This is a genomic window from Erythrobacter sp. S227, assembly GCF_057364925.1.
Genome location: NZ_CP200280.1, coordinates 343,165 through 454,735, shown reverse-complemented (window position 1 = coordinate 454,735; position 111,571 = coordinate 343,165). Strand labels below are relative to the sequence as shown.

113 protein-coding genes and 1 tRNA gene (2 of these 114 running past the window's edge) are annotated in these 111,571 nt (G+C 57.7%); 60 read left to right on the top strand and 54 right to left on the bottom strand.

What is annotated here, in order from left to right; genetic code table 11:
- Positions 1-148: the 5' end (the start) of an SOS response-associated peptidase gene (locus AC0V6Q_RS02135; RefSeq protein WP_486166793.1), read on the bottom strand. Its footprint begins 485 nt before the window's first position; the window shows 148 of its 633 coding nt (coding positions 1-148); its start codon is at positions 146-148; its stop codon lies beyond the left edge, outside the window.
- Positions 149-162: 14 nt separating this feature from the next.
- A complete protein-coding gene (ubiA, locus tag AC0V6Q_RS02130; RefSeq protein ID WP_486169224.1) occupies positions 163-1,020 on the bottom strand; it encodes a 4-hydroxybenzoate octaprenyltransferase in 858 nt (285 codons plus the stop codon).
- A 223-nt stretch (positions 1,021-1,243) separates the two neighbouring features.
- Here ubiA and AC0V6Q_RS02125 point away from each other — a divergent pair, with 223 nt between their 5' ends.
- From AC0V6Q_RS02125 to AC0V6Q_RS02105, 5 genes are all read left to right on the top strand, one after another.
- The gene (locus AC0V6Q_RS02125; RefSeq protein ID WP_486166792.1) at positions 1,244-2,014 is read left to right on the top strand and encodes a 16S rRNA (uracil(1498)-N(3))-methyltransferase; all 771 of its coding nucleotides are present in this window, start codon (positions 1,244-1,246) and stop codon (positions 2,012-2,014) included.
- A gap of 80 nt (positions 2,015-2,094) precedes the next feature.
- A complete protein-coding gene (locus tag AC0V6Q_RS02120) occupies positions 2,095-3,480 on the top strand; it encodes a glutamate--cysteine ligase (RefSeq protein ID WP_486166791.1) in 1,386 nt (461 codons plus the stop codon).
- Between the two features lie 128 nt (positions 3,481-3,608).
- Entirely contained in the window at positions 3,609-4,913 is a 1,305-nt protein-coding gene (locus AC0V6Q_RS02115) for a hemopexin repeat-containing protein (protein WP_486166790.1), read from the top strand.
- Between the two features lie 50 nt (positions 4,914-4,963).
- A complete protein-coding gene (locus AC0V6Q_RS02110) occupies positions 4,964-5,266 on the top strand; it encodes a putative quinol monooxygenase (protein WP_486166789.1) in 303 nt (100 codons plus the stop codon).
- Positions 5,267-5,284: 18 nt separating this feature from the next.
- Positions 5,285-5,587 carry a putative quinol monooxygenase gene (locus AC0V6Q_RS02105; RefSeq protein ID WP_486166788.1) on the top strand — a complete coding sequence of 101 codons (303 nt, stop codon included), beginning with the start codon at positions 5,285-5,287 and terminating at the stop codon, positions 5,585-5,587.
- Between the two features lie 31 nt (positions 5,588-5,618).
- On the opposite strand, the gene AC0V6Q_RS02100 is transcribed toward AC0V6Q_RS02105, so the two are convergent.
- The 5 genes from AC0V6Q_RS02100 to AC0V6Q_RS02080 form a co-directional block, all read right to left on the bottom strand.
- Positions 5,619-7,055: a methyltransferase family protein gene (locus AC0V6Q_RS02100; protein ID WP_486166787.1), complete on the bottom strand. Its 1,437-nt coding sequence runs from the start codon at positions 7,053-7,055 to the stop codon at positions 5,619-5,621.
- A 104-nt stretch (positions 7,056-7,159) separates the two neighbouring features.
- A complete protein-coding gene (locus AC0V6Q_RS02095; protein WP_486166786.1) occupies positions 7,160-8,491 on the bottom strand; it encodes a PQQ-binding-like beta-propeller repeat protein in 1,332 nt (443 codons plus the stop codon).
- A gap of 67 nt (positions 8,492-8,558) precedes the next feature.
- Positions 8,559-9,332, bottom strand: a complete 774-nt coding sequence (locus AC0V6Q_RS02090) for a tetratricopeptide repeat protein (RefSeq protein WP_486166785.1) — start codon at positions 9,330-9,332, stop codon at positions 8,559-8,561.
- Between the two features lie 177 nt (positions 9,333-9,509).
- Positions 9,510-10,646: a glycosyltransferase gene (locus tag AC0V6Q_RS02085; protein WP_486166784.1), complete on the bottom strand. Its 1,137-nt coding sequence runs from the start codon at positions 10,644-10,646 to the stop codon at positions 9,510-9,512.
- 13 nt (positions 10,647-10,659) lie between these two features.
- On the bottom strand, positions 10,660-11,523 hold the full coding sequence (locus AC0V6Q_RS02080) for an alpha/beta fold hydrolase (protein WP_486166783.1): 864 nt from the start codon (positions 11,521-11,523) through the stop codon (positions 10,660-10,662).
- A gap of 69 nt (positions 11,524-11,592) precedes the next feature.
- Between AC0V6Q_RS02080 and AC0V6Q_RS02075 the strand changes: the two genes are divergently transcribed.
- Both AC0V6Q_RS02075 and astD read left to right on the top strand, forming a co-directional pair.
- A complete protein-coding gene (locus tag AC0V6Q_RS02075; RefSeq protein WP_486166782.1) occupies positions 11,593-13,032 on the top strand; it encodes a protein adenylyltransferase SelO family protein in 1,440 nt (479 codons plus the stop codon).
- A gap of 107 nt (positions 13,033-13,139) precedes the next feature.
- Positions 13,140-14,558: a succinylglutamate-semialdehyde dehydrogenase gene (astD, locus tag AC0V6Q_RS02070; RefSeq protein ID WP_486166781.1), complete on the top strand. Its 1,419-nt coding sequence runs from the start codon at positions 13,140-13,142 to the stop codon at positions 14,556-14,558.
- Between the two features lie 48 nt (positions 14,559-14,606).
- On the opposite strand, the gene AC0V6Q_RS02065 is transcribed toward astD, so the two are convergent.
- Entirely contained in the window at positions 14,607-15,359 is a 753-nt protein-coding gene (locus tag AC0V6Q_RS02065; RefSeq protein ID WP_486166780.1) for a hypothetical protein, read from the bottom strand.
- A 376-nt stretch (positions 15,360-15,735) separates the two neighbouring features.
- Between AC0V6Q_RS02065 and rarD the strand changes: the two genes are divergently transcribed.
- Positions 15,736-16,647, top strand: a complete 912-nt coding sequence (gene rarD / locus AC0V6Q_RS02060; protein ID WP_486166779.1) for an EamA family transporter RarD — start codon at positions 15,736-15,738, stop codon at positions 16,645-16,647.
- Here rarD and pyrC read toward each other — a convergent pair.
- Positions 16,644-17,681: a dihydroorotase gene (gene pyrC / locus AC0V6Q_RS02055; RefSeq protein WP_486166778.1), complete on the bottom strand. Its 1,038-nt coding sequence runs from the start codon at positions 17,679-17,681 to the stop codon at positions 16,644-16,646. The genes rarD and pyrC overlap by 4 nt on opposite strands.
- A 68-nt stretch (positions 17,682-17,749) precedes the next feature.
- On the opposite strand from pyrC, the gene AC0V6Q_RS02050 reads away from it, so the two are divergent.
- Both AC0V6Q_RS02050 and ygfZ read left to right on the top strand, forming a co-directional pair.
- Positions 17,750-18,637: an ATP-grasp domain-containing protein gene (locus tag AC0V6Q_RS02050; protein ID WP_486166777.1), complete on the top strand. Its 888-nt coding sequence runs from the start codon at positions 17,750-17,752 to the stop codon at positions 18,635-18,637.
- A complete protein-coding gene (gene ygfZ / locus AC0V6Q_RS02045) occupies positions 18,634-19,362 on the top strand; it encodes a CAF17-like 4Fe-4S cluster assembly/insertion protein YgfZ (RefSeq protein ID WP_486166776.1) in 729 nt (242 codons plus the stop codon). The genes AC0V6Q_RS02050 and ygfZ overlap by 4 nt, the downstream gene beginning before the upstream one ends.
- Here ygfZ and AC0V6Q_RS02040 read toward each other — a convergent pair.
- The 4 genes from AC0V6Q_RS02040 to rplU all read right to left on the bottom strand — a co-directional run bounded on the left by AC0V6Q_RS02040 (position 19,352) and on the right by rplU (position 21,613).
- Complete coding sequence (locus AC0V6Q_RS02040) at positions 19,352-19,963, bottom strand: TetR/AcrR family transcriptional regulator (RefSeq protein WP_486166775.1); 612 nt, start codon at positions 19,961-19,963, stop codon at positions 19,352-19,354. The two genes, ygfZ and AC0V6Q_RS02040, sit on opposite strands and share 11 nt — an antisense overlap.
- 76 nt (positions 19,964-20,039) lie before the next feature.
- On the bottom strand, positions 20,040-20,588 hold the full coding sequence (locus AC0V6Q_RS02035; protein ID WP_486166774.1) for a GNAT family N-acetyltransferase: 549 nt from the start codon (positions 20,586-20,588) through the stop codon (positions 20,040-20,042).
- 230 nt (positions 20,589-20,818) lie between these two features.
- Entirely contained in the window at positions 20,819-21,088 is a 270-nt protein-coding gene (gene rpmA, locus AC0V6Q_RS02030; RefSeq protein WP_486166773.1) for a 50S ribosomal protein L27, read from the bottom strand.
- A 12-nt stretch (positions 21,089-21,100) separates the two neighbouring features.
- Positions 21,101-21,613 carry a 50S ribosomal protein L21 gene (gene rplU, locus AC0V6Q_RS02025; RefSeq protein WP_486166772.1) on the bottom strand — a complete coding sequence of 171 codons (513 nt, stop codon included), beginning with the start codon at positions 21,611-21,613 and terminating at the stop codon, positions 21,101-21,103.
- Positions 21,614-21,849: 236 nt separating this feature from the next.
- On the opposite strand from rplU, the gene AC0V6Q_RS02020 reads away from it, so the two are divergent.
- Both AC0V6Q_RS02020 and AC0V6Q_RS02015 read left to right on the top strand, forming a co-directional pair.
- A complete protein-coding gene (locus tag AC0V6Q_RS02020) occupies positions 21,850-22,356 on the top strand; it encodes a hypothetical protein (protein ID WP_486166771.1) in 507 nt (168 codons plus the stop codon).
- Positions 22,353-23,042: a Crp/Fnr family transcriptional regulator gene (locus AC0V6Q_RS02015; RefSeq protein ID WP_486166770.1), complete on the top strand. Its 690-nt coding sequence runs from the start codon at positions 22,353-22,355 to the stop codon at positions 23,040-23,042. The genes AC0V6Q_RS02020 and AC0V6Q_RS02015 overlap by 4 nt, the downstream gene beginning before the upstream one ends.
- Before the next feature lie 58 nt (positions 23,043-23,100).
- Here the strand turns inward: AC0V6Q_RS02015 and AC0V6Q_RS02010 are convergent, their stop codons facing one another.
- The 17 genes from AC0V6Q_RS02010 to coxB all read right to left on the bottom strand — a co-directional run bounded on the left by AC0V6Q_RS02010 (position 23,101) and on the right by coxB (position 35,366).
- Positions 23,101-23,529, bottom strand: coding sequence for a hypothetical protein (locus tag AC0V6Q_RS02010; RefSeq protein ID WP_486166769.1), 429 nt, complete (start codon positions 23,527-23,529; stop codon positions 23,101-23,103).
- Between the two features lie 79 nt (positions 23,530-23,608).
- Complete coding sequence (locus AC0V6Q_RS02005) at positions 23,609-24,094, bottom strand: molybdenum cofactor biosynthesis protein MoaE (protein ID WP_486166768.1); 486 nt, start codon at positions 24,092-24,094, stop codon at positions 23,609-23,611.
- A 6-nt stretch (positions 24,095-24,100) separates the two neighbouring features.
- Entirely contained in the window at positions 24,101-24,343 is a 243-nt protein-coding gene (locus AC0V6Q_RS02000; RefSeq protein WP_486166767.1) for a MoaD/ThiS family protein, read from the bottom strand.
- Between the two features lie 5 nt (positions 24,344-24,348).
- Positions 24,349-25,398, bottom strand: coding sequence for a GTP 3',8-cyclase MoaA (gene moaA, locus AC0V6Q_RS01995; protein WP_486166766.1), 1,050 nt, complete (start codon positions 25,396-25,398; stop codon positions 24,349-24,351).
- Positions 25,391-25,705 carry a Rossmann fold domain-containing protein gene (locus AC0V6Q_RS01990; RefSeq protein WP_486166765.1) on the bottom strand — a complete coding sequence of 105 codons (315 nt, stop codon included), beginning with the start codon at positions 25,703-25,705 and terminating at the stop codon, positions 25,391-25,393. Before AC0V6Q_RS01990 ends, moaA begins: the two co-directional genes overlap by 8 nt.
- Positions 25,706-26,083, bottom strand: coding sequence for a dihydroneopterin aldolase (locus tag AC0V6Q_RS01985; RefSeq protein WP_486166764.1), 378 nt, complete (start codon positions 26,081-26,083; stop codon positions 25,706-25,708).
- Complete coding sequence (locus AC0V6Q_RS01980; RefSeq protein ID WP_486166763.1) at positions 26,080-26,508, bottom strand: SecDF P1 head subdomain-containing protein; 429 nt, start codon at positions 26,506-26,508, stop codon at positions 26,080-26,082. Before AC0V6Q_RS01980 ends, AC0V6Q_RS01985 begins: the two co-directional genes overlap by 4 nt.
- Positions 26,505-27,392 (bottom strand): class I SAM-dependent methyltransferase, encoded by an 888-nt coding sequence (locus AC0V6Q_RS01975; RefSeq protein ID WP_486166762.1) that lies wholly within the window; start codon positions 27,390-27,392, stop codon positions 26,505-26,507. The genes AC0V6Q_RS01980 and AC0V6Q_RS01975 overlap by 4 nt, the downstream gene beginning before the upstream one ends.
- On the bottom strand, positions 27,392-28,792 hold the full coding sequence (gene thrC, locus AC0V6Q_RS01970) for a threonine synthase (RefSeq protein WP_486166761.1): 1,401 nt from the start codon (positions 28,790-28,792) through the stop codon (positions 27,392-27,394). Before thrC ends, AC0V6Q_RS01975 begins: the two co-directional genes overlap by 1 nt.
- Before the next feature lie 136 nt (positions 28,793-28,928).
- Positions 28,929-29,510: an SURF1 family cytochrome oxidase biogenesis protein gene (locus tag AC0V6Q_RS01965; RefSeq protein ID WP_486166760.1), complete on the bottom strand. Its 582-nt coding sequence runs from the start codon at positions 29,508-29,510 to the stop codon at positions 28,929-28,931.
- On the bottom strand, positions 29,507-29,887 hold the full coding sequence (locus AC0V6Q_RS01960; protein ID WP_486166759.1) for a DUF983 domain-containing protein: 381 nt from the start codon (positions 29,885-29,887) through the stop codon (positions 29,507-29,509). The genes AC0V6Q_RS01965 and AC0V6Q_RS01960 overlap by 4 nt, the downstream gene beginning before the upstream one ends.
- Entirely contained in the window at positions 29,887-30,768 is an 882-nt protein-coding gene (locus tag AC0V6Q_RS01955) for a cytochrome c oxidase subunit 3 (protein WP_486166758.1), read from the bottom strand. Before AC0V6Q_RS01955 ends, AC0V6Q_RS01960 begins: the two co-directional genes overlap by 1 nt.
- Positions 30,769-30,785: 17 nt before the next feature.
- Positions 30,786-31,412: a cytochrome c oxidase assembly protein gene (locus tag AC0V6Q_RS01950; RefSeq protein ID WP_486169223.1), complete on the bottom strand. Its 627-nt coding sequence runs from the start codon at positions 31,410-31,412 to the stop codon at positions 30,786-30,788.
- A 10-nt stretch (positions 31,413-31,422) separates the two neighbouring features.
- Positions 31,423-31,548, bottom strand: coding sequence for a hypothetical protein (locus AC0V6Q_RS01945; protein WP_486166757.1), 126 nt, complete (start codon positions 31,546-31,548; stop codon positions 31,423-31,425).
- Positions 31,545-32,483 carry a heme o synthase gene (locus tag AC0V6Q_RS01940; protein WP_486166756.1) on the bottom strand — a complete coding sequence of 313 codons (939 nt, stop codon included), beginning with the start codon at positions 32,481-32,483 and terminating at the stop codon, positions 31,545-31,547. The genes AC0V6Q_RS01945 and AC0V6Q_RS01940 overlap by 4 nt, the downstream gene beginning before the upstream one ends.
- A 131-nt stretch (positions 32,484-32,614) precedes the next feature.
- A complete protein-coding gene (gene ctaD, locus AC0V6Q_RS01935) occupies positions 32,615-34,333 on the bottom strand; it encodes a cytochrome c oxidase subunit I (RefSeq protein WP_486166755.1) in 1,719 nt (572 codons plus the stop codon).
- Positions 34,334-34,385: 52 nt separating this feature from the next.
- Positions 34,386-35,366, bottom strand: a complete 981-nt coding sequence (gene coxB / locus AC0V6Q_RS01930) for a cytochrome c oxidase subunit II (protein WP_486166754.1) — start codon at positions 35,364-35,366, stop codon at positions 34,386-34,388.
- A 256-nt stretch (positions 35,367-35,622) separates the two neighbouring features.
- On the opposite strand from coxB, the gene pyrE reads away from it, so the two are divergent.
- From pyrE to AC0V6Q_RS01885, 9 genes are read left to right on the top strand one after another with little or no spacing between them, the layout of a single operon-like run.
- A complete protein-coding gene (gene pyrE / locus AC0V6Q_RS01925) occupies positions 35,623-36,228 on the top strand; it encodes an orotate phosphoribosyltransferase (protein WP_486166753.1) in 606 nt (201 codons plus the stop codon).
- 7 nt (positions 36,229-36,235) lie between these two features.
- Positions 36,236-36,982, top strand: a complete 747-nt coding sequence (locus tag AC0V6Q_RS01920; RefSeq protein WP_486166752.1) for a pyridoxine 5'-phosphate synthase — start codon at positions 36,236-36,238, stop codon at positions 36,980-36,982.
- A gap of 3 nt (positions 36,983-36,985) precedes the next feature.
- Positions 36,986-37,270: a pyridoxal phosphate biosynthetic protein gene (locus AC0V6Q_RS01915; protein ID WP_486166751.1), complete on the top strand. Its 285-nt coding sequence runs from the start codon at positions 36,986-36,988 to the stop codon at positions 37,268-37,270.
- Entirely contained in the window at positions 37,267-37,689 is a 423-nt protein-coding gene (acpS, locus tag AC0V6Q_RS01910; RefSeq protein WP_486166750.1) for a holo-ACP synthase, read from the top strand. Before AC0V6Q_RS01915 ends, acpS begins: the two co-directional genes overlap by 4 nt.
- A gap of 30 nt (positions 37,690-37,719) precedes the next feature.
- Positions 37,720-38,655 (top strand): signal peptidase I, encoded by a 936-nt coding sequence (lepB, locus tag AC0V6Q_RS01905; protein WP_486166749.1) that lies wholly within the window; start codon positions 37,720-37,722, stop codon positions 38,653-38,655.
- A gap of 27 nt (positions 38,656-38,682) precedes the next feature.
- A complete protein-coding gene (locus AC0V6Q_RS01900; RefSeq protein ID WP_486166748.1) occupies positions 38,683-39,846 on the top strand; it encodes a DUF3089 domain-containing protein in 1,164 nt (387 codons plus the stop codon).
- Complete coding sequence (gene ruvX, locus AC0V6Q_RS01895) at positions 39,843-40,313, top strand: Holliday junction resolvase RuvX (RefSeq protein ID WP_486169222.1); 471 nt, start codon at positions 39,843-39,845, stop codon at positions 40,311-40,313. The genes AC0V6Q_RS01900 and ruvX overlap by 4 nt, the downstream gene beginning before the upstream one ends.
- A gap of 42 nt (positions 40,314-40,355) precedes the next feature.
- On the top strand, positions 40,356-40,895 hold the full coding sequence (locus tag AC0V6Q_RS01890; RefSeq protein ID WP_486166747.1) for a PaaI family thioesterase: 540 nt from the start codon (positions 40,356-40,358) through the stop codon (positions 40,893-40,895).
- A complete protein-coding gene (locus tag AC0V6Q_RS01885) occupies positions 40,888-41,280 on the top strand; it encodes a PaaI family thioesterase (RefSeq protein ID WP_486166746.1) in 393 nt (130 codons plus the stop codon). Before AC0V6Q_RS01890 ends, AC0V6Q_RS01885 begins: the two co-directional genes overlap by 8 nt.
- Before the next feature lie 6 nt (positions 41,281-41,286).
- On the opposite strand, the gene AC0V6Q_RS01880 is transcribed toward AC0V6Q_RS01885, so the two are convergent.
- The 4 genes from AC0V6Q_RS01880 to AC0V6Q_RS01865 form a co-directional block, all read right to left on the bottom strand.
- Positions 41,287-43,434, bottom strand: a complete 2,148-nt coding sequence (locus AC0V6Q_RS01880) for a transglycosylase domain-containing protein (protein ID WP_486166745.1) — start codon at positions 43,432-43,434, stop codon at positions 41,287-41,289.
- 115 nt (positions 43,435-43,549) lie between these two features.
- Positions 43,550-44,734, bottom strand: a complete 1,185-nt coding sequence (locus AC0V6Q_RS01875) for a hypothetical protein (RefSeq protein WP_486166744.1) — start codon at positions 44,732-44,734, stop codon at positions 43,550-43,552.
- A 52-nt stretch (positions 44,735-44,786) separates the two neighbouring features.
- A complete protein-coding gene (gene cobS, locus AC0V6Q_RS01870) occupies positions 44,787-45,773 on the bottom strand; it encodes a cobaltochelatase subunit CobS (protein ID WP_486166743.1) in 987 nt (328 codons plus the stop codon).
- A 47-nt stretch (positions 45,774-45,820) separates the two neighbouring features.
- Positions 45,821-46,504 (bottom strand): cupin domain-containing protein, encoded by a 684-nt coding sequence (locus AC0V6Q_RS01865; RefSeq protein ID WP_486166742.1) that lies wholly within the window; start codon positions 46,502-46,504, stop codon positions 45,821-45,823.
- Between the two features lie 95 nt (positions 46,505-46,599).
- Here AC0V6Q_RS01865 and AC0V6Q_RS01860 point away from each other — a divergent pair, with 95 nt between their 5' ends.
- Together AC0V6Q_RS01860 and AC0V6Q_RS01855 are read left to right on the top strand one after the other, a co-directional pair.
- Entirely contained in the window at positions 46,600-47,469 is an 870-nt protein-coding gene (locus tag AC0V6Q_RS01860; RefSeq protein WP_486166741.1) for an oxygenase MpaB family protein, read from the top strand.
- Between the two features lie 32 nt (positions 47,470-47,501).
- Positions 47,502-47,870: a DUF1428 domain-containing protein gene (locus AC0V6Q_RS01855; protein WP_486166740.1), complete on the top strand. Its 369-nt coding sequence runs from the start codon at positions 47,502-47,504 to the stop codon at positions 47,868-47,870.
- Here AC0V6Q_RS01855 and AC0V6Q_RS01850 read toward each other — a convergent pair.
- Together AC0V6Q_RS01850 and AC0V6Q_RS01845 are read right to left on the bottom strand one after the other, a co-directional pair.
- On the bottom strand, positions 47,867-48,448 hold the full coding sequence (locus AC0V6Q_RS01850) for a DUF998 domain-containing protein (RefSeq protein WP_486166739.1): 582 nt from the start codon (positions 48,446-48,448) through the stop codon (positions 47,867-47,869). The two genes, AC0V6Q_RS01855 and AC0V6Q_RS01850, sit on opposite strands and share 4 nt — an antisense overlap.
- 53 nt (positions 48,449-48,501) lie before the next feature.
- Positions 48,502-49,095: a J domain-containing protein gene (locus AC0V6Q_RS01845; RefSeq protein WP_486166738.1), complete on the bottom strand. Its 594-nt coding sequence runs from the start codon at positions 49,093-49,095 to the stop codon at positions 48,502-48,504.
- A 75-nt stretch (positions 49,096-49,170) separates the two neighbouring features.
- Between AC0V6Q_RS01845 and AC0V6Q_RS01840 the strand changes: the two genes are divergently transcribed.
- From AC0V6Q_RS01840 to AC0V6Q_RS01825, 4 genes are all read left to right on the top strand, one after another.
- On the top strand, positions 49,171-49,458 hold the full coding sequence (locus AC0V6Q_RS01840) for a BolA family protein (RefSeq protein WP_486166737.1): 288 nt from the start codon (positions 49,171-49,173) through the stop codon (positions 49,456-49,458).
- Between the two features lie 10 nt (positions 49,459-49,468).
- Positions 49,469-49,918, top strand: a complete 450-nt coding sequence (locus AC0V6Q_RS01835) for an NUDIX hydrolase (protein ID WP_486166736.1) — start codon at positions 49,469-49,471, stop codon at positions 49,916-49,918.
- 303 nt (positions 49,919-50,221) lie between these two features.
- Positions 50,222-51,037, top strand: a complete 816-nt coding sequence (locus AC0V6Q_RS01830) for an SDR family NAD(P)-dependent oxidoreductase (protein ID WP_486166735.1) — start codon at positions 50,222-50,224, stop codon at positions 51,035-51,037.
- A complete protein-coding gene (locus AC0V6Q_RS01825; RefSeq protein ID WP_486169221.1) occupies positions 51,037-51,930 on the top strand; it encodes an alpha/beta fold hydrolase in 894 nt (297 codons plus the stop codon). The genes AC0V6Q_RS01830 and AC0V6Q_RS01825 overlap by 1 nt, the downstream gene beginning before the upstream one ends.
- Before the next feature lie 194 nt (positions 51,931-52,124).
- On the opposite strand, the gene AC0V6Q_RS01820 is transcribed toward AC0V6Q_RS01825, so the two are convergent.
- Positions 52,125-53,234 (bottom strand): DUF2332 domain-containing protein, encoded by a 1,110-nt coding sequence (locus tag AC0V6Q_RS01820; protein ID WP_486166734.1) that lies wholly within the window; start codon positions 53,232-53,234, stop codon positions 52,125-52,127.
- 77 nt (positions 53,235-53,311) lie between these two features.
- Here AC0V6Q_RS01820 and hisG point away from each other — a divergent pair, with 77 nt between their 5' ends.
- The 9 genes from hisG (at position 53,312) to AC0V6Q_RS01775 (ending at position 64,472) form a co-directional block, all read left to right on the top strand.
- A complete protein-coding gene (gene hisG, locus AC0V6Q_RS01815; protein ID WP_486166733.1) occupies positions 53,312-54,004 on the top strand; it encodes an ATP phosphoribosyltransferase in 693 nt (230 codons plus the stop codon).
- Positions 54,004-55,296, top strand: a complete 1,293-nt coding sequence (gene hisD, locus AC0V6Q_RS01810) for a histidinol dehydrogenase (RefSeq protein ID WP_486166732.1) — start codon at positions 54,004-54,006, stop codon at positions 55,294-55,296. Before hisG ends, hisD begins: the two co-directional genes overlap by 1 nt.
- Positions 55,293-55,775, top strand: a complete 483-nt coding sequence (gene nusB / locus AC0V6Q_RS01805; RefSeq protein ID WP_486166731.1) for a transcription antitermination factor NusB — start codon at positions 55,293-55,295, stop codon at positions 55,773-55,775. Before hisD ends, nusB begins: the two co-directional genes overlap by 4 nt.
- Positions 55,772-56,629, top strand: coding sequence for a thiamine-phosphate kinase (thiL, locus tag AC0V6Q_RS01800; RefSeq protein WP_486169220.1), 858 nt, complete (start codon positions 55,772-55,774; stop codon positions 56,627-56,629). Before nusB ends, thiL begins: the two co-directional genes overlap by 4 nt.
- 179 nt (positions 56,630-56,808) lie before the next feature.
- The gene (locus AC0V6Q_RS01795) at positions 56,809-58,932 is read left to right on the top strand and encodes a sodium-translocating pyrophosphatase (protein ID WP_486166730.1); all 2,124 of its coding nucleotides are present in this window, start codon (positions 56,809-56,811) and stop codon (positions 58,930-58,932) included.
- A 247-nt stretch (positions 58,933-59,179) separates the two neighbouring features.
- On the top strand, positions 59,180-61,237 hold the full coding sequence (locus tag AC0V6Q_RS01790; protein WP_486166729.1) for an alpha/beta hydrolase family protein: 2,058 nt from the start codon (positions 59,180-59,182) through the stop codon (positions 61,235-61,237).
- A gap of 205 nt (positions 61,238-61,442) precedes the next feature.
- Positions 61,443-62,615 (top strand): GNAT family N-acetyltransferase, encoded by a 1,173-nt coding sequence (locus AC0V6Q_RS01785; protein ID WP_486166728.1) that lies wholly within the window; start codon positions 61,443-61,445, stop codon positions 62,613-62,615.
- A gap of 3 nt (positions 62,616-62,618) precedes the next feature.
- Complete coding sequence (locus tag AC0V6Q_RS01780; protein WP_486166727.1) at positions 62,619-63,503, top strand: cupin-like domain-containing protein; 885 nt, start codon at positions 62,619-62,621, stop codon at positions 63,501-63,503.
- Between the two features lie 33 nt (positions 63,504-63,536).
- Entirely contained in the window at positions 63,537-64,472 is a 936-nt protein-coding gene (locus AC0V6Q_RS01775; RefSeq protein WP_486166726.1) for an acyl-CoA thioesterase, read from the top strand.
- A gap of 53 nt (positions 64,473-64,525) precedes the next feature.
- Here AC0V6Q_RS01775 and AC0V6Q_RS01770 read toward each other — a convergent pair whose 3' ends face one another.
- Positions 64,526-65,344 (bottom strand): universal stress protein, encoded by an 819-nt coding sequence (locus tag AC0V6Q_RS01770; RefSeq protein ID WP_486166725.1) that lies wholly within the window; start codon positions 65,342-65,344, stop codon positions 64,526-64,528.
- Between the two features lie 90 nt (positions 65,345-65,434).
- Entirely contained in the window at positions 65,435-66,046 is a 612-nt protein-coding gene (locus AC0V6Q_RS01765; RefSeq protein ID WP_486166724.1) for a DUF1190 domain-containing protein, read from the bottom strand.
- 178 nt (positions 66,047-66,224) lie between these two features.
- Here AC0V6Q_RS01765 and AC0V6Q_RS01760 point away from each other — a divergent pair, with 178 nt between their 5' ends.
- Both AC0V6Q_RS01760 and AC0V6Q_RS01755 read left to right on the top strand, forming a co-directional pair.
- Positions 66,225-67,391 (top strand): glutathionylspermidine synthase family protein, encoded by a 1,167-nt coding sequence (locus AC0V6Q_RS01760; protein WP_486166723.1) that lies wholly within the window; start codon positions 66,225-66,227, stop codon positions 67,389-67,391.
- 66 nt (positions 67,392-67,457) lie between these two features.
- The gene (locus tag AC0V6Q_RS01755; protein ID WP_486166722.1) at positions 67,458-68,951 is read left to right on the top strand and encodes a carotenoid oxygenase family protein; all 1,494 of its coding nucleotides are present in this window, start codon (positions 67,458-67,460) and stop codon (positions 68,949-68,951) included.
- Between the two features lie 7 nt (positions 68,952-68,958).
- On the opposite strand, the gene AC0V6Q_RS01750 is transcribed toward AC0V6Q_RS01755, so the two are convergent.
- Positions 68,959-69,240, bottom strand: a complete 282-nt coding sequence (locus AC0V6Q_RS01750) for a S24/S26 family peptidase (protein ID WP_486166721.1) — start codon at positions 69,238-69,240, stop codon at positions 68,959-68,961.
- A gap of 191 nt (positions 69,241-69,431) precedes the next feature.
- Here AC0V6Q_RS01750 and AC0V6Q_RS01745 point away from each other — a divergent pair, with 191 nt between their 5' ends.
- Positions 69,432-70,043 (top strand): superoxide dismutase, encoded by a 612-nt coding sequence (locus AC0V6Q_RS01745; RefSeq protein WP_486166720.1) that lies wholly within the window; start codon positions 69,432-69,434, stop codon positions 70,041-70,043.
- A gap of 190 nt (positions 70,044-70,233) precedes the next feature.
- The gene (locus AC0V6Q_RS01740; RefSeq protein WP_486166719.1) at positions 70,234-71,772 is read left to right on the top strand and encodes a spinster family MFS transporter; all 1,539 of its coding nucleotides are present in this window, start codon (positions 70,234-70,236) and stop codon (positions 71,770-71,772) included.
- 10 nt (positions 71,773-71,782) lie between these two features.
- On the opposite strand, the gene uvrC is transcribed toward AC0V6Q_RS01740, so the two are convergent.
- On the bottom strand, positions 71,783-73,768 hold the full coding sequence (uvrC, locus tag AC0V6Q_RS01735) for an excinuclease ABC subunit UvrC (RefSeq protein WP_486166718.1): 1,986 nt from the start codon (positions 73,766-73,768) through the stop codon (positions 71,783-71,785).
- A gap of 5 nt (positions 73,769-73,773) precedes the next feature.
- Here uvrC and AC0V6Q_RS01730 point away from each other — a divergent pair, with 5 nt between their 5' ends.
- Positions 73,774-74,985, top strand: coding sequence for a BaiN/RdsA family NAD(P)/FAD-dependent oxidoreductase (locus AC0V6Q_RS01730; protein WP_486166717.1), 1,212 nt, complete (start codon positions 73,774-73,776; stop codon positions 74,983-74,985).
- Here the strand turns inward: AC0V6Q_RS01730 and AC0V6Q_RS01725 are convergent.
- Positions 74,982-76,118: a hypothetical protein gene (locus tag AC0V6Q_RS01725; protein WP_486166716.1), complete on the bottom strand. Its 1,137-nt coding sequence runs from the start codon at positions 76,116-76,118 to the stop codon at positions 74,982-74,984. The genes AC0V6Q_RS01730 and AC0V6Q_RS01725 overlap by 4 nt on opposite strands.
- Before the next feature lie 220 nt (positions 76,119-76,338).
- Here AC0V6Q_RS01725 and AC0V6Q_RS01720 point away from each other — a divergent pair, with 220 nt between their 5' ends.
- Positions 76,339-77,958 (top strand): WS/DGAT/MGAT family O-acyltransferase, encoded by a 1,620-nt coding sequence (locus tag AC0V6Q_RS01720; protein ID WP_486166715.1) that lies wholly within the window; start codon positions 76,339-76,341, stop codon positions 77,956-77,958.
- Positions 77,958-78,833, top strand: coding sequence for an esterase/lipase family protein (locus tag AC0V6Q_RS01715; protein WP_486166714.1), 876 nt, complete (start codon positions 77,958-77,960; stop codon positions 78,831-78,833). Before AC0V6Q_RS01720 ends, AC0V6Q_RS01715 begins: the two co-directional genes overlap by 1 nt.
- Before the next feature lie 11 nt (positions 78,834-78,844).
- Here AC0V6Q_RS01715 and AC0V6Q_RS01710 read toward each other — a convergent pair whose 3' ends face one another.
- Complete coding sequence (locus AC0V6Q_RS01710; protein WP_486166713.1) at positions 78,845-82,036, bottom strand: TonB-dependent receptor; 3,192 nt, start codon at positions 82,034-82,036, stop codon at positions 78,845-78,847.
- 248 nt (positions 82,037-82,284) lie between these two features.
- Here AC0V6Q_RS01710 and infA point away from each other — a divergent pair, with 248 nt between their 5' ends.
- From infA to purQ, 9 genes are all read left to right on the top strand, one after another.
- The gene (gene infA / locus AC0V6Q_RS01705) at positions 82,285-82,530 is read left to right on the top strand and encodes a translation initiation factor IF-1 (protein ID WP_007163491.1); all 246 of its coding nucleotides are present in this window, start codon (positions 82,285-82,287) and stop codon (positions 82,528-82,530) included.
- A 27-nt stretch (positions 82,531-82,557) separates the two neighbouring features.
- Positions 82,558-83,130: a Maf family protein gene (locus AC0V6Q_RS01700; RefSeq protein WP_486166712.1), complete on the top strand. Its 573-nt coding sequence runs from the start codon at positions 82,558-82,560 to the stop codon at positions 83,128-83,130.
- Positions 83,123-84,124: a ribonuclease gene (locus AC0V6Q_RS01695; protein WP_486166711.1), complete on the top strand. Its 1,002-nt coding sequence runs from the start codon at positions 83,123-83,125 to the stop codon at positions 84,122-84,124. The genes AC0V6Q_RS01700 and AC0V6Q_RS01695 overlap by 8 nt, the downstream gene beginning before the upstream one ends.
- A complete protein-coding gene (locus AC0V6Q_RS01690) occupies positions 84,121-84,306 on the top strand; it encodes a DNA gyrase inhibitor YacG (protein WP_486166710.1) in 186 nt (61 codons plus the stop codon). Before AC0V6Q_RS01695 ends, AC0V6Q_RS01690 begins: the two co-directional genes overlap by 4 nt.
- Before the next feature lie 115 nt (positions 84,307-84,421).
- Positions 84,422-84,496: transfer RNA gene (locus tag AC0V6Q_RS01685), tRNA-Phe, on the top strand.
- A gap of 28 nt (positions 84,497-84,524) precedes the next feature.
- A complete protein-coding gene (gene purC, locus AC0V6Q_RS01680; protein WP_486166709.1) occupies positions 84,525-85,328 on the top strand; it encodes a phosphoribosylaminoimidazolesuccinocarboxamide synthase in 804 nt (267 codons plus the stop codon).
- Between the two features lie 66 nt (positions 85,329-85,394).
- Positions 85,395-88,280, top strand: coding sequence for a M16 family metallopeptidase (locus tag AC0V6Q_RS01675; protein ID WP_486166708.1), 2,886 nt, complete (start codon positions 85,395-85,397; stop codon positions 88,278-88,280).
- 277 nt (positions 88,281-88,557) lie between these two features.
- Positions 88,558-88,809 carry a phosphoribosylformylglycinamidine synthase subunit PurS gene (gene purS, locus AC0V6Q_RS01670; protein WP_486166707.1) on the top strand — a complete coding sequence of 84 codons (252 nt, stop codon included), beginning with the start codon at positions 88,558-88,560 and terminating at the stop codon, positions 88,807-88,809.
- Positions 88,809-89,498 carry a phosphoribosylformylglycinamidine synthase subunit PurQ gene (gene purQ, locus AC0V6Q_RS01665; RefSeq protein ID WP_486166706.1) on the top strand — a complete coding sequence of 230 codons (690 nt, stop codon included), beginning with the start codon at positions 88,809-88,811 and terminating at the stop codon, positions 89,496-89,498. Before purS ends, purQ begins: the two co-directional genes overlap by 1 nt.
- On the opposite strand, the gene AC0V6Q_RS01660 is transcribed toward purQ, so the two are convergent.
- Together AC0V6Q_RS01660 and glmS are read right to left on the bottom strand one after the other, a co-directional pair.
- Positions 89,495-91,810, bottom strand: a complete 2,316-nt coding sequence (locus tag AC0V6Q_RS01660; RefSeq protein ID WP_486166705.1) for a putative bifunctional diguanylate cyclase/phosphodiesterase — start codon at positions 91,808-91,810, stop codon at positions 89,495-89,497. The genes purQ and AC0V6Q_RS01660 overlap by 4 nt on opposite strands.
- Positions 91,811-91,949: 139 nt before the next feature.
- Complete coding sequence (gene glmS, locus AC0V6Q_RS01655; protein WP_486166704.1) at positions 91,950-93,773, bottom strand: glutamine--fructose-6-phosphate transaminase (isomerizing); 1,824 nt, start codon at positions 93,771-93,773, stop codon at positions 91,950-91,952.
- A gap of 269 nt (positions 93,774-94,042) precedes the next feature.
- On the opposite strand from glmS, the gene AC0V6Q_RS01650 reads away from it, so the two are divergent.
- The 3 genes from AC0V6Q_RS01650 to AC0V6Q_RS01640 are packed head-to-tail and all read left to right on the top strand — an operon-like array spanning position 94,043 to position 97,803.
- Complete coding sequence (locus AC0V6Q_RS01650; RefSeq protein ID WP_486166703.1) at positions 94,043-95,059, top strand: glycosyltransferase family 2 protein; 1,017 nt, start codon at positions 94,043-94,045, stop codon at positions 95,057-95,059.
- Complete coding sequence (locus tag AC0V6Q_RS01645; protein ID WP_486166702.1) at positions 95,056-96,690, top strand: hypothetical protein; 1,635 nt, start codon at positions 95,056-95,058, stop codon at positions 96,688-96,690. The genes AC0V6Q_RS01650 and AC0V6Q_RS01645 overlap by 4 nt, the downstream gene beginning before the upstream one ends.
- A 51-nt stretch (positions 96,691-96,741) precedes the next feature.
- The gene (locus AC0V6Q_RS01640) at positions 96,742-97,803 is read left to right on the top strand and encodes a glycosyltransferase family 4 protein (RefSeq protein ID WP_486166701.1); all 1,062 of its coding nucleotides are present in this window, start codon (positions 96,742-96,744) and stop codon (positions 97,801-97,803) included.
- On the opposite strand, the gene AC0V6Q_RS01635 is transcribed toward AC0V6Q_RS01640, so the two are convergent.
- Positions 97,800-98,846 carry a glycosyltransferase family 2 protein gene (locus AC0V6Q_RS01635; RefSeq protein WP_486166700.1) on the bottom strand — a complete coding sequence of 349 codons (1,047 nt, stop codon included), beginning with the start codon at positions 98,844-98,846 and terminating at the stop codon, positions 97,800-97,802. The genes AC0V6Q_RS01640 and AC0V6Q_RS01635 overlap by 4 nt on opposite strands.
- 132 nt (positions 98,847-98,978) lie before the next feature.
- Here AC0V6Q_RS01635 and AC0V6Q_RS01630 point away from each other — a divergent pair, with 132 nt between their 5' ends.
- Entirely contained in the window at positions 98,979-99,710 is a 732-nt protein-coding gene (locus AC0V6Q_RS01630) for a methyltransferase domain-containing protein (protein WP_486166699.1), read from the top strand.
- Positions 99,711-99,725: 15 nt separating this feature from the next.
- Here the strand turns inward: AC0V6Q_RS01630 and AC0V6Q_RS01625 are convergent, their stop codons facing one another.
- Positions 99,726-101,015, bottom strand: coding sequence for a lipopolysaccharide biosynthesis protein (locus tag AC0V6Q_RS01625; protein WP_486166698.1), 1,290 nt, complete (start codon positions 101,013-101,015; stop codon positions 99,726-99,728).
- A gap of 303 nt (positions 101,016-101,318) precedes the next feature.
- Here AC0V6Q_RS01625 and AC0V6Q_RS01620 point away from each other — a divergent pair, with 303 nt between their 5' ends.
- Positions 101,319-102,881 (top strand): TadA family conjugal transfer-associated ATPase, encoded by a 1,563-nt coding sequence (locus tag AC0V6Q_RS01620; protein WP_486166697.1) that lies wholly within the window; start codon positions 101,319-101,321, stop codon positions 102,879-102,881.
- Positions 102,882-102,958: 77 nt separating this feature from the next.
- Here the strand turns inward: AC0V6Q_RS01620 and AC0V6Q_RS01615 are convergent, their stop codons facing one another.
- Positions 102,959-103,201, bottom strand: a complete 243-nt coding sequence (locus AC0V6Q_RS01615; RefSeq protein WP_486166696.1) for a hypothetical protein — start codon at positions 103,199-103,201, stop codon at positions 102,959-102,961.
- Positions 103,202-103,278: 77 nt separating this feature from the next.
- Here AC0V6Q_RS01615 and AC0V6Q_RS01610 point away from each other — a divergent pair, with 77 nt between their 5' ends.
- The 3 genes from AC0V6Q_RS01610 to AC0V6Q_RS01600 all read left to right on the top strand — a co-directional run bounded on the left by AC0V6Q_RS01610 (position 103,279) and on the right by AC0V6Q_RS01600 (position 105,799).
- Complete coding sequence (locus AC0V6Q_RS01610) at positions 103,279-104,178, top strand: DMT family transporter (protein WP_486166695.1); 900 nt, start codon at positions 103,279-103,281, stop codon at positions 104,176-104,178.
- A 79-nt stretch (positions 104,179-104,257) separates the two neighbouring features.
- A complete protein-coding gene (locus AC0V6Q_RS01605) occupies positions 104,258-105,511 on the top strand; it encodes an energy transducer TonB (protein ID WP_486166694.1) in 1,254 nt (417 codons plus the stop codon).
- Between the two features lie 156 nt (positions 105,512-105,667).
- On the top strand, positions 105,668-105,799 hold the full coding sequence (locus AC0V6Q_RS01600) for an entericidin A/B family lipoprotein (RefSeq protein ID WP_486166693.1): 132 nt from the start codon (positions 105,668-105,670) through the stop codon (positions 105,797-105,799).
- Between the two features lie 58 nt (positions 105,800-105,857).
- Here the strand turns inward: AC0V6Q_RS01600 and AC0V6Q_RS01595 are convergent, their stop codons facing one another.
- The 6 genes from AC0V6Q_RS01595 to AC0V6Q_RS01570 all read right to left on the bottom strand — a co-directional run.
- Positions 105,858-106,472 (bottom strand): DUF938 domain-containing protein, encoded by a 615-nt coding sequence (locus AC0V6Q_RS01595; protein ID WP_486166692.1) that lies wholly within the window; start codon positions 106,470-106,472, stop codon positions 105,858-105,860.
- Positions 106,473-106,485: 13 nt separating this feature from the next.
- A complete protein-coding gene (locus tag AC0V6Q_RS01590; RefSeq protein ID WP_486166691.1) occupies positions 106,486-108,048 on the bottom strand; it encodes a fatty acid--CoA ligase in 1,563 nt (520 codons plus the stop codon).
- Positions 108,049-108,139: 91 nt separating this feature from the next.
- Positions 108,140-108,592, bottom strand: a complete 453-nt coding sequence (locus tag AC0V6Q_RS01585; protein WP_486166690.1) for an ABA4-like family protein — start codon at positions 108,590-108,592, stop codon at positions 108,140-108,142.
- Between the two features lie 43 nt (positions 108,593-108,635).
- The gene (locus AC0V6Q_RS01580) at positions 108,636-109,361 is read right to left on the bottom strand and encodes an NAD(P)H-binding protein (protein WP_486166689.1); all 726 of its coding nucleotides are present in this window, start codon (positions 109,359-109,361) and stop codon (positions 108,636-108,638) included.
- Positions 109,354-110,547 carry a deoxyguanosinetriphosphate triphosphohydrolase gene (locus tag AC0V6Q_RS01575; protein ID WP_486166688.1) on the bottom strand — a complete coding sequence of 398 codons (1,194 nt, stop codon included), beginning with the start codon at positions 110,545-110,547 and terminating at the stop codon, positions 109,354-109,356. The genes AC0V6Q_RS01580 and AC0V6Q_RS01575 overlap by 8 nt, the downstream gene beginning before the upstream one ends.
- Positions 110,548-110,890: 343 nt before the next feature.
- Positions 110,891-111,571, bottom strand: the 3' portion of a protein-coding gene (locus AC0V6Q_RS01570) for an aspartate/glutamate racemase family protein (protein WP_486166687.1). Its footprint extends 24 nt past the window's final position; 681 of the gene's 705 nt are visible here — the last part of the coding sequence; the start codon falls outside the window, past its right edge — the gene reads right to left on this strand; it ends in the stop codon at positions 110,891-110,893.

Genomic DNA, 111,571 nt, shown 5'->3' with positions numbered 1-111,571 from the left:
AGGCCCCTTCGGCATTCGCCGCGACGACCAATCCGGGATAGCCGGGGTAAACCTCTTCGCCAAAGTTTGCGCCCGTGGCGGCATCCACTGCATCGAAGAGCCCAGCGATCTCATCGACGGTTTTGGTCATGCGATAAAGGTTGCACATCGCTTACACCCCCTTCAAGCGCCCGCGTTGCCGACAACAAAGCAGGCCGCTGCCATCAATGCCCCTGCCCAGCGGTTCGAGCGAAAGCGTTCAAGCGGGTTATCGGGGTCATTCGGGTCAAGCGTAGAGACCTGCCACAGGAGGTGCCCTGCCACCGGCAACAGCGCCAAAAGGGCGAAAACATCAGGGCGATAAAGCCAGATGCCCAGCCCCCAAAAGCCAATGGTCGCGGCATAAAACGCAGCCACACCCGCGTGCACATTCTTGCCCATCCTAAGGGCGCTGGACCTGATCCCGACAAGCGCATCATCTTCGCGGTCTTGCAGGGCGTAGATGGTGTCGTAGCCGATGACCCAGCAGATACAGCCTGCATAAATCGCAGCCAGAGCATCCCAATTGTCGAACCTCAGCTCAGTCCAACCGACCAGAAGCCCCCAATTGAACACCAGGCCAAGCCAAGCTTGCGGCCACCAGGTGATGCGCTTCATAAAGGGATAGGCCGCAACCAGAGCAAGGCTGGCCACAGCCACAATTTGCGCGCTCATCCGCAGTTGGAGAAGCACAACAAGCCCGATGAGGCACAGCGCAATCAACCACCCCCAAGCGAGCTTTTTGGAAACACGCCCGCTTGCAACAGGGCGCAGGGCCGTGCGCGCAACACTCGCATCAAGTTTCGCATCGACGATATCATTATAAACGCACCCCGCCCCGCGCATGGCAATCGCGCCAAGCAAGAGCCAGCCGAGCAGCGCAAACTGAGGTCCCGCTCCCGCCAACCACACGCCAAAAACGCAAGGCCAGAACAATAGCCACCACCCGATAGGGCGATCAAACCGGGCAAGCTGCGCCAGATCACGCGGCAATTGCGGCATACGCGCGATCAGGCCGCGATGCTCGCTATCAGGAACAATGTCGGGAGACTTCGCATCATTCACGGGCGCACGATGCCTCCTGTACCCTTGTTATCGGTGCCCTTGCTGTCTTTGCCTCTGGTCTGTTTTCCAAACCGGCGCAGAAGCCCAACAGCAGTCCAAATCTTGCGAATGCGCGCTATCATCTCTTCCCCCTAGCCGCTCAAACGCCTAGGGAAAAGCCATGCCTGCTACACCCGCCTGGCCGCCCAAGAGCGCACCGCGTTTGTTCGTCGAATTTACGCTCGGCGAAGGCCGGACTTTTGCGCTCGATGGGCCTCAGGCGCACTACCTTGGCAAGGTCATGCGGGTGAAGGCGGGCGACACGGTAATTCTTTGCGATGACCAAACCGGCGAGTGGGCTGCGCGCGTCGGGCAGGTCGAAAAACGCCGCGTGGATGTGACCGTGGCGGAACGCCTGCGCCCGCGCGAAGAGGTGCCTGACCTGTGGCTGTGCCCTGCGCTTCTCAAAAAAGACCGGTTCGATCTTGTGCTGGAAAAAGCCACGGAATTGGGTGCCGCACGCATTCAACCGGTTGTAACCCGCCGCTGTGTTGCGGATAAGCTCAATTCAGAACGCGCACGCACCATCACGACCGAAGCCGCCGAGCAATGCGCACGCACCGCGCTGCCCGAACTGGCGGAGCCTGTGAAGTTGGAAGCGCTGCTTAAAGACTGGCCCGAGGACAGAGTGCTGTTCTTCGCTGATGAGGAAGGCGGAGAGCCTGCCGCATCAACCTTTAGCGCAAACGCAGGCCCCGCTGCGATCCTGATCGGACCCGAAGGCGGCTTTGACGATGCAGAGCGCGCCGCCATCCGCGCCCTTCCCCAAGCCCGCCCTATCACCCTCGGGTCCCGCATCCTTCGCGGAGAAACCGCTGCGATTGCCGCGCTTTCGGTCTGGATGGCGGTCGCAGGTGATTGGGATAAAAGCGCTTCGCCCGACAAAGAATGACTTCGGGCGAAAAAAGACAGTTTACACTTCCCCATGTCAAAAGGCTTTTCTAAAGCGGGCGGCCAAGAGAGGACCCCTTAATGAGCACACGTGAAGCCTCGAGCGCTGACGAACCCGTCATAAGGGGGATGGACGACCTGACCGCCCCCATGCGTGGAGGCGAGAAGCCGAAAGCCGACTGGCGGATCGGTACAGAGCACGAGAAGCTCGTTTACAAGCGCTTGGACGCGGGCAATTCAGAGCGCCGCGCGCCATCTTATGACGAACCTTGCGGTATTCGCGACCTTCTCATGGGCCTTCGCAAATTTGGCTGGGAGCCGATTGAGGAAAACGGTCATGTCATTGCCCTGAAAGGCAAAGACGGCGCGGTGAGCCTTGAGCCTGCGGGGCAATTGGAGCTTTCCGGCGCGCCGCTGGAGACGCTGCATGAGACCTGCAACGAAACGGGACGGCACTTGGCACAGGTCAAGGAAGTCGGCGAGAAATGCGGCGTAGGCTACCTCGGCCTTGGCATGTGGCCTGACAAAACCCGCGAAGAATTGCCCGTGATGCCCAAGGGGCGTTATAAAATCATGATGAACCACATGCCTAAAGTGGGCGATCTGGGCCTCGACATGATGCTGCGGACCTGCACCATTCAGGTCAATCTGGACTATTCGTCCGAGGCTGACATGGTGAAGAAATTCCGCGTTGGTTTGGCGCTGCAACCGCTTGCAACCGCGCTGTTCGCCAATTCGCCTTTCACCGAAGGCAAGCCCAACGGATACCTCTCTTACCGCAGTCACATCTGGTCAGACACCGATCCGCACCGCACCGGCATGCTGCCCTTCGTCTTTGAAGACGGCTTTGGGTATGAACGCTGGGCGGAATATATGCTTGATGTACCGATGTATTTTGTCTTCCGCGACGGGAAGTACATTGATGCAGCGGGCCTTTCGTTCCGCGACTTTATGGACGGCAAGCTGTCGGTTCTTCCCGGTGAGCGCCCCACGGCAAGCGATTGGTGGGATCACCTCTCCACCGCTTTTCCCGAAGTGCGCCTCAAAAGCTTTCTCGAGATGCGCGGCGCTGATGGCGGGCCATGGGGCCGGATCTGCGCGCTACCTGCGTTCTGGGTGGGCCTGCTCTACGATCAGGGCGCATTGGATGCCGCTTGGGACCGGGTCAAAGGCTGGTCGATGGAAGAGCGCGAGAAATTGCGCAACGATGCGCCCAAACTTGGCCTTCAAGCGCCCCTGCCCGGCGGCGGCACAATGCAGGACCTTGGCCGCGAAGTGCTCGAAATTGCGCGCAAAGGCCTGTCCGCCCGCGCCCGCCTGAACGTCAGCGGCGACAACGAAACCGGCTTTCTCGAAGAGCTCGACGAAATCGTGCGCACCGGCAAAGTGCCTGCGCAACGCCTGCTCGATGCCTACCACAATGAATGGGGCGAGGACGTGAGCCAGGTCTATAAGTATTCGTTCTAGGACAGGTCAATTACGCCGCGGCCTCCCCCGAATAGATAAATTCTATTCATGGTGTGTTGGCCAACACATCAATTGTTTTGAAAACTGTTCACACGCTCCCCCAGTCATATCAATGAATGGGGGAAACCATGTCAAACCACAGAATCAAACTCATCCGTCAAGCGGACGCACATATTAACGCGAGCAACCCGGTTGCCGTCGTCGAAGAGGCGATCCGCACCTGCCGCGCAATGTGTGCCAGCGCGAGTAAGGAAATCAGCGATATCCGTCTTGCCGGCGGCGGGGTCGGCGAAGGAATGGACAAGGTCAAGGAGGCCTATTTCAACAGCGAAGGGCGCAGCTTTCCAATCTGGTTCGGGTGGTACGAAAAAGACCCGGACCGCGCGCTGCGACGCATCGAATTGCGTTTCAATGAGATCATTCAACGCATTGATAAAGGGCTTAATGTGCGTTGCCGCCCGGCCACAGGGCGGCGGGCGCGGCGGTGCGATAAGGGTATCACCGCCTTTCAAAGCGGGGGTGTGACAAGACCTCGCAAATTTCACCTGTGTCCAGAATGGTTCAACAAGAAGTTCCAACACGACAACCACCGCCTCAAACTGGACAAAAAATACTACCAGGCCTCTGTTGTTGCGCACGAACTTTGTCACGCAATCGGAGTGGTCGGAACACCAGACTTCAAAGATGCTTCGGGGAACAAGGTGTACGGCGAAGTGCGCGCCCTTGCATTTGCGGCTCAAGATCCTCTCTCCGCGGTTCGCAGCGCGGAGAACGTTGAACAGTTTCTCGTATATCGGGAGGCAGTGAGGCAAAAGACCAAGGACTTCATCCGTATGCCCGAGGCAGGCACAACGCCTGCGCTCCAATGGACCGGCGTACCCGCCAATGTCGATGCTGCGATTAATCATCCCAATGGCAAAGACTACTTTTTCAAAGGAGGCCGGTATTGGCGCTATGATCACTCAACCCACCAGGTCGACAAAGCAAATGCCAAGATCGGCGAGGACGGGTGGTGGGGCATCCCGCATGATGTCGACGCTGCTATCCTTCACCCCAAGAACGGGAAAGCCTATTTCTTTAAGGGCGACCAGTATTGGCGCTACAAATTCGGTGAAGGCGTCGATATCGACCGGCCCCGCACAATCGGCAAGGACGGCTGGGCCGGATTGGACGGCAATATTGACGCTGCGATCGTCTCCAAAGACAAAAGCCATGCGCTATTCTTCTATGGCCCGTACTACCGGGTGTTCAATTTTCAGACCGACACGGCAGGTGCGCTGATGAACCTTCGCACTACGACGCGCTGGGGGCAGTTTGACTACCTTTATGGTAACTTCAATGCTGCGCTTATGAATGAACAGACCGGACAAGGGACATTTTTCACCAGCGACTTTTACCAAATCGATGATATGGCTGGATATAGTATCGCTTGAGGCAACACATAAGAAGTTCGGCCTCAGCACTTCGAGGGGGGAATTCGAACATGCTAATCGTGTTGGCTGAGGCCACATTGGGTGACGGCGCGCTCGACAAAGGGCGCGCCGCATTCACCGCTATGATCGAGGCGTCGCGCAAGGAAGAAGGCTGTATCGCCTATTCCTACGCGGTCGATGTGCTCGATCCTGCAAAGCTCATGATTGTCGAGAAATGGGCCGATGATGCGGCGCTCGCATACCATTTTGGCACGCCGCATATGGCCGCGTTTCAACAGGCTTTGGCGGGGCTCGACATCTCGATTACCGAGCTCAAGAAATTTCAGGCCGACGACGGCTCTCCCCTTTCATAAAGCCACAGGAGCACCGTTATGATCGTTGTCATCGGAAGCTTTCGTATCCCGCCCAGCATGGTCGACGTTGTTCGCCCCGCGATGGAAACCATGATGAAGGGTAGCCGCGCAGAAGAAGGGTGCATCGAATATTCCTATGCGCTCGACGTGTTTGATCCCGGCCTGGTGCGAGTGATCGAGAAATGGCGCGATCAGGCCGCGTTGGAGGCGCATTTGCGCACCGTCCACATCGCGGAATGGCGCGCGCAATGCTCGGCTTTGGCGATCAGCGAAAGAGAACTCACCGGTTACGAAACCAAGGACGACGGGTTTCACTTTTAGCGCAGCGCCCTTTACGTAGGCGCACCCGCACCTATTCGGCGGGCTCGTGCTCGCTTTGAGGAGGCACCTGGGACTGGCCGCGCTTTGCCCCCTTACCCAGCACCAGATTGACCATCCACCGCTTTAACGCGGCAAGCTTGGATGTGATTAGCCCGTTTTCTTCCATCCAGTCGTAATATTGGCGGTATTTCGGGTCCTCGGCGAGCAGATGCGCTTCCTCGGTTCGTGCGCGCCAATAGTAGATGGCGTTGACCACGGCGAGGAAGAAGCAGTTGCGGATCATGTCGGTTGCAGAGCCGTTGGTGACCAAAAACGGCATGACCGAGCACCACCAGAACAGGTTCTTTGACAAATATGCCGGGTGGCGGGTGTATCGGTACGGGCCGTTGGTCAGAACGCCGCGATAGGTGAGGTTTGAGAAGCGGATGCCAAAGACCACCGTTGCCCAGGCATAAATCGCGGTCAGGAAGACAAGCCACACCGCCCAAATCCACAAAAGCCCCGGTTGTCCCGCCAACCAATGGCCCCAACCGGCCGTTGCGCCCTCATAGCTCAAAATCTGGCTGTTATTGCCGATAATGCCCCACACAAATGGCGGATAGCAAAGGAGCGCTGCGAGCCAGCCGCTTACAAACGGATTGCCAGAGCGGATATGCGCATCGAGCGGGCGCAGGGTGAAGAGATAGCCCACCGTGCCTATCTGCACATCGACCACGAATAGAAATGTGATCAAGAACATCCCGATTTCAAAAGGGTTACCCAGAATGGCTTGAGGATTGGCTTCGACGATAGCGGCAAAACCGCCGGGTAGGATCGAAATCATAAAGGCCCCGAAGAACCCTTTGATGATCCATGCGCGCCAGTGCTTTTTGACCGCTTCCATGTCGATTTGGGCGCGGTCTTCATTCGCGGGATTAGTCGCAATCAAAGCGCCAAAATGCCAGGTCCCATCTTTGGGTTCGACCATAAAACGGTCAAGCCAGATGACGTACGGAACGCTCAGCACGATCAGCGGCAAGATGGCAGCGCTCAGCACTTCCATCGCGAACAGATAGTCACCGCCCCAATACCAACGACAAAGGGCATAAAGTCCCGCCAGAACGGCCCAGGTCGCCCATAGGCCGATGATCTTGACCGAAGATACACCGATGGTTTCCTCGATCGGGCGTTTCAGGCTCCAGTCGAGCCCGGTGGAAGCGCGCAGGTGCACCTTGTCGACGAGAAGCGACCATACGGCCATCGGCCCTGCGGTAAACAGCATGGCGGTGAGCGAGGCATAAGGCCCTGAAAGGACGCCATATTCGCCCTCAAGCCCCAAGGCCGCAGCAATAAGAGGGAAGCTGCGGCAGAACAATATCCATGCCAGCAAACCAAGCAGACCCGCAAAGCCTACACCCGAAGAGACATCGCTCTTGGGCAGAGTTGTCGCGAGGGGCGCTGTTGCACTGTCTTTGGTGGCCGTAGTCATGACCCTTCTGCCCTTAAGGCAAAAGGGTTAATTTGCTGCGCACATTACCATTGGACTGGCTATTGTCCTGCGCCGCCAACGACTTGGCAGGGACGCACGCGACATTATTGCCAGGCGTGGATCGTGCCGGAATCGTCCAGAATATAGAGCATGTTGTCCGAGACCACCGGCGCAAGGCTTACCAATTCATCGACCTCTGCGAACAACTGCGAAGAGCCTTCGCCTGCGCTCACCCGCCACACTTCGCCGCGTGAGCTTGCCACCCACAGATGGCCACCAGCCAGAACAGGGCCAGTCCAGAAGATAGGGTCTTTCTTCTTCTCTACATTGCGGTGTGTTTGCAGCTGGGTGATCCAGCGCACACGGCCCGTCGAACGGGCAATCGCAAGAAGGCGGGCATCGTCAGTGAGAGTGAAAATCCACTCGCCCGCGATCGCAGGGGTGGAGATACCCGCAAGGTTCAATTCCCAAATCCGCTGTCCGGTGACAAGCTCATAGGCAGCCATCCGGCCACCCTGACCAAGCGCATAGACGCGGCCCGAATCGATGATCGGATCAGCATCAATGTCGGTGACCGAGCTCACCTTGGTCGAGATATTGGTCCGCGCCAAAGCATCAGCCCAAAGCGTGCGGCCGTTTTCATAACGATATGCCGAGAGCTCGCCTGATGAATAGCCCGCGATGATCGTGCCCTGACCCGCAGCAGGAGCGGCAACGCCGAACACGCCCGATTGGGTGGTCGAGCCCGATTCGTTCCACAAGAGCTCTCCGTCGGCCGCGTTCAGGGCGATGACCTGGTTGTCCTGTGTCATCACATAAATCTGGCCAAAGGCGATTGTCGGTGATCCGCGAAGGGGTCCTGCGGGGTGAACCTTCCAGATCAAGTCGCCGTTTTCCGCGTTCAGCGCCTTCACATCGCCTGCCCCATTGGTTGCATAGACGATGCCATTGTCAAAGCTGACCCCGCCGCCAAAGGCAGACGGGCGCATGTCGTCGCTCATATCATTGTCTTCGCTGCGCCAGACTTCCGCTCCGGTTTTCTTGTCGAAGGCATAAATCGCGCCCTGTGTGTCGGCCGCGAAAAGCTTTCCGGCACCGGTTACAGGGGACGCGGCAAGCCGTTCGGAATTGCTTGATCCGGCAACCGACCGGGTCCAGACTTTCGTCGGGTTCGCGGCCAATGCAAGGTGGCCGTAGGATTTGCTGGCCGAGCCGCCAACCTGCGCCCATTCGGCATTTACCTGAGCCGGTGGAAGCACAACCGAAACTCCGGCAAGCGCAGGATCAACCGCTGCGCCGCTTTCGATCCGTGAAAGGATCGGCGTGCGGTCACCGATTGTCGGCGTGGTCCGGTCTTTTCCGCCGCATCCGGTCAAAACCATGGCCAAAGCCCCGGCGATGACTGCGCCTTTGAGTCCGACTTTTCCGTTTCGCATCTCTATTCCCGTCTCAAATCCCAAATGTCTTTGTCAGAACAAGCCGAAAGAGCCCGCCCCTCCCTGCTTAGTTTGGTGCAGGGCCACCTTGTTGCTCGAGCAATTCTTCAACATCATTAATCGCGTCAACACCCAGAAGGCCCGCCATCTGGCGCGCGCGATTGCGCAGCGTGTCTGGAATTGTTTCATCCTGAGCGATGGCAGAGAAAAGCGCGCCCGCTTCGGAACGATTGCCCGCTTCCATATGTGCGATTGCGACAAGTTCACCCGCGCTCCCGAAATAGGCATTGCCCGGTACAGCCAAACCTTCGAGCTTGGCGATAATATCTGCAGGTTCGCGGTCATCGAAATTGGTCGACACTTCGCGGATCAGGGCAAGGTCACGCAATGCCTGAGGCGCTTCGCTATCGGCGACAACAGAGGCGTAGAGTTCAACGGCGCGTGCATCTTCGCCTTGTTCAAGGGCAGCGCCCGCCTGAAGGAAGCGCGCCACGGTGCGCGCACCGATTGAACCGTTATCGACAAGGTCAGCGACTTTTTCTTCCGCACCGGCAAAGTCTGTGGCTTCGACAGAATCGAGCGCGCTGATCACGGTTTCGGATTGCGCCTCCAAGGCCGCCTCGCTGGTGCTGTCCCACCACCAATAGCCAAACATCCCAACGATGATGAGCGCCACTGCCCCGCCAAGGGCTACGCCGTATTTCTGGAAGAACTGGACCGTATCGTCCTGACGCACAGCCTCATCGATTTCGCGCATGAGGATCTCGTCCTCGCGCGATGGGCCATCTTCGGGTGAACCAGGTTGTTCGTTTTTATCGGATTTTGTCGGAGTACGCGCCACGGGGCGGATGTTCCTCGTTACAATTGTTTTTCTCTAGCGCGGCTCTTTAAGGGGCGAGAGCCTAACGCGCAATGGCGGGTGAGCGCCAATCCCAGCCAAAAGTGGCTGCCTTGGCGCTCTAGTTGGCTTTGGTAAGTTGAATGCGGGGTTAAGCAGGCGGTGAAGGAAGGGCTTTACTCAGCCCCTTGCCATCGCGCCCCAGTACAATTCGCGATAGGTTTCGACCATGGACTGCGCGTCAAAATGCGCCCGCGCCTTTTTGCGGTTGAGCGTGCCAAGTTCGCTTCTCAAACCCTCATTGCTCGCAAAATCGGTGATTACTTCGCCCAAGGGCTCAGGGCCTCCTGCGGGCACGATGAAGGGCCGGTTCGCATCACTGACCATGGCCTTTACATCGCCCACATCGGGCGCTGCGACGGGGAGACCTGCCGCCATGGCTTCAACGATGCTCAATGGGAATTGCTCGCTTTTGGAAGACAGGGCGAAAATATCAAACAACCCGATCACGCTCGACGGGTCTTTGATAGCACCGGGCAGATGCACCCGCAATTCCACACCAAGAGCCTTCGCCCTTGCCTCAATAGCGCCGCGCTCGGGCCCCTCACCCAGAATGATAAGCCGCCAATTCGCAGTTAGACCAGCGCAGGCTTCCACCAGAGCAGGCAGCTGCTTAACCGCGCGAAGGCCCGCCAAAGTGCCGATCCAGACCTCGTTTTTGCCCTTTTTGACGGGCAGTTCAGAGGGGTTTGGCCGCTGTGCAAATGCGCGCGTGTCGATCCCGTTGGCGATGCGCTGAACCTTGCGCGCTGGCTGCATCCATATCCGCAGGGCAATCTGTTCAAGAACGCTGCTGGGGACGACAAGCCGGTGCGCCGATGCAAGGGCAATCCGGCGCATCCAGTTGCGGCTCTTCTTGAGGCCGCCTGCTTCGTCTTCGTTAAAGCCGTCCTCATGGTGGATGAGCGGAGGCAGATCCATCGCCCTGGCAAACACGCGGTGCGCAAGAACGCCGTCCATCGCGCCCCAATTGTATGTGAGCACGAGATCAAACGGTTTCATCGCCTTGGCAAGCTGCGCCAGTCTCCCCGGTGTCGGTCGCCCCGTCAAAGAGGGGAAATTGTCCGGAAAATGCACTTTCAGGGAGCCATCGATGTGAGCGCGCGCTGCCATCTGCTCTGGCTGGCCCGACACGATTGTGTGTTCAAGCGCATCGCCAAAGGCATTCATCAGGCCCACCGCCCGAAGTTCTTTACCGCCTGCTGCAAAGGTCGAATGCAGATGAAGGACTTTGGGTCTGGGCAACTGCTTGGTCATCGCAAAAGAGGCGTCACACCCGCGCCAAAAGCGCATCGATGGCGCTCAATGCTTCGGGTTCATCAAGCATGGGCGCATGGCCGACATTTGGCACGGTCACATGGCTCATCGCAGGGTTGCGCTTACCCATTTCAGCGACGGTTTCAGGCGACAAAAGATCGGAAAGGCCACCGCGCACCAAAACCATTGGGACGCTTTTAAGCGCATCGAACGCAGGCCAAAGGTCAACCGGCGCTGCATTGCCGGGCTCTTTGAAAGGCTCTGCGATCGCCATGTCATAATCATAGCTGATGCGCCCGTTCTGGCTCACCACCATGGTGCGTTTGGCCATTTCGATCCACGCCTCAAGATCATATTCGGGGAAGGCCTCACCATGCACCGACGCCATGGAGCGCGCGGCGTGAATCCATGTGGGATAGCTACGCCCTTGCCCGACATAACCGCCGATCCGCTCAAGCCCCTTTGCCTCGATCTCGGGGCCGATATCGTTCATCACGACAGCGACAAATCGCCCGTGCTTTGCTGCTGCGAGCATCATCGTCATCAAGCCGCCCATAGAGGTGCCGATAGAGATACAGCGGTCAATGCCCTCCTGACCAAGCAGCAGTTCCACGTCGGCGACATATTGCGCCGGATTGTAGGTGGAGCTGTCGGGTGCATAATCGCTCATCCCTCGCCCGCGCATTTCGGGCACGATCACCCGGCGCGTTTGGGCGATATGCGGCGCAAGCTCTGCAAAATCGCGCGAATTGCGGGTGAGGCCATGCATACACAGCACCGGCGGTCCATCATACCCGTCAGGCCCCGCGTAATCGCGGAAATAGAGGGTGAGACCATCTGCACTGGTCCAGTTTTTGTCTTGATAGGATGTGCCCATAAAGGCTTTTAATTTCCCGTGGTTTAAGCAGCGCTTGCGCCGCGCCTTGTTCACCCCCACTATCACCCCATGAGCGACGAACCGCAAGCAGCGATCTATCACCCCGATCCCAAAATCAATGCCCTTGCCGATTGGCTGGGGGCCAAGGTCGAGGCGGCAGATTTCCCCGAAACGCATATCCGGTTCCGCAATGACCGCGCTGCAAGTAACGTAGGGCTGAGCCATTTGAGCGATGAGCAATGGGCACAGCATTTCGGACGGTTCCAGCCGTTAGAAGGCAACCTTCCCGCCCCTCTCGCGCTCAAATATCACGGCCACCAGTTTCGCGTTTACAACCCGGAAATCGGCGATGGGCGCGGATTTTTGTTTGCGCAAGTGCGCGGGCGCGATGGCCGCCTGATGGACCTTGGCACCAAGGGATCGGGCACCACGCCTTATTCACGAGCAGGCGACGGACGGCTGACATTGAAAGGCGGCGTGCGCGAGATTCTGGCGACCGAAATGCTGGAGGCGCTGGGCGTCAACACATCGAAGACTTTCTCCATCATCGAGACAGGTGAAAAACTGTGGCGCGATGACGAACCTTCACCCACGCGCTCTGCCGTCATGGTGCGATTGTCGCATTCGCACATCCGCATCGGGAGTTTCCAACGACTGATGGCGCATGAGGAAGCCGACCATATGGAAGCGCTTGTGGCCTATTGCCTAGAGCATTTTCCCGGTCCGCCACCACCAGAAGATGCGCCTGATCGCGACAATCCGGCGGTCATATTGCTCCACAATGTGGTCGAACGCCTCGCCGATCTGGCCGCAAGTTATATGGTCGCTGGCTTTGTTCACGGGGTCCTCAACACCGACAATATGAACATCACCGGTGAGAGTTTTGACTATGGCCCGTGGCGCTGGCTGCCGGAATGGGAACCGGGCTTTACCGCCGCCTATTTCGACCATGCAGGGCTTTATGCCTTTGGACGCCAGCCTGAGGCGCTGCACTGGAATTGCGGGCAATTGGCCGTGGCCTTGCGCCTCATGTCCGAAAGCGCGCCTTTGGTTGCGGCGATGGAGCGGTTTGGTCCGCTCTATATGGAGGCGGTCGCGCGGCGATGGTGCTGGCGGCTGGGTGTTGAGCAGCGCGGGGCCGAGCACGATGCGCAATTGGTTGCCCTTTGCGAAAAAACGATGCGCGACAGCAAAGCGCAGCCCGATGCGTTTTTCTTCAAGGCGCGCCAGGCGCTGAACGGTCTGGGCAGTTCCGATCAAGACCCTCTAACCGAAGAGCTTTCGGAAATGCTGGGTGAGTATTCGCTCACCGATAGTGCCCATGACTACTGGCGCGATGCAACGCCGCAATCCATGTTGATCGACGAAGTCGAGGCGATCTGGTCCGCGATTGATGAGCGCGACGATTGGGCCCCACTCCATGACAAAGTCGCCGCCCTCCGGCGAATGGGCGAAGCACACGGCCCGCCCCCAGTGCCGAAAGGCCATTTTTTACAACCGGTAAGTTAACCTTACCGCCTTTTTCATATTAATTGCACAGTATCAGCGTTACCGACATGATTCGAAGAGGCTTTCTGGTTAAGCCTTTCCCGACGAAGCGAAGATAAAGAAGGGCGATGGCCGAAACAGACACAGATCTGGTATCCTACGCTCCGGCAACGGGCGAAGAGATTTGGCGTGGTGAAATCGGCGATGTCGATGAAACCGTCAGCCGGTCCCGCCGCGCTTGGCCTGCATGGGCGGCCAAGGCGCAAGGCCAACGGATCGAGCTAGCGCGGCGCTTTGCCAATGAAGTGCGCACAGACGCAGAAAAAATCGCGACCCTTATCGCCAATGAAACCGGCAAACCCATGTGGGAGGCACGCACCGAAGTCGAAGCGGTGATCGCCAAAGTCGATATCTCGGTGCAAGCCTATGCCGAGCGAACCGGGCGCAGCAGGCACGACAGCGCGCTTCAGGGCACTTCGGCCGTAAGGCACAAACCGCATGGCGTCATGTCGGTGCTTGGCCCCTATAATTTCCCCGCACACCTTCCCAACGGGCACATGGTGCCGGCACTGATCGCTGGCAACACTGTCATTTTGAAGCCGTCTGAAAAGACGCCTGCTGTTGCGATGGCCCTGCTCGATTGCTGGAAGCGTTGCGGGATGCCCGATGATGTCGTCCAGGTCGTCATCGGCGGGCCGGACGAAGGCAAAGCATTGGTTGCGCATCCGGGCGTTGATGGCGTGCTGTTCACAGGTTCTGCCCAGGCGGGGATTGCGATCAACCGCAAGCTCGCCGCCAATCCTGGCAAGATTGTTGCGCTGGAAATGGGTGGCAACAATCCGGTTGTGGTCACCGATACACCGCTCATCTCCGATGCCTGCGCGCTTATCATTCAAAGTGCTTTTACCACCGCTGGACAACGCTGTACCGCTGCGCGCCGCCTGATTGTGGTTGAGAGCATGTATGAAAAGCTTCTGGCCGAGCTTGTGCCCCTTGCTCGCAAACTTGTGGTGGATGAACCCTTCGCCGATCCCCAACCCTTTATGGGCCCGGTGATCGACAATGCCGCAGCGGACGGCATCACCGACAGCTTTGTTGCCCTGATGACAGCAGGGGGCAAACCGCTGTTGCCAATGCGCCGGATAAAGCCGGATCAACCCTTTGTAACACCGGGTATAATCGACACAACTGACGTGCCGGACCGGCCCGATATTGAACTGTTTGGCCCGCTGCTTCAGGTGATCCGTGTGCCTGATCTCGATACAGCGATTGCAGAAGCGAACAACACACGTTTCGGTTTGTCAGCATCGCTGATCGGGGGTTCGCCCGATGATTACGGGCGGTTCTGGGCCAATACGCGCGCCGGGATCATCAATTGGAACAGGCCCACCAATGGCGCCTCTTCTTCGGCACCATTTGGCGGGATCGGCCTTTCCGGCAACCACAGGCCAGCGGCGTTCTATGCGGCAGATTACTGCGCCTATCCCGTGGCGAGCACAGAGATGGATCAGCCACGCGCAAATATCGCTATCGGCGTCAAAGAATAGAACTTGCTGCGTTGAGGCGGCGACCATCGCGCCTTAACCTGTTGCGCCTCAACGGATCCAGTGGATCACATCAATTTCGGTCAGACCGCGCGGGCCCTCGCGCCCGTGGATGGCAAGGTTTTCGTCGCGCCATTCGCCGCGCAACTGGGCCTCAGGCGCATTGATATGCTCAATGACAAAGCCTTGCCGCTTCGCTTTGGTAAAGTGATACTCAAGCGCATCCTGAACGCTTACCGGAGTGTGATAGCGCACCACCCTCACCACGCAGCGGTCCGTATCAACGCCTGCTGCCTGCTGCACCATGCCATGGGGCATAACGGCAGAGGTTTCGGGCATTTGTGTGGACCACAAAAGGCTGGCATCCATGCTTTCGATGCAGTCATTGCGGCTACCCACCGCCTGGATAATGTCCCCTGCATGAGACAGCTTACCGAGCGAGGTTGCCCTATCGCTTTCGACGGCAAGCGGCAGGGTTTCGACCTGGCCGCCGCTCAAAAGTTCCAACCTGGCCGCCTCACGCGCGCGCGACGCTGCCTCTTCATTACCACCCAAGGGCGGAAGCGGATGGCTGTCTTGAAAGGAGATCACTGCATTCGCCTGATTGCGCGACGCCAGATCGGGGTCGGTCATCAGCGGGTCATTCAGTGCCCGCGCCATAATCGGATCCTGCGCCAGAACAGAGGTTGCATAGGGCTGATCGCCCCCGATCCCGTTCTGCGTCTCGCTGCATGCGGTTAGCGCGCCAAGCGCCAGAAACGGCGCGGCACATAAAAGTGGTCCAAAATTCGAGCGGTGCGTCATACCCGCCCTTTTGCCAGCCAAATGGTTAATTTTGGCTAAGTATAATCCTGAAGATCTGTCCTGATCACGCCATTTACCCTGTTTTACACAGCGAAGCTTTGCAGCCTCGAAGTGAAAACGCCCCCATACCCCGAAAGGATATGAAGGCGCCTTCCACGGCTGGTGGTTGCCGTGCCCGGGCCGGTGGTGGAATGGCCCAAGATTGAGAGGAGCGCCGGGGAACGTGAGTGAGCGCCCCTCAATGTGTGTTCATCTTTAAGGGCGTGAAGCTGAATGAAATGCGAGCATATAGTTAGCTCGCATTCATCTAGAGCGAGTTTGGACGCAAACACTGTCGCTTGCGCGTGGCCCTCTCGACGCTTAGGGGGCAGCTCTCATGTCCGACAACGCATCCCCCCAGCAACAGCCCTCCGGCCTGCCCGCAGCGCTTGGCGCTTATACAATCTGGGGCATCTTGCCGGTTTACATCATGCTGTTTTCCAGTGTGCCGCCGGTCGAGTTTGTGGGCTGGCGGATCATCTGGACGCTGCCCTTGTGCCTCATCATCGTCGCGTTCCGCCGCCAGTTTGGCGAGATTGCCCGCGCATTTGCAAGCCCGCGCATGATGCTCGCGCTTTTGGCAAGCGCGATCCTCATTGCGATCAATTGGTTCGTCTACACCTGGGCGATCATGCAAAACCAAGTCTATGCCGCCAGTCTTGGCTATTATCTGAACCCGCTTCTCAACGTGCTGTTGGGCACACTCTTGCTCAAAGAGCGCTTAAGCATGTTGCAATGGTTGGCCGTGGCGATTGCCGCTTTGGCAGTGGCGATACTGTCCGCAGGCGCGATCACCACGCTTTGGATAAGCTTGACGCTGGCGATGAGCTTTGGCTTGTACGGAGTTGTGCGCAAACAACTGGATGTGGGCGCCTTGCCGGGCCTTACGATTGAAACGATGATCCTGATCCCCGTCGCTGTTGGCATAACCCTTTGGTACGGTTTTAGCCCTGAAGGCTCTGCCTTTGGACGTGATTTGCAAGTCAGCGGGCTGCTCGTCATCTCTGGCGTGGTGACGGCTGTACCGCTTCTTCTTTTTGCGATTGCAGCGCGGCGTATGCCCTATTCGACGCTGGGCTTTATCCAGTTTCTCGCGCCGACTCTGGTGTTCTTGCAGGGGCTCTTCATCTTCGGCCAGCAATTGCGCACCGTTCAGCTGGGCAGTTTCCTGCTCATCTGGACAGCGATTGCGATCTTTGTCGCGGACCTCTTGTGGCGCACCCGCAAGGCAAGGTTGGCGCAGGTCTAGCCCACAAACTTCCAGCCGATCGTCTGGCCGCCGTGCCACGGGACGATTGTCGAGCCAGCTAGCGCGAGCTCGTCAGGTACGTCCACTTGGGTGCGTTCGAGGGTCACGGTCTCTTCATGTACCGGCAGGCCGTAGAACGCCGGACCGTGAAGCGAGGCGAAGCCTTCGAATTTGTCGAGTGCCTCCTCTTCATCGAACACGGTGAGATAGCTTTCGAGCGCATAGGGCGCGCCGAAAATCCCTGCACAGCCGCATGAGCTTTCCTTGTCGTGTTTGAAATGCGGCGCGCTGTCTGTGCCAAGGAAGAACTTAGGGCTCCCCGATGTCGCCGCCTTCCGCAGAGCCAATCGGTGCGTCTCACGCTTGGCCACGGGGAGGCAATAATTGTGCGGCTGAATACCGCCGACCAGCATAGCATTGCGGTTGATGTGAAGATGCTGCGGGGTGATGGTCGCGGCCACATTGGGTCCGCACTCGAGCACAAAGTCGACCGCATCGCTGGTGGTGATGTGTTCAAACACAATCTTGAGATCGGGGAAATTGGCCACGATATCGCGCAAGTATCGCTCAATAAATTCCGCCTCGCGGTCGAACACGTCAATGTCGGGGCTGGTCACTTCGCCATGGACGCAAAAGACGATGCCCTCATCGCTCATCCTCTGAAGCACCGGATAAATTTTGCGTACATCGGTGACGCCGTGCGCAGAATTTGTGGTGGCATTGGCGGGGTAGAGTTTGGCGGCGGTGAACACCCCCTCCTTCGCCCCGCGCACCAGATCCTCAGCGTCGGTGTCATCGGTGAGGTAGCACACCATAAGCGGCTCGAACTGCACGTCCTCGGGCACAGCTGCCTTGATCCTGTCGCGGTAATCGCGCGCCATTTCAGTCGTGGTCACAGGCGGCGTAAGGTTCGGCATCACAATCGCCCTGCCAAACTGGCGAGCGGTGTAAGGCACAACACCGCGCATCACGTCTCCATCGCGGAAGTGGAGGTGCCAATCATCGGGGCGGCGGATCGTGATCGTGTCAGTCATACATCAAGCGCATAACGGCGCGTGCCGGGGCTTTCCACCCCTCATTCGCGCGCCTAAGGCTTGGTCCCATGACGACTATCGGATTTCTCGCCTGCGAAACCACCCTTCCCGGCTCACACTCCCGCCGCGAAGACGCCTTTGAGCATGACCTTATGATTGAGGCGATCAATCCTGCTTTTGCACAAAAGGGTTGGGAGTTGCGCGTAATTGATTGGGAAGCGCCCATGCCAGCGTTTGACGGGGTGGACCTCGTGATGCTCGGCACTTCGTGGAATTATGCCGACAAGGCCGATGCTTTTGTGGCAAAGCTGAAAGCCATCGAGACGGCGGGGATAAAGGTATGTAACCGTGCGGAAATTGTCCGGTGGAACATCACCAAAACCTATCTGCGCGAGCTTTCAGAACGCGGCGCACGCACCATCCCTACGCTGTGGCTCGACCGCTTGAACGCAAACGATGCCGATGCCGCTCTTGATCAGTTCGACTGCGATCAACTCGTTGTGAAACGCCAGATTGGTGCAGGCGCGGAAGGGCAGGACCTTCTGCAACGCGGCGCAGTGCCAGCAGACTGGCACTTTGATCACCCGGCCATGGTCCAACCCTTCCTCCCCGCAATCGGCGAAAAAGGCGAGCTAAGCTTCCTGTTCTTTGGAGGCACTTACAGCCACTGTGTGCGCAAACTTCCGGCATCAGGCGATTACCGCATTCAATCGCTCTATGGCGGGCGCGAGCTGACGCATGAACCCACTTCAGAAGAGATCGCACAGGCAAGCGCGATCATCGACGCGCTGCCCTTCGATGCCCCGCTTTATGCGCGCATAGATATGCTGGAGGGCGAAGACACAAAGCTGATGGTTATGGAAGCCGAGCTCATCGAACCCTATCTGTACCCTCAGCAAGGGCCGCAAATGGGCGAGACTCTTGCCGATGCGATTGCAAGAGAGTTGGAACTATGAGCGCTACACTTCTGAAATCACGCAGTATTGTTCGGATGCACGCCGAAGAAGCGGGCGAAGATGTGCGCAGCTTCCTGCAAGGGCTCGTCACCAATGATGTCAGCGGCGATCTGCCCGTCTACGCCGCGCTGTTGTCGGCGCAAGGCAAGGCGATGTTCGACTTTTTCGTGTGGGCCGACGGCGACGATTTGCTGCTCGATTGCGAAGAGAGGGTTGCCGACGACCTTGCCAAACGCCTCTCTCTCTATCGCCTGCGCCGCAAGATCGCTATCTCCCACGATGAAAGCCTTGCGGTGCATTGGTCACCACAACCCGCCGCTGGAGCAGTGCCAGACCCGCGCCTTGCCGCATTGGGCCACCGTTGGATTGCGCCAGTCACCGATGGCGATCACGGTGATGACTTGTACCTTGCCCACCGCCTCTCGCTCGGCGTGCCAGAGGGTAGCGCGGAGCTTGGCGACATTCTGTGGCTGGAGACCAATGCAGTCGAGCTATCGGGCGTAAGCTTCGAAAAAGGCTGCTATATCGGGCAGGAAAACACCGCGCGCATGAATTGGCGGCAGAAGGTCAATCGGCGGCTGGTGGTGGTGCCTCTGGAGCAATCTCAAGAGAAACGGCGCAAGGCCGCGCATCCAGAACTTGGCCTGGCGATTGACCATTTGCGCGTGACGGATCTGGACCCGGCCACCCTGCCCCAATGGCAAGCAGCCGGAATTAGCGAGTAGCATTTTCGCCGTGATGAACGGCCATCGAGGATTCCAGATTGGCCGCCGCCCGGTCGCGCGCTGCATCGCGTGGCAGGCCAAGAGACTTCGCCAGTGCCGCCCCGATAAGCGCATCACCCAATGCCAGCAGCACCAGGCTCAGCGTGTCCTTGTGAACATGCATCGGGTCCTCTGAATGATGCTGCGCTTCTTCGGGCGCGATCTCGTCGACCAGCTCGTGGATTGTGCTGATAATCGGATTGAGCGCATCCTCATTGCCCGTCAGCAACATCCATGAGGTGAGCGCCCCTGCCCCCTCGCGGTCAAACGCATCGAAGGCCAGATCAACGACTTCGCGGGCCGAACCAAGGCCGGCACGGCTTGCGCGCACCGCCTCAATGATGGTCTCGCAAACGGTCTTGGCCAAATGCTCTGCCAGTGCCTTTTGCAGCCCGGATGCCGAACCGAAATGGTGGAGCAAATTGGCATGCGTGCGCCCGATGCGCGCGGCCACAGCCTTCAGCGTTACCGATTGCGGGCCTGTCTCGATCAACAGACCGCGCGCCGCTTCAAGAGCAGATTTGCGCGATTCTTCAGGGCTTAATCGTTTGCGACCAGTCATCGTCAAACGATCTAGGGGAATTCCCCTGTACGCTCAAGGCATAGCGTGGCGCTTTAAACATACAGGGTAGCTCCAATCAGGCAGCCTTACTGTCCGAATTGCCAGACGCAGTTGCAAGCTCAAGCGCAAATTCCGCTGTCATCGCCGCCTCGCCCCGGCCACACGAATGGCGCTCAATCACGCGGCCGGTGGGCTCGAAACCAAGCTTGCGAAGCACCGTGCCCGAGGCCGGATTGTCGAGAAAATGCGAGCCGTAAACGCGCGGATAGCCAAGTGCATCAGCGATAGAGAGCACAGCCCTGCCCGCTTCTGTGGCAAAGCCTTTGCCCCAATGCTGGCGCGCGATCCAATAACCGATCTCAACCGCTCCGGGATACTCCGGATCATGAGCATCAAGGCCAATACAGCCCACAACATGTCCATTGCACGCCGTTGTGATCAGAAAACGCGGTTCATTGGGCGCAGGTACGCGCGAGGCGAAATCGCGCGCGTCTTGCTTAGAATATGGCCAGGGCGCGCGGGCAAGATTGCGTACGACACCTTCATCCGCAATGCCGCCATAGACGGCTTGCCAATCTTCGGGCCAGATCGGTCTTAGCAATAGACGTTCACTGCGATGGAACACGGGTTCGTTTCCTCTCTTGCCAGACAAGGTCGCCCCTAAGCGACCTAGATGACAGATTGTTTGCACCTGACCAGTTAAATCCGGTGAAGTGCGCCAAAAACTCGAGAGGGAGAAACGACAAGAGGGAGTTGGGCTCCCCGTAATCGGGGTGGCCCTTCTCCCTCTAAAGTGCCGATTGTGTCATCGGCTAGGACCGCCCCGTTGGACGATCCTTTTCTTGAACCGTCCGTTTATTCGGCTGCTTCCGCAATCGCGTCGACTGACACGTATTTGCGCGATTGCTTGCCGGTGTGGAATCGGACCACGCCATGCTCGAGCGCAAATAGGGTGTGGTCTTTGCCCATACCCACGTTTTCGCCCGGATAGAATTTGGTGCCGCGCTGACGCACGATGATGTTGCCGGCGACGACAGCCTCGCTACCGAACTTCTTCACACCAAGGCGGCGACCAACTGAGTCGCGACCGTTACGTGATGAACCGCCTGCTTTTTTATGTGCCATGGGTCCTGATCCTTACTTCTTGTCTTCGGCCGCTGAGGGCTTTGGGTCCGCGGCTTTTTTGGCCGGTGCCTTTTTGGCGGGAGCTTTTTTCGCTGCAGGCTTCTTCTCGGCCGCTGCCTTCGGAGCTGCTTTTTTTGCCGGAGCCTTCTTGGCGGGCGCTGCTTTTGCTTCGGTGTCTGCTTCTTTCTTAGGAGCAGCCGCCTTCTTCGCAGGAGCCTTCTTAGCGCCAGCGCCAACATCAGTGATGCGCAGAAGCGTCATCTGCTGACGGTGACCGGCTTTACGGCGGTAGTTGTGACGACGACGCTTTTTGAAAACGATCGTCTTCTCGCTCTTGGCTTGAGCGATGATCTCTGCCGAAACGGTTACCTTGCTTGCGTCAGCAACAGTGTCGCCTTCGCCGGCGAGCAGAACGTCGCCCAAAGTGATGGTGTCACCGGCTTCTCCGGCGAGCTTTTCAACGGCAATTTTGTCTCCAGCGGCAACCCGATATTGCTTGCCGCCAGTGCGCACTATCGCGAACATGGCTAAATACTCTCGTTTCTTAAAGCTGTCCGATTAAGTGCGAGACATTCACACCCACCGGACCATCCAAACACAAACGTTTGGAGAGCGCAGCCGCAAAGCCGCGCCAGAAGGAAGCGTGCCGTTAAGGGAATGGGGCGTTTGAGTCAACGCTGCTTTTGCCCCAAAGTACCACAATTGCGGGCGCTGATGTGTATTTGCGCTTGGCTGTGTGCATGATAAGACCCGTTGGGATCATGAAACAATCACAGCAATACCTCGGATTGGCCGTTCTTGTCGGCTTGTCGCTTACCGGATGCGCATCGGCTGATGAACGCTACCCCTCGCTTGCTGTGCGCGATGCAGAGCGGGTTCAAGGCACGCTTGAGCCCGCATCCTCCGAAGAGCCTTCTGTCATCGGCATTAGCGATCTGGACGCGCTCGACGCGCCGCATGACCGGGCACAGGAAGCACATGCGCGCTTCACCGCAATGGAAGGCGAAGTGCGCAATCTGGTCGCCGCGTCAAGGGGCGTGGGTCCAGACGACGACCGGCGTGCCCGGGCGCTCGCAGGGTTTGCACAGCTCACCTCTTTGCGCGCGCAAACCGCTCTTGCATTGTCGGATCTCGATCTTTTGGAAGTGAAAGCTGCTACAGGGTTTAAACGCACCCGCGAAATACGCGATTTCCAAAGTTCGATCGTCAAGATGATCGAGCAGCAGGACGCGGCCCTCGATTCGCTCAATAAGGCAATGACCCGATGAACCAGATGTGTGCCACTTGCCCCGTTAAAGACAGCGCAGCCTGCGCCGTATTGAGCGAAGAAGAGCGCGATGCACTGGCAGCAGCGGGCCGGACACGGGTTTTGAAACGCGGCGAAATGCTTTTTGCTGCAGGCGATGACGAGGCGGCCTGCGCCACTCTGGTCAGCGGCGCCCTTAAAATCAGCGCCTTCGATGCAGAAGGCAACGAACAAATCCTCAGCCTGGTGCACCCGTCAGGGTTCATCGGCGAACTGTTCAGCCCCTTTGCCCACCATGACGTGGTCGCTTTGACCGAAAGCCAGCTTTGCACCTTTGCCCGCAAGGATATCGAGCGGGCGATTGACGATTACCCAGCTTTGGCCCGCGCTCTCCTGCGCCGCTCGCAAGAGGATTTGCTGGCCACCCGCAGCCTTTTGGAGCTGACGGCGCATGCCTCTGCCGAAACGCGGCTCGCGGCCTTGCTCCACGATTTTGCCGCTGCTGCCAGCGATTCGTCCTGTCACATTGCGACCGAATTCGAACTGCCCCTGACACGCGGAGAGATAGCGAATATGCTGGGCCTGACGATCGAGACGGTGAGCCGCAAGCTGGGCGAGCTGGAAGAAATGGGCGCGCTGTCACGTAAAGGAAAGCGCGGGATCGAACTTGCCGACCCCGCGCTCCTGAGGGATATTTCAGGGCGCTAATGTCACTCTAACACCCTGAGGAGAAAGCGATCCCTTGAGCTTTGCTCCAAGGATTTCCTCAGGAAACAATCGCTGCGATAATCGCTGCGGCAACTCCCCAGCAGACCAGCAGAACAGGCAGGATAAGGACTTGCGCTGTCGCATCGCGCGCAGCGAGCGGACCGGTGTTGGTCATAATCCCCTTGGTGCCAAACTCGCCCCAGCCCATGGCTTTGCTGTCATTGCCTTTAAGCTGTGTGAAAATGGCCGGCACGCCAAAACCTGCGATAATAAATCCGGCGAAAATCACCATCGGAATGATCAGAACCGGATTGATGAAGGCAATTGCCATGATCGCGATAAAGCCGAGATAAGAAGCGACAGTGTAGAGATAGAGCTCTTTTGGCAGCCCGAAACTGCGGTCGACGACTGGCGCGGCCTCTGCGACCGGTGCGTCAACGATACGGGCCTTGCCCAGCTCTACTTGGGTGTCGATATGCTTACTCACTGCTCATCTCCTTTGTTGAGAGGAGAATTAGCGAGGAGCGAAACGGCGCACCTTGATCGAAATCAAATTGCGGAACGTTTTATTGATTCCAGCGCGCAAGATCGGCGTAATCGTCTGCACGAGGCTCGATCCAGTGCCAGCCATCGGCGCGCTTTTCGCGTTTCCAGAACCATGCGGCGGCTTTCAAATGGTCCATGCAGAAATCAACAGCGTCAATCGCGCCTCTGCGGTGGCGGGCAGCGGCCGATACAAGCACAATGGGTTCGCCCACGCGCATGATGCCGACGCGGTGGACCATGAGAAGGCCCATCAGATCGAAACGCTCGATGGCTTGGTCCGCAAGGGCTTCCATGCCGGGCAACGTAAGGGGCTCGTAGTGGGAGAGTTCGAGCGCCTCGACGCCCCAATCGTCTCTGGCGCCTTGGCCCTCGCCCTGCCCGTCTTTATTGGCCCGTACCTCACCAACGAATGTGCAGACCCCGCCAAGACCGGGATGCGCATTTGTAAACGGGCCGACAAGTGTGCCCGGAATAAACATCTCCGTGAGGAGCCGAACGTCCTTCACGCCTGCCTAGCCCCCGCTGACAGGTGGCAGAAGCGCGACCTCATCGCCGTCCTTCGCGGCCAAATCAGTTTTGTCGGCAAGCACGCGGCCACCGCAGGCGATGTTGACGCGTTCCTGGGTAAGTTGGTCAGCTACGTCTGAGCCGACCACCTCAAGCAGCCCTGCCCAATCAAGCGGCGCATCGACTTCGGTGCTTTGTTTGCGCGCCATATCGGCAAGCGGCCCAAGGAACACGATCTTCACAGCCATGCGGATTACCCTCCCGTCATCGACATATGGCGCGGCAAATGCGGAGCTGCGCCGCGCTGATCCATGCGGAAATGGTGGCGTTCGGGCTTGATAAGCATGGTTTTATCCAGTGCCTTGGCAAGTTCACCTTCAGGGTCATCGGAACGTAGCGCGGCGCGCAGGTCCACGCGCTCTCCCCCGCCAAGGCAGGGATAAAGCTGACCCGTCGCCGTCACTCTCAGTCGGTTGCAGCCATCGCAGAAATTGTTGGTATGCGGGGTGATCAACCCAAGGCGTCCGCCCGTCTCTGCCACATCGACATAGCGCGCAGGGCCACCGGTATTGGCGCTGTTATCGGTAAGCGTCCACCGCTCATCCAACCGCGCCCGCACATCGCTCAGCGGGAGATATTGGTCGAGGCGTTCCTCCTCCACATCGCCAAGCGGCATGACTTCGATGAGCGTCACTTCGCAGCCTTCGTGATGCGCCCAGGCGATAAGGTCGGGAAGCTCGTCCTCGTTGACACCTTTTAGAGCCACCGCGTTGAGCTTAACCCGCAGCCCTGCCTCCTTCGCCGCTGCGATCCCCTCGAGCACTTGCGGCAAAGCATCGCGCCGGGTGAGCTCAGCAAACCGCGCCCGGTCGAGCGTATCCAACGAGATATTCACCCGCCGCACGCCCGCTTTGTAGAGGCCTTGGGCATGGTCCGCCAATTGCGTCGCATTGGTCGTGAGCGTCAGCTCTTTCAGCCCGCCCCCCTCAAGATGCCGCCCAAGGGCCGTGAACAGATCAATGATATCGCGCCGCACCAAGGGTTCGCCTCCGGTGATGCGCAGCTTTGTCACCCCGCGCGCGATAAAGCCGGTCGCAAGGTCATACAGCTCCTCAAGCGAGAGCACTTCGCGCTTGGGCAGGAAGGTCATGCGTTCAGGCATGCAATAGGTGCAGCGAAGGTCGCAGCGATCCGTCACAGACAGCCGCAGATAGGAAATCGTGCGCCCAAAAGTGTCGATCAGAGGCGCGCCCTCATTGGCGAGCTTCAGAATATCGCGCTGCCTGGTGCCTACCTCAGTCATGGGTCTGAGCGTAATGCCCCGTGACGCCTTTTGCACCTGCCAAATAGCCGATCAGGGCACGGCATTGCGTCTCATCCCCTGCGCCGATCACATTGACGCGGGTGGGCGCTGCGTCGCGGGCAAGATCGCGCGCCAGAGACTGCCGCCAATCTGTGTGGTCGGGGCCAGCGGGAGGCAGGACAATCACAAGGTCGCCTTTACCCATCGCTTGTCGCACTGCATCCAAATGCTCGGCGAAAAACACCGCGCTCGCCTGAAGCGGCCCCTCGGGCAATTCAGAGACGTGATATTGCGCCAGCGTCATCATTTATTGAGCGGGCCGTTCGCGGTGGAGAGTGATACCGATCTTCTCATTGCCTTCTGCAATGGCAAGCTTCACGATCTTCACCGTCACCGCCTGAACGCGCGCATCCTGCACAAACAGCGTTTCGCAAATGTGGTCGCCCACCGCCTCGATCAGCTTGAAATGGACACCCTTTGGCAGGCCTTCGGACGCCGCGTGCTTCAAATCCATGTAATTTTTGCTCGCATCCAGCGGCGTATCGGGATCATAGCGGTCCGCAATATCGTAACGCGCCTGCACCGTGATGCGCAAAGGCTGGGGTTTGCCGGTTTCCTCGGAATAGATGCCGGTGAGGACATTCACTTCGAGATCGGCAACTTCGAGGATGAGCGAATCGTTCATTCGGTTTCGTCTTTCGCAGGTGTACAGCGGCCAAGCAGCGCTTGCCGCAATTGCTCAGCGTGTTCAATCGTCTCAAGGCCGCTTATTTCAAAACTACCGCCAAGAAGAGGCTCATTGATTATCGGGCTGACGATAACGTCATCGCCTTGCACAACCTCGGCCTTTTTTCCGGCATTCGCTATCGTCGCCTCGGCAAGCTCCTTGGCTCCGACGTCATTCAAAACGATAGAAACCCTCAGATTGCCAAAACCATCCCAAGTGCCGATCTGGACCCTTTCAACCTTGTCGAAGCAGATCTCAAAGCTCGAAAGTGGAGGCCCGGGTTCTTCGGAGGGGATGCGGAAGACAATTGGATCCGCATCGCTTTGCGTCATGAAAGGCGCCTCGAACATCAGGAAGGGCGCAAGCGGTAAGATCAACATCATTGCGGATTGCTCCACCGTGCGAAGATCGCTGTGGGAAGGAGGCGTGCGCCCTCCCCTTCTTCGCGCACTGACAGATCGCCATGTTCGATTTTGCCGGGAAGATGCGCGAGCGCTTCTTCGAGCAGACCCGCAATCGACAGGCTGCTCATGCGCACGGCGTAAACGGTTAGGAAGAGAAAGGCGCTTTTGTCATCGAGCAGCTTTGCGCAATCGCCGATAAGGCCGGGAAGCCCCTCCTCGATGCGCCATGTTTCCTGCTTTGGACCGCGCCCGAATTTGGGGGGATCAAGGATGATGCCATCATAGCGTCGTTCCCGGCGAACTTCGCGAGCGGCAAACTTGGCCGCGTCATCGACAAGCCAGCGGATCGGGCGATCCTCCATCCCTGAAAGCGCGGCGTTCTCGCGGGCCTGTGCGACCGATTTCTTCGACGCATCCACATGGGTCACGCGGCCGTGGTCACTGAGTGCCAGAGTCCCGAGCCCGGTGTAGCCGAACATATTGAGCGTCTCTGCATCTTTGCGAGTGCCCAATTGGTCGCGCATCCAGTCCCACACAGGAGCCATATCGGGGAAAAACTGGAGGTGGCGAAACGGCGTCGGCTGCGCGGTAAAGCGCACGTCATTCCATTGGAGCCCCCAGCCATCGGGGACTTCGGGCGAGAGGTTCCAGCGCCCACCGCCATCCTCGTCCGAGCCCGGCACAAATTCGCCCGCCGCATCCCAATCGGGAAGGCGCGGTTGCCACATGGCCTGGGGTTCGGGGCGGATAAAGGCGTATGGGCCAAACGCCTCAAATTTGCGGCCCGCACCACTGTCGAGGAGCCTGTAGGCGTCCCACCCGGTGCATTCCATCACCAGCGGTTGCTGGATGAGGGCAGCCATCAGGCAGACGCGCTGGCGTTGGAGAGAACGAAGTCGCGGGCCGCTTCATAATCGCCGCCGATTTCCACCATCGCTTCTTCGCGGCCAAAGAGGTCTCCGACACGTGCGGGAAGCGCCGGACGAACACCGGTTGCGCGCTCCACCGCATCGGGGAATTTCGCCGGGTGTGCGGTTGCAAGCGTGACAATAGGAACATCGGCTCCAAGCTCGGCTTGCTGCGCTGCGTGAAGGCCAACGCCGGTGTGCGGATCAATGATCTGCGCCGTCTGGCGATAGGCCCATTGGAGCGCTCTTGTCGTCTCTTCCTGATCGGCACGGCCGCTGGTGAAAAGAGCAGACGCTCCTTTGCGCTGGCTATTGGTGAGCTGCATCGCCTTGGATCTTTCAAAGGCGCGCATTTGTTCAGCCATCGCGTGACCATCGCGCCCGCCTACGTCGAACAAGAGCCGCTCGAAATTGGAGCTGACCTGAATGTCCATTGACGGGGTGATTGTGGGCGTGGTGGTGCCGGTGGAATAGTCGCCATCGGTCAGCGCGCGGTGGAGAATGTCATTGACGTTCGTGGCAACAATCAACTGCTCGATTGGCAAGCCCATTTTGCTGGCCACATAACCTGCAAAAATATCGCCGAAATTGCCCGTCGGTACGCTGTAGGCGGCAGCCCTGTCCGGTGCGCCCAGCTGGAGCCCGGCGTAGAAATAATACACAACCTGCGCCATCAACCGCGCCCAGTTGATCGAATTGACCGCGCCAAGGTTTAGCGTCTTGGTCACACTCTCGTCAGCGAACATCGCCTTCACATGCGCCTGCGCATCGTCAAAGCTGCCCGCAATCGCCAGGTTGTGCACATTGGGCGCGCGCACGGTGGTCATCTGGCGGCGCTGTACGTCGGAGACTTTGCCGCTGGGGTGGAGCATAAAAATCTCGACCCGCTCAAGGCCAGCCACTGCGCGGATGGCGGCAGAGCCTGTGTCACCGCTGGTCGCGCCAACGATGGTGAGCTGCTCGCCCCGGCGTTCCAAGAAGGTCTCAAACAAACGGCCCAGCATTTGCAACGCCACATCTTTGAACGCCAGCGTGGGCCCATGGAAAAGTTCGAGCAGCCAGTGCTGTTCATTCAACTGCACCAGAGGCGTAACCGCCGCATGGCCGAAATCGCCGTAAACCTGCTCGCACAAGGTTTCCAACTCATCATCGGTCAGCGAGCCTGCCACGAAAGGTGCCATAATCCGCGCGGCGAGCTCTGGATAAGAAAGCCCGCGCATCGCCCGAATATCGTCTTCCGAAAAACGCGGCCATTCAGCGGGCAGGTACAGCCCGCCGTCGCTGGCAAGCCCTGCAAGTGTTGCGCCTTCAAAATCTAACGTGGGCGCGGAGCCTCTGGTCGAGATGTACTTCATTGTGGGAGAGCGGTTAGCGGGGTGCGGGTTTGGGAGCAAGAAGGAAGCCCTATAAACCCGTCATCCTGAACTTGTTTCAGGATGACCGTGAGCGGGTTTTGTTATCCTGAAACAAGTTCAGGATGACGGTTGAGGGTTAGTCCCGCCGCGCCAGCTTTGAGCGCACCGCAAAGAAATAGATCATCAGCGCCACAAAAGCGAAAAAGAACCACTGGCCTGCATAGGCAAGGTGTTGGATCTCTTTCTTTTCAACAGGTGCATTGGCTTGCAGACCAGCAAGGGGCGGATCGGCAACCAACTTCGCAAGGCCTGTCCGTAAGGGCTCAATCGTGCCAATCACTTCGCCGCCTGGCCAGGCAACAGGAGAAGTCCCCCTGCTCCAACCCAATTGCACATCTGCCTTGCCGCGCGAGGCCAACTTGCAAGTAACCACTTGCACATAGCCGGTTTGACCTCGCGCGCTGCGGCCAGCGACTATGCGAGGCTCGCCAATGGTCTCTACGCAATCCAAGACAGACTTGCGATATGCCGTCCGATCGACATCTGCTGGAGTGAGAGGGAAATTGACCGGCTCACTATTGGCGGCGCTAATCTCATATTGGCGCAGCCGTTCTTCTTGAACACCAACCTTGCCCAATTGCCAGAACCCCAGCCACACCATCACGCCCGCCGCAGCGACCACAAGGATTGTCGGGATCAGAGGCAATTGGCGGATCATTCGGATGTGTCCTTGGCGTTTTCGTAGGCGGCATAGAGCAGCAGGGTCTTAAACAGACGTAGCGAATAGATCACCGTACCTACCGTCATGGGAGCCCAAAAGGCAGCCTGCAACCACAAGGGCGGGCGAAACGCATTCTCGATCCCAACGGCGATCACAATCAGCACGATAGCGATTACCACGGTGAACAATCCACTTACCCTTCCGCCACGTTCATATTTGGTGAAATCAAGGCCGCACCCCGAACACTCCATCGCCACCCTTGCAGGCGCTTCGAACAGGGTCGGCTCGCTGCACTGAGGGCATAAACCCAAAAGGGCAGCCCGGAAGATACCGGACTGCCCTTTGGTGTTTTCAGGGCCGGTGGGCCCACTCATCAGTGGTAAACAGCGCCCCAACCGCCCCAGACATAGACTGCGATAAAGAGGAACAGCCAAACCACATCGACGAAGTGCCAGTACCACGCAGCCGCTTCAAAACCGAAGTGCTGGCGCGGGGTGAAGTGGCCGATGTAGGCGCGGTACAAACACACAGCGAGGAAGATCGTACCGATCAGAACGTGGAAACCGTGGAAGCCGGTCGCCATGTAGAAAGCGCTGGAGTAAGTGTTGCCGCCAAAGGTGAACGGCGCAATCGCATACTCGTATGCCTGGATGCCGCTGAACAAAGCGCCAAGAGCGATGGTGGCCCACAGACCCTGCTTCAGACCTTCACGATCACCGTGGATCAGCGAGTGGTGCGCCCATGTCACGGTCGTGCCAGAGCACAGCAGGATCAGCGTGTTGAGAAGCGGGAGGCTGAACGGATCGAGCACTTCCATGCCCTGCGGGATGAAGTCGGCCTTCGGAATTTCCGTGCCACCCACAAGCGTGTTGAGGGCCTGCGTCGAACCCGCCGCTGCGTCATAGGAGAGCGCATCGGGGAACAAGGCAAAGTCGAAGAAGCTCCAGAACCAACCGACGAAGAACATCACCTCAGAGGCGATGAAGAGGATCATGCCGTAACGCATGTGGAGTTGGACGACTGGCGTGTGGTCGCCCCGCTGCGCTTCGACGGTTACGTTTTTGAACCACATGAAGAAGGTCGCGATCAGGCCGGCAAGACCTGCCCAGATCACGATGTTCGATGCAGCGCCAAACAGGTCAGGGTAAAAACTCAGCACCATGCCGCTGGTGAAGGTCAGCGCCGAAAACGAGCCGACGAGCGGCCAGATATCGGGCTCCAGAATGTGATAGTCGTGGTTTACATTGCCAGCCATGGTCTTGTTCCCGTCCCTTAGGATGCTTGGTCTGATGATGGTTTCGAGCGGTCCAGAGCTGTATCTACAGGCTCCTTCGCGCGGTGAAAAGTGTAGGAGAGCGTGATTTGCTCAACATCGGCGATCACGTCGTCTTCGAGGATCGCCGGATCGATGTAATAGAGCACGGGCATCGTCACTTCCTGGCCCGGCTGCAACGTCTGCTCGGTGAAGCAGAAGCACTGGATCTTGTTGAAATAGGCGCCTGCCTGCCACGGCTCTACGTTGAACGTCGCGGTGCCGGTGATGGGCTTGCCTGTGTTGTTTTTCGCCACATAGGTCGCGATGTCGCGTTGACCGATGCGCACGGTGTCGGTGCTCTGAGTGGGCGCGAACTCCCACGGCATATCGCGCGCCAGCGACGCGTCGAAACGGATCGAGATGTCGCGTGTCGCTCCAATCGTCGCTGCTGCGTTTGCCGCTGCATTCGCCTCTGCCTCGGTCGCGACCTGCGTGGTGCCCCCGAAACCGGTGACACGGCAGAACAGATCGTAAAGCGGAACCGCCGCATACCCCAGACCCAGCATTGCGAGCGCGCCCAGAATGGCAATCATGCCGGTCTGGGCGTTCCTGCGCGCAGTCTCCTGGTCGAGGCTCGTGGTCACGCTCACCGGCTCAATCCCCGATCCGGACGATGGTGATGGCGTAGAAAAGGACCGCAAAGAACAACAGCGTTCCGCCTACCACCCAATTGCGCGCGCTCTGGCGGCGCTTGAATTCGTCTTTGTCATCGGGTGTCATGCAAAATACCCCGCTCCGATAACGCCTTGCGCAAACAGCACGCGATCAGCGACCAATGCGGCGAAAAGGACGAACAGATAGGCGATGCTGAATTTGAACAGGAGAATTTCCTGTTTCATCGGATCACTCTCGGCGCGGGTGCGAAGGCCCACAGGCCATGCAAGCGCAAAGAACAGAACCGAGAGCACCACGGAAACCGAGCCATAGACCCAGCTTGTCCCGCCAATCAGCCATGGCGCAACCGCGATGGGCGCAAGCAGGACGGTGTAGGCAAGGATCTGGTGGCGGGTCGATTTCTCACCTCGCACAACCGGCATCATCGGAATGCCGACATTGGCGTAATCGGTCTTCACAAACAGAGCCAGCGCCCAGAAATGCGGCGGCGTCCACATGAAGATGATCGCGAAAAGCAGGATCGGCATCGCGGTCAGTTCACCGGTCACAGCGACCCAGCCAATCAGCGGAGGAAACGCGCCTGCACCGCCACCAATCACGATGTTCTGAGGCGTGCGCGGCTTGAGCCACATGGTGTAAATGACGGCGTAATAGATGATGGCCGCAAACAGCAGTCCTGCGGCAAGCCAACCGATGGCAAGACCCATCAGCATCACCGATACGCCTGACAGGAACATGCCGAAATCGCGCGCATCATCGCGGCGCATACGGCCACCGGGAAGCGGGCGATCCTTGGTGCGCTTCATCCCGGCATCAAGGTCGGCTTCCCACCACTGGTTGATGACGGCAGAGCCCCCTGCGCCCATCGCGATCGCGAGCACAGCGGTGAAGCCGAGAACCGGATGGATCGAGCCGGGCGCAGCCAGCAAACCGCAAATCGCCGTAAACACGACCAGCGTCATCACTCGCGGCTTCGTCAGCGCGAAGAAATCGCGCCACTCTGTCGGCATCGTGGCTGTTGTGGTTGTGCTTGCGGTCATTGCTCGGTTCTTAGCGCCTTCTGGCCCTTTTCCTTGTGTGCGAAGAGGGCGCTCCTAACTGGCGCGCCCTCCCCCTTGCTTGGTTGTGCCGCTCCGGCTTTCACCGAAGCGCATTCATCAGGCCCCTGTCCTTAGGCAGTTGCCGGACGGTGATCGTGGTAATCGTGGTGATCCTCGATCACTGGCAGGGTTTCAAACTGGTGGAACGGTGGTGGTGACGTCAGCGTCCACTCAAGCGTCGTTGCACCTTCACCCCATGGGTTGTTCCCTGCCTTCTTGCCCGCGATGAACGCATAAGCGAGGTTCGCAAAGAAGATCAGCATTGAAACAGCCATGATCATGTAGCCGATAGAGCTGATGTAGTTCCAGAATGCGAAGGCCTCTGGATAGTCAGGATAGCGGCGTGGCATGCCGTTCATGCCGAGGAAGTGCTGCGGGAAGAAGATTACGTTCACGCCCACGAAGAACACCCAGAAGTGCAGGTGCGAGAGGAACTCGGAGTGCATCCGGCCGCTCATCTTCGGGAACCAGTAGTAGAAACCGGCGAACAGCGAGAACACAGCGCCCATCGACAATACGTAGTGGAAGTGAGCAACCACATAGTATGTATCATGGAGGTTATCGTCGATCCCGCCATTTGCGAGGACCACACCGGTCACACCGCCAACGGTGAAGAGGAAGATAAAGCCAAGCGCCCAAACCATGGGTGACTTAAACTCCATCGAGCCGCCCCACATGGTCGCGATCCAGCTAAAGATTTTCACGCCGGTTGGCACTGCGATGACCATGGTCGCCGCGGTGAAGTACATCTTCGTGTTTACGTCGAGGCCGACGGTGTACATGTGGTGAGCCCACACGATGAAGCCGACAACGCCGATTGCAACCATGGCGTACGCCATACCGAGGTAGCCAAACACTGGCTTACGGCTGAAGGTTGCGATGATTTGTGAGACCATACCGAAGCCCGGCAGGATCATGATGTACACCTCTGGGTGACCAAAGAACCAGAACAAGTGCTGGTAAAGAACAGGGTCACCGCCGCCCGCTGGGTCGAAGAAAGTCGTCCCGAAGTTACGGTCGGTCAGAAGCATGGTGATCGCCGCTGCAAGCACAGGAAGCGCGAGAAGCAAAAGGAAAGCAGTCACAAGCACCGACCATACGAACAGCGGCATTTTGTGCAGGGTCATACCCGGCGCACGCATGTTGAAAATGGTGGTGATGAAGTTGGTTGCACCAAGGATCGAACCTGCGCCCGCCAAGTGCAATGAGAAGATCGCAAAGTCGACCGCTGGACCAGGTGCGCCCGTCGTTGAAAGCGGCGCATAGACCGTCCAACCAACGCCTGCGCCGTTACCGATGGAGTTACCCGGCACAAACAGCGAGAAGAGGAGCGAGAGGAAACCAGTGACCGTCAGCCAGAACGAAATGTTGTTCATCCGCGGGAAGGCCATGTCCGGCGCACCGATCATAAGCGGTACGAACCAGTTACCAAAACCGCCGATCATCGCTGGCATCACCATGAAGAAGACCATGATGAGACCGTGGCCCGTGATAAATACGTTCCACATGTGACCAGCCGCCGCGAGATCTTCTTCAGAGCTGCCAGCAAACTGGTGCAGGTACTGAATGCCCGGCTCCATGAGCTCCATACGCATCACACCCGACATCGCACCACCGATGATCCCGGCGATAATCGCAAAGATCAGGTAGAGTGTACCGATGTCCTTGTGGTTGGTTGACATGAACCAACGGGCAAAAAAGCTAGGCTTGTGATCGTGATGATCATCATGCCCGCCTGTTGTAGCCCCTGCTGCTGGTGCCGGTGCGAAGTTGTCTGCGGTGGTTGCCATAGTTTTTTAGCTCTCTCGCGTGTATTCTATTCTAATCGGGCCGTTCTGCGAGTTACGCAGCGGCCTCTTCCTCGGTTGCCTCGGTCTCGGCTTCCACAGCGACTTCTGCGCCTGGAACAGTACCACCTTGCTCAAGCACCCATGCCTCGAACTCTTCCATCGGAAGCGCTTCGACAGTGATCGGCATAAAGCCGTGCAGTGCGCCGCAAAGCTCCGAACATTGACCGTAATATACGCCCGGCTCGTCAATGACGAGCATACGCTCGTTCAAACGGCCCGGAACCGCGTCCTGTTTGAACCAAAGTGACGGAACCGCAAATGCGTGGATCACGTCCGCTGCCGTGGTCTGTAAACGGATCGGAACGCCTGCTGGCACAACCATGCGATTGTCGACAGCCATCTGGAATTGCTCGCCTTCGCCAGAAGCAATCGCTTCTTCTTCGGTGAGCATGTTGGAGATGATTTCAACATCATGGTCGGGATATTCATAACCCCAGTACCACTGATAACCGACAGCCTTGACCGTGATTGCATCTTCTGGCGGCTCTTCATACTGGCGCGCAAGCAGAGTGATCGACGGCACTGCGATAATCACAAGGATAATCACCGGAACAACGGTCCAGACAACTTCGATCATCGTGTTGTGCGTGGTGCGCGACGGGTTCGGATTCGACCGGCGGTTAAACTTGAACATCACGTAGAAAAGCAGGCCAAGAACGAACAGGCTGATCGCAGTGATCACCGGAAGCAGGATGGTATCGTGCATCCACAGGGCATATAGACCGTCTTGCGAATACTGGTCCTGGAAAGTCATGCTTGCCAGCGCATCGTCCTCGTATGAGGTCGGCATGCCCTTACCCGGCGTTGGCGCCATCGGCGTGTAGCCGCCGGAAGCTTGCGCAGGCGCAGCGACTTCTTCGGTAGCAGCCGCAGGCGCGTCTTGCGCCATCAAGCCTTGCGGCGCGACAAGCACCATGAGCGCTGCACACAGTGCAACAATTCCAAAATTAAAGCGGTCGAAAGCCTGACGCATAACTGTGCCTAATCGGTTTTTTAAAATTTATCCCATCGGTCGAGCTACGCAGCGACCCCCGAGGAAGCCGCATGTGACCCGATCTCTCGCGACATTGCTGCCACAATCTCAGACCCCTTAGCCGCGCTTGCTCACTGCCTCAAGCGCTTCTAGGGAGAAAAATATGCAAGTGGCCATGTTACCGGCGCAATTCACGAGCAACTGGCCTATTAGAATTCATATTTCTGCTCCTGATTACAACGGATTATTACCTAAAATGACCTCACCTCAATCCATCCCCAAGACCGTTGATGATGTCCTCGCCGAGTTTCGCGAGAGCGGTGCGCTGTTAGAGGGGCATTTCAAGCTTTCCTCGGGCAAACACTCGGGCCATTACCTTCAGTGCGCGCGGGTTTTGATGTCGCCTGCAAGGGCAAATCGGCTTGCCCGAGGGGTTGTAAACGGCATTCCGGACGAGATTCTTTCCAAAGTGGACGTGGTTGTCTCCCCTGCGATGGGGGGAATCATTATCGGGCAGGAAATCGCAAGAGTTTTGAACAAGGATTCGATGTTTCTCGAACGTCCCGAAGGTGTCTTCCACCTGCGCCGCGGATTCGCTCTGGAACCGGGTGCAAAGGTTCTGATGGTCGAAGATGTCGTCACAACCGGCCTTTCCAGTAGAGAGGCGATTGCTGCGGTGGCCAAGGAAGGCGGCGAAGTGATCGCGGAATGCTCGCTCATCGACCGTTCTATGGGGACCGTCGATCTGGGCGTGCCTTTCTTCCCGTTGGCGGCTTTTGATTTCCCGACCTATGATGAAGACAACATCCCGCCAGAACTCGCCGCCGTAGCTGTGACCAAACCCGGAAGCAGAAAAGAATAGTAAGCCCATGATCCCCGACCGATTGAGATTAGGCGTCAACATTGACCACGTCGCCACCATCCGTAACGCTCGCGGCGGGGACCATCCCGATCCTGTGCGCGCGGCGGAAATTGTGGCGGCTGTTGGCGGGGACGGGATCACAGCGCACCTTCGCGAAGATCGCCGCCATATCCGCGATGAGGACTTGCAGCGCATTCAAGACGCGACCGATCTGCCGCTCAACCTTGAGATGGCCGCGACGCAGGAAATGCTGGACATCGCGCTGCGCCACAAGCCCCACGCCGCCTGTATCGTGCCGGAAAAGCGCGAGGAGCGCACGACTGAGGGCGGATTGGATGCGGCGGGTCTGCACAACACTTTGGTGCCGATTGTGGATCAATTGCACGAGGCGGGCATTCGCGTGTCGCTCTTTATCGAAGCAAATGAAGCTCAATTGGACGCGGCCCTTCGGCTTGGCGCGCCGGTAGTGGAGTTTCACACCGGCGAATATGCCCATGCTATTCTTGATGGGGATAGCGAGCGGGTCGCAAGCGAACTTAAACGCATCACTGATATGTGCGCCCTTGCCGCGAAAAACGGAATTGAGCCTCACGCAGGACACGGCCTCACCTTTGACAATGTCCAACCCATCGCCGCCATTCCGCAGGTCGCTGAGCTTAACATCGGGCACTACCTCATCGGTGAGGCGATCTTCTCCGGCCTGGAACCCGCAATCCGCCGCATGCGCGATCTGATGGATGAGGCGCGCGATTAAACCATGGCGTCCGAAGACCTGCCAGCATTGGAGCCTGCCCAGAAACGCTGGGCACTGGCGGCCACGTGCCTGTTCCTGATCAGCATCGGCTTTCTCGGCTTTTCACTCAACACCGGCATCATGCGTCCCTTTGCCATCGGCTGGGTGGCTTTGCAGATATTCGGCTATGTCGGCTCGCTCAAGATGGCCAAGGGCGATTTTGCGCACCCGCTATTTAAATCGCAGATCATGCTGCATGTGATGGCCGCAACCCTGCTTATAATCGTCATTGTAAGGGCGTTTTCATGATCATCGGCACCGGTTCTGATCTTTGCAATATCGAGCGCATTCAAAACTCGCTCGACCGTTTCGGCGAACGCTTTGAAAACCGCGTATTCACCGAATTGGAGCGCGCGAAGGCGCGGCGGCGCCCCTTCACTATCGCTGGAACCTACGCCAAACGCTTTGCCGCCAAAGAGGCGTTTAGCAAGGCGGTTGGCACCGGATTTCGGCGAGGTGTCTATATGAAAGACATCGGCGTCGTGAACAAACCCTCGGGCGCGCCGACCCTTTCTCTCACAGGCGGGGCGGCGAAGCGGCTTGAAGAAATGATCCCGGCGGGCCATGAGGCCAACATTCATCTAACACTCACCGACGATCACCCATGGGCGCAGGCCTTTGTCATAATCGAAGCGATACCGCTTGCGGGACCCGTTGAGTTGATCTGACCAGAACCGATTAAGAAACGAACACAAACCTTGAACCAGACAAATACGCCGCCTCCCGTAACGGACCCGAACGAGCCGCACCCGCACGAAGAACTGCGCCAGCAGCTCAAGAAGGACGATGGTGAGGACGAAAAGATCAACTGGTTTGCGGAAATCCGCGGCCTTGCCCTGATGCTGTTCGCGGTGCTGATGTTCCACAGCCTTGTAGCAAAACCGTTCTATATTCCCTCCACCTCGATGATGCCGGGCCTGCATGTGGGCGACCGCCTTGTGGTGAGCAAATATCCTTACGGCTGGTCATGGGCCTCGGCGAGCTTCCACCTGCTGCCGCGCGGCGAATGGCGCGTCTTTGGCTCTACGCCGGAATATGGCGATGTGGTGATCCCGGTGCATCCGAAGCGCGACGAGGATTATATCAAACGTGTGGTTGGCCTTCCCGGCGATACGATTGAGGTCGTTGATGGCCGCCTTATTCTGAACGGCACGCCGGTCAAACGCGAGGTTGTACCCCCTGTGCGCATCCCGTTTGAGCCCGAGCTTTTGTGCAACGGATCGCCATGCCTATCGAGCTTTGACCCTTACCGTGTGCGCGAGGCCGACGGGTCGATCTTTTTCGAGCCGCCTACTTACCGCGAAACCCTGCCCAATGGCGCAAGCTATCTGATCATCGACCACCGCAATCAGCAGTCTGACAATTTCGGCCCTTATATTGTCCCTGAAAACAATGTTTTCGTCATGGGCGACAACCGCGATGAAAGCGCCGATAGCCGCGCTGCTGCTGAGATGAGTGGCCTTGGCGGCGGCATTCCGCTTGAAAATATCGGTGGCCGCGCCGAATTCATCACCTTCAGTCTTGATGGCTCTGCCACGTGGAACCCGTTTTCGTGGTTCTCTGCGATGCGCGGTGACCGGGCATGGACCACGCTGCGCCCTGCCCTTTCAGAAGACGAAACAGCGTCAGAATAATCGCCCCATAAAGAAGGCACCCCACGGATGGCCCGCAAGTTCCTGTACCTGATCGCGATTTTGATCGTTCTGGCGATTGCGGCGCTGTTTGTGCTTCGCATCTGGTCGAAGGAGCTTACCGCCTTTGCATTCGTGCCAAGCGTCGAGTTTGTCGAACAGGAACCACTCGAAGCAAACGCCTATCAGGACCCCGCCCTGTGGTATTCGCGCCCGGGTATCGGCATCAAGGACCCTGCGCGCTGGCAACCGGCATATGCTGGCGAACGCTCCGACCTGCCCACCCCGACAGATGATGGCGTGCCGGACTTCGCGGTCTTCTTCATCCACCCGACAAGCTATCTCAGCCGCGATAATTGGAACGCGCCGATTGGCGATGAGGAAGCGGAACGCGTGGCGCGCATCTACATCCGCGGCATGGCGAGCCCGTTTAACGGGGCGGATGAAATCTGGGCACCGCGTTACCGGCAAGCGACCATGGGCGCATTCCTGACCGACGCGCCCGAGGGCGAACAGGCATTGGACGCCGCCTATGCCGACGTTTTGGAAGCGTTCCGTTTCTTCCTTGATTCGGTCGATGATGAGATGCCGATTGTCCTTGCCGGGCACAGCCAGGGCTCACTTCACCTCCTGCGCCTGCTTCGCGAGGAAGTGCAGGAAAAGAACCTCGGTGACCGGATCGTTGCTTCCTACGCCGTCGGCTGGCCGATTTCGGTCGATCACGATTTGCCGGCCCTGGGCATTCCTGCCTGTGCATCGGGATCGCAAACGGGGTGCTTGCTGTCTTGGTCAAGCTATGCCGAGCCTGCCGACCCATCATCTGTGATCGAAACTTATGCGGCCTCTATCGGCTTTGACGGAAGCCCGCGCGGTGACAGCCAGATCCTTTGCACCAACCCGCTGCTTGGCACATTTGGCGGCACCGCCGAGGCGGCTGCGAATCTTGGCACTCTAGTGCCTGACGACACCATGGCCGATGGGGAGCTGGTACAAGGCTCTGTCCCGGCCAGATGCGATGAGCGCGGCCTTTTGATGATCGGTGACCCGCCGGAAATGGGCTCTTACGTCCTGCCGGGGAACAATTACCACGTGTATGACATCCCGCTGTTCTGGGCCAATACCAAAGCGGATGTTTCGCGCCGTGTCTCGGCCTTCGCGGGCGCTTCTTCGGGCGGCGTGGAAACCGGAAACTGATCACCGAATTCGCCCCTGATTTTGGCGCAGTGCTTCCCGATGGCGGCGTTCTTCTGGGGCTTGACCTCGGGACCAAGACTGTGGGCACGGCGACCTGTGATGCAGGTTGGCGTTTTGCCACCAACGGGACGGTGATTGTCCGGACCAAATGGGGCAAGGATCGCGCGAAACTCGACGCGATTATTCAAGAGCGCGAGGTTAAGGGCATCATCCTTGGCCTCCCGCGCAATATGGACGGGACCGAGGGACCACGTGCCCAATCCTCCCGCGCCTTTGCCCGCAATCTTGATGACGCTTTTGCGCTTCCCATCCTGTTGTGGGATGAACGCTGGTCCACGCAAGAGGCCGAGGCGGCAATGATCGGGCAGGATATGAGCCGCGCCAAACGCGCAAAAGCCATCGACGCGCATGCAGCGGCAGTCATCCTTCAGGGCGCAATCGACCGGTTGGCCGGAGGCACGCTTTAGGCGTTGTCATGCGCGCCTTCTCGCTCCAATGAAGTCCCCACGATGAGCAACGAACCGCCCTCCCCGATACAGACTTTCGACCCCGCACAAGTCAGCAAGATGTTCATGGCCCGCGCCCACCCGGGTTGGCTTGGCCTTGAATATGCAGACCATGGCGACAACTGGGTCGAGCTCAAGCTGCCTTGGAACGAGAAATTGCTGGGCGAACCGGATCGCCCCGTTCTGGCTTCGGGTCCGATTGTCAGCCTGCTTGACATGGCAAGCGGCATGTCGATCTGGTGCGCGCGGGGCAGCTTTATGCCGGTTGCGACGTTGGACCTGCGGGTTGATTATCAACGCCCTGCCAAGGAACGCAGCGCCGTTTGGGGCCGCGTGGAATGCTATCGCATCACAAAATCCGCCGCCTTTGTGCGCGGCATTGCCCATGATGGCGATCCCGAAGATACGGTTGCAACGATGGCGGGCGTTTTCATGACACTTAGCGCCGATCCCAAGGCAATCGGGCGGCAGGTGAAGGCGCAGGCCGAGGCCAAGGCGCAAGAAAAGGCGCAAGAAAGTAGGGGGGAGACCGGCAATGACTGACACCGTAACCCTTCCCGCATATGCTCAGGCTCTTGGGATTGCCTTGCATGAGATGGAGGATGGCCTGCCCGTCCTGACGGTCGATTTCAGTTCCGATGTCGAAGGGCGACCCGGCCATTACCACGGCGGCGCAATCGCAGGGTTGCTCGAGAACGCGGCCTATGCCGCCTTGCGCAGCGTCCTTGCCGCCGAAGGGCGCGAGGCCAAGCTTAAGCCTGTGAATATCACGGTGCAGTACCTTTCGGCGGGCAAGCCGCTCACCAGTTATGCCAAAGCGCGCATCACCCGCAAAGGGCGGCGCAATGCCAATATCAGCGTCGAGGCATGGCAGGCGGACCGCAGCAAGCCGATCGCCAGCGCGGTGATGAACATACTGATGGCGTAAAGCGCGCTAACGCTGGCCTGTCTCTTCCAGCTCAAACCCGTCCTCGGTCAGGCGAAGCTCTACCGGTACGCCGTCCTGCGAAAGGATGAGCCCGTCCTCTTCGAACCGCAGGGTAGTGCCATCTTCGCCAAGCGGGATTTCCTCGCCTTCCTCGATGTCGATATCGAAGGGTTCAACGGGCCCTTGCGGGTCGGGCGATGCTTTGGGCCCCGGCGCTGGCAGGTCCAGAGCGCCGCGCATAAAGTCTTTCCAGATACGCGCTGGCAATCCCCCGCCCGTCACGCCGCCAAGTGATGAATTGTCATCATTGCCAACCCACACACCGACAACCAAATCACCGGCATAGCCCACGAACAGCGCGTCGCGATTGTTCTGCGTCGTGCCGGTCTTGCCAAAGTTGGCGATCGGCAATTCAGCCGCCTCTCCGGTCCCGCGATTGATCGCAGCGCGCAGCATTTGCTCCATGTCGTCATGGGTGCGCTCGCTCGTGGAATCTTCCGATGAGAACAGCCATTCCCACCAGCTCTCTTCCTCTTGTGGGAAAGCGTGGGGACGCACCGGATATTCGTTGGCGGCAACCCCTGCATAGGCAGCGGTAAGTTCCAGCAAGGTCATGCTCGATGACCCCAAAGCAAGGCTCGGATCGCCTTTGGGAAGCGGCGACCGGACCCCCAAAGAACGCGCCGTGCGGATCACATTCTCGCTCCCCACTTCGTTGAACAGGCGCACTGCTGCGACATTGCTGGAGGTGGCAAAGGCGTCCTCCAGTGTGATTGTTTCAGAATACCGCTCACGCGAATTTTTGGGGCGATAGCTGCCCGTCTCGATCGGTTGGTTCGAGATGGTGTCGTCGGGGTCCCAACCTGCCTCAAGCGCGGCGAGATAGACGAACAGTTTGAAAGTAGAGCCCGGTTGCCTGCGCGCCTGTGTCACGCGGTTGAACGGGCTTTCGGCATAGGATTTCCCGCCCACCATGGCGACAACTTCGCCCGTGGGACGCATCGCGACAAGACCCACTTGGGCGTCGCCCAATCCGGCTCTTCCCACTACGCGGTTGGCCAATGCCTGAAGCTGCGCATCAAGCGTCGTTTCCACCACCTGTTTCTGATACCCGCGCTCCATCTCCTCGCGCGCCAGAGGAAGCGCCCAATCGGCAAAATAGGTCCCCGTGGGCAAGTCATTGCGGGTGCGCACGTCCAGCCTTGGTGCGGGCAGAGCATTGGCCTCAGCCTCGCTCATATATCCCACATCCACCATCGCCCCCACGACAAGGTCCATGCGGGTTTTGGCGCGGTCATAATGCTTGGTCGGGTTATAGCGCGAAGGTGCCTGCAAAAGCCCGGCGAGCATGGCTGCCTGCTCTGGCTTCAGATTCTCAGGCTTGCGGTAGAAATAATGCAGCGATGCCGCACGCAGCCCATATTGATTGTCGCCGAAATAGGCGTTGGACAGATAGCGCTCCAGAATCTCGTCCTTGGTCAACCACCCCTCGATCCAGAACGCGATCATCGCCTCTTGCGCCTTGCGCGTCAGGCTGCGTTCCGGTGTCAGCCATGTGAACTTTGCAAGCTGCTGCGTGATGGTGGAGCCCCCGCCCCGTCCGGTCCAAACCGCCCTTGCAATACCGCGCGGGTCCACGCCCCAGTGTGAGTAAAACCGCCGGTCTTCAATCGCTATAAAGGGCTGGATGACGTGATCCGGCAGCTCTGCAACCTTCACCGGCTCTGCGACCATCGCCCCGCTACGCGCTATCGGCGTCCCGTCACTGGCTAGCAGCGTCACTTGCGGCGCAGCGATAGGCTCCAGGCTTTTGGACAAAGGCGCGGTGATCGCAAGCCATGCAAACAGCGCGATAAAGAGCAGGATGAGAGCGGCAATGATGCGGACCGCCCACCACCTTTTGCGGCGGCTAAGCCAGAACGCGCGCTTCCAGAAAGGCCCCCGGTTCTCTGGCACAAGGGCTGCAGAACTATCAAGCTGCGACAGCCCGGCATCCCAGCGCGAGAAATCGGTCGAGCCTGCAGGGCGGTAACTTGAAGTACGCTCATCCGGATCAAGCGGGCGCTGCGAATCGTAGAGCGCGTAATATCCGCCCTCGCCGACACGGCTGTCATCACGCGCCGAGCGTTTCCAGAATCGTTCAAACAACGCCATACGCGAGGTGTGTTAGCAGGATAACACGGCGAGTGGCAAGACAGATAGCGCCAGACTGCCCTGACTGCCGTGGCTGCCCGGCGCGACTGTGCCCAGCGCATCGATCATTGGGAGATCAGTAGTACCGGATTGTCGTGGTCAACTTCGTCGGGATCGGAATAATCGCCGAGCTGTGAAACGCCCCCGGACCCCATTCGACCTCTGCCAAATTCTCTTTGCGGTCTGCAAAATGCACCTCGAAATCGACGCCAAGGATATTGGCTGTTGCGGTTTCGACATCGCGATGCCGGATCTGGGTGTAAGACGATGCCCGATAGTTTCCGCTCGTCATGGTTTGGAACGTCATCACCTTGCCCGACTGAATGATTGCGAGCGAGATATCGACGTATTTTTTGCTGACGCGTGTCATCCTAAAACTGACAAAATTGTCGTCTCCCGGAATGCGCTGTCCGTAACGCATTTCATAAGGGATGGGCGTAATATCAGCGGCTTTCTTCACCGGCGCCCCGGCAGCAAGCGCAACCGCCAGATCGAACATGCCATCGCTGTCGGTGTCTTGCAGGCACCACTGCGCGTCCTTCATGGTGTTCATGATCGAGCCAATTATATCGCTGCTGCCTTTTTGCAGGATGCGACTTCTGGTGCAAAACAGAGTAAATCGGTCATCCACACCCCTTCCCTCTTCCAAAACAACCTGGGGCATCACATCCCCGGCTTTGAGCACGACCGGATCGCCAATTCCCTCGATAGTCACGTCCCCTTGAAGGTAGGCGGACATCGACCAGTGAAGCGGGATTTTGACAAGCGCCTCGTTTTCCAGAACCCGTTTGCGCCCACCCTGGGTCAACCCGGGCAGGAACACGGCTGGCATTTGTCGCCATCTCAACTTTTTCTCGGTCCCGATAAGCTCGGTCACGGGAAGCTGGTTTTGGGGATAGGGGCCCTTCACATTGGTAGGCGGTGTGCGGTCCAACCGCGACAGGCTTAGCGGCGGAGGTGCTGGCGGAGCAGGTGGCGCAATTCGCAAAGCCGGAGGTGCTGGCGGCGCTGGCGGTGCTGACGTCGTTTGCACCATGGGCGGCGCAGGAGGCGGTATTTCAATCGCCACATTGTCATCCGATTGGCCCGCCTCAACAGGCGCGCTGACAATGTTTATTGGCGGAGGCGGTGCGGGCTCGTCCTGGGTGGCCTGAGCGGAAGGCTCTAATGCCTCTTCATCCGCTGGCGCACCCTCTTGTGCAGACGCAGGATATACCAGCGCAAGCGCAGCCACAGCGCAGAAACCGTTGCGATATCTCACTAAATTGCCCCTTCGACCCGAATGTGATCGAAAGCCATAATCGAAGGAATTGCTATTGCGCAACCGCGCTTTCAGGCAAATCCTCACCAAAAACGCGCTGGTAATATTCGCTGACCAATGTGCGTTCTGCCTCGTCGCATTTGTTGAGGAAGGACAGGCGGAAGGCAAAGCCGACCGAGTTGAAGATCGCCGCATTTTGCGCCCAGGTGATGACGGTGCGCGGGCTCATCACGGTTGAGATATCGCCGTTCATAAAGCCCTGGCGCGTAAGCTCGGCCACCTTGACCATATCCGCGATTATCGCAGGGTCAGCGTCCGGCGTTTTCGACAGGACAATCTGCTCTTCAACCTCTGGCGCGAGATAGTTCAGCGCCACGACCACGTTCCAGCGGTCCATTTGCGCCTGGTTGATCGCCTGCGTCCCGTGATAGAGCCCGCTGGTATCGCCAAGGCCGACCGTGTTGGTGGTCGCGAACAGGCGGAAATAGGGGTTTGGCGTAATCACGCGGTTTTGATCGAGCAGTGTCAGGCGACCATCAAATTCCAGGATCCGCTGGATCACGAACATCACATCGGGGCGGCCTGCGTCATATTCGTCAAAGGTCAATGCCACCGGATGTTGAAGCGCCCATGGCAGGATGCCTTCTTTGAATTCAGTGACCTGCAACCCGTCTTTGAGAACAATCGCATCGCGGCCGACAAGGTCGATCCGGCTGATATGCGCATCAAGGTTCACGCGGATGCTGGGCCAGTTAAGGCGCGCAGCGACCTGTTCGATGTGGGTCGATTTACCCGTGCCGTGGTACCCTTGCACCATCACGCGGCGATTGTGGGCAAAGCCTGCAAGGATCGCGAGCGTCGTGTCCGCGTCAAACACATAGGCGTCGTCCATTTCCGGCACATGCTCTGACGGCGTGCTGAAAGCGGGGACCTGCCAGTCGATATCAATGCCGAATGTCTCGCGGACATCGACAGTTGTGTCGGGCTCGGTCGGAATGGCGCTGGCGCCTGCGAATTCTTCTGAAGAGTGCGTGTTCATTTCGTGTCGTTCGTTAATCGTGTCCGCGCGCCGGGGCAAGGGTTGCTTTAGGCAACCTGTTCGGGAATCCGGATTTCCCGCAAATGTCCACGCTTGATCCAGAGGCGTGCGCCGTCCTTACCAGCGGTCATAGTGGCCGCTTCATCCGCCGGAATTCGCAGCCAGTCCTGTTCGCGATATGCAACACCGTCCAGCGTCAACGCCCCATCCAGAACGAGCACTTCCACCCCGCCCCTGTGAATGAGTGGCAGGCTTGTCCCTTCCTCCCAAACCTCGAGAGACACATGCTCATAATCGCGTGCGGCGAGCACGTGGCGGCGAACTGCGGGATTGTTTGGGTCTGGGGTCAAGGATGCGGTGCGCATATCGACCGCAATCTGCTCCTGATCATCGGGGTCAAATTGCCAGAGTTTGACGAAGATCGTGCAGCCGGGATCAGAACGCGGAATGTGGTGAGTGCCCACAGGGTTGCGGATATATGTGCCCGCCGGATAGTCGCCGTGCTCGTCCTGAAAAACGCCTTCGAGAACGATAAACTCCTCGCCTCCCGAATGCGTGTGTTCGGGAAAGGCGCTTCCCTCGGCATAGCGGACAATGGATGTGGCACGCGCCACTTCGCCGCCCACACGGTCCAGCATGCGACGATCAACGCCTGCCATGGGTGACGGCACCCAATCGAGCCTGTCAGTGTGGCCAAGCGCGCGCGCTTCAAAGTCTGCGTTGATTTCCATGACACACGATATGGGCCGCAAACGCTGCAAATGAAGGCCAAAATGAAGGTCAGCGCTTCTCAAAATATCCGATCTGTGAGACTATCTGGTCTAACATGCCCTCCCCGCTCTCCTCTCCTGTCGAAGCCCTGCGCCTCAAACTGGTCGATCAGGTGCGCGCCACCTTCAACGACCAGTCGCGCGGGCAAAAGCCTGTGCCGCCGTCGGATGAGGCTCTGTTTGAAAAAGACACGCCGATCCGCCTCGTCCATGCCGACCTTGTGGGGATGATGACCGGAGGCGTGCGGGCGCTGCTCTTACAGATGCTCCACCCCCATGCGCTTCAGGGGGTTCTCGACCATTCCAACTTTCGCGAGGACATGCACGGGCGATTGCAGCGCACAGCTCGGTTTATTGCGGTCACCACCTTTGGCCACCGCGACGAGGCGATGAAGGCAATCGAGCGGGTAAACCGCATCCACGCAAAAGTGGGCGGGACCCTGCCCGATGGGACAACTTATGAGGCGACCAATCCGCGCACGCTTGCCTGGGTTCACGTGACGGAGGCGCAAAGCTTCCTCGCCGGATATCTACGCCATGTCAGGCCCGATATGCCGGGCCACGAGCAAGACGAGTATTACCGTCAGTTTGCCGTCATTGCGCGTGCGCTTGGCGCCGATCCCGTACCCACTACCCGGCGCGAGGCAGAGGCGCTGTTCCGCGACATGCGCAGTGATCTTCGCCCGTCCGCCGAAGCACGCGAAATCGCGCAATTGGTGCTGAGCCAGCGGCCAAAGGGCACTCCAGTTGCCCTGCAATCCGTCATCGGCGCAGAATCGGTTGCCATGTTGCCGCCATTTGCGCGCTCTATGCTCAATTTACAGCGTCCGGTGCTAACCGCTCTTCCGGCAAGAGCGGCGACATGGGGCGTCGGCAAAACGCTGCGCTGGGCGTTCAAGCAGAACGGGAACCAGCACAAGAACTGACAGACACTCGAATCCTTGGGAGGGGAGAGAATATGTACGTTTGCATCGCCGCATTGTCGGTCAAAGAGGAAAACCGCGAAGCCTATGAAAAGGCCGCCGCATTCATGGCCGACTGGTCGATGAAATACGGCGCATTGGAAGTGATGGAAGCATGGGAATCCCATGTGCCCGAAGGCAAGAAAACCGACCTTCGCAAAGCTGTTGCCGCGCCGGAAGGCGAGAAGACTGTGATGGGCTGGGTCATCTGGCCCGACAAGGAAACCCTGACGCGCGCACAGGAAGCGATGGGCAAAGGCGAAGGCTTTGAAGGATACCCCGAAGGCGACCCGCCGTTTGACGGCTCGCGCCTGATCTTCGGCGAGTTTGAGCCTGTGCTAACGAGGGGGCGCAGACAAGCCTAAGCTTTTGCGAATAGATCGTCTTTCTTAAGGGCCTGATAGGCGAACACCAGCGGCCACAAGAAATTGATCGATCCGAAAATGCGCTGGGTAAGGCCGGTGTATCCTTCAGGGTCCAGTCCCACGAGGATCAGCCACAGGTATAAAACGCCCATCAGGCTGCAAAAAACGGTGAACCCGATCATGCGTTTTTGCAGCGCCTCTCGCTCGCATTCGAGCAGCGTTAGAGCTGGCCCGAGAATATTGATGATACCAATCGCGTAAAGGCCGTGCATCGGGCTACCCATCGGCCAGATGCCGTTGGCGATCATCGAAATGCCAAAGATAATCCAGCACAAGGCGCCGCCCGATATGATCCGCCCGCTTGCGCCCCACGTGCCCACACCAAATGCAATCAAGGCAGCGCCAGAGATTATCGCAGCACTATTGGTTATCCAAAAGCTCCACCCCTCTCCAAGGGTCATGACGCTAGCGTGCGATTCAATCGCACTGTAACCGGGCGTCATAAACCCTGCGACAGTCACAAAGATCAGCCAGACGGGGAGCGGCAGAAAGCCTGCTGAGATGAGCGGTCTAGTCAAAATAGGGGGTGCTCCGCGGCTGAATGACCACAAAATCATGGCCCTCGCCGCAGTTAAGCAATCGCCTTGCACTTTCGCAACAACTGATAGGCATCGACCACCTTGCCAAGCCGCGCCTCATAGCTGCGGTCACCGCCATTCCTGTCGGGATGATAGCGCCGCACAAGCTCGGAATACCGCCGCCTGAGGCGTTGCTTATTGGTGTCAGAGCCAAGGCCCATCGTCTCGAGCGCTTCTGCCTCATCCTTCGAAAACTGCCCTGACATTTGCATCTGCGCCTCGCGCGCCGCGCGGCTTTTGATGCCATTGGCGCGCGCCGAAATCGCGTCCAGCGGATCGTCGAAGTCGTTCCAGCGCGGCATGCCATCGACTGCGGCTCTCGGGCTGAATGCGGGGCTTTCCGTGCGCCATCCCGCGACCGGGCTTTGCGCGTTGAGCATTTCTTCCGCGGTCATCCCCTCGAACCAGTCATAGCCGTCATTGAATTCGCGCACATGCTCAAGGCAGAACCAGCGATATTCGCCCGGCCCGTCAAATCCGCTTGGCCGGTAACCCGGGGCGCGAAATTCGCCCGCCTCGCGGCAAGTGGGATGTTCGCACACCCTGCCCTCGCCTTCAAAGCGGCCGTGAAATCGTGAATTTGCCATAAAGTGCTTGAGAATGGCGATTGATACGCCAAATTCCAAGGCATCAAATCACCCAAATCAAAGGTTATGACGAAAATGAGCGGAACTGTTGCCCGGGAAATCGAAGCTCTGCTCGTAGAGGCCTTTGCCCCGACGAACCTCCAAATCATCAATGACAGCGCGAGCCACGCAGGCCATTCGGGCGATGACGGGTCGGGCGAATCCCACTTCACCGTGGTGATCGAAGCGCCCGCCTTTGCCGATATGAGCCGCCTTGCAAGGCAACGCGCAGTGATCGCGGCGCTTGGCGATATCGTGGGTGATCGGGTGCACGCCGTCGCGATCAAGGCCAGCGCACCCGAGACCGGTGCCCCTGCCAACTAGGCAAAATCTTGTGAACGAGTTTGGCAACACCAAACGTATCCGGCGCGCGGCGCGGATCATCGTACTCGACCCGCAGGCCCGCGTGCTGCTGTTCCGGTTTGATGTGTCAGACCGCCCGCCCTTCTGGGTAACGGCGGGTGGTGAGTGCGAGCCGGAGGAAAGCTTCGACGAGGCCGCAAGGCGCGAGCTTTTCGAAGAAACCGGCATCCAGGCCGATCCTGGCCCGCAAATCGCGCGCACTACGCCTGAATTCATCACCGTCGAAGGCGAGCCCATTCAGGCCGATGAGCGATATTATATGCTGCGCGTCAATCACGCTTCAATCAGCACGAGCGGCCACACCGAACTTGAACAACGGGTGATGACGCAGCACCGCTGGTTCACTTTCACCGAGCTTAGCCAGTGGCACGAGGCAATCTTCCCTGAAAATCTCGGCCAGATTATTGCGGGCGCAGCATAGGCCCCGATCCCGCCCGCTTTCCTACATCGCTTGTCGCCGTTAGGTCTGCCTGAGGCGCCGTAACAGTTTCGTCCGACCCGAAATTTTATTGGCAAAGTGTCTCATAGGATTATTCATACAATTGTTTGTATTTCATCGATTTAGCGCGATTTTCCAACAGCTCTATGAGACACATGTGTCTCATAGGCAATTTGGCAAAACGGACAGCACCAGCGTCATCTTTGCGCTTGGAAAATAAATTTGCGTAAGTCCAATGGCTAAGCTTATCAGCTTGGGAAATACCGCAAGCGAGGGAGAGACAAGATGGACTATAATGGCAAGGTCGCATGGATCACAGGGGCCTCTTCGGGCATTGGCGCTGCACTTTGCCGCGATCTCGCCAGCCGGGGTGCGCATCTGGTGCTGTCGGGCCGGGATGAAGCCCGTCTTGCGCAAGTGGCGGCGGATTGTGGTGAGACGCTGATCCTGCCGTTCGATGTGCGCGATGAGGCAGCGCTGGCAGACGCCACCGCCAAGGCTATCGCATGGAAAGGCGGCGTCGATCTCGCGGTCGCCAATGCGGGCGTGTCACAACGCAGCCGCGCGCTCAAAACCGATATGCAGGTCTACCGCGATATCATCGACATCGACCTCACCGCGCAGATCGCCTTTAGCCAAGGCTTGATCGGCCATATGGTAAAACGCGGCAGCGGAGCCTTGGCCTTTCTCTCTTCCATCGCTGGCAAAGTCGGCGTGCCGATGCGCACCGCTTACTCCTCTGTGAAATTCGGGCTTGCGGGGTATGGCGATGCGCTTCGCGGGGAGTTGTCGCAAACCGGCGTCAGCGTCCACATGATCTACCCCGGCTCGGTCGCAACTGACGTTTCGCGCAATGCTCTCACCGCTGAAGGTTCAAAACGCGGCGTCTCTGACAAGGTGATCGACGAAGGCATCCCCGCGCCAGACGCGGCCAAAACCATGCTCGACGCAATCGCGGCGGGTGAGCGGGAGATTATCGTGGCGCAAGGCGCAGAGCTGCAAATGGGCGAGATGCGCCGCACACCCGATACCCTCTTCGATCAGGTCGCGGCGATGGTGGCCAGCGGTTACATGGAGCGGATGGAAGAGGAAGCCTCGTGATCCAGCTCGATCAAAAACGCGTAACGCTCGCCAACGGGATTGAGCTTGATGTGGTGGACGAAGGGCCGCGTGACGGCGAGGCGCTGATCTTCCTGCACGGCTTTCCTGAGAATCACCGCACATGGCGGCATCAGATCGCGCATTTTTCGAATCGCTATCGCTGCATCGCACCCGATCAACGCGGCTATCGCGGGTCGTCCAAGCCGCAAGAAGTGGACGCTTACACGCCTGACAAAATCATCGGTGATGTGTTTCTGCTAGCTGACGCGTTGGGGATCGGGAAGTTCACTATCGTTGGCCACGATTGGGGCGGCGCGATTGCCTGGGGGGTGGCGCTGGGCGGGCAACATGCGCGCGTTACTCGCGCGGTCATCGCCAACGCGCCCCACCCTGCGATCTTTCCAAAGCTGCTCTACACCAACCGGCATCAACGCGAGGCGTCGCAATATATGAGGGCGTTTCGCGATACGGCGAATGATGCATTTATTCGCGAGCACGGGCTTGGCGCATTTCTTGAGAAAGAGGCGAAATGGGACAACCCGCCGACCTCTGACCCGCAAGAGCGCGCGATCCTTGAGAAGGATTACGAGAACCGCGAGGCGGCATTCGGGATGCTCAATTACTACCGCGCCACGCCGATGGCCGTGCCAGCGATGGACGAACCGTTCGAACTGCCAGCCGATTTTGCCGCACCCGAGGTGCCAAAGCTTACCATCCCCACTCTGGTGATCTGGGCGATGGATGACCTTGCCCTGCCACCTGAGAATCTGGACGGATTGGATGAAGTGATTGATCCGCTGACTCTCGTGAAAGTGCCCGATTGCGGACACTTCGTCCCGTGGGAAGCGCCGCAAGCGGTGATCGCGGCGATGGAGGCGTTTCTGGAAGGGTAAGCGTGGGCTCGGGACACCATTGACAATTCCACCAAAATGACTTAAGTTATTAAAAGATAAGGAGTTTTAAGATGGTATATCATATCCCAAGCGAGTGTGACTGTGGCTGCACAAACTGCACTTCTGGCAGCGGTTGTTGTAATTGCGGCTGCACCGACTGCAGCTAGAACTCGAACGGTTCTGGCCCGTTGATTTTACGGGCCCAGCCACTCCACCCACGCACCATGAGGATGCGCATGCCCAAGCGTATAAGTCTTGCCGTCATCCTTTGATCCGTTCCACAATCGCACCTTCAACTCATGGCGGAAGGTTGCTGGATCGGTTTCAAGCGCAACCCATGCAAGCGGGGTATCAGGCGTTGCCTGTTTTCCCGCTGCTGTGAACCTTTCGGTGATCGCATCCTGAGTGTTTTTGGGCATATATTGCCACATGATGGAATGGAACATTGCCTTGGTTGTGCCGGGTTTTTGAGGCGCGTTGAGGCGTTGTTCGACAAAGTCACCGGCATCCATTTGTACGACTGAAGGCGGGCTTTCGTTCGCAAGGGCAACCGCCGCATCAATCCGCGCCATGCGTCCGGGTGCATCGGGCCAGACATAGGATTTGAGCTTTAACGCAGATGTCTCATCGGTAAGATCAATCGGCGCGACGTCGCAGGCGCGTACCGAAAGGATCTCGAAATCAGCCGGCGGCGCAGGCGGCGAACCCCTTCCCCCGCGCCATTCAGGTTCAATGCGCATCGGTGAATTTGCGGGACCCACCTGCGTCTCGCCAAGTTGGAAGTGATACCGGTCCAGCATCGTGTTGACCCCGGCACTTGCGCCAAGTTCGAACAGGTCAAAGCGCGGGGCCACCCGCCGGGCAAGCCACAAAAGCCCCGCCATAATACTGGCCGATCGCCCCGCCTCATTGGTTTGCGGCGGGCCATCAAACCACGGGAGAAGGGCGTGGTCGTTGGTTTCAATGACCGAGCAAACAAGCCTGTCAACCGCGGCCTGATGGGTAATCTGGCCTGAATACACCCTCGCCAGCCGATCATCGACACCGGTCAGCAGGAGACTGTGCAAGCCCCCCGCGATCCGAAGCGGCATGGCATCTTTGAGCGTGAGCCCCTGCCACGAAGCCATCCGCCGGGCGCAAGCGGTCTCCTCCTCGATGACCTTGGTCAGGGCACGGACAATGCGAGCGGTGCACGGCGCATGATTGATCTCGGCATGTTCTGCCTGCCATTCAATTGCGGCGGCAAAGTCTTCGATGTCCATGACGCCGCCGACACCGTCTCTGCTCGCTTCGTTCCCGCTCATCTTTCCTACTCATCCCCTTTTGCTTATGCTGCTTCTTGTTGCCCTTTAACGGCCTACACCTTAAGTGCGCGGCCAAGATGACAAGCGACCAATCCACCTCGAACGAAAGCCTGCTCACCTTTGCGGTGCCCAAGGGGCGCATTCTTGATGAGGCGCTGCCCTTGATGGCGCGCGCCGGAATCGTGCCGGAAGACGGCTTTCATGATCCGAAAAACCGTTCTTTGTCCTTCGATACATCACGCAGCGATATGCGTCTAATCCGGGTGCGTGCATTTGATGTGGCGACATTTGTTGCGCATGGCGCTGCGCAGATCGGCATTGTTGGCTCCGACGTGATCGAAGAGTTCAACTATGACGACCTTTATGCGCCCGTTGACCTCGACATCGGCCATTGCCGTTTGTCGGTTGCGCGCATGGCTGGGGATACCGAGGACGATGCAGGTGCAAGCCACATCCGCGTGGCGACAAAGTATCCGGGGCTGACCGCAAGGCATTTTGAAGCACGCGGAATTCAGGCGGAATGCGTGAAATTGAATGGAGCGATGGAATTGGCCCCGTCGCTTGGCCTTGCGCGGCAGATTGTTGACCTTGTCTCTTCGGGTGCAACGCTCAAGCAAAACGGCCTTGTCGAAACGCAGCAAATCATCGACATCACTGCCCGCCTGATCGTCAACCGCGCAGCATACAAGACCGACCCACGGGTTGCAGCTCTGGTCGACGCTTTCCGCAAGGATGCCGAGACCCGCGCCCAAAAGCAGGACGCAGCGTGATGCAACAACTTGATACAACCCAGCCCAATTTCGCCCGCGACTTCATCCGCGTGGTTGAAGAGCGGCGCGATGCAGACAGCGATGTCGCCGGCGTCGTGCAGGATATCCTGCGCACTGTTCGCTCAGGCAAAGACGATGCGCTTGTCAAATATACACAACGTTTTGATGGCTATTCCCTGATCAACGACGCTGATTGGGTGATCACATCTGAGCGGTGCAAGGAAGCGTTTGACGCGCTCGACGACGAACAACGCGACGCACTTCAACTCGCAGCGGACCGCATCCGCGCCTATCACGAAGCGCAGCTGCCCGAGAACCGCGACTATAAAGACGCAACCGGCGCAAGGCTCGGGGCGATCTGGCGGCCAGTGGATGCAGCGGGACTTTATGTGCCGGGCGGGCGGGCAGCTTACCCTTCCTCGCTTTTGATGAATGCGATCCCTGCCCGTGTCGCAGGGGTTGAACGGCTTGTGGTGGTCACCCCCACCCCCAAAGGAAACTCCAACCCGCTGGTTCTGGCCGCGGCCCATATCGCAGGCGTCGATGAAATCTGGCGCGTTGGCGGAGCGCAGGCTGTGGGCGCGCTCGCCTATGGCACCGATCGGATCAAGCCGGTGGACGTCGTTGTGGGTCCGGGCAATGCCTATGTCGCCGAGGCAAAGCGTCAGCTTTACGGCGTGATCGGCATCGACATGGTCGCCGGGCCTTCAGAAATTTTGGTTGTGGCCGATGGCAAGAATGATCCCGACTGGATTGCAGCTGACCTTTTGAGTCAAGCCGAGCATGACCCGACCTCGCAATCGATCCTTATCACTGATGACGCAGGTTTCGCCGCACTTGTCGCAGACCGCGTCGATGTTCAGATCAGCCAGCTTGCAACGCAGAAAACCGCAAGACAAAGCTGGGACGATCACGGCGTTATCATCGTGGTGAATGATATGGAGGCCGAAGCGCCTGACCTTATCAACGCTCTTGCCGCAGAGCACCTTGAGCTTGCGATTGATGATCCCGAAGCGATGATGGGCAAGGTACGCCACGCCGGCAGCATCTTCCTTGGCCGCATGACGCCAGAGGCCGTGGGAGATTATGTTGCCGGGCCCAATCACGTTCTGCCCACCGGGCGCCGCGCGCGGTTCTCTTCGGGCCTGTCGGTCCTCGACTTTATGAAACGCACCAGCTTTATCCAGTTGGATGAAGCGAGCTTTGGCGCGATTGCTCCTGCCGCCGCCACCCTTGCCCATGCAGAAGGGCTGCCTGCCCATGCCAAATCAGTAGAATTGCGCCTCAAATGAACACACCTGCCAAATCACATTCCCGTTCACAGGCTCGCTCAACCGCTCGCCTCGCGGCGGTCCAGGCGCTGTATCAGCGCCAGATGGAGGGCACGAAAGTCGACGAATTGTTGGTCGAGTTTCACCGCCACCGCCTTGGTGAACGCCTTGATGACGAGGATAGCGAAAGCGGCGAACAGCTTGCAGCGGTCGAGGTTGATTTCTTCAACGATCTTGTGCGCGGTGTCGATGCGCGGCGCGACGAGATCGATGCAGCAGTAACGGCCAAGCTTTCGGACGGGTGGACGCTTACCCGATTGGACAAAACCATGGTGCAGATCCTTCGTGCAGGAGCATATGAGCTTATAGCGCGCGCAGACGTTCCCGCGGCGGCTGCGATCAATGAATATGTCGAAGTTGCAAAGGCTTTCTTCGACGACCGCGAAGCAAAGTTCGTGAATGGTATTCTGGACGCGCTGGCGAAAGAGGTTCGGTCATAAACGAGGCGGATTTCATCACGGCCATTCGCGCACTCCCTTTGCATTCGGGTGCGCGCGGGCTCAAAGATGATTGCGCGGTGTTGGAAATTGGCGGTGAAACGCTGATCCTTACGCACGACGCGATGGCTGAGGGCACGCATTTTCGCGCCGATGCCGATATGGCGGATGTCGCGTGGAAACTGGTCGCGAGCAATCTGTCTGATCTTGCCGCCAAAGGAGCAGAGCCGGTTGGCGTGCTTCTTGGGCATTGCCTCAGCAGCGATGATCACGATTTCCTTCAAGGCCTGGCGCAAGCGCTTGAGACCTTCGGCACCCCATTGTTAGGCGGCGACACAATCACCACAAAGGGACCCCGCGTGTTTGGTCTGACCGCCATTGGCAAAGCCACACACACACCGGTGCCAGCGCGCAGCGGCGCATCAGTGGGGGATGCGGTTTTTGTCACTGGTGTCTTGGGCAGAGCAATGCTTGGCTTTGAAGGGCACAGCGCACATCTCGGCGCGTTCAACCGCCCTACTCCTCGCCTTACCGAAGGATATGCGCTGGCTCCTTGTGCAACGGCAATGATGGATGTTTCGGACGGACTGCTTTTGGATACGTTCCGAATGGCTGAGGCGAGCGATGTTACTATCGCCCTTGATAGCGCAGCAGTGCCGGTTGCCAATGATGCGCGCCGCGATGACGCGTTGCGCTGGGGTGATGATTACGAGCTTCTCTTCACCCTGCCCGCGGGATCGCACACCCCGGTCGATGCTGCGCAGATCGGCCTTGTCGAGGCGCGTGGATTTGCCCCGCTCATCCTCGACGGTCATCCGCTTGTGAATGCGCAAGGATTGGGCTTCGAACATAGCTAAAACTGCAAGGCAAATTGCAAAAACTTGAAGTTTCCCACTGCACACGCGCATTCCCACTTGTGTCGGCGCATTCTCCCGATAAGTTGACGGGCCTCGGCGCAAGGGATCTGTAACGAGACAGAACAACAGCAGACCCCGCCATTGCGCATGTTTTCCACGCTTTGGAGAGGGGATTCTTCGTGGACTTAATTCTCATATCAATTGGGCTGGGACTTCTTGCCGTCGTGTACGGCATCGTCACCAGCCGCCAGGTGCTGGGTGCCAGCGCCGGTAACGAAAAAATGCAAGAGATTGCAGGCGCCATTCAAGAAGGCGCTCAAGCCTACCTCAACCGTCAATACACGACGATCGGTATCGTTGGTGTGGTCGCAGCGGTCATTGTGGGCTTTTTCCTTGGCGTTGTGCCAGCGGTCGGCTTTATCATCGGCGCGGTATTGTCGGGCGTTGCGGGCTACATCGGGATGAACATCTCGGTGCGTTCAAATGTTCGCACGGCTGCTGCGGCTGAGAAAGGCCTTCAAGAGGGCCTGACGATCGCTTTCCGCGCGGGCGCGATCACCGGTATGCTGGTGGCTGGGCTTGCTCTGCTTGCAATCGCAGTGTTCTTCTACGTGCTGGTTGGACCGATGCAGCTTGCGCCTAACGACCGGATCGTCATTGACGGTCTTGTTGGTCTGGCCTTTGGGGCATCGCTGATATCGATCTTCGCGCGTCTTGGCGGCGGTATCTTTACCAAGGCCGCAGACGTTGGCGCTGACTTAGTCGGTAAAGTCGAAGCCTCGATCCCGGAGGATGACCCCCGTAACCCGGCGACAATCGCCGATAACGTGGGCGACAACGTGGGCGATTGCGCCGGCATGGCCGCTGACCTTTTCGAGACTTACGTTGTGACCGTTGGTGCAACGATGGTTCTGACCGCCCTGCTCTTCGCCGAGCAATTGGGCGAGATGCTCCTGCCGATGATGGCATTGCCACTTCTGATCGGCGGCGCTTGTATCGTTACCTCGATCATCGGCACGTACTTTGTCCGCCTCGGCAATGGGACGAATGTCATGGGCGCGATGTACAAAGGCTTCATCGTGACAGCCGTTCTGGCGATTCCGTTGATCTGGTTTGCAACAGCGCATGCCCTTGGCACGGTTGGCGCAGATATGAACACCGTATTGGGCGCAGGTCCAAGCGGTATCGAGTTCACTGGCAGGGCCCTGTTCTATTGCTCGCTCATCGGCTTGGCGCTGACCGGCATAATCATCTGGATCACCGAGTATTACACCGGCACGAACTATCGTCCGGTGCGCTCAATCGCCAAGGCATCGGAAACGGGCCACGGCACCAACGTGATCCAGGGTCTTGCAATCAGCCTTGAATCGACCGCGTTGCCGACCATCGTCATCATCGCAGCGATCATCGGTGCGTACCAACTTGCAGGCCTTATCGGCCTCGCGTTCGGTGCAACTGCAATGCTCGCGCTTGCTGGCATGGTTGTGGCGCTTGATGCGTATGGTCCGGTGACCGACAACGCTGGCGGTATCGCCGAGATGGCCGAGCTCGACGCTAGCGTTCGTGAAAAGACCGACCTTCTCGATGCTGTGGGCAACACAACAAAGGCTGTGACCAAGGGCTATGCCATCGGTTCGGCAGGCCTTGCAGCGCTCGTGCTGTTTGCTGCCTACACCGCTGACCTTCGCCTCTTCTTCCCTGATGCGAACGTCAATTTCAGCCTTGAAAACCCATATGTCATCGTCGGGCTTCTGCTCGGCGCGCTGCTCCCGTACCTGTTTGGTGCGATGGGCATGACCGCTGTGGGCCGTGCTGCGGGTGACGTGGTTGTCGATGTGCGTGACCAGTTCGCAAACGATCCGGGCATCATGGCCGGCACCAGCCGTCCAGATTATGCGCGCACGGTTGACCTTGTGACCAAGGCCGCGATCAAGGAAATGATCGTGCCCTCACTGCTTCCAGTGCTGGCACCGATTGTAACCTACTTCGTGATCTTCTTCCTTGCAGGCCAGGACAACGCCTTTGCAGCGCTTGGCGCTCTGCTTCTCGGTGTGATCGTGGGCGGTCTGTTCGTCGCGCTTTCCATGACCGCTGGCGGCGGCGCATGGGACAATGCGAAGAAGTACATCGAAGACGGCAATCACGGCGGCAAGGGCTCAGAAGCTCACAAAGCGGCTGTGACCGGCGACACTGTGGGCGATCCTTACAAGGACACCGCAGGTCCTGCTGTGAACCCGATGATCAAGATCACGAACATCGTGGCACTGCTTCTGCTCGCGGCTCTTGCTGGCGGCGCGCACTAACAAATACAGCCATTATTGGCGAAAAATTGCGCCGCCCGGGACATTTGCTTTTCAAAAGCGGTGGACCGGGCGGCTTTTTTTCTTGCGATGAAGGAGATCGTGATTAGGCTACACCCCATCGGGTTCAAGGGACTGAGCCGTTAGCAATACATTGATCCATGCTCTATTCAGAGCATGCCTCTTATTGTGCTTTCTTCAGGTCCTTTCCCATTGGAAATTCTACCTTGAGGAACACTGAGGTCGCACAATGAAAACTACTCTTCTCCGTTCAGCCACTAGTATTGCCATCGTTGCAGCTGCGATAGGCGTCATGCCTGCCACAGCGCCAATGGCCGTGCAGGCTCAACAAACTGCAAACTTGGCCGAGCAGCGCATCCCTGCCGGTGAGTTTGTCAAACAACCCAATATGCGCACCGTGCGCATTTCACCCGATGGCAAGCGCCTCGCCTACACCGCGGCGGTGAATGGCCAGTCTTATCTCGTCACTCTCAATATGGAGACCAATGAGCTCAAACCGGTTCTTGCGTCTAGCGAAGCGCGCGAAGCGGGCGAGCGCCGGATGGTCAGCTATCGCTGGGTCGGAAACGAGCACATCGTCATCACCACTTTCAGCCGCGAGAATTTCAATGGTCAATTGGGCGATATCGGCCGTTTGATCGCCTATGATGTGAATTCTGGAGAGTTTACCCAACAGGCATGGGAACGCGCGGGCGGCAATGCGACCACTATCAAATACATCGATCACGAAAACGGCAAATACCTGCTTCAGCGTTTTGCGTTGCAAGAAGTGCGATCACGCAACGATAACCCAGAGGTTGTCGAAGTCGACGTGAGGACCGGCAAGTTTAAGACTGTACAGCGCCCGAACCCGGTCGTTCGCGATTGGAGCGTTGATGGTCAGGGACAAGTGCGTTCGGCATCCATGTACGATAGCGACACCGGCAAAGTGCGTGTGTTGTTTAAGGCCGAGGGTGAGCGCAATCTCAAAACCGTCTTCAACGAAGCGGATGAGACTTTCACCGAAAGCGCTCCTAACCCGTCAATGTATATCCCTGGCACCAATATGGTTTACACCATCTCGAACCACGAGGGCGAAAGTGCCGTCTACAAGATGGATATGACGACCCTCGATATTGTCGAGAAGGTGTTTGATACCGAAGGCTATGATGTCGAAGGCCTGATCCTCAACGATGACCGTGACAGGGTCCTAGGTTACCGGGTTTTCGACGGCGGTGCCAAGACGGTTTACACAGATCCGGATATGAAAACCGTCAAGACGATGCTTCGCGAAGTGTTTGAAGGGTCATCAGTGCAGATCGTCGACTACACCTCCGACCTTTCGAAGTTTGTCGTTTATGTCGGCGGCGTCGACAAATTTCCCGGATATTTCCTGTTTGACACCAAAACGGGCGCTCTCAACCTTCTGAACTGGGAGAAAACCCATCTCAAGGATCTGCCCGCAAACCCGATGACAGCCGAATGGTACACCGCAAGCGATGGTGTGCGAATTCAGGCGGTCGTGACCTATCCTCGCCACCGCGAAGGGCAGAAGAACCTTCCGGTCGTAGTGATGCCGCATGGTGGCCCGTTCGGGGTCTATGATACGGTTGGAATCGGATTTTTCCCTTGGCATCAGGCTCTCGCCGAACAAGGCTATGTCGTCATTCAGCCCAATTATCGTGGTTCTGGCGGTTATGGTAAGGAGTTCGTCAAACTCGGCCGTCAACCTGGCGGCTATGGCAAACGCATGCAGGATGATCTCAACGATGCGGTCACCGCCTTTGCAGAAAAAGGCGTGATTGACGCAGACCGCGCCTGCATCATGGGTTGGTCGTATGGCGGCTACGCCGCGGCACGCGGCGCTCAGCGTGATGCCGATGTGTGGAAGTGCGCTGTAGCTGGCGCCGGTGTCTATGACATGCCACTTATGAACCAATGGGATGCGCGCAACCTTGGCCGGTTCAGCAGCGGTTTCCAGGCAACGTCTGACGATCCTGTCGCGATTTCGCCTGCTCGTAATCCTGAAGGCGACTGGTCGCCGATCCTGATTGTAGCAGCTAAAGAAGACGCACGTATCCCGATGGAACAGGCCGAAACTCTCGTCTCGGCCCTGCGCGGTGCTGGCAAGGTGGAAGGCGAAGACTTCCGTTACGTGGTTCAGGAACAAGGCACGCACAATCTGCCCTATGACGATGTTCATATGGAGTGGATCAACGAAGCCAATGCCTGGATGCAAAAATACAATCCAGCGTACATCGACAGTGACGCAGATACCCCTCCGGCAATGGTCGCGTTTAACGACTGATCCGGATACTATCTGAAAATAAGGGGCGCGGGCTTGAGCAAGTCTGCGCCCCTTTTTCGTCTGTGCTGTTTGTATTTGACCCGCTGATTGTCCCGCTGTGAACCACGCTCGACAAGATTGGAGCAAATTGTAGCGTTAACGTGAACGCACCCTTTAGTCTCTGTGCTCGGCATTTGTTCAATGATGCGCGTTGAGGATTGAAACAATGGAACTCGCGGCCCGGAATCTGGAAAAGGCGGCCACTGGCCGGGCCATATCTGAATCATTAGAGGGCCCGATCGTCCCCGAAGGAAACCTGCGACTGACGGGTCTATTATCCGCGCAGTCACCATCGTTCCTCAAAGCATGGCGCGCGCTTGCGACATTGCCTGCAGAGCCCAATCCCTTTTTCGAAGACTGGTTCGCCGCACCATCTCTCGAACAGTTTGCAGGCGGTAGAGATTGTTCACTTGCAACCTATTGGAGCGGGGAGCAACTCGCCGGTATTTTGCCTTTGGCGCGCTCAAACGACTATTACGGCAACCCTCTGCCCCACATGAGCACATGGCTGCACGGCAACGCATTTTGTGGAAGCCCGCTAGTTGCAAAAGGGCATGAAAAGGAATTTTGGCGCGCGCTCCTGGACGAGCTCGACGAAACGCCGGGCCCTGCACTGTTTCTGCACTTACCCCTTCTTCCGGCCAAAGGCGCGCTCAATATCGCGCTGGAAGAGATTTTGTCTGAGACCGGGCGTCCGGGCGCGATTGTCGAGAAAAAAGATCGGGCAATGCTCTCGTCCACCCTTTCCCCGGACGAATACCTCGCACAGGCGATGAGCACCAAAAAACGCAAAGAGCTTCGCCGCCAGCACAAGCGGCTGAGCGAGCTTGGTGATCTTAAATTTGAACGGTTTGAAGGTGCTCAGGGGCTAGAGGCATGGGTCGAACAGTTCCTGACGCTTGAGGCAGCGGGATGGAAGGGAGAGGCAGGCTCTGCCCTCAAGTCTGATGAAGCAAGCTATGCCTTCTTTGCCGATACAATGTTCGGCAGCGCCAATGCGGGCAGGCTGGAACGGCTTGCCCTGAAGTTGGACGGAAAGCCGATTGCGATGCTGGCGAACTTCCTGACGGCTCCGGGCGCTTACAGTTTCAAAACCGCATTTGATGAAGACTATGCGCGCTTTTCACCCGGCCTCTTGTTGCAGATTGAAAACCTGGAATTGCTGAAGCGCGAAGGGATTGAATGGACCGACAGCTGCGCTGTTCAAGGCCATTCGATGATCGAGCGGATATGGAGCGAGAAACGTTCATTTGTCAGTCGCAATATCGCCATCGGGGGATCCATTCGCCGCCTGACTGCGCGTGCGCTCATGGCCTATGAAACACGCGAACGGAGCTAAGGCATGAACGCCAACTCGTCAGTCTATGATCACGCAGCCGCCAAGCTTCACGTCTTTGGTGACGACGCGAGAGAGAGCTTCTCAACGCTTTATCCGGAAGGACCCCATACACTTCGGCACAATCTCGGCATGCAACCTCTGCTCGAACTTGATGCTCTTGCACAATTGGCAGAGCAGCTGTCCGAAAGCAGCATTGAATACAACCGCGGCGATCTGCCTATCGGAGTGGACGGAAAGCCAGGTTCCACCGGCCTGTCGATTGGCGACACCATCCGCACAATTGCGCAAAGCAACAGCTGGGCGGTGCTGAAAAACATTGAGCAAGCCGATACCTATAAGGCGCTGTTGTCTGATCTGCTGGATGAAATCCGTGACGAGATCGAAGCGAGGACCGGCAAACTGCTAACGCCTCAAGGGTTTATCTTCATCTCCAGCCCGAATGCGGTGACGCCTTACCACTTCGATCCGGAGCACAACATCCTGCTTCAGCTGCGCGGCTCGAAAGTGATGACACAGTTTCCCGCCGGCGACCCGCGCTTTGCACCTGATCATGTCCATGAAAGCTATCACACAGGCGGCCCGCGCGAGCTTCAATGGGATGACAGTTTGATGGCCGAAGCGCGGGAATTCCCGCTTGGCCCGGGTGATGCGGTCTATGTGCCTGTTATGGCCCCGCACTTTGTTCGAAACGGCCCGCAAGCCAGCATCTCCTTGTCGATCACGTGGCGCTCCGAATGGAGCTATAGCGAGAGCGAGGCGCGCGCTTTCAACTCTGTTTTGCGCAAGATGGGCTTGCAACCCAAGGCGACTGGCCGTTGGCCCCATGCCAACCGCGGTAAATCGCTTGCCTACAAGGCCTTGCGCAAGATCGGGCTTACTCAAGCTTGACGCAAAGGGCTTGCCCAGCCCATGGGACGCCCCATGACTGATACACCCGACCATGCCCAACCTGATTATGGGCGCATCGTTGATGAACTTGTTCAGCTCTTGACCGTCCGGAGAGCTGCGACCGACGTCTATATTGGTTCCCCGCAAAAAGGCGGCGTTGGCCGCGTGTTCGGCGGGCAGGTTATCGCGCAGGCCCTGCAGGCGGCGCAGGCAAGCGTGCCCGAGAGCAAGATTGCCCATTCGGCCCACGCCTATTTCCTTCGCGGCGGGCGCGAAGGACTGCCCATCGAATACCGGATCGAGCGCGACTTTGACGGGCGCAGCTTCTCCAATCGCCGGGTTGTTGCTTCACAAGAGAACGAGGATGGCACCGCGACACCCATCCTCAACCTTACCGCAAGCTTTCAAACCCCCGAGGAAGGGCTCGAGCATCTCGATGCTCCCATGCCGGAAGTCGAAGATCCCGAAAGCCTCAAAACCGATTTGGAAACAAGGCGCGCCATGATCGACATGATGGGCGACAAGGTCTCTGATGCCCAACGCGCGCTCGCGCTTCGCCCTCGCCCGATCGAGATGCGCACCACCGACAAGCTGCATTGGATGAATTCGGAACCCAAGGACCCGCGCGCTCACAGCTGGTTCAAAGCGGCAAGCGCGCTTCCCGATGATCCTGCCCTTCACCGCGCCGTCATCGCTTATGCCAGCGACTACACGCTGCTTGGCACCAGTGCCTTGCCCCATGGTCTGTCTTGGATGCGCGGAGAATTGGTCGGGGCAAGCCTTGACCACACCTTATGGTTCCACAAAGAGGCCAAAGCTGACGAGTGGCTGCTGTATGCAACCGACAGCCCATGGTCAGCGGGGGGACGCGGGTTCAATCGGGGACGCATCTTCAACCGCGACGGCGAACTGATCGCCAGCGCGGCTCAGGAAGGAATGATCAGAAAGCGGGTCAAGAAGCCCGGCTAAACCAATGAAATGCAAGCGTGCTGGAGGGATAACTCCAACACGCCCGCATTGCATTAATGGGCCAAAAGCACCGGCAATTTGGGATTTGTGAGGATCCTTCGGGTCACGCCGCCCATCAGCATTTCGGCAAGGCGTGAGTGGCCATATGCGCCCATCACCATCACACCGCATTCGCGCATTTCAGCGGCATTGAGAAGCGTATCAGCGATGTTGGCTTTGCCGCGCGGAATCTCCACCACTTCGGCGGAAATTCCGTGCCGGTCCAGGTACATGGCTGCTTCTGACACAGGGAATTCATAGCGTTGTTGTTCATCGGGTTCCGCCACCGTCGCAAGGAACACCTGGCTCGAATGTGCAATTAAAGGAACGCTGGCCCGCAATGCGACACACGCCTCAGCCGATCCATTCCATGCAACCAAAGCCGGAGCATTCACATCGAGACGCTTTGCATCGCCCGGGACAACCATCACCGGCGCAGGTGACTTGATTGCAAGCTCCCCTACCATCGAGGATGGCGAACGTGATGCCTCCTCGCCGATGTCATTGGGCCCTACAAGGATGATATCGTGCAGCGCTGATTGCTCAAGGAGCCGGGTTTCAGCCATGCCATATTGGAAGCGCCATTCCCAAGAGACATCCTCATTGGAAAGGTCTTTCTCAATCTTTGCGCGCAGTTCAGCTGCCGCCTCTTTAATCCGAGGCATGGCCGCAGCCATCGCGTTCCCGTAGAAATCGCCGGGCGCAAAAACCTCGTAACTTACTGCTTGAAGACAGGTGATATGGCCGTTTCCGGCCCGAGCCAGATCGAGCGCCACCTGCATGCGCGCCTCGAATGCTTGATCTCCATCAACATGCAACAGAATGCTTTTCATCGCTTGTCTCCCTTGATTGAGAGACAATTAGACACGCAAAATGCAGCGCTACATTGACTAGGATCAAATCTCGCGATTTTTGGTGGAGGATTACCCGCCCTTGCTGCCGCCAGCGGACCGGCTTCCGCCGAACATGCCGCCACTCGCCTTGTTGCGACCAAAGTTGGCGTCTTTCTTGCCGTATCCTGGCTTACCAAAGCCGGCGGCACGCGCCATTTGCGAGGCAGGCTTTACCTTGGGCACGCTCTTGGCGCGCTCCAATGCGCGACCTGCTGCCATATATTTGCCAGGTTGGCCGCCATACCCAAGGCGCGAGCCATTAGCGGTCTGATATCCACCTGCGGTGCTTTTATAGAGCGGGCCTGTTTTGCCATCTTTCTTGGATGAGAACCAAGCGACGATGAAGCCTGAATAGTGCGAACGGCGCCCAGAGGTCTGCTCTTCTTCGGGTGGCGTGTCCTGGACGCATTGACCCGGGCCATAGACCGCTTCGCAATCTTCCTTGGCCTCAAAGCGCGGGGCATCTTTTGCGGCGATCTTTTGAGCGTCCGCGCGCATCTCTTCGCATTCCTTGGTGGTTTTGCCGGTGGCTTTGGCGCAGGCAAAGACGTTTTCGAACACTTGGAGTTCGACATCTTTCGGGCCTTCTGAACCGGCCGCCTGTGCAGCAGGCGCAGGATCGCCCCCGCAGGCGCTAAGCATTACACCAGAGCTTACTGCCGCCATTGTTGTCAGCCGTACTGACGATGAGCGCTTTGAACGGTTTGCAGCCATTTTTTACCACTTTCCCCTGCGAGTTTTGTCTCGAGTATTCCCCCCTAAGCCAAAAAGGTTATCGTAAGGTGGATATCGGCTAAATTGATACGAAGAGGGCTGCTTAATGCTGCGTAAAGTGCTACCGGAAAGACCGAATTGGCAGGATATCGCAGCGGCCAATGGCTTTATTTTTCATCATGTTGATGGTGACTTGTACTGGGATGAGCGCGCCTGTTGGCAATTCACTCTCGAAGAGGTCGAGAACGAGATCGAAGACCCCACGACCGAGCTTTATGCCATGTGTTTGGGCCTTGTCGATGATGCTTGCCACGATCAACAGATGATGGAGCGGCTCGCGATCCCGCGCGATATGTGGGACCCGATTGCCAATTCCTGGAAACGCGGCGATGCCTCGCTTTATGGCCGGTTTGATTTTGCCTACACAGGGGACGGCCCGGCGAAGATGCTGGAGTTTAACGCCGACACGCCAACTTCCGTGTATGAAACCGCTTTCTTCCAGTGGAAGTGGCTCGAAGACATGATCGAGCTGGGTGAGCTTCCCGACACCACCGACCAGTTCAACCGCCTTCACGAGGCATTGGTTGAACGCTTTGCGCAAATTCTAACGCCGGGCAGCTTGTGTCATTTCTCTGCGGTCGAGGCGCATGTTGAGGACCGCGCCACGGTTGCCTATTTCGAAGATGTCGCGGGGCAAGCTGGGCTTGAAACCCGGTTTGTCGATATCAAGAAGATCGCGATTGATACCGAGGGTGAATTTGTCGACCCTGAAGGGTACCGGATCGGTGCTTTGTTCAAGCTCTACCCGTGGGAAGACATGATGGTCGAGGAAAGCGCCGCGCAACTGGCCGGTTCGTCGTGCAACTTTATCGAGCCTTTATGGAAGGCAATCCTTTCCAACAAAGCGATCCTCCCGCTTCTTTGGGAAAAACACCAGGGCCATCGCAATCTGGTGCCCGCCTTCTTCGCCGGGACCGAGGGCGCGCGCGAATTGGAAGCACAGCCCCATGTCACAAAACCCTTCTTCAGCCGTGAAGGTGCAGACATCGCCCTATTCGACGGCGAGGCAAGTCATGTCGGTCCATCGGAGGGCTACGGCGCGGAAGGGCACATTGTTCAGGGTTATGCGCCGATTGCACGCTCTGGCGACAACCATGCGGTCATCGGCAGTTGGGTTGTCGGCGATGACCCTGCGGGCATGTCGATCCGCGAGGATGCAAGCCCTATCACCCGCGATCTTGCCCGGTTCTTGCCGCATATCATTATGGGGTGATCCGGCCCTTGCTATGCCCACTTGTCATGGCTCTCCCCTAAGCTAGGATGCGAGCGGGAGAAAACCATGCAAATCACGCGTCAGCCTCCGGTAAAGACCACTCTTCAACCATCCAATCACCCTTATTTGAGCGGGCCATGGACACCGGTTCACGAAGAGGTGGATGTTGAAGAACTCGAGATGATCGAGGGCGAGATTCCCGCTGACATCGACGGCATCTATCTGCGCAACACGGAAAATCCGGTGCATCAACCGCTTGGCCGTCATCACCCGTTTGATGGCGATGGCATGGTCCATCAGGTCAATATCTCGGCTGGCCGCGCGAGCTATCGCAACCGCTTCATCCGCACACATTGCTTTGATCAGGAACAGATCACAGGCGGCGCGCTTTGGGGCGGGCTTATGGACCCGCATGGCACATCGAAGCGCCCTGGCTTTGGCGCGCATGAGGGGCTTAAAGACACCGGCTCAACCGACATTATCGTCCATGCAGGGGTGGCTCTTGCTACGCTCTACCAATGCGGGGAAGCGTGGCAGATGGACCCTGTGACATTGGAGAATCTGGGCAAAGCGTCGTGGGGACCGTTGGACGGCGTTTCTGCGCATCCCAAGGTCGATGAAGAAACCGGCGAGCTGATGTTCTTCAACTACTCCAAATATGCGCCCTACATGCATTACGGCGTGGTCGACCGGTCGGGAAAACTTGCGCATTACGTGCCCATCCCCCTGCCCGGCCCGCGCCTGCCGCATGATATGGCGATCACCAAAAACTGGTCGATCCTCAACGATATGCCGTTGTACTGGGATGAGAAGCTGCTGGACCGCAAAATCCACGCCGCGCGCATTCATGACGGTGTGCCAACGCGATTCGCTCTAATCCCGCGCTATGGCCAGCCAGAGGACATCCGCTGGTTTGAGGCATCTCCCACCTATGTCCTTCATTGGACCAATGCCTATGAGGAAGGTGATGAGGTCGTCCTCGAAGGATACTATCAGGATAAACCTATGCCCGACCCGCTCGAAGAAGCGGGCGAATACAGTCATATGATGGCCTATGTGGACGAACACTCGTTCCAGTCGCGTCTCCATCGCTGGCGCTTTAACCTGAAGACGGGCGAGACCCGCGAAGAGCGTTTGTGTGAGAAGATCGTCGAGTTCGGGATGATCAATCCGGCGTATCTGATGAAGAAAAGCCGCTATATCTGGTCCACCACAACGCGTCCCGGATGGTTCCTTTTCAACGGCTATGTGCGCCACGATACGCAGACAGGCGAAGAGCAGGTTTTTGAGCTACCCGAGGGTGTTTACGCCAGCGAAAGCCCGATGGTACCGAGGAAAGGCGCGGTTTCGGAAGACGATGGCTATCTTGTCACATTCCTGATCGACGAGAATTCTGGTGAATCCCAGCTTGCGATCCTCGATGCAAGCGATGTGACCAAGGGGCCCATTGCCCGCGCACGTCTGCCCCACAAGATTTCAAGCGGCGTCCACACCGCATGGGTAGAGCATTCGCAGCTAAAAAGGGATGCGCAATTCCGCGCGGAGCAAGCCGCAGCCTAGCCCCGGGTTAGACTAACCGGCGCACCATCACGCCAAGAACATCTTCAAGCGGCACACGTCCGACCGATTGCGCTTCATCTCCGCGCTTGCATTCAGCGCTGAGATGCACGCCGCCCTTGCGGCCAATAGCGGTGACCTTCTGGACGACTTTGCCAATTTCAGGGTGAAGCGCCAAAACGGTATCTCCCCGTTTCGGACGAACTTTAGACCTGAACAGAACCAAACTGCCTTTGGGCAGCCGGGGCTCCATGCTTTTGTCTCTCACCTTGGCGATCTTGTATCCGATCATGCGTAGGGTTCGTAAGCTAACAAAAAGATTCGTGCAAAGTCCCAAAGTCCAATTTTTACAAATTCATTACAATCTTCCGAACCACTGTCACGATTTGATACAATCAATTGCAACTTTCCTCGGGGCCAAGCATTGGGTAATGGAACGTCCAATTCTTTCATTGGCAAATTCAATTCAGGAGACTTTCAAACATGGCTTTCGACCTAATCGACCTTCCCTATGCCGACGACGCACTTGCGCCCGCAGTATCGGCAGAAACTTTGTCATTCCACCACGGGAAGCACCACAAGGCTTACGTCGACAAAATGAACGCAGCCATCGAAGGCACCGCGCATGACGATGCCGCACTTGAAGCGGTCGTTGCCGATGCGCGCGGTTCAAACGCCGGTCTGTTCAACAACGCCGCACAAACGTGGAACCACGCGTTCTATTGGCACTCGATGGCGGCCTCTGAAACCGCGCCTTCTGCCGATCTTGCAGCCAAGATCGATGCAGCTTTCGGCTCAATGGACGAGCTAAAGGCACAGTTGAAAGCGCGCGGCGCAGGCCACTTTGCAAGCGGCTGGGTATGGCTTGCCGAAAAAGACGGTGCACTTTCGATCGAAGAAACCCACGATGGCGACACGCTTGCAGACAGCGGTTTCAACCCGCTTCTGACGATCGACGTGTGGGAGCACGCCTATTACATCGACCACCGCAATGCGCGCCCTGCTTACCTTGACGCTGTTGTCGACGGGAAGCTCAACTTTGCTTTCGCCAGCGAAAACCTCGCTCGCGGCACTGCTTGGGTCTATCCGAAGTAAGCCAACAGGCACCTGAGAGTTGAAGGCCCGGTCCGCGACATACGCGGGCCGGGCCTTTTCTTTTCCCCAATCCCGCTCCCGAACTTGTAATCTGCTTTACCTCTCCCCCGAATTGGTGAAGGTTGCCTCCCGAGAAGAGAAAAGCGCTTCCCCGAAAGCGCGGCCCGCAAGGGTTCAGGGAGAAACAACTTTGACACAAGCTCCAGCGGCTCAGGCTTCAGCAGCCACGGCCCCTGCCTCCCCGGCAGGTGCTCCAAACACTGGCTTCGGAACCCCCGGCTACCGCGCCTATGTGCTCGCCGCGCTTCTGACGGTCTATATTTTCAATTTCATCGACCGTACCATCGTCAACATCCTGACCGAACCGATCAAGCTCTCCTTCGGGCTTGAAGATTGGCAGATGGGGCTGCTTGGCGGGCCGGCGTTCGCGGTGCTCTACACCTTCCTTGGCATTCCCATCGCGCGCGCCGCTGAACGCTATAACCGCGTTCTCATTATTGGCGGCGCGGTGATCATCTGGAGCCTGTTTACAGCGCTTTGCGGATTTGCAGCGTCCTTCCTGATGCTGTTTTTGTTCCGGGTCGGCGTCAGCATTGGTGAAGCGGGCTGCACACCGCCTGCGCAGTCCCTGATTGCTGACTATTTCCAACCCTCCAAACGCGCCACAGCTGTTTCGACATACGCACTTGGCGTACCCTTGGGGGGCATGTTGGCATCGGTCTTGGGTGGCCAACTTGCCGGCATTGACAGCGCCGCATTTGGTGCTTGGCTTGGATCGTTCGGACTTGGCTCGCTGTTTGGTGATCTCGACTGGTCGCAGGTCGAAGGCTGGCGCATCGCCTTCGTGCTCGTGGGTCTTCCCGGCGTTTTGCTCGGCTTTGTGGTCTGGTGGTCGATCAAAGAGCCACCGCGCGGATACACCGATCCAGCCGCTCTTCAGGGACTTGAAAAGGTCAGCTTTGGCGACGCGCTCAAAGTGCTGATGAAAAAGCCCGCCTATCGCCATGTGGTCTTTGGCGCGATGCTGGCCTCGTTCGTGGGATATGGCGTCAACCAGTTCACCACATCGTTCCTCATCCGCACCCATGGACTCACCATTCAACAGGCATCCTTGCTGTTCGGGATCATCTTGGGGCTTATGGCTGCGATTGGCGTGTTTACATCTGGATGGCTCGCGGACCGCATGTCAAAACGCTATCCCAAAGCGCTCTCATGGCTTCCCGCGCTGGGAATGACGGCCTCCGTTCCGCTTTATGCGTTCGGGTTTATCTCGGACAATCTTTGGTTTGCGATGCCTGCACTGATGCTCGCTGCGATGATCCACTACTTCTACCTCGGCCCAATGTATGCGGTTTCAGGCGGCGTTGTGGACAGCCGAATGCGGGCGACTTCGGTTGCGATCACCCTGTTTGTGGTGAACCTGCTGGGTTATGGCCTTGGGCCCTTGGTGGTTGGAGGGCTATCGACCTATCTCAACACCATCTTCCTTGATGGCTATGGCCTCGGGCTGACGCTCGAAGCATGTAAGCCGTTGATCGCGATGTCTCCCGAGGCTCAGGCCGCACTGACCGGCGGTGATGCAGCAAGCTTTACTGCCTGTACCGATGCCAATGCCAGCGGACTTCAATGGTCGATTGTGATCGCGTCTTGCGGTTATGGCTGGGCAGCGCTGCACTACTTGCTCGCCGGCCGGACACTGCAACAGGATATGGTGGCGAACGAAGCGTAAGGTCGACCCCTTACCCGCCCGCGTGGTAGAAATCGTAGATTGTGCGAGCGACCGCTTCGCTGACACCAGGTGCGCGTTGCAAATCTTGTAGCGAGGCGGCGCGCACCTTGCTGGCCGTGCCAAAGTGCAAGAGCAGCGCGCGTTTTCTCGAAGGGCCAATGCCGGGAATTTCGTCCAAGGGGCTTGCCGTGATCGCCTTGGAGCGTTTCGCGCGGTGCGCGCCGATGACATAACGGTGAACTTCATCGCGAAGGTTCTGGGCATAGAACAGCACAGGCGAATTGGTCGGCAGCATTTTCTCGCGCCCGTCGGGAAAATGGAACACTTCGCGCCCCTCGCGACCATGATGCGGACCTTTGGCGATGCCGATTACGGGCAGATCTTCGATCCCAAGTTCGCCCAGCACCTCCATCACAGAAGACAGCTGACCCTTGCCGCCATCGACCAGTACGAGGTCAGGCCACACGCCTTCACGCTCGCGGTCAGGGTCGTCTTTCATCGCGCGGGTAAAGCGGCGCTCCATCACCTCCCGCATCATGGCGAAGTCATCATTGGTCTGCGCAGACTTGATGTTGAACTTGCGATATTGCGACTTTTCAAAGCCTTCGGGGCTGGCAACCACCATCGCGCCCACCGCTTTCGCCCCTTGGATATGGCTGTTGTCGTAAACCTCGATACGCTTGGGCGGCTCGCCAAGCTCCAAAAACTCGGCGAGCTCGCGCTGTACCTTGGCCTTCGTACCGCGCTCGGCGAGCCTTCGTTCCAACGCTTCCACCGCATTACGTTCAGCCTGTGCCATGAGCTTGCGGCGATCCCCGCGTTGGGGAATGGAAATGACAACTTTCTTCTCGGCCAACTCTGATAAAGCGGCTTCGATCAATTCGCCTTCGGGTAAGTCTCGGTCGGTAAGGACAGTGGGCGGCGGTGGCACTTCCTCATAAAATTGCAGCATCACATTGGCGAGCACTTGTGCTTCTTCCACATCCTTCACATGGGCGGGAAAGAAGGCGCGATGCCCCCAGTTTTGCCCGCCTCTGATGAAGAAGGCTTGGACGCACATCTGCCCGCCTCTGGAGGCAATCGCGAAGACATCGGCATCGCCCACGTTCTTGGCATTGATCGCCTGGCTGCCCTGAATAAAGGTCGCGGCCCTCAACCGGTCGCGCAAAATGGCAGCGGTTTCAAAGTCGAGATCTTCGGCAGCCTTTGCCATTTGCTTTTCAAGATCAGCCTGAACCTTGCCCGATTTTCCCGCGAGAAAATCTTTCGCCTGAGCGACCAGCGCGGCGTAATCCTCCTCGCTGATCCGGCCCACACACGGCGCAGAGCAACGCTTGATCTGATAAAGCAGGCAGGGCCGGTAGCGATTGTTGAAAAAGCTGTCTGTGCAAGACCTTAGAAGGAACAGCTTCTCCAACGCGTTAAGCGTGGTGTTAACGCTGCCAGCACTTGCGAAGGGGCCATAATAATTACCTTTTGCACGCCGCGCACCGCGGTGTTTGTGGATGCGCGGGAAATCATGATCGGCGCGAAGGAGGATGAAAGGAAAGCTCTTATCGTCGCGCAATAACACATTGAAAGGTGGGCGATATCGCTTGATCAGCTGCGCTTCGAGGAGCAGCGCTTCAGCCTCGGAATTTGTGGTGATGATCTCCATCGCGCGGCATTGCGATACCATACGCTGCAATCGGTTGGTGAGCTGGTTCACCTGCGTGTAATTCACCACCCGCGCCTTCAGGCTGCGCGCTTTGCCGACATACAGGACATCGCCCCGCGCATCGAGCATGCGATACACCCCAGGGATCGGTTTAAGGGTCGCGACGACCTCGCGGATGGCGGTCACGCCTGCCTCCAGATCAGGCGTCGCGCGCGCAACAGTGTTCGCCGCATGAGCCTCGTTAAAGCGCTGCGCACCATCGGGATTGTGCGGGCTTCCGGCTCCATCTTTTATCGGCGCATTGGGCATTGGCCCTAAATAGGGTGCGCAAGCTCCCATTGGCAATGCGTGTGGGACCCACTATCGGCCACAAAATGAAGTATTACGACGCAATCATCCTTGGCGCTGGCGCAGCGGGCCTTATGTGCGCTGCACAAGCCAGCAAACGGGGCGTTCGCGTCGCAGTGCTCGAGAAAGCGGAAAAGCCGGGCAAGAAAATCCTGATTTCCGGCGGCGGTCGTTGCAATTTCACCAATGTGGATGCCGGCCCTGCCAATTACCTCTCCGACAATCCACATTTCGCCAAATCAGCGCTCGCCAGATACACCCCGCAGGACTTTATCGAGCTGGTCGATGCCCACGGCATTGCATGGCACGAAAAGACGCTGGGCCAACTGTTTTGCGACGGCTCGGCCAAACAGATCGTGCAGATGTTGCTCGACGAATGCGGGGAGAGCGTGGACGTCCTTTGTGATGCACAGGTGACCACTGTCGCCAAAGATGGCGACACTTTCGCAGTCTCCGCCAGCGGGCAGAACTTTGCGGCGCCCAACCTTGTGATCGCTACCGGCGGGCCTTCCATTCCCAAAATGGGCGCTACCGGCTTTGCCTATGATCTGGCGCGTCAATTTGGGCTGAAAGTGGTTGAGCCGCGCCCTGCCCTCGTGCCGCTGACCCTTGGCGGTGAAGATGTGCTGTTTCGCGAACTGTCCGGCGTTTCAGCCCCCGTCCGCGCGCATGCCGGTGCAAAGAAGCAGAAAGCGAGCTTTGATGAGGCGGCGCTGTTCACCCACAAAGGGCTTTCCGGTCCCGCCATCCTTCAAATCTCGTCCTATTGGCGACCCGGTGAAGAAGTGGGGATCACCTTCCTTCCCGAGGCTGATGCGGAGTGGCTGCTGGACCTCAAACGCGACCGACCGCGCGCTCACGTCAGATCCGTTTTGCGCGAGCATCTGCCAGACCGTCTTGCCGATGCTTTGGCAGAGCGACTTGGCATCGAGAGCGAGCTTGGCAATGTCTCGGACAAGTCGTTAAAAGCTGCGGCGGAGAAACTTGCCAACTGGCGATTCTCCCCGAACGGAACCGAAGGATTTGCCAAGGCCGAAGTCACAATCGGCGGCATATCGACCGGCGAACTCTCCAGCAAAACCATGGAAGCCAAGAAAGTCCCCGGCCTTTATGCCATCGGCGAGGCGGTGGACGTCACCGGCTGGCTTGGCGGGTATAATTTCCAATGGGCCTGGGCCAGCGGTGTCGCTTGCGGGGATGCGCTTTAGCCCTCCCCATCCGTGGCGAACCGTTCCTCGATCCAGCTTGAAAACTGCGTTTCAAGCCCGGCAATATCTCCGGCCAATCCAAACTCTTCATGATTAGCCCCAAGCCATCGGGCAAACGTGCCCTGCTTTTTGACGCCGTTCGCGATCTTGGCGAAAATCCGCTGGTCGCCTGTGGTCTCCAGGATAAAGTCCGCAAATAGCCGGGTTTGCAGATAAAACTCAGCCGGATCGCCGCGGCTTTCCTTGAGGAACTGCTCAGCCTCCTCGCCTGACAGAATCAAAGTGACATTCTCGCCCGACTGCCCCGAGCGCTCGCGCAGGGCCTGTGCTGCGCGCAGCGACGGGTGCTCCATTTCAAAATATTCGAGCAGCGGGAAAGGACTTGCGCTCTTGCCCTCCTCAAGGCGCTTTTGCGCGCTTGCATATCGCCCCTTGGTCAATTCGCTGTTTTCATTGAGGACCGCCGCGAGTTCATCAATCCAATCGGGCGATGAACTGCCGTAGCGCGAGACGCTTTTTTCCGGAGCCGCATCACCGTCGTAAAACTCGCGGAACAGGACATGTCCCGCCTCATGAGCAAGCGCGCCCAATTCGACCGCTGATGGCGGTTGCGGAGCGCCCGCGCCCGCGCTTGCGACCTGTTCGAGGGCTTGCGCAAGGATAGCCGCACGCTGCTCCTCGCTCATGCCTTTGGTTTGATCTTTAACCTGGCGTTCCACCGAAAGCCGGATGAGATTGCCTCTCGAAGCTTCGGTGATCCAGGGAAGCGTCAGAAACCCGCGTTCTTTTAGAAAAGCAACGGCTTCATTGGGCAATGAAGGCGTGCTCAGGACAGCAAAACTGTAGTCCGAGGCGCCAAAATAGCTCTCAAAGTCCACGACCGCATCATCCAGAGTGTCGGCCAGTTGCTGCGCTTGATCTGGCAAAGCAAGAGCAAGGCCGCGGCCACTTGTCGTGCAGACCCAGTCGCTTTCAAACCACTCCATCGCCTTTGCATCGTCGCACACATTTGGCGCAGGATTTTCCTCGCCTGCTCCCTCTTGGGCATGGAGCATTTGCGACTGGAGTGCCAGCATGGCCATGACCGCCCCTGCAAGCAAAGGCCGCTTTCTGGTTTTCGCAAATGCGCTCATGGAACCCTCCTCTTTCTCCACCAGAGCTTTATCAACTACATTTGTAGTCGTAAAGTCCCATGGGAGAATTGCGCGAAATTGCACACTGGTGCCTGTGCATGACTGACGCGCACGTCAGCTTGTCACGTATAGGAATTGTGCCTACCCCTCATGATTACGGCCGGGCGACACGGCCGAGTGGGATAATTGTAGGAGAGACCTTTTGCAGCAATTGCAGGGCATGGATTCATCATTTGTGGCGATGGAATCGCCCAATTCACCAATGCACATCGGCAATTTGCTGATCTACAATCCGGCGACGGCCCCCGGCGGTTTTGTCCGGTTTAAAGACATTCTCGACTTTTTCCGCAGCCGCCTGCAACTCTCCAAAACCATGCGTCAACGCCTTGTGCGTGTGCCGTTTGACCTCGATTATCCTTATTGGATCGAGGACCCGGACTTCGATCTTGAATATCACCTGCGCCATGTGGCCTTGCCCAAGCCCGGTGACTGGCGGCAATTGTGCATCCAGACCGCGCGCATTCACGCTCGGCCTTTGGACCTCAACCGCCCGCCGTGGGAGTTCACTGTTGTTGAAGGCTTGGATAACGTGCCAGGCTATCCGCCGGGCTGCTTTGCCTTTGTGACCAAGGTGCACCACGCCGCGATTGACGGGATGAGCGGGATTGATTTGATGGAGGCGATCCACACGCTCGCGCCCCATGCGCCCCCTCCCAACAAGCCCGATGAGTGGAAGCCTGAGAAAATCCCGGGCCCGATGGAACTGCTTGGCAAGTCCTACATCAACGGCCTGCTCAACCCATTGAAACAGGCAAAGGTCGCAGCGCAAGCGGTTCCCGGTGTTGCGAACGCGATCAAAGGACTCATCGCCCGCGATTTCAAACTGACAAGCGATTATGTGCCGCCGCGCACCCGTTTTAACAAATCCATCTCGCCGCACCGCGTGGTGGAAGGTCAACGCTTTCCGCTCGCCGATATGAAGGCAATCCGCGCGCTTGCGCCCGACCTCAAGACCAAAGTCAACGATGTGGCTCTGACTGTTATCGGGGGCGCGCTGCATAAATATTTGACAGCAAAGAATGATCTACCGAAGGCTACGATGACCGCCATGGCACCGATTTCGGTCCGCTCTTCGGACGAGAAAAGCGACATGGGCAATCAGGTCTCCGCGATGATTGCGCCATTGGGCACGCATATCGCAGACCCTGCCGAACGGCTCGCCTTCGTATTTGGCCGCACCAGCAATTCCAAAGCGATGACCAATGCCATTGGCGCGCGGACGATGACCGAAGTTTCGAAGGTCAACCCATTGCTTTACATGGCCTTGGGCGCGCAATTGTTTAACCGCGTCAGCATCGCACACAGCGTTGCGATGCCGTTCAACACGGTTGTGACCAACGTCCCCGGCCCGCCCATTCCCATCTACTCGGCGGGCGCAAAGATGGAGAGTATGGCTCTATCGCTTATCTGCCTGACAGATGGCCTTGGCCTTGCCCACGTGGTCCAATCCTATTGCGATGAGGCCTACATCAGCTTCACCGCGTGCCGAGACATCATGCCCGATCCCGAATTCTACTCGCAGTGCCTCAAGGAGAGCTTTGAGGAGATGCTGGCGGCGGCCAAGATGATCGAAAAGGCACCGGCTTCGAGCAAGAAGCCCGTTGCCAAAAAGGCTGCAACACGCAAAACAGCTGCGAAGACACCCGCCGTACGCAAAACGGCGGCTGATAAAACAACCAAAACGACTGCGGCCAGAAAGGGATCTCCGGCCCGACCAAAACAAGCAAAGCGCAAGCCCGCAAAAGCATCAGCAGCGCGCATTGCCGAGGAGAGCAAATAATGGCCACCCTTCCCACTTTCCGAGACCTTCCGCCCATGCCGGGCAGCATCGTGGTCGATGATGAGAAGACGCACGGCAAGGTGCCAATCGAACCTCGCGCGCCGCACCCGTTGCTGGCTCTATCCGAGGGCCGCGCCGTGTTTGAGTTTGGCGCGTTTTTCGCCTCGCGCGCTTATCTTTCGACTCTACCAAAGGGCGATGGTCATAGCGTGATGACGCTCCCCGGCTTTATGGCCACCAACAGCTCAACCCGCCCAATGCGCAGCCTTTTGAGGAGCCTTGGCTATGATGCGCATGGCTGGGATTCGGGTCGAAATGTCCGGGTAAATGAGGAGCTTGTATCGAAACTCGAAGATCAGATTGACCGCCTGTTCGAGACAAGCGGCCGCAAAATCTCGCTTATCGGGTGGAGCCTTGGCGGTGTTTTGGCGCGCGAGCTTGCCAAGCTTCGGCCTGAAAAAATCCGCCTTGTGATGAGCCTTGGCAGCCCTATCACCGATGACCGTTCGCACACCAATGCCTCGCGCCTGTTTGAATTTTTCAACGGCAGCGAGCCAGAGGAAATCCGCGATGGCCAGTTCAGCGGGCTCGATGTCGCTCCGCCCGTGCCCACGACCTCAATCCTGACCAAGACCGATGGCGTCGTCCATTGGCGCGGGAGCGTGCAGGACCCGGCGAAGGGCAGCGGCGCGCCGACCGAAAACATCCGCGTTTTTGCAAGCCACCTTGGCCTTGGCGTCAACCCCAGCGTCATGATCGCCATGGCCGACCGCTTGGCTCAGGCGGAAGGCGAATGGACGCCGTTTGAGGCCCCTACTTTCCAAAGGTGGATGTTCCCCAAGCTTGATGAGAGTTGGGGAATTCCCGGCCTTTAATCTTCGTTCCTTTAGAACAGCTTGCGAATATCAATTCCGATAAATCGACCAACCGGATCAATCAGGAACGGTTGGAAATTGACCGGCGTATCCCCGTTCTCGTCCACAACCTTGAGTTGAGCGTCGAACACATTGTCGGCGCGCAGGGAAACGCGCACATTCTTCAGGATCGGGCTATCGCTTCCGGTCAGCTGGTCGATGTTCGCGAACAGCCGGATGTCGAAGGTTGCCAGATCGTCGAAGAAGATCGCGCTGCTGCCCGGCAGGCCTGATCCATCAAGGCGGGTTGAACCCGTGTATCGTCCCGAAAGCCGCATTCCCACGCCATTGCCAAATATGCCCGCTTCCAGGCGCGATGTATTGCGCGGGAAGCCAAAGGCGTTGGTGGATTGCCCATCCAGCTGATCCAGCGGCGCAAGGCCCGGAGCGATCAGCACCTCATTCTCAAGCTCAATCGTGTGGTTGAGCGAGACGAAGTAGCGAAAGCCGCTGAAACTGTTGCGGGCAAGCGGGTTGAACCCGCCCGGAGGCCCACCGCGTGGGCGACCACCTTGTTCACCCTGAGATGCGCCACCACTTTCAGCATTACAGAAGCGCGTGCGAAGTCCGGCGATGCGTTCAGAGGAAAGCTCGCCGTCGTCACCGCGCAGACGATCAATCATAAAGCCGGCCATACTGGGATCAAAACCGGGGATCGTGTCAGAGACGTCCTCACCCCGATCGATCCGCGCAACGAGGGCGCGCAGCTGCGCTTCACCGTCGTCGGCGCACAGAAGAGTGCGGAATGCGGCGAACCCTTCACCCATTGGGCCTGCTGGTGGACCGCCCGGTCCGTCAGCCGGGCCACCGTTCGCAGCCGAACCGGGCGCTGCACCGGGAGGACCGCGCATCGCGGAGGGATCCATAGCGCATATGCGGGTTCGCATTGCTGCAAGACGTTCCTCGTCAATCTGACCGTCTTCCCCGCTCATGCGCTCAACCATGCGCATCAAGCGCGGCGAACCACCGCCAGGGATGATCGCAGAGACATCCTCACCATTGGCAATTGCATTGGCGAGGCGGGTTAACACTTCGAGCCCGTCATCAGCACAAATCCGTGTCCGGAATTCCATAAAGGCTGCGCGTCGACCCTCGCCTTGGCCTGCACCGGCAGGAGGTCCGCTGGCAGATGCAGCAGGTGCTGGAGGACCGCCACCAGGGCGCCCGCCTGTGACACCGGGAGGCGGACCACCGCTCCCACCCTGACTTCCAGTGGGCCGACCACCGCGTCCAGCACCCGGAGGGGCGCCGCGCTGTCTGCCGCCAATCGAGCCGCGCAAATTGAGACTAAAATTGAGCCTGTCCGCACGCGTCTCGGCAAAGGTGACCTGACGTCGATCGAGCGCAATCAAAGTACCGCCAGCATCGCGGGTGATACGATCCGGAAAGGCAGCTTCGATATCCGGCGTGATCTGAGGGAAGCTGCTCACCACATTATCGGAGCGGTTGCGGATATATTCGACCTGAAAACGCGCACCCGACCAGAAAGGGAGCTCCCAGTTGGCAGCGAATTTCCAATCGGTCTGGGTTTCGGCCAGAAGATCGGGATTACCGCCCGATGTCACGTCGACAAGGACCGTCTCCCCGTTGGTGAAATCGAAAACCGGAAGGTTGAAATTGACCACTTGCGGATCGCCCAAGGCGCTCAATGACGGAGCCACTTCGCGGTAGATATAGGTCGCCGTAAGATCGAGATTATCGAACGCCCCCCATGTCAGACCGACGGTGTAGTCGCCTAAAAGGCCAAAGTCTGAAAGGTCCTCGAAACCCGCCTGCAGGTTGAGGGTGAAGCTTCCCAGAGCATCTGCAAACCCTTCGCGCCTGCTGGTGATCGGGATGTTGAGGTTCGCGCCCGTCGAAATGCGCCTGCGGGTGAGCTGCGCTGCTGTATCGCTGCGCGTGTCAGAGCTTTCGATGCGGTCCCAGTCGAGCCCCAAGTCAAAGGTCGCGATCAACTCGCCGCCCGGAAGATAGGCCACAGGTCCGCGCAATGTCGTAAGCGAGCCCACATCAATGGTACGCCTGTTTGCCTGATCGAAACCGGTTTGGACACTCGATGGAAGCGGCGCATCGATTGCCAGATCACCAGCAAGGGCCGCATCGGTCAGATCGCTTGTATCGAACAGCTGGTCAAACCGCGTCTCGCTTTCGCTGAGGTTTGCATCAAATGTGCTCGTCAAACGAAACGCATTAACCGGCGTATTGACCGAGCCAGAAGCAGCCAGCGTGTCGACTGCCACGGTTTGTTCAATCGGGCTTTCTTCGCCAAATGTGCGAAGTGCGCTGTTCCCGGCCGCATCGGTGAGCAGTACAGTGTTCAAACCCTGCAACGCGCGCGCATCATTGCGCTCGTAAAACACATTTGCAGAGACCGCTGACCCGCTGTCGAGGAATGCTTTGGCCCAACTTACATTGGCCTCGAGGCTGCGACTGTCAGAGATCAGCGAGCGGAACGGGGCCTGATCAGGATCGCCGGCAATGTTGCTGATTGACCCTTCTGTCTGAATGATGTCACGCTCATCCTCGGTCAAAAGCGAGGTGTCGTTCGCCTCGAGATTGACATTAATCCGCGCGCCATTGGTGATTTGAAGAAAACCGAATTCCTGTTCGCGCGTGTAGTTGCCGCCGCGTGACGGGCCTTCAAACTCAAACTCTACCTCGGCATTGCGGTAATTGTCTTTGAGGATGAGGTTGATCACTCGGCGATCAGGTGGAAAGCCAAAACGCTGCGCCACCTCTTCCGGGAAAACCTCAAGCTTTTCCAAGGCTTCGGGCGGATATTGGAAAAGCTCTCTAAAGGAACCAGGCCGAATGCCGTTCACAAGGATGATGGGGCGACCGCCGCCACCCCGCCCTCTTGAAGATCCGGTTTGAGCACTGACCTGCGTCACAAGATCGGCAATGGAGCCCACCCCTTCAGCAGCGATTTCCTCTTCGCTCAATTCTAATAAAGGAGCTTGTTCGACATCGAGTTGTCCGCGGAGTCGTTCGCCCCGGACGACAATGCCGCCACCCTCCAACTCCGGACCATCATCGGCTTCAGCCGGTTCAGCGGCCTGCGTTGCAACGGCTTCATCATCTTGAGCGCGCGCAAGCTGAGGGGTCAGCGAACAGGCCGAGGCGCCCACCAAAAGTGCGGTGCGAGTAAAGCGGGAGAGGTTCATTCGTGCCCTTTTGAGCTATTGGCACCGCCCGACAAGACGGCGTTTTGTATCAGTTTGCATCAGCAGGAACGAAAGCTCGGGCCGGTGATATGCACGAGGCGCCCGTTCCGGCGATGAAAGGCAATAACGCACGAGGCTTCCCTTTTGTTCTCAGCATCGCTAAATGGCCCGCGAATGACGATAAACAGCATGTGGCAACCTGACTAAAACCGGTTCGCCGCATCCAAGAAACGAGATATAGGAAAACCATGGCCAAAGAAGAACTACTCGAAATGCGCGGGCGCGTCGTCGAGCTGCTGCCTAATGCGATGTTCCGGGTAGAGCTTGAAAACGGTCACGAAGTGCTGGGCCATACGGCTGGCAAGATGCGCAAGAACCGTATCCGCGTTCTGGTGGGTGACGAAGTTCTTTGCGAACTTACTCCGTATGACCTTACCAAGGCACGCATCACCTATCGCTTTATGCCGGGCCGCGGCGGTCCTGGCCCACAGTAGGGCCCCAACGGCGGGATACCCCCCGTTATGGGCTCTCTCCACCTCACTTTGGCATCGGCTTCGCCCCGGCGGCGAAACCTTCTGGCGCGTCTTGGCCTTGCGCCTGACGCCGTAAAGCCAGCCGATATTGACGAGACGCCTCACAAGGACGAGCGTCCTCGCGACTATGCCTTGCGCATGGGTCGCGAAAAAGCGCTTGCGGTTGAGGCTGGCGGCTTTGTGCTGGCCGGTGACACAGTGGTTGCCGCAGGACGGCGGATATTGCCAAAGACCGAAGAAGAGAGCGAGGCGCGTGATTGCCTCAAGCTTCTTTCAGGCCGCCGTCATGTTGTGCTTTCCAGTGTGGTTCTCCGCGCACCCGATGGCACCTTGCGCGAGCGCCTTAATGAAAATGTGGTGCGTTTCAAGAACCTCTCAAACCAAGAGATCGACGCCTACATCGCTAGCGAAGAATGGCGTGGCAAAGCGGGCGGCTATGCCATTCAAGGACAGGCCGAGGCGCTGATCCAATGGATGAAAGGCAGTCACTCCGGCGTTATGGGCCTGCCGCTTTATGAGACGCGCGCTTTGCTGAAATCTGCGGGATTTGCCCTTGCCTAACCAAACGTCTGAGTGGTTGATCGAACACGGCAATGGCGAAAAACGCGCCCTTTTGATCGAAAACGGCGAAGTCCTAGCCGCGAAGTTACGCTGGCACGGTGAACTGACCGCGGGTGAGCAAGCGTTTGCCAAGCTTACATCAAAGCCCGCAGGAAAACGCCGGGGCGTGGCAACGCTGGACAATGGCACGCAGGTTCTTGTGGACCATCTGCCGGAGCACGCAAATGAGGGCACAACAATCGCGATCCGCATCTCACGCGCACCGATTGCGGAACGAGGCCGTTTAAAACTTGCGCAAGCCAGATGCTTTGCTGTCGGCAATCAGATCGTTGATCCAGAAGCCCAAACTGGCGCGACCCGGTCGGCCGATCTTTTTACGACAAGCGATGTGGTTCAGAGTTTTGAGAGCGGAGACTGGGAAGAAATCTGGCACGCAGCCTCATCAGGCAGCATCGCCTTTGCAGGCGGCGAGATCCTGTGCGCGGTCACTCCCGGCATGACGGTGATCGACATTGACGGCACCGCGCCCCCGCGCGAGCTTGCCCTTGCAGCTGTTCCGGCAATCGCAAAGGCGCTTCGCTGGTTTGATCTGGGCGGCAATATCGGGATCGACTTTCCAACCCTCGAGGCCAAGGCAGATCGGCGAAGCGTTGATGAAGCTCTTGCAAACGCGCTCACCGATTGGCCGCATGAACGCACCGCTATGAACGGATTTGGCTTTGTCCAGATCGTTGCACGTTTGGAGGGCCCCTCCCTCCTCCAACGCTTTGCCACCTCGCGCACCGGCATGTGCGCGCGTTACGCCATGCGCGTGGCCGAACGGGCAGAAGGGGCAGGCCGCACCCTCCTACTTACCGTCCACCCCGCTCTGAAAGCGAAGCTGAAGGACGAGTGGCTGCGCGAACTTGCCCGCCGCACGGGCCGAGAGGTGCGGATTGAAATCAATCCAGGCCTTGCACTTGAGGCTCCCAACGCTCAAATTCTGGACCAATGACCAAAGCAAAACGCCCCTGCCCCATCTGCAAGAAACCTCGCGAAGAGGAGTTTACGCCTTTTTGCTCGCAACGTTGCAAAGACCGCGATTTGGCGAAGTGGTTTGGCGATGGCTATTCGGTTCCGGCCGAGCCAGTGGACCCGGAACAAATTGCCCGCACCCAGTGGGATAACCAAGAATAGACAGAAAAGGGAAAATCCATCCCTTTTCCCTCTTGCCAAGCGCGCCCAGCCACGCCATAGCGCCGCTCTCATTTGCTCGCCGGGGTTGATATTCAGCCTCGTCGCCGCAGCGAATGCCCGGGTAGCTCAGGGGTAGAGCAGCGGATTGAAAATCCGCGTGTCGGTGGTTCGATTCCGCCCCCGGGCACCATTCGCTGATAAGAGGGAACTCAGATCGTATGTCCCGCCGCTCCAAAATCTACGAAGGCAAAGCCAAGGTCCTCTATGAAGGCCCTGAGCCAGGCACGATCATCCAGTATTTCAAGGATGATGCGACCGCCTTTAACGCCGAGAAAAAGGGTACGATCAACGGCAAAGGCGTAATCAACAATCGCATTAGCGAGCATGTGTTCACGCGCCTTTCGCACATTGGCATCCCAACGCACTTCATTCGCCGCCTCAACATGCGCGAGCAATTGGTGCGTCAGGTCGAGATCATCCCGATCGAAGTGGTGCTGCGCAATGTTGCCGCTGGCTCGATCTGCAAGCGTTTGGGCCTCGAAGAAGGCGAACCGCTGCCCCACACCTTGATCGAATACTATTACAAAGACGATTCGCTTGGCGATCCTCTGGTCGCGGAAGAGCATATCGCTTGCTTCAACTGGGCCAGCCCAGAGGAAATGCAGGACATTTCGTCGATGGCGATCCGCATCAACGATTTCCTTTGCGGCATGTTTGCAGCGATCGATATTCGCCTCGTGGACTTCAAGCTTGAGTTTGGCCGCCTGTTCGATGGCGATTACAGCCGCGTCATCCTTGCCGATGAGATCAGCCCTGATGGCTGTCGTTTGTGGGATATGGCATCGGGTGAAAAACTCGACAAGGACCGCTTCCGCCGCGATCTGGGCGGCGAAGAAGAGGCCTATCGCGAAGTCGCGCGCCGCCTTGGTCTGTTGCAGGGTGAGGACAATGCTCCGGGCGAAGTGCTCGACATGTCCAGCCACCGCTCACGCCTCCGCGGAACGCCTCCGATCAAGAAATAAGCTGACATACAGATTCCAGCCTCTAGTCTCATCAGCCTTGAGAGAGGACTGAGAGACCAACCCTTGATGAGTTTTGGAACCCGCGCGATTGCCGCTGGTCTGTTGTTGCTATCGCCTGCTGCACCCTTGCTTGCGCAGAGCCCGCAAGCCGAGATCAGCGAAGTCACAGCACCGCAGCCACTTTGGCCCTTTGAGGCCAGCGATATTCCAGTTGATCCTGATTTTGTGTTTGGCCATCTGGACAACGGGATGCGCTACATCCTGCGCGAAAACGCAACGCCCGAGGGGACAGCCTTGGTGCGGATGCGGATTGGGTCGGGCTCGCTTGAAGAAACCGATGAAGAGCGCGGTCTTTCGCATTTCCTCGAGCATATGGCCTTTAACGGCTCCACAAAGATTCCCGAAGGAGAGATGGTCCCCCTGTTGGAGCGCGAAGGCCTTGCCTTTGGCGCGGACACCAACGCGACGACCGGCTTTGAAGCGATCACCTATATGCTCGATCTTCCCCGCAATGACGCGGAGCTGCTCGGCACGGCAATGATGCTGATGCGCGAGACGGCGAGCGAGTTGACCATTGCACCAGAAGCCGTCGAACGCGAGCGCGGCGTTATCTTTGCAGAACGGCGGGACCGGCGCGGATATGCGCAGCGTGCGCGCGAGGACGGGTTCGAGTTTATCTCTCCGGGCGCGCGCTATGTAGAGCGGCTCCCCATAGGCGCGCTTGAGGTGATCGAAAACGCGACTGCCGACGATCTCCGCAGACTTTACGAGCGCACATACACACCTTCGAACACGGTCCTGATCATTGTCGGCGATTTTCCGGTCGAAGCGATGGAAGCAGCGATCCGCGAGTATTTCACTGATTGGGCGCCAGCCCCGGCGCCGTCTGAACCGGTGAGCGGCCCGGTTGACGTGACGCGCAAAGGCACAAGCGATGTGTTCCTTGATCCCGCTTTGTCCGAAAGCGTCACGCTCACAATGCTCGCGCCATATATTGATGAGCCCGATACAATCGCACGGCGCAAAGCGTCGCTGCTTCGCGGAATTGCCTATGGCGTGATCCGCAGGCGTCTCTCGCGATTGGCGCGCTCTTCCGAGGCTCCGTTCCGGGCTGCACGCTTCTCCCAAGGGTCAATCTTCGAGAATGCGCGAACCAACACACTCGCCATCGCTAGCGAAGACGGCAAATGGCGTGATGGCATGCTTGCAGCGGTACAGAGTGTTCGCGAGGCCGCAGTGTATGGCTTTACACAGAGCGAAATCGACGAACAGCTCGCCAATATCCGCACATCGCTAGAGAACCGCGCGGCAGGCGCGGACACTCGCGCGAACAGCTTTTACGCTGCCGCTGCGATCAATTTGATCTCGGACGAAAGCGTCCCAACCACACCGGAATTCCAGCTCGCCATGTTCAATGAGATGGAAAGCGCAATAACGCCTGACGCGGTGCTAAACGCCTTTCGCGAACGGCTTATTGAGTTTGATGAACCTCTAATCCGGTTTCAGGGTCGAACCGCCCCTGATGGCGGCGAAGAAGCCTTGCGCAGTACCTTCGTGGAGGCGATGGCCCTGCCCATTGCCCCCCCTCAAAAGGAAAGCGCCAAGGCCTTTGCATACAGCGACTTCGGCAAGGCCGGCGAGGTCATTTCGGACACCCGTGATGAACGTTTGGGCTTCCGCTACATCACCTTTGCCAACAATGTCCGCCTGACGCTCAAGACCACAGACATTCGCGAAGATCGGGTCGCGTATCGCCTGCTGCTTGACGGCGGCTCGTTGATGAATACTCGCGATGATCCCTTACGCACCTATCTTATCGGCTCGCTTTCTGCAGGCGGGCTTGGTCAGCATAGCCGCGACGAGTTGCAGACCATTTTAGCAGGGCGCAGTGTTGGTTTCAGCGCTTCGAACACAGCCGAAGCTTTCAGCTTCACAGGGGCGACAACACCGCGCGATTTGTCCCTGCAGATGCAATTGCTCACTGCTGCCCTTACCGACCCGGGCTACCGACCGGAGGGCATCGAGCAATTCAAACGCGGCATCGACAATTACTTTCAGACATTGAGATCCACCCCGTTCCGCAGCCTCGGCAATGCATCGGGCGCAATCCTTTCGGATGGGGATCCCCGGTTCAGCCTGCGGACCCGTGACGAGTTCTTCGCGCTTAGCTTCAGCCAGCTGGACAAAGCCATTGGCGACCGGCTCGCATCAGGTGCCATAGAGCTCTCGTTGGTGGGTGACTTCGATGAAGACGAAGCCATTGCCAGCGTTGCAGCAACGCTGGGCGCATTGCCCGCGCGAGAACCGGAATTCCGGATGCGAAACGAGGCGCGGGTCAGAGCGTTTACATCCAAACGTACGCGGCACTTCCTCACCCATACAGGTGAAGCGGATCAGGCGCTTTTCCGTTTGGTCTGGCCCACCAATGACGACAGCGACTTTACCGAGGAGTTGCGTCTTTCCTTGCTCGCAAGGATGGTGCGGATCGAACTGACGGACCGGCTACGAGAGGAGCTGGGTCAGGCCTATTCGCCCACTGCGTCAAGTTCGATGAGCAAGGTCTATCCTGGCTATGGCACGTTTACACTGACGGCCTCGATTGATGTCTCGGAATTGGATGCCGCCCGAAGCGCGGTCGATACCATGATTACTGACTTGCGGGAAAAGCCGATTGATCCCGACCTTATCCAGCGCGCCCGCCAGCCCCTGTTAGAGGCATATGACAATGCTCTGAAATCGCTTGGTGGATGGTTGCAGCTTGCTGATCGTGCCCAAAGTGAAGGGGACCGTTTGGAGCGCTGGTTTGCAGGACCAGACACATTGCGCGCGATTACTGCCGAAGACATCAGCGAGGTGGCCAACAAATATCTCATGGCCGGAAGCGCGGTCGAATTTGTGGTTCTGCCCGAGGGCGCAAACGCGCAAGACGACAGCGTAATCGCCTCTCCTTAAGCGGGCAAAAGAAAGGCTGACAGGTCGCCTCCTGCCAGCCTACCCAATGAGTTAGTACCCTTTGGAAGCGCAAGCGCTAGCGCAAAGCCAACCACAGACCAAGCCCCCAATCCATACCAGCCCACGGTTGAAACAAGCTGCAATCCAAAGCGACCCGTCTTGTTCGCGGGTGATTGTGCAGGTCCTCGAGATTGCACCTGAGGTATCAGACGCTATAGGCGTGGAATCAGAGACAACAATCGCCTCTCCGGCCTCAAGCTCTAGGACACACAGCCCTATGAAAGTTCGCATCCTCGTCCGTCTAAAGCCCGGCGTACTCGACCCACAGGGTCGCGCGGTGCACCACTCGCTCGATGGCCTCGGATTTGAAGGCGTCGAAGATGTTCGTATCGGACGAATGATCGAGATGGATGTGGCAGATGGCACATCTGACGAAACGCTCACCAAAATGTGCGAACAATTGCTCGCCAATATGGTGATCGAAAACTTCGCAATCGAAAAGCTCGATGACGAGAAGGAACCTGCCTGATGGGCTTTAAAGCAGGCGTCGTTACGTTTCCCGGCTCCAATTGCGACCGCGATATGGCGGTGGCCCTTGAAGCGGTTTCAGGGGAACCAGCCGTTCGGATCTGGCATGGCGATGCCGACCTTCCGGAAGGTCTCGACTTTATCGCGCTTCCCGGCGGGTTTTCTTACGGCGATTATCTGCGCTCTGGCGCAATGGCCGCTCGCAGCCCTGTCCTACGCGCCGTAGTCAATGCAGCCGAGCGCGGGGTTCCGGTTCTTGGCGTGTGCAACGGCTTTCAGGTGCTGACCGAAAGCGGTCTTTTGCCCGGAGCTCTCATGCGCAATGCGGGTCAGACCTTTGTCTGCCGCACGGTTGATCTGGAAGTCGCAAACACCAGCTCGATGTTCACTCACGGGTTTAAAAAGGATCAGACCTTGCGCATCCCTGTGGCGCATCACGACGGCAATTATTTTGCAGACGATGCGACGCTCGATGCACTTGAAGGCGAAGACCGCGTGGCATTTCGCTACAGAGATAACGTCAATGGATCACAGCGCGGCATTGCCGGCGTGCTTAGCGCCAATGGCCGCGTCCTTGGCATGATGCCGCACCCTGAACGCGCGATTGAACCGGCTGCTCACCCTTCCCTTGGCGGAGAAGATGGCAGAGCCTTGTTCGAGAACGTAATTGGCAGCCTAGTGGCCGCTTAGGCCCGTTTTACCGGCGCCCATTTCTCATCAAATAGCCGCCTCGCGTCCATGGCTGGCATTGGTCGTCCGAAATAGTAGCCCTGGATCTTGTCGCACCCTAGGTTGCGGATGAGCTCGGCTTCTTCTGCGTTTTCCACTCCCTCGGCTGTGGTCGTCATTTTCATGCTCTTGGCCATAGCGACAACCGCATTGATGATTGCAAAGCTCTCGTTGCTGCCTTGGGATGCGCCTTGGACGAAGGTGCGGTCCACTTTGATGGTGGAGAAGCGCAGCTTGCGTAAGTAGCCGAGCGAGGAATAGCCCGTTCCAAAGTCGTCCAGTGCGATAGAGCAGCCAAGCGCCATCGCCTGTTCAAGCGCGTTGCGCGCAATGCTCGCGTCGCGAAGGAAGATACTCTCTGTCACCTCGATCTCGAGCCTTTCGGGGCGAAGGCCACTTGCCGAAAGTGCGTCAACAATCTCCTGATGGAAGCCCGGCTCAAGCAGCTGTTCGGGCGAAACGTTGACGTTGACCTTCACATGCTCTGGCCAGTTGCGGGCTTCGAAGCAGGCTTGGCGAAGAACCCATTTGCCGATCGGCACGATTAGGCGCGTGTCTTCGGCAAGCGGAATAAACTTGCCGGGGCTTACGAAACCATGCTCGGAACTATTCCAACGCACAAGCGCCTCAAAGCTTACAATGCTCTCGTTCCGGGCATCAACGACGGGCTGGTAATGGAGAACAAACTCATCAAGTCCCAGTGCCTTGCGCAAGGAGACTTCCAACTGACGGCGTTCTTCGGCTGATGCGTGCAGGTTTGGTTCAAACCGGCAATGCTCGCCGCCGCCTTGGTCTTTGGCGCGGTACAAGGCAAGGTCGGCATTGCGCATCAATTCCTCAACCGTTCGGCCATCACGCGGGCCGATCGCTGAACCGACACTGGCTCCGACATAGAGGGTATGATGGTCGACCAGATACGGCTCCGACAGACTTGAGATAACCCGGCGAGCAAGACCGCGAAGATAATTCAAATCGCTTGCATCGCGGATCACAACGGCAAATTCGTCACCGCCAAGGCGGCCCACGATGGCGTTGTCACCCATAAGCGCCTGAAGCCTTGCCGAAACCTGGGCAAGCAGCTTGTCGCCGGTCATATGCCCTAAGGAATCGTTGACCGACTTAAACCGGTCGAGGTCGATCATCATCATCGCACAGCGGGTGCGCCAATGCTGTGCGTACTCGAGCGCATCGCCCAATGCCTCGGTCAGCATCAAACGGTTGGGCAGCGAGGTTAACGTGTCATAGCGCGCAAGATATTCGATCTTTTCAGAAGATGCGCGCTGCTCGGTGACATCCGAACCCACTCCGCGAAAACCTGTGAACTTGCCGCGCTCGTCACGAATAGGTGTGCCAGAAAGCTCCCACCAGCGCTCGACGCCCTTGATCGATACCTGGACAAAAAGGTTGGCAAAATTTTCACGATTGCGCAGCTTTTCGGCAAGCTCGTGAAGGCTGGGCGGAAACTCTCCGCTTTCCCATTTGTCGCCTGCAATCAGGGCAAGAAGCGGTTTGCCTTCCACCTCGGCATCTGACGCGTTGAGAGCAAAGGCGAAACGCGGGCTAACCGATTGGAGACGGCGACGGGTGTCGATTTCCCAGAGCCAGTCAGCCTCGTTTTCCTCAAACTCGCGAAGAAGCAGTGACACCACATCCTCTTTTTCGGCAATGACGCTTTCGGCAATGCGGGCACTCAAATGTGACCGTCCGACTTCTACTGCGCCAAGCATGGTGCAGATGGTGAAAAGGACGATCCCGCCAGAGATTACCCAATCCCCGGTAAGCGCAAATGGCACCGCCGCTCCGAGGCCGTTGAGCGCGGTCACGATCATCATGTTGAAGGGCGTAGTTGTATAGAAATAGACCCGCGCTGCCATCAACAATAGGACGATCACCAACACCGTGATGGCATTTTCGTTCGGCCCGAAAGGTGCAAACGCCCAAAGCGGGATAAGCCAGAGCATGGCGGTCGCGATTGCGAGGATCGAATGTATTCGAGACTGGAACGATTTGGCGTTCTTGCCTGTGACTGATGGAGTGCGGCGATCCATCCATGTGCCGTAGATTTGTGTTCCGACAAGCGCTGTGAACCACACACCAAGCGAAATTGGCGGTACCAGGCCGACAAACATCTGCACCACGAACAAACCGACCAATGAATGCACATAGGCACGGTGGAATGTCAGCCGCCCCAGATCGCGTTTTTCCAACCCTCTCAGACGCGACCAATCGCTTTGGCCTTTTTCAGAAAAGCCAAGGACGGTCGAAGTGGGCATTTCCTGGACCACTGGAGGGGTTGTTAAGGCATTCGGTTCGCTCACGGATCAGTGGTTAACCCACAAAGGTTATGACACTGTAAAGTCTGGGGCACTAATTACAGGAAAAATTCAGGCGCAAACCGCCGGATTTCTGCGGCTATTCGACTGTTACCGATTTCGCCAGATTGCGCGGTTGATCAACGTCTGTGCCTTTAACCACTGCGATGTGATAGGCCAGCAATTGAACAGGGATTGCATAGACCAATGGGGCGATGAGAGGGTGTACAACCGGCATCTCTATCGTCGCCAGGCAACCCTCGCCCGCTTCCTCAATTCCCGCCGCATCAGAGATCAAAACGACCTTGCCGCCGCGCGCGCGCACCTCTTCCATGTTTGAGACAGTCTTCTCAAACAAAGGGCCAGAAGGCGCGATAACCACCACAGGCACGTCATCATCAATCAGTGCGATGGGTCCGTGTTTCATCTCGCCAGAAGCATAACCTTCTGCATGGATGTAACTGATTTCTTTAAGCTTTAGCGCACCTTCAAGCGCCAATGGATAATCCTGCCCTCGCCCCAGATAGAGCACATCGCGGGTCTGAGAGAAAAGGGGCGCCAATGCAGCGATATCATCGTCATGGTTCAGCGCTTCGTTGAGCGCAGCAGGGGCTTCGAGCAAGTGCTTGACCACATCGCGCTCTTCATCACGCGACAAACGCCCTTTTTTGACCGCCATATGCGCCGCCAAAGCGGCAAGAACCGCCAATTGGCAGGTAAACGCCTTGGTCGAGGCAACCCCGATTTCGGGCCCGGCATGGGTAGGCAGAAGAAGGTCGGCTTCGCGCGCCATGGAACTGGTTGGTACGTTGACCACCACCGCAATCACCTGGCCGTTATCCTTGCAATGGCGAAGCGCGGCTAAAGTGTCGGCGGTTTCCCCGCTTTGCGAGATGAACAGCGCCAAGCCGCCGTCTTCAAGCACGGGATTGCGGTATCGAAACTCGCTTGCCACATCGATATCGACGGGCACGCGCGCAAATTGCTCGAACCAATACTTGGCGACCAATCCGGCGTAATAGGAGGTGCCGCATGCAACGATTGTCAGACGGCGAATGGCCGACAGATCAAAGTCGAACTGGGGCAGCGCAACCGACACATCTTCGCGCCGCAAGTAAGAGCTCAAAGTTTGCGCGACTACAGTGGGTTGTTCGAAAATCTCTTTTTGCATGAAGTGGCGATAATTGCCCTTCTCAACCGCAGCAGCAGAGGCGCCTGATGCCTGAATGGCCCGTTCAACCGGCTGATTCTCCGCGTCGAAAATCTGCGCGCCCTCTTTGGTGACGACGACCCAATCGCCCTCTTCCAGATAGGATATCCGCTGTGTCAAAGGCGCAAGGGCAAGCGCATCTGAGCCCAGATACATCTCACCTTCGCCATGTCCAAGCACAAGCGGTGAACCAAGGCGTGCGCCAATAAGAAGGTCAGGGTTCTGGCGAAAAGCAATCGCAAGCGAGAAGGCGCCGCGCAGCTTTGGCAAGACTTCGGCCACGGCTTCTCGCGGCGATGCGCCCTTCTCGATGCGTGAGGAAATCAGGTGCGCGACAACTTCGGTGTCGGTCTCGCTCACATAGGTGCGGTTTTCGTCTTTCAGCTCATCACGAAGCGATTTGTAGTTCTCGATGATGCCATTGTGCACAAGAGCGAGCTCTTCGGTCGCGTGAGGGTGCGCATTGGCAGCCGTAGGCGCTCCGTGGGTTGCCCAGCGCGTGTGCGCGATGCCCGTTGTCCCTGCCGCAGGATCGTTTTCGAGCACACCCACAAGGTTGAGCAGCTTTCCTTCGGCACGCCGTCGGACCAGTTCGCCATCATGCAGCGTGCAAACGCCCGCGCTGTCATAACCGCGATATTCCATCCGCCTGAGCCCATCGACCAGCCGGTCTGCCACAGGAGTTGAACTCACGATCCCGATAATGCCGCACATATTCTGCCCATTTCTCTTGAGTTAGCGCGTGGCCTTCAAACCAGGCGCACAGTGCCCCTTACTTACAAAGCTTGAACAAGACTTGAAGGGAAAGCTGACCATTAACGTCTTATTTTTACACGCCCCTTTTTTCATGGCTAATGCCAATCGCGCGCTCTGGTTCAATCATCATGGTTTACGATTGCTTAAACACCCCCCGCTAGCACAGCAAAGACACAAGGACGCGCGCATGCATGTGACGGGCGTCTTTAAGGGGCAAGACACAAACCATGAAGCTAATCATCCAGATACCCTGCCTGAACGAGGCCGACGTGCTTCCAGAAACGCTGGCAAAGCTGCCGCGTAGTCTGAAGGGTGTTGATACAATTGAGTATTGCATCATTGATGATGGCAGCTGTGATGATACAAGCGGCGTCGCAAAACGCTGGGGAGTGCAGCATGTTGTGCGTCACCGCAGAAACCGCGGCCTTGCAGAGGCGTTTCGCAGCGGGATCGACAAATGTTTGGCTGAAGGCGCGGACATCATCGTCAACACCGATGCCGATGGACAATACGAAGGCGCCGACATCGCCAAGATCGTGGCACCAGTTGTCGCAGGCGAGGCCGACATCTGCATTGGCGACCGCTCGGTTGGCAACAACGCGCATTTTGGCGCAGGCAAGCGCCTCCTCCAGCGTCTGGGCTCTTATGTCGTTCGCACCTTGTCAGCGACAGATATTACCGACGCGGTAAGCGGATTTCGCGCGATCAGCCGCGATGCAGCACAACGTATCAATATCACCACCGATTTCAGCTATACCACCGACATGCTGATCCAGGCGGGGCGCAAACGGCTCGCGATCACCAGCGTGCCGATCCGCACCCATGCGGCAACACGGCCCTCGCGCCTGTTCAAATCCATCCCGAAATTTATCCAGCAGACCGGCGTTACCATCCTGCGCGCCTACACCACGTTTAATTCCTTGCGTGTGTTTGTAGGGCTTGGATTGCTGGCAACGTTTCTGGGCATCTTCCCGATTGCCCGCTTCCTATGGTTCTTTGTGACCGGTGATGGCGAAGGCCATATTCAGTCGCTTGTGATTGGCGGCGCGCTTTTGACAGTGGGCGTGCTCGTTTCGGTCCTTGGCATTCTGGCAGACCTTATCGCCACCAATCGCAAACTGCTTGAAGCAAACATGCTCAAACTGCGGCGGATCGAGGAAAAGCTCATCGCTCAGGAAAAGCCCAGTGGCTCAGGCTCATCGGACTTTGAGCCAGAGGTCATTGCGCCGCGGAAGGTTTCGTGAGCGAGATTGCCTTAAAGGGTTGGTCCAGGTCAGACGGACAGGCGGACACCACGACGCGCGCGATCATCATCGCGCTCGTTTTGGTTTTGTGCCTGCAATTGGGCCTGGCCTTTACAAAAAGCGTCAATTGGGACGAATTCTTTCACTTCAGCCAAATCCACGCCTCCTGGCGGGGCGAGGACGTCGGCGGCTTTTTACAGCGCCCGTTTGTGCCGCTCTTCAGCTGGGTTCCTTCCCTTGGCGGCAGCAATATCGAGAATATCGAGCTCGTCCGGTCGCTGATCGCGCCCTTCGAGCTTTTGTTGGTGGCCGCAATTATAGCCGTTGCAGCTAAGCTCACCGATTTCAAAACAGCGCTTCTTTGTGGGCTTGCCTATGCGACCGCGGGCTATGCCTTTACGCAAGGTTTGGCCCTGAGAGCAGATGTGATCTCGGCATCGCTCGTGATGAGCGCGCTCGCAATCGGGTTCCACTTGCGGCTTGGCCCTTTAACTCTTGCGGCGATGGTGGTCCTGACCGGGCTTGCCTTTGTCGCGAATATCAAAGCGGTTTTGTATCTCCCGGCGTTCATCGCCTTAGCAATTGTGCGCTGGGATGATCTCAAGCGCTGGATATGGCTGGTGCCTATCGGCGGCGCGGTCGGCCTTGGCGCTTTGGCGCTGTTTGCCCCTGACATCCTTGCGATGCTGGCAAAGAAACTCGATAACTCATTTGACCGTATGTTTGGAGGCGGTCTCCTCCCGCAAGCGATGCACTGGGTGCGCCAATCGGCGATGGCCTCTGTCTTCACGGTCCTGTTGATCGGCTTTGTCGTGTGGCTTTTCAAAGGTCGATCGAGCCAAAAGCCGGCTCTCGCTCTCCTTGCCCTGCCTGCTTTGTGGCCCGTGATCTATTTCAACGCCTATCCCTATTTCTTCGCCTTCATCCTGCCCCCTGTCGCAGTCGCCATTGCCCCTGTGATCAAGATCGCTTCTGAGCGTTACGGAGCGCTTGCACTCACTGCGATCTTTACGCTCAATGCCGCAGCGCTTTTCCTGATGGAGCCGCGCAGCGTGCAGGCCAATCAGGTAGAAGTACAGGAGTTGGTGAGCGCAGCCTTCCCTTCCCCTGTCGCCTATATCGACGAGAGCGGGATGATCGGCGACTTCCCCCGCGCTGTGCCGCAATTTGCCTCTGGCTGGGCGCTTTCAAACTACCTGAAAGATGGCGAGCCGATCTATTCCCAAGCGGTCATGTCGCAAAACGTGCCCTTCGTCCTCACCAACAGTTTGACGCTGCACAATGCCTTTTCAGGTGCGCCTTTTGGCGAGCGTCTGCTTCCCCAGGACGAAGCTGTCTTGCGCGGCAATTACATCCGGCACGCAGGAATTGTGATGGTCGCTGGCAAGCATTTCGAGGCAGACAAAACCGTGAAGGCGGAACTCGTCGCCGTGCCGGGCCAATACCGTGTGGAAGGCGACGCGATCTCCATCAATGGCGACCTTTATGTGGTCGGAAGCATCGTCATGCTCGAACGCAAGCGCTATGACTTTGCCAATATGGGTCAGGGTCAAGCAACCTTACGCTGGGCTTCGGCCGGCGAACCGCAATCGAGCGATATTACATTCCTTGATCTGTATTCGGGCTATTAAATGATGGCATCGACACATCATCATGATGCGGTGGTTCAAAAGACCAAGGCGATGTCACCTCATATCCTTTTCATCACTCGCAAATGGGGGCCTGCTGTCGGCGGGATGGAGACCTATTGCGAGCGATTGACCGAAGAACTTTCAAAAATCGCGTCCATCCAAGTGATCGCATTAAAGGGTCAGAACAATGGCCAGCCGCCCGGCATTTTGTCGCTTCTGTTGTTCCCGTTCACTGTTCTGGGCGCACTTCTGCGCCAGAAAAGCGCGCCCGCTGTCATCCATCTCGGGGATATGGCCATCTGGCCATTGGGGATCATCGCCTTGGCTTTCGCTCCCAAGGCAAGCGTAGTCATTTCCGCCCACGGGACAGATGTCGCATTCGGTGCGCGGGGTGGTTTCAAGGGCGGGCTATACAACGTCTATATGAAGCTGGGCGCATCGCTTCTCAAACGCGCCAAAGTCATCGCCAATTCGCGCGCGACAAAGCTACGGCTCAATGGGATTGGCTGGCAGTGCGACACCGTAGTGCCTCTCGCGACCGACTTGCGTGCTCCCATACATGCCGATTTCGACGCGAAGCAATTGCTCTTTGCAGGCCGTCTGGTCACACGAAAAGGTTTGGGATGGTTTGTGCGCGAAGTGGTTCCCCTGCTTCCCAACGACCTGCGTGTTGCGGTTGCCGGTACCCCTTGGGACGAAAGCGAAAACACCGCTTTGAATCATCCTCAGGTCGATTTTCTCGGGCCTGTCTCCCAAAGCGAGCTTGCCCAGCGTTTTGCAAAAGCAGGCTGCGTGATCATCCCCAATATTGACCCTGACAATGGCGAATACGAAGGCTTTGGCCTTGTCGCCTGCGAAGCGGCAAGCGCGGGCGGGCTTGTCCTCGCGGCAAGGACCGGGGGCTTAACCGATGCGGTGCAAGACGGCCAAACGGGGTTCTTGATTGAGGCAGGACACCCGCAAAAATGGGCTCAAGAGATCGGCCAGGTGCTCGCTATGTCACACGAAGAGCGCGCGCAGTTTCTGTCGTCTTCCCAAAAACTTGCCCAAGACTACTACTCCTGGACCCGCGTCGCGGCACAGACCGCTCTTGCCTATCAGTCAGCTTCCTAGGACGCTCGCTGGCGGAGGCTCTTAATAGCTGTCATCGGATCGTGAAAAGCAGCTCTAGCAAGGTAGGGTAAGTGCTTTCGGCCATACCAGAGAAATGCGGTCAAAGCCTTTGGGGATGATAGGCCCCCTCCCCTCGAAAGAGCGGCATCTGCCAACAAACCTGCAACGGTCGTTCGTACCCATCTAGCGTGCATCGCACTGGGCGCAGCGGCGCAATCATGGCGAACCAAGGCATCTGCTGCTGACACCGCTTCGCGAATGGACTCGTGATTTGCCTTCAGTTCGTAACTGAACATAGCCATCAAAGGCTGAAGCTTTGTAAGTACATCTTTTGGCAAGCGGGATGCTAAATTCGCCCGTCCGATCCGGGCGCAATTTTGAGCCTGTTCATGGCGTTTTGCATGGGTGATCGCGCCCTCATGGCGGCGGTACTTCATAAGGATTTCAGGCAACCGCCGTGTCGGACCGATAGCGGCAAGCCGGCTCCAAAGCTCATAATCCTGTGCTGTCTTATAGCTTTCATCATAGAAGATTGGCGCATCACCATCAGGGCATCGCCTGAAGAAAAAGGTGGGGTGTGGCCCGGGCGGGTTCCACCCGAGGAGCCAGCGCACTTGCCAGTCATCGAGCGACTCCGAGCGCTTGCCCAAAACACGGCCATCGCCGTCGATCATCTCGAAATTGGCAACCACGCCGACTTCTTGCGGGTTTTTGGAGAGGTGCTCATATTGTACTTTGAGGCGGTCGAGTAGGCACACATCATCGGCATCAATCCGGGCAATGAAATCACCGCGAGCGTCCTCCAATCCGCGGTTAAGCGACCGTGTCAGGCCGAGATTGGTCGGATTGGAGAGGATCCGGATGCGATCATCTCTGGCTGCAGCCGACGACAATATCGCAGCTGTCTCATCGCTCGACGCATCATCAACAATCACAAATTCATAATCATCAAAGCTCTGGGCCGCGACGCTTTCCAGAGCCTGCTTCAGGAACGCCTCGCCATTATGGACAGCCATTAGAACGGTAATCGCTGGGCTGTGCATTATCTTACCTTGATGAACGTGCTGCGGATGATTCGTAATTCCTGTGGGCCTGTTAACCTTGCAGTTACTAAGATTTCTTACCTCTTACGCATAATTTCCAAGCCGAGTCAGACTTCAAAGGGCAAGCAATTTATGGCCACCGCACAAGCAGCGCACAATCTTTACGGCAGCGATTTTCATCAGGATCGTGATACGCGCACCCGTGACACTGCGCGCCTGATCCTGCGTGAGATGTTTCACCTCGTTCAGCCTAAGAGCGTTTGCGATGTTGGCTGCGGCGTTGGCACCTGGCTTTCGGTTGCAAGGGAAATGGGAGCCGAGACCATCCAAGGCTTTGAAGGGCCTTGGGCAAAGACCGCCAATTTGGTTCTGAACAATGCTGATGTCAGCTTCATGGACCTTGAGGATAGCGTGCGCTCGCAAGACCGCTTTGACCTCGTCATTTCTCTCGAAGTTGCAGAGCATTTGTCGAAAGAACGCGCCCGCAGTTTTGTCGCTGATTTGTGTGCTCTTGGCGATGTCGTACTGTTTTCAGCCGCGATCCCGATGCAAGGGGGAACGGGCCATATTAACGAACAATGGCAGAGTTACTGGGCCGACCATTTCGCAAGCCAAGGGTTCGAGGCCTACGATCCGGTTCGGCCAAAGTTCTGGAACGATGGTAATATCGCGTTTTGGTATCGGCAGAATATGCTGGTCTACGCAAAGCAAGGGTCAGACGCAGAAGCGAAGCTGAAGGAAGCTCGGGTCCATACCCCTGCCATCCTGGACCTTGTTCACCCTGACCAATATCTTCATGCAGAGGCAGCACAACCAGCGCGGGCGCTTTCACGCAAAGTCAAACAGGTCTTTGGCCGAGTTTAATCGCGCTTCATGTGCCTACGGCAAAGTTGCGGCCTTGCGAGCCTTTCCAGCTGTCACGCTCCACCCGTAAATTGCCCAGACTGCCTCAAACGCAAGATGCGCAAACACGGCTGCGACTAGGCCGAGCGGCGAAATCAGTGCGAAAAGTACGCCGAAAAACGCAATGTTTCCCAGCAAAATCATAGTGGTGAACTGCTTGGCGATATCAAGCGCCAGCATCATCGGGGGCAGCGCCGCCCCTGCCAGGTAGAGAACTTTTGCCAGCATCAGGCCAATGACGATCCAGTAAGCGGGTTCAAACTCTGGCCCGAATGCCGTGGTGAGCACAAAGGGTGTCAGGACGAGCATAATCGCGGTGCCGATAAGGCCAAGCGCTGCGACCCCGAGGCTGGATTTAAGCGCAAAGCCAAAGGCCCGCCCCGTTTCTCCGACCGCTACAAATCTCGCAATCGGAACGCTTGATGCCCGGTGCAGAGGAGCGCCAAACTGACCGATAAGCGCAGAAAGGTTCTTGGCCGCTTTTAGCAATGCCGCAGCCGCCTCTCCCAGAAGTGCACCAACAACAAGAACATCGCCTTCCTGACTGAAAATACGCAAACCGTATGTGAAATTGGTCTGCCACATCATTTGCCAGAAATTGCGCGAACCCTGGATCGCTTCGTTGGCATTCGCACCCTTCAATTGCGCAAGGCCTTCGCGCCTCAATGTAAGCATCGACCAGATCAAAAAGGCAATGTTTGCGAGAGCTTCCGCGCAGAGCCAGACTATCAGGAGCGTCTGCGCCGTCCCACTTGTTCCCCAGACAATCAGCGAGGCGAAAAGGATCGTCGAAGATGCGGTGACAGGGCGCAAACTGATCGCACCAAACCGGTCAAAGCATCTCAATCCTGCCTCGATAGCGCCAAATGTCCGCGTCAGAATGACAAGGCAATAAGCGGCCGCAAACCAAAGCCAGTCCTCACCAAACCCGAACAATTGATCAGCGAGGGGCAGGCAAAGAAGCGCGACCAGCGTTGCAAAAACCGCGGTACCAAAATCGACCAAGAGCCCCGCCTTGAACAGGCCCCTCAGCCTGTCGGGACCAGCCTTTTCCTGAGCGTCAGCCATAAAATTGGTGAGCACATTGGCAGACTGAAAGTTGAGCAGGCCATCAATCGCTTTGACATAGGTCTGGATCAGAATGATGATGCCGAGCATCGCCAAATCAAGCGTTTGGGCCGCAACAGCAAAGATAGCCAATTGCAGCACGCCGTCGAGTGCATTGCCGCTAACCAGCTTTCCCCAGGCCTTCAGAAGCGTCTTCATTCTTTTGACCGTCACCTCTTTGGATAGAGAGTATTGTAAAGCTGTACCACTAAACCTCGCAGCCGTGCGTTACCGATAAGGCGAGACAGTCAAAATCGCGGAGCAATACCCAAGGGTTTACCCTTAACCCAATGGAGGGACATTGGACGATAGGCGAAACTCGGATTTACCCGACGAAAGTTAAACCTCTCGCTTTGGCGAAAAATTAAGGTTTCCAAATTATTCACCACAATTCGAGAGGCGCTGTTCGTGGTAGTTCGCGATAGCGCAGGTGATACCAGATTGAGCCCGGGGGCTAAGTAAATGAGCGCATTTGGCAAAAAAGGTGGCGCGGGCGGCATGCGACCCGGTGCAAAACCTGCCTTTGGCGTAGCACGTCCGATGAAGGGCGGCAGCTCGAATTCCGAGGACGAAAAGGGCGGCGAACAATTCCCGCCTTTGCCAAATGGTGGCAGCGGAAGCAGCGGGGGCAGCGCAGAGCCTGCAAAGTCCAGCGCCCCTCCTCCTCCAAAATCCTCCAAAGGCGGATCGACATCCGAAGCGATGGATCGCCTGACCGAGCGCATGAACGCAACCCACGCTACCGAGTCAGAAGCTGGCGGGTTCGAGGCAAGCGTTCACAAGATTAAAGAACAGGTTCTCCCGCGCCTTCTCGAGCGCGTTGACCCTGAAGCGGCAGCGACGCTTACCAAAGAAGAGCTGTCGGAAGAATTCCGTCCAATCATCATGGAAGTGCTGGCCGAGCTTAAGGTCACGCTGAACCGCCGCGAGCAGTTTGCTCTCGAGAAGGTTCTGATCGACGAGCTTCTGGGTTTCGGCCCGCTCGAAGAGCTTCTCAACGATCCGGACGTCTCCGATATTATGGTCAACGGTCCTGACCAGACCTATATCGAGAAAAAGGGTAAACTTGTTATCGCGCCCATCCGGTTCCGCGATGAACAACACCTTTTCCAGATCGCACAGCGTATCGTGAACCAGGTTGGCCGCCGTGTCGACCAAACCACGCCGCTTGCCGATGCCCGCTTGAAAGACGGCTCTCGTGTGAACGTCATCGTTCCACCGCTTTCCCTTCGCGGCACCGCGATCTCAATTCGTAAGTTCTCTGAAAAACCGATCACCTTGGACATGCTCAAGGAATTCGGTTCGATGTCGGAGAAAATGTGTACGGCGCTCAAAATCGCTGGCGCGTGCCGTTTCAACATCGTGATTTCAGGCGGTACGGGTTCCGGTAAAACGACCATGCTCAACGCCCTTTCGAAGATGATCGACCCCGGCGAACGCGTTCTGACCATCGAGGACGCGGCCGAACTTCGTCTGCAACAGCCGCACTGGCTCCCGCTTGAAACACGTCCGCCTAACCTTGAAGGGCAAGGCGCGATTACCATCGGGGACCTCGTGAAGAACGCCCTGCGTATGCGTCCTGACCGCATTATCCTTGGTGAGATTCGTGGCGCGGAATGTTTCGACCTTCTCGCCGCCATGAACACCGGCCACGATGGCTCCATGTGTACGCTTCACGCCAACAGCCCGCGCGAGTGTTTGGGCCGTATGGAAAACATGATCCTGATGGGCGACATCAAGATCCCTAAGGAAGCCATTTCACGCCAGATCGCAGAATTGGTTGACCTGATTGTTCAGGTGAAACGTCTGCGCGACGGTTCGCGTCGTACCACCGACATCACCGAGGTGATTGGGATGGAAGGCGATGTGATCGTGACGCAGAACCTGTTCAAGTTCGAGTATTTGGACGAGAGCGAAGACGGCAAGATCATGGGCGAATTCCGCTCAAGCGGACTGCGTCCCTACACACTTGAGAAGGCCCGCCAGTTCGGGTTTGATCAGGCTTATCTTGAGGCTTGCTTGTAAGTTTGTGATCTCCTGCGAAAGCAGGAGTCCAGCTTCAATGCCCCGAGATGGGCTCCTGCTTTCGCAGGAGATTAAATTCACAAATTTCCCAGCACAACTGGCAGGCTCAACGCAAGGCATCCGCCGCCGATAATCGCGAGCCCCAAAAACATTCCGGTCCAAGGCACAAATCCCACGCGCTCTAACCGGTCAACCGAGCGCCGCTTCTCGCGCCTTTTGTCCATCACAAGACACACTGCTGCTAAAGCCCAGCACACCGCACCTGCAACAGCCAAAAGCGCCGCATCGCTCGCAAAGGTGAGAGGGTTCATTAAATCCATGGCAGCGCTCATTTAGTCTTTGCACACACGCACGCAAGCATTGCGCAATCACACGGGACCCCTAAAGCCTTGTCATTATGGATGGATCCGTTGCCCGCCCTCGCCCGATGCTTGCCATTGGATTGCGCCTCATCACGGCTGTGGTGTTTGCAACGATGGGCATGCTGGTCAAACTTGGCGGGGAACGCGGCGTGCATCTGGTCGAGATGCTGTTCTGGCGTCAATTCATCACTTTCGCACTCATCGCGGGCGGCTTGGCTCTTTTCGGAAAACTTGCCACCTTGCGCACCAATCGGATCAAAAGCCACGCAGCGCGCTCCGCGCTCGGCGGGTTTTGCATGTTCTTCGTCTATGGCGCTGTACTGCTGCTGCCTCTCGCGGAGGCGACAACGCTTTCCTACACCGCGCCCTTCTTTGCCGTCGTGATCGCCGTGACGATGTTTGGCGAGAAGGTGGGCCTTTATCGCTCTGCTGCGGTTCTCATCGGTTTTTGCGGCGTCGTCGTGATTATGCAACCGGGCAGCATGGGGGATGAGATAACGGCTTTCGGCGTCTTCGTGGCACTTGCAGCAGCAGCAATGGTCGCGATGATCAGCTTTCAGATTCAGGACCTCAACAAAACCGAAAGCCCGTGGAGCATCATCTTCTGGTTCACCGCGATTTCAACGCCAGTATTCCTTGTGTTGATGCCCTTCTTTGCAAGTTGGCATGACCCGCAAACCTGGGCAATCATTGTGGCGATGGCTTTATGCGGGGCCCTTGCCCAAATTCTGCTGACAAGCTCGCTGCGATTTGGTTCGGCGGGCGTGATCTTGCTGATCGACTACACCTCGCTGCTTTGGGCAACCTGGTATGGTTACGCCATATTCGACCGCGCTCCATCGACGACATTGTGGTTGGGCGCACCATTGATCGTGGGAGCGGGCCTTATGATTGCATGGCGCGAGCGAACATTGGCAGAAGCAAAGCCTGAATAGAGGACGGCGATTCTTGCCCGCTGCGATGTATGGTGCAATAAACCCAAGTGGAGGGATACCGCAGCAAAGGATGTAACCAATGAAACGCTTCCCCAGTATGAGCTCTACTTTATCAATTCTCCCGCTTGCCGCCCTGACGCTTGGATCGGGAGCTGCTCTTGCCCAATCGCCGAACGGCCAATCAGGGGAAAACCAGATCATCGTGTCCGGCACCCCGATCGAGGAATCCGGCCGCGCGCTTGCAGCCTGTATCGAACAAGGCTGCCCTCCTGAAGAAGACATCGCGCTGACGCTTGCCCATGCCGAGAACCAGTTCATCGCTGGCGACTACAAGGACGGTGAGGCAACGCTGAGCCGCTCGCTCAGTCGCAACCGCAAGCACAAGGAGTCTGTGCCTGTACCCCTGTCCGACCTTTATCGCGCGAGCGGCCGGTTCGCGATACATTTGGGAGAGGCGCGAGATTTTCGACTTGCAAACCTCGAAATGCGCGACGTTCTGAAAGATGTTTTCGGCACCGAGGACCGCCGGGTCCTGATCGCTGACACCGAGGTGGGGGATGGCCGTGCTTGGCTCGGTTTTCCCAACGGCGCGCGCCGGATTTATGAGCGTGTCGAAGAACGCGCACTAAAGCTGGGCTATCCGCGTGTCGCCAGTTTCGCCCGTCTTCGTCAAGCGCTGCTGAATGAGGCGGAGTGGGAAACCAGTCATGGCAACCAAAGGTTGCTCGACCGCTATGAAGCATCAATTGCGCAACTCATTGAGGAGCCGCTGGAGAACTCCGAGGACTTCATCCTGGTTGCTGAGGTCATGAAGGCCCGTTTTGATCGCAATCGAGGTCAGATGGGCGCGACCGACGCGCTGATTGAGCGCTTCGTTGCAATGGGTGGGACCCAAACTCCGATCCTACTATACAACGAACCTTTCGAGCGTGTGAGCCGGGGCGGTCTTCCCGTGGATCGGCGACTGGGTTTTTTTCAGAGCAACACGCTGGATCGTCTCACTACTCCGCAACTCAACAAGCCCCGCTTTATTGATGTAGGCTTCTGGGTGCGCCCGGATGGTACCACAGAGGATGTCGAGGTTCTTCGTGCACAAGGTCCGGACAGCTGGCACGCAACAGTGCTCGATAGCATTTCCTCGCGGCGCTATGCACCGCTTGACCTTGATGAGACGTCCCCGGGCTTTTTCCAAGTCGAGCGCTTCACTCTCACCTCGCGTTTCGCAGATGAGAGCACAGGAACGCGCATCCGCCGCCGTGAGCCCGGCTATCGCATAGAACGGCTCGATCTGACGCCGGAAAACACCAATGACCTTATCACAACGCAAAGTTGATGTATGGAAATAGAGCTCTGCCTCTCATAGGGGGCAACTCACCGCAACAAAGGGCTGGCCCATTGCGGGCTGGCCCTTTTTTGCTGGAATATGATAAGAACGATGGCCAAATCGGGTAAAGCAATGACTGCTCACCTATCTCAACGGAGACAATCCATGATCCGCAACGCTCTTATCGCTCTTTTGCTCGGCGCCGTGACACTAACAGCGACGGCCTGCAACACGGTCAAAGGATTGGGCCGCGATATTGAGTCCGTTGGCCGCGCAGGTGAAGAAGCGATTGACTAGAAATGTAGTGTGAGAAGGACCTAGTCCTCCTCACCCATCTGCCCAATTTCTGGGCCCATCACCCAAAGCGATAGATCAGCATCAAATTGTTGGCCGGCATTTCGTAGCGCGCGCTGCGACGGAAACCGTGCGCCTGTGCCGTTGTGTCTATTTCTTCGACATGGCGAATGCCCCAATTCGGGTTTCGAGCCTTCAAGCTTAAATCAAAGGCAAGGTTCGATTCCGCCGGCTCAACCCCCTGCTCAAAGAATGGTCCGTAGAGGATCAAGGGAAATCCCTTAGCGCTTTCACTTTGTGCAGCGGCAATTGCTGTGCCTTCGAAAAGACCAGTGCACGATGCGTAGGCAGATATGTGGATCATGTTGATGCACAAGGTAGCGGCAATATTCCCCTCAATTGCCCAATCCTTGGGCACAGTTGCATCGATAACTATCGGGGACCCCACGTTTTTTCCCGTATACTCCTTCGTAAAAGCCCTGATCGAATCCAAAGCAGCGGGGTCGGTATCACTGGGTTGCCAATGCAGTTCCGAAAATCGCTCGCCGAAGAAAACCACGTGTTCTCCAGAACCGCTCGCGATTTCCAGCACCGTCCCTTTCTGAGGGAGTTCTGCGGATAGGACACGCGCAATAGCCTCGCGGTTGCGCAAGGTGGCAGGGGCGTGGCGTTTCATTGTGCAGCGGCCCTTACGAGACCTGCCGGTCCTGACCTTCCCAATAAGGCGCGCGCAATTGCCGGCGCAGAATCTTGCCAGAGGCATTGCGCGGCATTTCGGGAATTATATCGACGCTTTTGGGCGCTTTGAACGCAGCGATTTTCTCGCGGGCATAGGCGATGATCTCACCCGCATCGATCTCCATGCCAGGCTTTGGAACACAGCAGGCTTTCACCTCTTCGCCCCATTGCTCGGAAGGGATACCGATAACGGCAACCTCTGCGACAGCAGGGTGACCAAAGATCGCGTTTTCCACCTCAGCGGGATAAACGTTTTCGCCCCCTGAAATGATCATGTCCTTGATCCGGTCCTGGATATAGACATAGCCATCATCGTCCATGATCCCGGCATCACCAGTGTGGAGCCAGCCGTCGGCATCGATGGTCTTGGCGGTCGCTTCGGGTAGCTTCCAATACCCTTCCGTATTGGAAGGCGACATAATGCAGATCTCGCCGATCTCGCCGCGCGCCACTTCCTTGTTGTCTTCGCCGCGGATCTGGATTTCTACACCGGGCACAGCTTTACCCGCTGAACGCATCCGCTCATTGCCTTCGAGCGAATGGTCATCCGGCGGCAACATCGTGACGGTGCCGCAGGTTTCGGTCATGCCGTAAACCTGTAAAAGCCCCGCCCCCGGCATAGTCGCGACCGTCTGTTTGAGGAGTTCCAGCGGCATGGGAGCTGCACCATACATCAGATAGCGGAGTCCCGAGAAATCGGTTTCCTTGGCCAGCGGGTGCTGGATCACGAACTGGATCGCAGCGGGTACGAGGAACATATGCGTGACCCCGTTCTGGATCGCACGCAGCACGCCATCGGGGGTGAATTCAGGGAGAACCTGCGCCCTGATACCGGCAGATGTCGCAATCGCGCTCAATCCAGTGCCGCCGATATGGGCGCATGGCATCGCGGCAAGGATGCAGTCCTCGTCGTGATAGGTCTGCCAAGGAAGGGCTGCTTCCATGCTTGGCTTGCGCAGAGCGAACATGTTGCGGTTGGACAGGCCAACGCCTTTGGGATTGCCGGTCGTGCCCGAGGTGTAAAGCTGCAAAATCGGGTCATCGAGGTCCGCAGGCTCGTACTCTGCAGGCGTCAGATCCCGGGCCATCCGAAAAGCGCTCTCGACTTCAAGCATCTTTGGCGCATTCTCCATCGATCCTGTCACTTCGCTGGCGGTTTCGATGAAGTCTTCTTCAACGAAAAGCACCTTGGTGCCGGTATCAGCGAGAATATACGCCATCTCTGGCGGAGCGAGGCGCCAGCCAACAGGAGCGATCACCGCCCCCATGCGCGCAGCGGCGTAAAGCAGCAGGAAATACCGATCAGAGTTTTTGCCAAGCCATGCGATCCGGTCGCCGTGCCCGACCCCGTTTTCGCGAAACAAGGCGACCAATTGCCGGGTGAGCACATCCGCTTCACCATAGGTCGTCATCCGGTCGCCCATCTCGAGGGCAATCTGATCCGGGCTTTCTTTGGCCCAATGGTTCAGGAACTCGTCAAACGACAAAAAACTCTGCTGGGCTTTTACAGCCATGCTTTACTTCCCCCAAACTGAATTGTTTCGCACGGTTAAGCATTTGCAGGCGGCCGCGTCCATATGTTTACTAAGGGAAATTCAGTAAAATCTAGCTCCAGCGTCCCTGCCGTCTTGCCGCAGGCTCGCGCACGATTAACCAGATCAGCAAGCCTGCCGGACCCGCCATCAACGTCGCTGCGAGGATCGGAGCCTGAATAATGCGGTGGATCGACTTTGCATCGGCATCTCGCGCGATCCAAAGGCCGACGAACAGGTCGAACGCCAGATAATGTATCCAGCCGATGGTGACGCCCCCATCGCTTGCGAATATATCACGCACGCCTTCGATGGTGGTGAAGTTCGCGCCGCCCCCGCCATCCCCTGCAGAGACAAGACCTGTGACGACAGAGACAAGAGCAGTGGTGTAGGCAAGAGACAGAATCGCCACGCCAAAATACAGCACAGCTGAGAGCAAAGCAGGCCAGCGCGGCAAGAGTATGAGCGCTATCCACGCGGCTAGGGCAAGCATGTTTGCAGCTCTGAAAGCGAAGTCCCAATCCATTGTCATTCCCCGTTGTGCTTTTCCGAGCCTATCGGTCAGCTGTTCAAGCGAACTTTGCCCGCCAATCGCGCGCGGCTCTCTTGATCGCGTCATTATCGTGGGTGAAGCAACCGGCCGCTTTGCGCAACGCCAATCCCATAGCTGCCTCGCACACGTGATCTGCATCGATGGAACGGAGCCCGTGCCATTTGCCGGGCAAAAGCGGGTCGAGCAATGGGCTCATAACTTGAGCGATGGCTTCAAGTGGACGCATGTCGTCCTGGCGCGCGCCCTTGAGCAGACCGGGGCGCAATATATCGACCCGGTTGAACCCCAATTTCGATACCGCGTCCTCGGTCTCACCCTTGGTTCGCAGGTAAAAGTTTTTGGCGTTGCGGCTTGCTCCTGATGAGCTCACCAATACAAAATTGGGAACGCCAGCTTCGCGCGCAGCCATTGCGGTTGCAACGATCAGATCAAAATCGACCTTGCGGAACGCCGCTTCGTCGCGCCCTGCTTTGCGCCATGTTGTCCCCAATGCGCAGATCAACGCGCGAGGTTTTACCGCCTCGAGGATTTCGCCCCATCTTTCCGGGTCAGCCACGAACATTTCAACTCTCGCGCCTTTGGGAAGCTCTGGCTCTCGCCGGGCGATGCCGACCATGCGCATCGCATCGCCTGCGCTGGAAAGCTCGATGAGCCTGCGCCCGATAAGGCCCGTTGCACCGACAAGCCCTACGCGAACAGGGCCCTGAACGGTGTCATTCGGGCTATCGTAAAGCTCAGACATTGATCAGGCCCTCGGGCACTTCACCATAGATTTTCGCGCAGGATTGCATGGCAAAACGATCGCTCATCCCGGCAATAAAATCGGCAATCATTCGCGAACGCTGAGGCTCGGCCTTGGGCAGGCGTTCGCGCCACTCTTGCGGCATCTGGCCGGGGTCTTGCGAGTATGCCGTGAATAACTTCGCCACCACGTCGCGCGCGTTCTGAGCGGCCGAAACCTGTTCGGGATGGTAATAGAGCTTTTGATACATAAAGGTCTTCAAGGTGCGTTCCTGCGCCGCCATTTCGGGCGAAAATCCGGCCAATTGCCGGCCCGCCTGACGGACTTGGCTCACCGTTTCAAACCCTTTGGTTGATTGAACCGTGTGCTCCAGCACATCATTCACCATCAATCCGATCTGATCCCGAACAAGCTCGCGCAACAGGCGGTCTTGGGGTGCATGTGGAAAGCGCTTTTCGACGACACGCCATTGGCTTGCGAGGAAATCCAGTTCCATCAGGTCATCAAGGGTCAGGAACCCTGCGCGGAGCCCATCATCAATGTCATGATTGTCGTAAGCGATGTCATCGGCAATCGCTGCAATCTGGGCCTCAATCGAAGGCCATGTGCCAAGGTCGAGCGGGAACGCTTCATCAAGCTCACTCAACGCCCAATTGGGCTTCGTGACCGGCCCATTGTGTTTCGCAAGCCCTTCAAGAAGGTCCCACGTCAGGTTCAATCCATCATGGGTGGGATAGGGGCTTTCGAGCCGCATAACCGTGCGCAGGGTCTGGGCATTGTGGTCGAAACCGCCGTACGTCTCCATCGCCTCAGCCAGAGCATCTTCCCCTGCATGGCCGAACGGCGGGTGGCCCAAATCATGGGCCAGACAAAGCGCTTCGGTGAGGTCCTCATCCACCCCAAGCGCGCGCGCCAGAACGCGGCCAATCTGGGCCACCTCGACCGTGTGGGTAAGACGGGTGCGGTAATGGTCCCCATCGGGCGCAATGAAGACCTGCGTTTTTGACTTGAGCCTGCGAAAGCTCATCGAATGGATGATGCGGTCGCGGTCGCGCTGAAAATCGCTTCGGGGTCCGCGCCTTTCAACAGGCAGCGGCGATGCGGGGGATGCGCCGTGTTTGGCGGGTGCAAACTCGCGCCCGCCATGGGCATGCGGATCAGCGGCAAAGGGGGCTCTGGATGTCACAGCTTTACCGCTTAGGTGAGCACCATGAGCGGCTCAACGGGAACAAATCAAAAACGATGTAGGAATATCGTGGACAGCGCTCAACATTTTGGAGCGCTCGCCAAAGGCCAAATTCGAAGGAAGAAAAAAATGGGACCGCTCACCGGGTGCAATGGGGGGGGTGGTAAGCGGCCCCAAGAGCTCTGAAGCTCTCGGGTCTTTCGGCGCGACCCGAAGACCCAAGCCTGCCTTCTTTTATATCACGGCAGACCCATGTTTCGCGGTTAGTCCGCGCCGACTCAACTTGCACCCCGCCCTCCGGGGAGAAGCGACAAAGCGTTTCTAGCAAGCGGCAAAGCGTGACCTAGTTCACTGTTTCTTGCTCAAGGATCCAGTTCGCGGCGGCTTCACAGTGAATTCTGGTGGAGTCAAACACGGGCAAAACATTGGCGTCGATATCCACCACAAGGTCGAGCTCGGTGCAGGCAAGGACGATCGCTTCGGCACCATCCTGCGATTTGTTGGTGATGATTGTCTTCATCGCGCGCTGGGCATCGCGGGTCACTTTTCCGACCATCAACTCGTCATATATGATCCGGTCCATCGTCTCGACATTGGTCATATTGGGCGGCAAGAGGTTCACACCCTGCGCGACAAGCCGTTTGCGATAGAAGCTTTCGGTCATAACATTGCGCGTGCCCAAAATGGCGGCGGTTTTGCATCCGGCTTCCTTCAAGGCCTTGCCAACATAGTCTGCGATGTGAAGGATCGGGATGTCGACGCTGGCAGCGATCTCGTCATAGAGTTTGTGCATGGAATTGGCGTTGATGATAAGGGCCTGGGCCCCTGCCCCTTCCAATCGCTTGGCACTGTCGCTCAGGATTTCGGCTGCACGCTGCCATTCCTTGTCCTCGCGAAGCGCATAAAGCTCACAAAAATCAAGGCTTTCGATAAGCATGGGGGCCGAAGCCATCGGGGCCGCGCGGCGCTGCACGATTCGGTTGATACGGTCGTAATAGATGCGGGTAGAGACCCAGCTCATCCC

Excerpts from the sequence above, each read along its gene's own strand:
- AC0V6Q_RS02110 (WP_486166789.1), top strand. The coding sequence starts at position 4,964 with ATGCTAATCGTGTTGGCTGAGGCCACATTGGGTGACGGCGCGCTCGAC.
- AC0V6Q_RS01700 (WP_486166712.1), top strand. The coding sequence starts at position 82,558 with ATGGGCTCTCTCCACCTCACTTTGGCATCGGCTTCGCCCCGGCGGCGA.
- moaA (WP_486166766.1), bottom strand. The coding sequence starts at position 25,398 with ATGACTGAGGTAGGCACCAGGCAGCGCGATATTCTGAAGCTCGCCAAT.
- ygfZ (WP_486166776.1), top strand. The coding sequence starts at position 18,634 with ATGAGCGCTACACTTCTGAAATCACGCAGTATTGTTCGGATGCACGCC.
- AC0V6Q_RS02020 (WP_486166771.1), top strand. The coding sequence starts at position 21,850 with ATGAAACAATCACAGCAATACCTCGGATTGGCCGTTCTTGTCGGCTTG.
- AC0V6Q_RS01595 (WP_486166692.1), bottom strand. The coding sequence starts at position 106,472 with ATGAAACGCCACGCCCCTGCCACCTTGCGCAACCGCGAGGCTATTGCG.
- AC0V6Q_RS01650 (WP_486166703.1), top strand. The coding sequence starts at position 94,043 with ATGAAGCTAATCATCCAGATACCCTGCCTGAACGAGGCCGACGTGCTT.
- AC0V6Q_RS01855 (WP_486166740.1), top strand. The coding sequence starts at position 47,502 with ATGTACGTTTGCATCGCCGCATTGTCGGTCAAAGAGGAAAACCGCGAA.
- AC0V6Q_RS01840 (WP_486166737.1), top strand. The coding sequence starts at position 49,171 with ATGAGCGGAACTGTTGCCCGGGAAATCGAAGCTCTGCTCGTAGAGGCC.
- AC0V6Q_RS01940 (WP_486166756.1), bottom strand. The coding sequence starts at position 32,483 with ATGACCGCAAGCACAACCACAACAGCCACGATGCCGACAGAGTGGCGC.
- AC0V6Q_RS01985 (WP_486166764.1), bottom strand. The coding sequence starts at position 26,083 with ATGAACGATTCGCTCATCCTCGAAGTTGCCGATCTCGAAGTGAATGTC.
- AC0V6Q_RS01890 (WP_486166747.1), top strand. The coding sequence starts at position 40,356 with ATGAGCAACGAACCGCCCTCCCCGATACAGACTTTCGACCCCGCACAA.
- AC0V6Q_RS01960 (WP_486166759.1), bottom strand. The coding sequence starts at position 29,887 with ATGAGTGGGCCCACCGGCCCTGAAAACACCAAAGGGCAGTCCGGTATC.
- AC0V6Q_RS01590 (WP_486166691.1), bottom strand. The coding sequence starts at position 108,048 with ATGGCTGTAAAAGCCCAGCAGAGTTTTTTGTCGTTTGACGAGTTCCTG.
- AC0V6Q_RS01760 (WP_486166723.1), top strand. The coding sequence starts at position 66,225 with ATGCTGCGTAAAGTGCTACCGGAAAGACCGAATTGGCAGGATATCGCA.
- AC0V6Q_RS01610 (WP_486166695.1), top strand. The coding sequence starts at position 103,279 with ATGGATGGATCCGTTGCCCGCCCTCGCCCGATGCTTGCCATTGGATTG.
- AC0V6Q_RS02075 (WP_486166782.1), top strand. The coding sequence starts at position 11,593 with ATGAGCGACGAACCGCAAGCAGCGATCTATCACCCCGATCCCAAAATC.
- AC0V6Q_RS01765 (WP_486166724.1), bottom strand. The coding sequence starts at position 66,046 with ATGCTTAGCGCCTGCGGGGGCGATCCTGCGCCTGCTGCACAGGCGGCC.
- AC0V6Q_RS01955 (WP_486166758.1), bottom strand. The coding sequence starts at position 30,768 with ATGGCTGGCAATGTAAACCACGACTATCACATTCTGGAGCCCGATATC.
- AC0V6Q_RS01620 (WP_486166697.1), top strand. The coding sequence starts at position 101,319 with ATGAGCGCATTTGGCAAAAAAGGTGGCGCGGGCGGCATGCGACCCGGT.
- AC0V6Q_RS01745 (WP_486166720.1), top strand. The coding sequence starts at position 69,432 with ATGGCTTTCGACCTAATCGACCTTCCCTATGCCGACGACGCACTTGCG.
- AC0V6Q_RS01755 (WP_486166722.1), top strand. The coding sequence starts at position 67,458 with ATGCAAATCACGCGTCAGCCTCCGGTAAAGACCACTCTTCAACCATCC.
- rplU (WP_486166772.1), bottom strand. The coding sequence starts at position 21,613 with ATGTTCGCGATAGTGCGCACTGGCGGCAAGCAATATCGGGTTGCCGCT.
- AC0V6Q_RS02015 (WP_486166770.1), top strand. The coding sequence starts at position 22,353 with ATGAACCAGATGTGTGCCACTTGCCCCGTTAAAGACAGCGCAGCCTGC.
- pyrC (WP_486166778.1), bottom strand. The coding sequence starts at position 17,681 with ATGACTGACACGATCACGATCCGCCGCCCCGATGATTGGCACCTCCAC.
- AC0V6Q_RS02125 (WP_486166792.1), top strand. The coding sequence starts at position 1,244 with ATGCCTGCTACACCCGCCTGGCCGCCCAAGAGCGCACCGCGTTTGTTC.
- AC0V6Q_RS01720 (WP_486166715.1), top strand. The coding sequence starts at position 76,339 with ATGGATTCATCATTTGTGGCGATGGAATCGCCCAATTCACCAATGCAC.
- AC0V6Q_RS02085 (WP_486166784.1), bottom strand. The coding sequence starts at position 10,646 with ATGACCAAGCAGTTGCCCAGACCCAAAGTCCTTCATCTGCATTCGACC.
- infA (WP_007163491.1), top strand. The coding sequence starts at position 82,285 with ATGGCCAAAGAAGAACTACTCGAAATGCGCGGGCGCGTCGTCGAGCTG.
- AC0V6Q_RS01580 (WP_486166689.1), bottom strand. The coding sequence starts at position 109,361 with ATGTCTGAGCTTTACGATAGCCCGAATGACACCGTTCAGGGCCCTGTT.
- AC0V6Q_RS01945 (WP_486166757.1), bottom strand. The coding sequence starts at position 31,548 with ATGACACCCGATGACAAAGACGAATTCAAGCGCCGCCAGAGCGCGCGC.
- AC0V6Q_RS01660 (WP_486166705.1), bottom strand. The coding sequence starts at position 91,810 with ATGCCCACTTCGACCGTCCTTGGCTTTTCTGAAAAAGGCCAAAGCGAT.
- AC0V6Q_RS02100 (WP_486166787.1), bottom strand. The coding sequence starts at position 7,055 with ATGACTACGGCCACCAAAGACAGTGCAACAGCGCCCCTCGCGACAACT.
- glmS (WP_486166704.1), bottom strand. The coding sequence starts at position 93,773 with ATGTGCGGCATTATCGGGATCGTGAGTTCAACTCCTGTGGCAGACCGG.
- AC0V6Q_RS01865 (WP_486166742.1), bottom strand. The coding sequence starts at position 46,504 with ATGGAAATCAACGCAGACTTTGAAGCGCGCGCGCTTGGCCACACTGAC.
- AC0V6Q_RS01730 (WP_486166717.1), top strand. The coding sequence starts at position 73,774 with ATGCGTGTGGGACCCACTATCGGCCACAAAATGAAGTATTACGACGCA.
- purS (WP_486166707.1), top strand. The coding sequence starts at position 88,558 with ATGAAAGTTCGCATCCTCGTCCGTCTAAAGCCCGGCGTACTCGACCCA.
- purC (WP_486166709.1), top strand. The coding sequence starts at position 84,525 with ATGTCCCGCCGCTCCAAAATCTACGAAGGCAAAGCCAAGGTCCTCTAT.
- AC0V6Q_RS01915 (WP_486166751.1), top strand. The coding sequence starts at position 36,986 with ATGGCGTCCGAAGACCTGCCAGCATTGGAGCCTGCCCAGAAACGCTGG.
- AC0V6Q_RS01790 (WP_486166729.1), top strand. The coding sequence starts at position 59,180 with ATGAAAACTACTCTTCTCCGTTCAGCCACTAGTATTGCCATCGTTGCA.
- AC0V6Q_RS01780 (WP_486166727.1), top strand. The coding sequence starts at position 62,619 with ATGAACGCCAACTCGTCAGTCTATGATCACGCAGCCGCCAAGCTTCAC.
- AC0V6Q_RS01845 (WP_486166738.1), bottom strand. The coding sequence starts at position 49,095 with ATGGCAAATTCACGATTTCACGGCCGCTTTGAAGGCGAGGGCAGGGTG.
- hisD (WP_486166732.1), top strand. The coding sequence starts at position 54,004 with ATGCAACAACTTGATACAACCCAGCCCAATTTCGCCCGCGACTTCATC.
- AC0V6Q_RS01600 (WP_486166693.1), top strand. The coding sequence starts at position 105,668 with ATGATCCGCAACGCTCTTATCGCTCTTTTGCTCGGCGCCGTGACACTA.
- cobS (WP_486166743.1), bottom strand. The coding sequence starts at position 45,773 with ATGAACACGCACTCTTCAGAAGAATTCGCAGGCGCCAGCGCCATTCCG.
- AC0V6Q_RS01725 (WP_486166716.1), bottom strand. The coding sequence starts at position 76,118 with ATGAGCGCATTTGCGAAAACCAGAAAGCGGCCTTTGCTTGCAGGGGCG.
- AC0V6Q_RS01980 (WP_486166763.1), bottom strand. The coding sequence starts at position 26,508 with ATGATGTTGATCTTACCGCTTGCGCCCTTCCTGATGTTCGAGGCGCCT.
- AC0V6Q_RS01770 (WP_486166725.1), bottom strand. The coding sequence starts at position 65,344 with ATGAAAAGCATTCTGTTGCATGTTGATGGAGATCAAGCATTCGAGGCG.
- rarD (WP_486166779.1), top strand. The coding sequence starts at position 15,736 with ATGTCCGACAACGCATCCCCCCAGCAACAGCCCTCCGGCCTGCCCGCA.
- AC0V6Q_RS02050 (WP_486166777.1), top strand. The coding sequence starts at position 17,750 with ATGACGACTATCGGATTTCTCGCCTGCGAAACCACCCTTCCCGGCTCA.
- AC0V6Q_RS02105 (WP_486166788.1), top strand. The coding sequence starts at position 5,285 with ATGATCGTTGTCATCGGAAGCTTTCGTATCCCGCCCAGCATGGTCGAC.
- AC0V6Q_RS02120 (WP_486166791.1), top strand. The coding sequence starts at position 2,095 with ATGAGCACACGTGAAGCCTCGAGCGCTGACGAACCCGTCATAAGGGGG.
- AC0V6Q_RS01750 (WP_486166721.1), bottom strand. The coding sequence starts at position 69,240 with ATGATCGGATACAAGATCGCCAAGGTGAGAGACAAAAGCATGGAGCCC.
- AC0V6Q_RS01710 (WP_486166713.1), bottom strand. The coding sequence starts at position 82,036 with ATGAACCTCTCCCGCTTTACTCGCACCGCACTTTTGGTGGGCGCCTCG.
- AC0V6Q_RS01675 (WP_486166708.1), top strand. The coding sequence starts at position 85,395 with ATGAGTTTTGGAACCCGCGCGATTGCCGCTGGTCTGTTGTTGCTATCG.
- rpmA (WP_486166773.1), bottom strand. The coding sequence starts at position 21,088 with ATGGCACATAAAAAAGCAGGCGGTTCATCACGTAACGGTCGCGACTCA.
- AC0V6Q_RS01990 (WP_486166765.1), bottom strand. The coding sequence starts at position 25,705 with ATGATGACGCTGGCGCAATATCACGTCTCTGAATTGCCCGAGGGGCCG.
- AC0V6Q_RS01965 (WP_486166760.1), bottom strand. The coding sequence starts at position 29,510 with ATGATCCGCCAATTGCCTCTGATCCCGACAATCCTTGTGGTCGCTGCG.
- AC0V6Q_RS01860 (WP_486166741.1), top strand. The coding sequence starts at position 46,600 with ATGCCCTCCCCGCTCTCCTCTCCTGTCGAAGCCCTGCGCCTCAAACTG.
- ctaD (WP_486166755.1), bottom strand. The coding sequence starts at position 34,333 with ATGGCAACCACCGCAGACAACTTCGCACCGGCACCAGCAGCAGGGGCT.
- purQ (WP_486166706.1), top strand. The coding sequence starts at position 88,809 with ATGGGCTTTAAAGCAGGCGTCGTTACGTTTCCCGGCTCCAATTGCGAC.
- hisG (WP_486166733.1), top strand. The coding sequence starts at position 53,312 with ATGACAAGCGACCAATCCACCTCGAACGAAAGCCTGCTCACCTTTGCG.
- AC0V6Q_RS01630 (WP_486166699.1), top strand. The coding sequence starts at position 98,979 with ATGGCCACCGCACAAGCAGCGCACAATCTTTACGGCAGCGATTTTCAT.
- uvrC (WP_486166718.1), bottom strand. The coding sequence starts at position 73,768 with ATGGGAGCTTGCGCACCCTATTTAGGGCCAATGCCCAATGCGCCGATA.
- AC0V6Q_RS01625 (WP_486166698.1), bottom strand. The coding sequence starts at position 101,015 with ATGAAGACGCTTCTGAAGGCCTGGGGAAAGCTGGTTAGCGGCAATGCA.
- AC0V6Q_RS01635 (WP_486166700.1), bottom strand. The coding sequence starts at position 98,846 with ATGCACAGCCCAGCGATTACCGTTCTAATGGCTGTCCATAATGGCGAG.
- AC0V6Q_RS01690 (WP_486166710.1), top strand. The coding sequence starts at position 84,121 with ATGACCAAAGCAAAACGCCCCTGCCCCATCTGCAAGAAACCTCGCGAA.
- AC0V6Q_RS01640 (WP_486166701.1), top strand. The coding sequence starts at position 96,742 with ATGTCACCTCATATCCTTTTCATCACTCGCAAATGGGGGCCTGCTGTC.
- AC0V6Q_RS01920 (WP_486166752.1), top strand. The coding sequence starts at position 36,236 with ATGATCCCCGACCGATTGAGATTAGGCGTCAACATTGACCACGTCGCC.
- AC0V6Q_RS01785 (WP_486166728.1), top strand. The coding sequence starts at position 61,443 with ATGGAACTCGCGGCCCGGAATCTGGAAAAGGCGGCCACTGGCCGGGCC.
- AC0V6Q_RS02065 (WP_486166780.1), bottom strand. The coding sequence starts at position 15,359 with ATGACGCACCGCTCGAATTTTGGACCACTTTTATGTGCCGCGCCGTTT.
- astD (WP_486166781.1), top strand. The coding sequence starts at position 13,140 with ATGGCCGAAACAGACACAGATCTGGTATCCTACGCTCCGGCAACGGGC.
- pyrE (WP_486166753.1), top strand. The coding sequence starts at position 35,623 with ATGACCTCACCTCAATCCATCCCCAAGACCGTTGATGATGTCCTCGCC.
- AC0V6Q_RS01775 (WP_486166726.1), top strand. The coding sequence starts at position 63,537 with ATGACTGATACACCCGACCATGCCCAACCTGATTATGGGCGCATCGTT.
- AC0V6Q_RS02115 (WP_486166790.1), top strand. The coding sequence starts at position 3,609 with ATGTCAAACCACAGAATCAAACTCATCCGTCAAGCGGACGCACATATT.
- AC0V6Q_RS01585 (WP_486166690.1), bottom strand. The coding sequence starts at position 108,592 with ATGGATTGGGACTTCGCTTTCAGAGCTGCAAACATGCTTGCCCTAGCC.
- acpS (WP_486166750.1), top strand. The coding sequence starts at position 37,267 with ATGATCATCGGCACCGGTTCTGATCTTTGCAATATCGAGCGCATTCAA.
- AC0V6Q_RS01820 (WP_486166734.1), bottom strand. The coding sequence starts at position 53,234 with ATGAGCGGGAACGAAGCGAGCAGAGACGGTGTCGGCGGCGTCATGGAC.
- AC0V6Q_RS02040 (WP_486166775.1), bottom strand. The coding sequence starts at position 19,963 with ATGACTGGTCGCAAACGATTAAGCCCTGAAGAATCGCGCAAATCTGCT.
- coxB (WP_486166754.1), bottom strand. The coding sequence starts at position 35,366 with ATGCGTCAGGCTTTCGACCGCTTTAATTTTGGAATTGTTGCACTGTGT.
- AC0V6Q_RS01880 (WP_486166745.1), bottom strand. The coding sequence starts at position 43,434 with ATGGCGTTGTTTGAACGATTCTGGAAACGCTCGGCGCGTGATGACAGC.
- AC0V6Q_RS02000 (WP_486166767.1), bottom strand. The coding sequence starts at position 24,343 with ATGGCTGTGAAGATCGTGTTCCTTGGGCCGCTTGCCGATATGGCGCGC.
- AC0V6Q_RS01605 (WP_486166694.1), top strand. The coding sequence starts at position 104,258 with ATGAAACGCTTCCCCAGTATGAGCTCTACTTTATCAATTCTCCCGCTT.
- thrC (WP_486166761.1), bottom strand. The coding sequence starts at position 28,792 with ATGAAGTACATCTCGACCAGAGGCTCCGCGCCCACGTTAGATTTTGAA.
- ubiA (WP_486169224.1), bottom strand. The coding sequence starts at position 1,020 with ATGCCGCAATTGCCGCGTGATCTGGCGCAGCTTGCCCGGTTTGATCGC.
- AC0V6Q_RS01715 (WP_486166714.1), top strand. The coding sequence starts at position 77,958 with ATGGCCACCCTTCCCACTTTCCGAGACCTTCCGCCCATGCCGGGCAGC.
- AC0V6Q_RS01975 (WP_486166762.1), bottom strand. The coding sequence starts at position 27,392 with ATGGCTGCCCTCATCCAGCAACCGCTGGTGATGGAATGCACCGGGTGG.
- nusB (WP_486166731.1), top strand. The coding sequence starts at position 55,293 with ATGAACACACCTGCCAAATCACATTCCCGTTCACAGGCTCGCTCAACC.
- AC0V6Q_RS01900 (WP_486166748.1), top strand. The coding sequence starts at position 38,683 with ATGGCCCGCAAGTTCCTGTACCTGATCGCGATTTTGATCGTTCTGGCG.
- AC0V6Q_RS02095 (WP_486166786.1), bottom strand. The coding sequence starts at position 8,491 with ATGCGAAACGGAAAAGTCGGACTCAAAGGCGCAGTCATCGCCGGGGCT.
- AC0V6Q_RS01615 (WP_486166696.1), bottom strand. The coding sequence starts at position 103,201 with ATGGATTTAATGAACCCTCTCACCTTTGCGAGCGATGCGGCGCTTTTG.
- AC0V6Q_RS01885 (WP_486166746.1), top strand. The coding sequence starts at position 40,888 with ATGACTGACACCGTAACCCTTCCCGCATATGCTCAGGCTCTTGGGATT.
- AC0V6Q_RS01830 (WP_486166735.1), top strand. The coding sequence starts at position 50,222 with ATGGACTATAATGGCAAGGTCGCATGGATCACAGGGGCCTCTTCGGGC.
- AC0V6Q_RS02080 (WP_486166783.1), bottom strand. The coding sequence starts at position 11,523 with ATGGGCACATCCTATCAAGACAAAAACTGGACCAGTGCAGATGGTCTC.